Genomic DNA, 112969 nt, shown 5'->3' with positions numbered 1-112969 from the left:
TTTCATTACCAATGGCATAGTTGAGTTCTTCGATGAAGACCGCGTGGCGCAGCGCAAACGCTCGATATTGTTCGTCTGGGGTCTGGGCAATGATCAACGTAAAGTGGTCATTGAAAAACGTTGGGCTAAACGTGCTCTCTTGAAGCGTATCAGGTGACGTCATGGTGGGTTTTATTGTCGTTATCCCCATCGTTCATCCTCTCAGTAGCTGCGCTAGGGGCAGTGGCTTGCCTACATGAAAGCCTTGCCCGTATGTAATACCGTACCCTTGTAGGATAGGCAGTAGCGGCGCTTGGTCGACGAACTCTGCAATGGTTTGCTTGCCAAACCCTTTGGCGATGTCGGCTATGGCTTTCACGATGGTATGGCTATCGGGATTGATCAATAAGCTACGAATGAACGAGCCGTCTATTTTGATGTAATCCACCGGTAGCTGGCCCAAATAGTGAAAGCTGCTAAAGCCAATACCGAAATCGTCCAATGCCGTGCGGCAGCCTAAATCGCGCACCGTTTGTAACACGTTGCGTGCGGTCGAAAAGTCGGTGATCGCAGCGGTTTCGGTGACTTCGAGAATCAAATGATGAGGGTCAGCGCCACTACGCTGCAGCTCGTCGGTTAGATACTGCTTTAGCTCCAGGTCATGCAGCGACTGCCCTGACAGATTCACCGCCAAGGAAATACCGCGATCTTGCAGCGTACCAAGCGCTTGCACGCTATGCTGGATGACCCATCGGTCCAGCGGCACCACCAAGCCACTCTGTTCGGCAATGGCAATGAAGTGCTGTGGAGCGATCAGGTTGCCGTCGGGATGGCGAAGACGCAGCAGTACTTCATAATGTTTGATATCTTGATCGGCCAAACGCACGATGGGTTGTACCATCAGTTCGAAGCTGTCGTTTTCCAGCGCGTGATGCAACTGCTCTACCCAATACACGCGATCCTGTAACTCGTCTTTTGCGTTTTCGGCCTGGGATAGGAGATACCAACGCTGGTGAGTGCTCTCCTTGGCTTTGTACATCGCCATGTCGGCGCTCGCCAGCAGATCGGCGGGGTTGCGCCCGTGAAGTGGGAAGAGCGCAATGCCCATGCTGGCGGAGATATGGTGCTTTCTGCCCGCCGATTGGAAACCGATCCCGCTTAGCAGCTGATGAATATACCCCGCCATGCTAATGGCCTGCTCGCTGCTGACCCCTTCCAGCAGCAGCGCGAACTCATCCCCACCCAGGCGTGCAATGATGCTGCGCTGGCCAAGGTTCAAGAACAGCGTCTCGGCGACCTCGCGCAGAAGATGATCGCCAACGTGGTGGCCGCTGAGCTCGTTGATCTCTTTGAACTGATCCAAATCCAGCAGCAAGATGGCGCCTTCGCCGTTGTGCAACAGCGCATTTTGCAGGGCATCCTGAAAATAGCGGCGATTGAACAGCTCCGTGAGCGGGTCGCGTTCTGCTAACCAAATCAGCCGCTCTTCGGCTGCTTTGCGTTCGGTAATGTCCAACCCTACCGAAATGCACAGCGCCTCTTCCCGGGGGCTAGCGGGCAGGACGGAGTGGTACCACGCAACGATGCAGCAGCGTTTATCGGCGGTTTGTAGGGTTTTCTCTTCCTGGCGTGGCGTGGACGATGCGGAATCGAACGACGCATCTTTTGCCATGAAGCGTCCCGGCAGCGCCGTGTGGCGGGCTTGATCGAAAATATCGCTAAAGTAGCGGCCAATGAGTTCGCTATCTTTCAGCGCCAAGCGGGCGCGGGTGTAGTCGTTGACCCGCCGAATACGCCCTTCCTGGCTGTGTACCACGATAAATACCTGAGCGGTATCTAGCAGACTGTTGACGAAATCTCTCTCATGAGCCAGCTCGTCGATACGCTCGGCCAACTGGCGGCTGTTTTCGGTCACGCTGGCTTCCAAGTTCGCTAACTGGTTCGCCAGCGTGCGAGTCGCGCGCTCAACCACATCGATTTCGTTGGAGAGCCGTGGCGTGCGCGCAGGCAGTTTGCCGCGTACTTCCGTAAAGTCCCTTCTGGCCAGCGCCGGTAACAGCGCGGCTACTCGACGTAGGCGCGCCATGGGACCCAGTAGAATGGCGAGGAGTAACAGCTGAGCAGCCAGCCAGCCTGCTACGCCGAGCAGCAGCAGCGTATTGGTGGCTTTCTGAATCGCGACGACCTGCGCCGTCACATCGGAAATCAGCAGAAAATAGCCGGTGCTGCGCCAGTCGGCATCGTTCTCCATGTATACGGCGCTGAGTTCTAAGTCGCGCTGCGCGTAAGACAGGTTGAGCGGCCGTTTGGCCAGTTCCGCAATGGGCGCCGAGCGCGCCGCGCGTTCCAGCAGAGGCAGCGTCGTCTCGCGGCTGGTAAGGGCAACCAAGTGGCCATTCCACTCCGACAGTTGGCGGCTCGCCTCTAAGCGGTTCGTGCCGGTGTAGCCCGCCACTAGTAGGGCAACCTCACTACCAGAAACTTCCCTGGCTTCCCGGGTCACGTCAGCCAGCGAACGAGACAGCACCACCATGCCAATGCTGCTGCCTGCCAATAAAATAGGCACGGCGGCGAACTGCTGACAGGTCAGCCCGCAGCGCAGCGTGGTCATCGGGGCCTCGCTTGACAGCACCTCGTCGACCCAGCCCTCGACGGGTATATCTAACGGGGGGTGGTTGCCACCGGAGTGGCCGAGCAACCGTCCCAATGGGTCGAACACAAAGACCTCGTCCACACCCGCCTCCAATTGCAGCGGTGGCCACTGATCGCGTAGCGCGTCATCGATGGCGGTAACATCGCCGATGGACAGTGCCTCGCCGAGGGGGGCTGCCGAAGCAGTGAGCCCCGCCAACTGGCGTAAGTTATCAGCAGAGCGTTGAAGGGCAAGGCGTATCTCGCGCTGCTGGCGCTCGTGATGGGCCACGCGGCTATTGGCAAACTGTTGGGTCAGGTGGTGATGCCCAAGCCAAATGAGCAGTGCCACCAACGTCAGCAACAGAAGGCTGCTAAGCGCGGTGACCCGCCAAGCGAGGCTAAACCGATGACGTGCTGGTAAAGAAGAAAACCGACTCATCACAGCAGTTCCCGATCAGGTCCATGGGTTAGAAGCGCAGCGATAGTTGAAAAAGCAGCATATTCCAGCGTTGGCGTGTGGCGTTGGCGTCTGGATTGTCTTGATTGGGTAGCCAGCCAGTGCCATCCACCGCGTGGTACTCGCCTGCCAACATCAGCCTGGGCGTGGGCGTCCACTGCACGCCCAGTGTCAGGTCGTCGGCAAACTGTGAATGGGCCGGGCCAAGGCCTGCCTGCTGATAGCGCTGGCCCGAGCGGTCGTCAGTGTCGTTGATCAAGCGATCGAAACGGACCAGCCCGCTCCAGGTAGGCGTAAAGCGGTACTGATATTGCACGTACCAGCTCTCGCCGGTGATATCGAAGGTGCGCGGCAAGGAGTCGCCGTCGAGGGACTGTTGGCGACGCGCGTACTCGGCGGTCAGGCTCCAGTACTCATCGTTGTACTGAAGCGAAGCGATCCAGGGCTGGAACTCGAAATCGGCAGCCTGTCCGCCAAGCGATGTATCGAGGTTCACCGTGGCGGTACTTAGCGCCGCGACCCACTGACCGGTAGGGTCTTCGAAAAGCAGTTGGGCAATCGCGGAAGGCTCTGCCGCCGAGACATCCTGCGCCGCACCATTGAAGAGCTGGCGCGTGAGCGTCGAGCCGGTTTGCGGGCGGCCAAGCCCACTGCGAAAACGCAGCGTGCCTGCGTCAGTGTAGGCTTCCCAATAGACGCTCACGCCATCGGCGGCCAGGCCCAGGGCGCGGGTGCGATCGAAATAGATAGATTGCGGCAGTAAGATACTGGGCCGTGTGAACGCCACGTCGCGGGTTTGGTTGTAGAGTCCGAAAGGGTTCTTGAAACGTCCTAGCTGAATGCCCACCGTGCGTGAGGTATTGGAGCTCATTTGATAGTCGATGACGCCGTAATCCAGCGTGGGCTCGGCATCCTCGGTGTCGCCGCCAGCGCGGCGGCTCAACAGTTGGGCGGCCACCAGCACCTTACGGTGAGGACGAAACGACGCGTTCAACCCAAGCTCGGTGAACTCCAGGCTGCCTGCGTGATCGCTACTGGCACCAAAAAAATCGTTATCATCGGTGACCACCAGCGCTTGGCTAAGAAAGCCATGTACCTGCAGCGTATTGCTTGGGTGGTCGTCACCATGGGCGCCCAAGGGCAGCAGCGTCAGCAGCCCCGCAGCCAGCCATGACGTGAGTGGGGAACGTTCACTCCATTGAAATAACACGGACGCTCTCATCCAGGTACTCCCTTTCAAGGTAACCCAGCGCGCCGGGTGTGCTAGCGACTTGCTGACGCATGTCGGCTTGGTCGCGTGCTCGGTTAGGGGCTTGCCCCATGCCGGAAAATACCATTCTGTCCCATGCTAACTGTAGTTGATGGGGATAGACCCCCAACTGCTCTTTGCTAAATCGACCGTGAACCGGGTCCCGATTGGGTAGCACGTACACTTGCGCAGCCTGTCCGTTGGGCCAAGTGCGCTGGCGCATGGCGAACATGGCGCGCGCGGTATCCCGGCTAACGTTGGCAGTGCCCACCGACGGGTGGGCAATCAAAACGATCGTGTTCGGTAATTCGTTGGGCTGGGCTGACGCGGGGGTAAAAAGCAGGCCAATGGCTATGAGCGCTGTCAGTGAAGCGCTCAGCAGCGTACGTCGCGGCCTCTTAGACGGCATGACCTAAGGGGTGTCCGTGCTGGCCAAACGTCAGCGTGATGCCTCCTGTGGGGAGTGCCCACCCATTAGCTGTGAATGAATAAATGACGCGTCTCCCTTGCGACGTACGACCAAAAAAGAGCAGCCAGAGCCAAACGCTTATCGACTGTATTCAACGACGCAAGCGACACGCAATGGCAAAAACTGACCAGGGTGTCATGGTAATTTACATCACCTTTCGCATGCGTGCGTTGGCCTGTATCAACGGTGGTGTAGGTAGCCTGGCTTACTCGCTGACGAGCTCCAGCAGGCGATCAGGATAATCGGTAAACAGGCCATCGACGCCTAGCGCCATCAACCGCTTCATCTCGTCCTGCCCATTGATGGTATACACGTGAACCGACAGGCCATGTGCCTGCGCCTGACGAACAAAATCAGCATCGATGACCTCGTGGCCCCGGTAGGCGGCATTGGTGCCAATCCCCACGGCGTATTCGGCAATGCGCTCGAAATCCTCATCTCGGATGCTGTCGGCCCCCGGCGTGGTGTCGTTCCACTCGGTCAACGTGGCGCTATCCTGCTCGCTTGGGGAGTACCAGAGCAGTTGAATGAGCGGCACATGGGGGTTCGCCGTACGCACTTTGAGCAGGCTCTCTTGGTCGAACGACTGCACCAGCACACGGCCTTGCTCGATCATGTCGTAGGCTTCCAGGCGTTCGACCAAGGCTTCTTCCAAGCCAGGGTTGAGGTCGGGGGATTTGGTCTCGATGTAATAGCGGGTTGTATGACCGAAATGATCGAACAGCTCGTCCAGCGTCAGGATTTGCGCGCCGCGATACTCCTCTTCCGTACGCTCGGGGTGGGCCTCGTGGAACCATGTCCCCGTATCCAGCGTTTTTAACTCGGCCAAGGTGTAATCGTGAATATGGCCTTCGCCGTCGCTGGTACGCTCGAGGGTGTCATCGTGAAACAGCACCACCTCGCCATCGGCGCTGAGCTGCGCGTCCAACTCTAAATAGTCTACGCCCCAACGGTGGGCGAGTTCGTAGGCCGCTAACGTACTTTCCGGTGCGTGGCCGCTTGCGCCGCGGTGGGCAATCACCTGGAAACTAGTTAAATCCTCACGCTGCTGTTTCAACGGCGTATCGTTTGCCGCCGTAGCAGCGGTAGCAATGCCCGTGATCACCATCGGAGTCATCAACAGAGCAGTCATCAGGGAATAGCGCGACATGAACACTCCTTGAAAACGAGTCATAACGAAGGTCATGTAACGACCTTAACCTCGCCACATGACAAACGCACGCAGCGTCGTTGGGAATAGTGCACTGACCGTTGAATCAGTAACGGAAAACGTAAAAGCGACCAAGCATCGCCGAATGTTTTAGTCTGCTGGATAGCGTTATCAAAAAGAACCACTATAGAGGTGCGTTATGACCCAACCGCTCAGCGTCGGAGCGCGAGTTCTGCGTTTTGTCATCGCTTTGTTAGCAGGCGTTATCCTGGGGAGCGTGGTGCAGACTCAGATCAATCTGGCAGCACTACAAGCGTTAGGCGTGGCTATCCCGTTTAGCGTAAGAGCATCGACTACCGGGAAAGATCTCATCCACTTTGCCCCCCTTTATGCAGCCGTACTGCTGCCTGGGTTTGCCATGTCACAGGTTGCTGCTGCGCTGATAGTTCGCCGAAAGGTGAGGAAGTGTCGCGCGCTGATTCACGCCTTAGCGGCCGTGGTCGGGCTGTGGGTCACTTTTTGGCTGGCGAATGCCTTTGCGCCCATGCCCACGTTGATTGCGGCGACTCGCGGGCCGTTAGGGTTGGTAGCCATGCTGGCTACGGCAGGGCTTGCGGGGTGGCTGTTGGCAGTGCTCACACGTGACAGGAGTAACGCTCGAGGGGCGGCCAACATAGCCGTGATGGCAGGGGCGTTACTACTGCCCGTGGCACCTTCGGTAGACGCTCAGCCTGCTCAAAGCACCTACCAAATAGACATTTTAACGGAGGGCTTGGCGCATCCGTGGTCGCTGGCATGGTTACCTGATGGGCATATGCTGGTCATCGAGCGCCCTGGGCGTCTTCGGCTGTTAAGCGCGCAGGGCGAGACACTGGTGGAGTCGCTGGGGGGTATTCCCGACGTTTATGCCTCTGGGCAATCGGGCCTTTTTGATGTGCTGTTATCACCCCAATTCGAGCAAGACCAGCAGCTCTATCTTAGCTATGCCTGTGGCACCGCTAGCGCTAACCACACGTGCTTGGCGAAAGCGACGCTCGGGGAGAATCGCTTGGAGCAAGTGGAAGAGATATTTCGCGTACACCCAGCAAAAAGCGGCGATGCCCACTTTGGCGGCCGCCTCGCGTGGCTTGCGGATAGCACCTTGATCATGACCCTAGGCGATGGATTTGATAACCGCGAAGAAGCGCAGCGAACGACCAGCCATATTGGCGGGATTGTGCGCCTGAATCCTGATGGCAGCGCTCCAAGCGATAACCCCTTCATCGCAGATGCCAACGCACTGCCAGCGCTTTACAGCATTGGCCACCGCAACGTGCAGGGGCTGGTCTTCGATAACGCCAATCAACGTCTCATCGCCCACGAGCACGGCCCACGAGGCGGCGATGAGTTAAACGTGATCACCCCAGGAGGCAACTACGGCTGGCCTATTGCCACTGGTGGGCTAGATTACACCGGCGCTCGGGTATCCCCGTTTGAAGCGTACCCCGGCATGCTGCCACCTGCGCTTGAATGGACGCCCTCCATCGCGCCTTCCGGTCTAGCGCTATACCAAGGTGAACTGTTTCCCGAATGGCAGGGCGATCTACTCGTCGGTTCGTTGGTCAATCGTGAGGTCCGCAGGGTGCGGCTGCGTGAAGACGGCGGCGCAGAAGAGGTAGAGAGGCTGTTCGGTGAACTCGATGCCCGAATTCGCGATGTGCGGGTCGGCCCCGAAGGGGCGGTGTATCTGCTCACCGACAGCCCAGATGGGCAACTACTGCGGGTGGTGCCCCGTTAATCAACTAAACTGAATAAAGAAAGCGCTAACAGGTAGGTTGCTCAGGAGATGTCATGATTCATAAGGAACATCACCGCTCTCATCGGTCGGGCTGGTTAAGGGCCGCTGTACTAGGCGCCAACGATGGCATTGTGTCGACTAGCAGCTTGATTTTAGGGGTAGCCGCAGCGGCTACGGCACAAAGCGATATTTTGCTGGCGGGGGTGGCAGGGTTAGTCGCTGGGGCGATGTCGATGGCGGCGGGGGAGTACGTCTCAGTCAGTTCGCAATCGGACACTGAGCGGGCCGATTTGGCCATGGAGCGGAAGGCGTTAGCGCACCATTTCGATGACGAAAAAGAGGAGCTGGCCGCCATCTATGTCGAGCGTGGCCTGACGCCTGAGCTGGCCCACCAAGTCGCGGAGCAGCTGATGCAAAAAGATGCCTTGGGGGCACATGCGCGGGATGAAATCGGCATTACCGATGTGAGCCAAGCGCGGCCATTGCAGGCAGCGTTCTCATCGGCGGTGATGTTTACCCTCGGTGCGCTGCTACCGCTACTCGTCGCTTGGTGGGCACCCTTAGTGCTGCTGATACCTCTCGTTGCCATTGCGTCATTGGCGTCGCTGGCGCTGTTGGGTGCACTGGCCGCCAAAGTGGGCGGTGCGCCAGTGCGTACCGCCGCCTTACGGGTGCTGTTTTGGGGTGCGCTGGCCATGGCGTTGACATCGCTGATTGGCCGATTGTTTGGCGTTATGGCATAACCTGTATATGTCCATCGCTTGTAAGGAGAACGCGCATGCTGGCCTATACCATGGTGGGAACGAAAGACCTCGCGCGTGCTCTGCGGTTCTATACGCCGCTGTTCAATGCCATGGGGCTGGATATTTGTTGGCAAGATGATAGTTGCGTCTCATTTGGTGACCCGGACGATGTCAACGTGCCCCAATACTTCGTAGGCTACCCCTTCGATGGTCACGAGGCCACCGTCGGCAATGGCACCATGACCGCTTTCCAATTCGCCGATATCAAAGAGGTCGATACGCTGCATCACCTCGCCCTGGAAAGCGGCGGAAGCGACGAAGGCGCACCGGGCTTTCGACCGCAGTATGGCGACGGTTTCTACGCCGCCTATGTGCGCGACCCCGATGGCAACAAGCTGGCGTTCGTGGTGTATCCGCACCGAGTAGGGCTTTGATTACTGGCCCTGCTGAGCGAGTCGATCAATCAGCCACGCTGCCTCTTTAGGGTGACTCAAGCGGATGAACTGAATATGTCGATAATGAGGGTTCACCATGTCGGCAAAGTAGCGACGCCGATTCGAGCGCCAGTTCGTCAGCATCCAGACCAAGATGGAGTCACGGCTCATAAACGTCTTGCGAAAGCTTTCTCGATTGCCGGTGCCCGGCCAAAGCTCTTCATTGCTAACAATACGAGTAATGGCGCGACAAAGGCTTTGGCCAAACACGCGCCAAAAACCGTAATCTAGCCAAATCACCAGGTCGACATCGCGCCATTTAATGTCTCGGGTACGATTGAAGTTGCCGTCGAGTATCCAGCCGGTTGTCGATTCATGTAATGCGTTACTGAGTTTGTCGAAAAACTCAGCATCGGGCGTCGCTTGCCAATGATCTTTCCAGAAAAGCTGGTCCATCTGAATATGAGGGACGTCGAGTGTTTCAGCGAGCCTTTTTGCCAGCGTACTTTTACCGGATCCGCTAGTACCGACGACATTGATCTTCATCATGACAGCCTGCCAATAAACGGCGCGACAGCTTAAACAGAGCACAATAAGTGCGCAAGCTGGGCGTGCGCGTTTAGCTGTTCTGAATACTCAAGCGTCCTACACCAGGGGCGCAACTCTTTAACTCATTGCGTAACCAGTCAGCCAGCGCTTCGCTGCGGCGGGCGTTGGTGTGTTTGGGTAGCCATAGGCAAAGTCTGGCCGGGGTTTCGATGCTGCCCCAGGGGGCGACTAGCCGGCCGCTGTTTAGGTCGTCCTCCACCAGTAGCCTAGGGGCGATAGCTACCCCCAAGCCCGCTACGGCGGCTTCCATTAAGTAATAAAGGTGCGCGAAGCCTTGGCCCTTCTTCAGAGCCGTTTCCAAGGTGCTGCCATTCAACTTTTGAGCGGCTGCCCACTGGGGCCACGCTTGGGGGCGCGAGGCGGTATAAAGGAGCTTATTGGCAAATAGCGTTGCCGGATCAGCGTTTTGGCAAGCGCAAGCCAAGCGGGGGCTGGCGACGGCGCAAATTTCCTCAGGCATCAGCGTGATCAATTCACCCTCTTCAGGCCAGGGCGGTTCGAAAAAGGCCAGCGTGACACTGGTTTCCGGCTGCCCAGGCTGCTCGGCATCGCTCACCACCACCTGAAGTTTTAGCTCCGGCAGCGCTTGGTTCAAGCGGTCTAAACGAGGAATCAGCCAGCGGGCCAGCAGACTGCCGGGGCAGGCCAGGGTAAACGGCGCTTCTTCCACCTCATGCTTGAGCAACGTGCAACTATCCCTCAGTTTTGCAAAGGCTTCGCCCACGCCGCTTTGCAGCCGCTCGCCGTGGTGGGTAAGTACCAACCCGCGCCCGGACTTGGTGAACAGCGCCACGCCAAAATGCTCATCCAGGCTCTTTAGCTGGCGACTTACCGCGCCGTGGGTCACGCTCAGCTCATCGGCAGCAGCGGTCACGCTGCCTAGCCGGGCAGTAGCTTCAAAGGCGCGCAGGGCGCTCAAGGGCGGCAGGCTGTGTTGCATGGGGTCTCCTGAAACAGTTGCGTAAAACTCACAGGTGTTTGCCATCTTATCGATTTTTCTTCCCGCCTGCCTGCGCTAACGTCATTACAACCCTAAATCGCACCCAAAACGCAGAGGTCGTGATGAACCAACCTTTAACCTTGCCCGATGCCAACGGGTTGTTTGGCAGCTTTGGCGGCCGCTTTGTCGCGGAAACCCTGATGCCGCTGATTCTCGAGCTGCAGGACGAGTACGCCGCTGCAAAAAATGACCCCGAGTTTCAGCGCCAGCTCGCCTATTTCCAGGGCGAGTATGTAGGGCGCCCCAATCCGCTCTACTTTGCCGAGCGCCTCACCGAGCACTTCGGCGGTGCCAGCATTTACCTCAAGCGTGAAGAGCTGAACCACACCGGCGCACACAAGATCAACAACTGTATTGGCCAGGTACTGCTGGCCAAGCAGATGGGCAAGAAGCGCATCATCGCGGAAACCGGCGCAGGCATGCACGGCGTGGCCACCGCCACCGTGGCGGCCCGCTTTGGGTTGCCCTGCGTGATCTACATGGGCGCCACCGACATCGAGCGCCAGCAGCCCAACGTGTTCCGGATGAAGCTGCTGGGCGCGGAGATCGTGCCGGTCACTTCCGGTACCGGCACGCTCAAGGATGCCATGAACGAAGCGCTGCGCGACTGGGTCACCAACGTCAACGACACCTTCTACATCATCGGCACCGTGGCAGGGCCGCACCCGTACCCGGCCATGGTGCGCGATTTTCAGGCGGTGATTGGCCACGAAACCCGCGCCCAGATGCTCGAAAAGCAGGGCCGCCTGCCGGATTCGCTGATTGCCTGCGTGGGCGGCGGTTCCAATGCCATGGGCCTGTTCTACCCGTTCATCAACGATGACAGCGTGCACATGGTCGGCGTGGAAGCGGGCGGTAAAGGCGTCAAGAGCGGCCTGCACGCCGCCAGCCTGAACGGCGGAACGCCAGGTGTCCTACACGGCAACCGCACCTATCTGTTGCAAAATGAAGACGGCCAGATTATCGACGCTCACTCGATTTCCGCCGGGCTCGATTATCCCGGCATCGGCCCCGAACACGCCTGGCTGCACGAACAGGGGCGGGTCGAGTACGTCTCTGCCACCGATGACGAAGCGCTGGAAGCCTTCCAGATCTGCTGCCGCCAGGAGGGCATCATCCCCGCCCTGGAAACCGCCCACGCCCTGGCCGAAGTGGCTAAGCGCGCGCCGACACTGCCCCGCGAGCACCTGATGGTGGTCAACCTCAGCGGACGCGGCGACAAGGACATGAACAGCGTGGCCGAGCATTTAGGCGACCGCTTCGGCATGACACATTCATGAGCGCGACCCAGGAGAACACCATGAACCGTACCTCTCGACTCGACGACTGCTTTGCCGCGTTCAAAGAGCAAAACCGGCCCGCGCTGATCAGCTACCTCACCGCCGGCGACCCGGACGCCGAGACCTCCCGCCGCCTACTGCACGGGCTGCCGGAGGCCGGTGTGGACATCATCGAGCTGGGCATGCCGTTCAGCGACCCCATGGCCGATGGCCCCGCCATTCAAAAGGCTGCCCTGCGCGCCCTGAAAAATGGCCAAACCCAGGCCAAAACGCTGGACATGGTGCGCCAGTTCCGTGAACAAAACGGCACGACTCCCATCGTGCTGATGGGCTACTACAACCCGATTTACTGCTACGGCGTCGAGCGTTTTCTCAGTGACGCCGCACAGGCAGGGGTAGACGGGCTGATCGTGGTGGACCTGCCTCCCGAGCACGACGAAGAGCTGTGCCAGCCCGCCGCTCAGCACGGCATCGATTTCATCCGCCTTGCCACGCCCACCACCGATGCCAAGCGGCTACCCAAGGTGCTGGCCAACGCTTCCGGGTTCATCTACTACGTTTCCGTGGCGGGTGTGACGGGCGGCAGTGCCCCCACACCCGAGCGTCTGGAAAGCGCCGTGCACCAGCTGCGTGAACACACGCCGCTACCCATTGCCGTGGGCTTCGGCATTCGCACCGCCGAACAGGCCGTCACCATTGGCCGCTTCAGCGACGCCGTGGTCGTAGGCTCCGCGCTGGTAGATTGCATCGAACACGCCAGCAGCGGCGATGACGCCGTGGCGCGGGTGCATGGGCTTGTAAAAGAGCTGGCGGAGAGTGTGAGAGGCTGCCGAGAAGCCCAGCAGGAACATGCCAGTTTGCCAGCCTGAAGGAAGTGGGAAAGCGCTATCAAAAACACAGAGCGGGCCATGATGGCCCGCTCTGTGTTTTACTGAATCCACCACGCCCAACTTGCCGTCGTTTCTAGAAAACAGGCATCATCCACGTTTGACGGCGGGATAACGTCACGTGTACTCAAACAGAGGAAAACCATGGGCAAGCTCTTTTCGTTGCTGGTACTGCTGGGGTTGGGCTACGCAGGACTCTATTTCTACTACGGCGTGGTGATCGAGAAGGAAGTCGAGCAGCAGCTAGAAGCCCGTGGGCTGTCATCGGTGAGCGTGGATGACGTCGAGTACGATTGGCTGGCCCCGGTGAGCGACAGCGCCAACATTGCCGTGACGCTTAGCTACCGTGGCTCCCAGGCAGCAGTCAATGTGCAATTACAAGGCCACCCGCTGTTCTCTGATGACGTCACGTTACAGCTCGATAGCCTGCAAGCGCTGCGCTTGGGCCTTAGTTTCGGTCAATAAGATTTCTGAAAGGACACCCCCATGTTTACCGGCCTGAGTGCGTTTCCGCTGACCCCCATGAACGAGCAGGGCATCCACGAGCGGGAATTCATCCGGCTAGTGAGCCGTTTGGCGCAAGCGCAGGTGGATTCCATCGGCGTGCTGGGCTCTACCGGCAGCTACGCCTATTTGAGCGTGGAAGAGCGGGCCCGAGTGGCCAAGCTGAGCGTGGAAAACGCCGTTGGGATGCCGGTGGTGGTGGGCATTGGCGCGCTGCGCACTCGCGATGTGCTGGCCAATGCCGAACATGCCCAGCAGGCCGGGGCGAGCGGGCTACTGTTAGCGCCTGTTTCTTATCAAAAGCTGACCGATGACGACGTGTTCAACCTGTTCAGCACCATCAGCCGCGCTATCAGCGTACCGCTGTGCGTGTACGACAACCCTGGCACCACGCACTTTACGTTCAGCGACGAACTGCATGGGCGCATTGCCGAGCTGCCCCAGGTGCGCTCGATCAAAATTCCGCCGGTGCCCAACCATCTAGACGAGGCCAACGCCCGCGTGGCGCGGCTGCGGGCGCTGATTCCCGAGGACGTGACCATCGGCATCAGCGGCGACCCCGCCGCCGCCACGGGCCTGCTGGCAGGCTGCGAGGCGTGGTACTCGGTGATCGGCGGGCTCTACCCAGAACTCGCGCTGGCGCTCACCCGCGCCGCCCAAGCGGGCAACGCCGAAGAAACCCAAGCCCGTTCCGACGCCTTGGCCCCGCTATGGGCGCTGTATCACGACTATGGTGGCAGCCTGCGAGTGGTGGCGACCATGGCCGAACTCACTGGCCGCGTGAGTGCCCCCTGCCTGCCTCAGCCGCTGAACACCCTGCAAGGGGAGGCCCGCCAACAGGTGGCAGCGGTGATCGAAACTCTGGGCCTTTACTAAACCGCATCGAGCGAAGCGCACGTGGTTTACAGCCCTTGCGCCCCACGCCGCAGCCAGTCGTGGACGAATGCCAGCTTGCGCAGGGCCACATCGGAGAGCACGAAAGGATAGAGATCCGACAGGCCCATCGAGCGATTCACGTGGTTCACGCCCGCTACCAAAGAGGCCGCAATATGTATCAGCCGCTCGGCGTCCGGCTCGGCGTAGGCATCCCAGTTGTGGTCGTCCGGTAGCGCGGGCGAGGTCATGCCCGAGGATACGAAGCTGTCGGTGATATCCGTCAGGTGCAGCAGGTGCGAGGCGGTTTCTGCCCAATCCTCATGGGGGTGGGAAGAGGCATAGGTGGAAAGAAAGCGCGTTTGCCAATCCGCCGGCGGGCCGTTTTGGTAGTGGCGCTGCAGCGCCGCCGGGTAGTCTTCCCGCTCATCGCCAAACGTCTCGCGGAAGGCCGCCAGAAAATCCTCTCGCAGGCTAAGCCGCCACCACAGCATATGGGCGATTTCATGGCGCATATGGCCAATCATGGTGCGGTAGGGTTCATCCAGCGCCTCTTTACGGGTGGTGCGCAGCACGGCATCCGCTTCCGCCACGCTAATCGTCACCACGCCCCCCACGTGTCCCATGGGCACCGGCGTACCGCCTTCTGCCAACATATGAAACACCGGCGGCGCGCCCGGGTCTTCCGGGCGAAACCAGTGCCAGCGGCCCAGATTATCGATGACCCAGCGCTTGGCCGCCTCGGTGTGCGCCCAATGGGGTATCGCATCGGAAATGGAAGGGTCTGGCGCCAGGGCGGTCATCGCGCAGGCGCGACAGAACTCGCCCTGCTTCGGGGCAATCCAGTTACAGCCAATCACCTCGCGGTTGGCACAGAAGGGCGGCATGGGAATGAACGCCCGCGCCTGGGGGTCGTAGGCTACCGGCACACCATCCGCCGTGACCAAATTATCGAACCAGAGTGAACCGGCACCGACCGGATTAGAAAACACGCGCATAGGCCGGGTATCTCAAGAGAAACGAAGCTTCAGTCTAGGAGCCGAGGCCAAGGGACGCCAACGGCGATTGCGTAAGGATGAAAGGAGCGTGGTTTCGATGTGAAGAGCGCACCCAAAAAACGTTTCTTGAACGCCAGGCGTGCCAGTTCATATGCCAGTCATAGTGAATAAAAGTAGGTGTTTCTTAGACGTTATCTTCACCAATAGTTAGGCGTGAGTTTTACTTAATAGCGAGCTAATTAAAAGCATATTGAGTGAAAAAACTGTTTTCCCAATAAATATGTTCAACACCGTCAAAAGCGCGTCGATCAACCTACATGCTTTCATTTATATATTTTTATTAACACTTTGTTTTGTATGGATTTTATATTTGTTCACGATTGCAGCAGCGATTTTTGTAAGACATCCGCCATTTGTTTTGTAGGATATTTGCTATCTGTTGTGTAAGACATTGTCTGTGTCGTAAAGCCCTCGATGCCCCAGCCAACGGATAACGCGCATTGCCTCTTTGAACGTGCCTCATCTCGGCACTTTTCTTGACGCAATGACACTCCTTTTATCAAAGCGGTTCGCTGCGGACTAATGAGAATAATGGCCATGCTATATCTTAAAAAAAGCGTGAAAAGACGGCTGGCGGTGAGTTTGGGCGCCTGTGTTGTCATGCTGGTCGCTGTTGGAGTATTCGGTCTCTACCATTTAAGCAAAATGAACGATGCCATTACCCGAACGTTCGAAGGCAACGTGCTGACACTGGTCGACCTGGGGGAAGTGAACGAGGCACTGCTTAGCACGCGCGTAAAAATCACGGCGGAGCAGCGCGACCGCAACCCTGCCTCTGCCGTGACGACACGGCAAGAGATCGCCGAGAACGATGCCCTGATCGATGCCGCTTGGAACGACTATTTCCCCAAGCGGGTGTCTGACGAGGTCGAACGCGGTATCGCCGAAGAGTTCATCGCGTCGCTGGCGGTGCTGCGCGCGGGAATCGATGAGGTGAACACAGCGATGATCGACGATGATTTCGACGCGGCCCGCCGCATCGCCACCACGACGTTACGGGCAGCCTACCCTCAGGTGCTCGATTCGCTTCACGCGCTGATCGACCGTAACAGCGCCCAAGCAGCAGCGTCTCATCAGCAAACGTCCGCAGACTATGTATGGACGCGCAATATCATCATCGGCGTGATCGCAGGGGCGGTGATCGTGAGCATTCTGCTGGCGATGTGGCTGATTCGCGGCATCATGACCCCGCTAGGCAAAGCGCAAGCGCTCGCCAACGCCATGGCGCAAGGCCAGCTGGATAACGCCATCAACATTACCTGCAAGGATGAGTTTGGCGACATGCTCAAGGCATTGAAAGCCATGGAGGTCAAGGTTTCCCAAGTGGTGATGTCCGTTCGTCACAACGCCGAATCGGTGAACGGGGCGGCGGAAGAGATTGCCCATGGCACCGAAGACCTGAGCAGTCGGACGCAGCAACAGGCGGCCAGCATCGAGGAAACGGCCGCTTCGATGGATGAGATCACCTCCACGGTTCGGCAAAACGCAGACAACGCCTCCGAAGCCGAAAAGCTCGTTTACGCGGTGACGCAACAAGCCAATGCCGGTGGTGAAATCGCGGGGAAAGCGGTGAATGCGATGGAGGGCATCAATACCTCGAGCCGCAGAATCGCTGGTATCGTCGGCTTGATCGATGAGATCGCCTTCCAGACCAACTTGCTGGCGCTCAATGCCTCGGTGGAAGCCGCCCGAGCTGGCGAGCAAGGCCGCGGCTTTGCCGTGGTGGCCGGTGAGGTGCGTAACCTGGCCGGGCGCAGCGCCAATGCAGCCAAAGAGATCAAGCAACTGGTCGAGGAGAGCATCGAGCAAGTCGGCAATGGGTCTACCCTCGTCAACCAGGCAGGCAAAGCCCTCGAAGAGATCGTCAGCGGTGTCCAGCGCGTCTCGTTATTGATGGGCGAGATCGCCACGGCCAGCCACGAGCAGTCTCAAGGCATCGACCAGGTCAATACGGCCATTGCGCAGATGGACAGCGTGACCCAGCTCAACGCGAGCTTGGTGGAGGAGTCCAGCGCGGCGGGCCGCTCCCTGCAGATTCAAGCCGAGGCGCTGATGAAAGAAGTGGCGTTCTTCAAAGGGGCGACCACGGAGAAGCCCCAGGCAGCGTTACCGCCCAAGGTTCAGCGCCCCGCCGCCAAGCCCCAGGCGACGGCTCTCCGTCCGGCGCAGGCCGCCCGCCAAGAGGTCGAGGAGTGGGCCTCATTCTAAGCCCTTGAAAGATATGTGCCCCGGCCTGTGCTGGGGCATTTTTAACTGGGCGCCCTCAATTTTTAGGTTACTGTGTCAGTATCCTGGCTGGCTAGCCACTGCCTTTCCACCAGCGGTAGAGACACATGACCCAGCAAAAATTGATACTGCTGTTCGATGGCACCTGGAACGACCCAGAAGACCAAACGAACGTGTACCGACTGACGCGGCTTCTCCATGATGACGACAAGGGTGTCAAACAGCGGTTCTATTACGACCCTGGTGTGGGCACCTCTCGGTATCAACGTTTCATTGGTGGCGCCTTTGGCTACGGGTTGAGTGACAACCTGCGGAAAGGCTACGACTGGCTGGCAAGGCGTTACCGCGAAGGGGACGAGATTTGGATATTCGGGTTCAGCCGCGGCGCCTATACCGCTAGAAGCCTCGTGGGGATGATGCGCAAATGCGGACTAGTGCATGTGGTGACGCCCAGCCTGCTCGATAAAGCCGAGCAACTGTATCGAGACCGGGAACTGCATCCGGATAGCGATACGTGTAAAGCGTTCAAGGCAAACTTCAGCCGCCAGCCACGGGTTCATTTCATTGGGGTATGGGACACCGTAGGCGCGCTGGGTGTGCCCGGCACCAACCTGTTCAAGCGCTACTACGATTGGCACGATACCCAGCTTTCCAGCATCGTCGACTACGCCTATCAGGCCGTGGCGCTGGACGAACACCGAGCGGACTACAACGTCTCCCTCTGGACCAGCGCGGACGGCCAGCAAAAACCGGCTAATCGCGACGTACAGCAGCGCTGGTTCATTGGCGCTCATGCCAATGTGGGCGGCGGGTATGGCCCGCAAGATGCGTTGGCCGATATACCGCTGCTGTGGATGGTCGAGAAAGCAGCCCAGGCGGGCCTGAAACTGGATTATCCAGACGTTGCGGAAAACGCCTGGGCAACCGATCCCATCGATTCCTACGCCGCCTTCCTGGGGGGCTGGTACGCCAAATACAAACGCCTGCGACAGTCCAGCGACGCACGTTTCTACCGATGCTACGCGCAAGGAGTGCAAGGGCTGCCTGCGGTGAACGTCTCCGTCGATGAGTCCGTTTGGTCGCGCTGGGCCGACGCCGCGTGCCACTACCGGCCGCGCACCCTGACAGACGCCAACGTGACTCCGCCAGGCCCCTAGGTAGCGCCCGGGTGCGCCAGGGCGTGAACGCTCGTCGCCAAAAACGCCCTGGCTGGGTATTATCACCGCTCATTCATTACAGAAGCCGCTGCTTATGTCTTGCCCGCCATGCCCCCGCTGCCAATCGGAATTCGTCTACCAGGATCAGCGCCTGTTCATCTGCCCCGAATGCGCCCACGAATGGAACCCTGAAGAAGCCGCCGCCGAAGAGGCCGTGAACGTAGCCGATGCCCACGGCACGCCGCTGGCCGAAGGCGACAAGGTCACGCTGATCAAAGACCTCAAGGTGAAAGGCAGCTCCCAAGTGCTCAAGATCGGCACCAAAGCCGTCATCAAACGGCTAAAAGAGGGCAAAGACCACCAGCTAGACTGCAAAGTAGACGGCGCAGGCGACATGATGGTGACCGCGCAATTTGTGAAGAAGGCGTGAGCTGGGCGATCGTGCGCCTCGGTGTTTCCTAAATCCAACCTCACGAGCCTTGCAAGGAGGCAGCAACGCTTGCCAGGGCGACACCCTAAGGAACTGGCGTGATGACGCGACCCCTCACTACCGACGATTTGCCTGCGCTGATGACAGGCATCATGGCGACCCTGGCGGGGATAGGTATTGCTCGCTTCGCCTATACCCCGCTATTGCCCGCGGTGATTCAAGAGGGTTGGTTTACTGCAAGCCAGGGCGCTTACCTGGGGGCAGCCAACCTGTTGGGGTATTTTATCGGCGCGCTTGCCGCCCACTCGCTGAGTGAGCGTTTCGCGCCCCGCTGGGTGATGGCGGTGAGCTTTGCGAGTATCGGGCTCAGCTTCGTGCTCTGCGCTGGGGCAGGAGGCTTTCTCTGGTTCTTCTTCTGGCGATTGGTGTCGGGAGTGGCCGGGGGGATCTTGATGGTCGTAGGCCCCTCGCTGGCGCTAGCGGCCACGCCCCCGGAAAGGCGAACCCGTGTCGGCGCGTTGGTGTTTACCGGTATTGGCGCTGGCGCGCTGCTGTCCGCCTTCGTCGTGCCGTTACTGCTCGGGGTCAGCCTCTCGCTCACCTGGGGGGCGTTGGGGCTGCTCAGTTTAGCGGCGGGCCTGTTGTGCGACCGTGGCGTCGCGCGCTTGCCCGCACCTTGCATCACACGCCCGGTGGGTAATAGCGCCGTGCGTTATGCGGGCGTAAAGGTCATCGTGCTGCTGGTCATTGGCGCTTACGCCCTCGATGCGGTGGGGTTCGTGCCGCATACCGTGTTCTGGGTGGACTATCTTGCCAGGGAGCACGCCCTCGGCCAGCAAGCCGCCTCCCTGCAATGGGGCATTTTCGGGGTGGGGGCGCTATGCGGGCCGTTCATGGTGGGGGCGCTGGCGCAGCGCGTGGGTTGGCAGGGCGGCTTGATGATCGCTTTTGCCGCCAAGGCCGCCGCCGTTCTGCTCCCGGTGTTCTCGCTTGCCCTGATCAGCCAATCGATTTCCTCGTTCATGGTAGGAGCGATGATTCCCGGCATCGTGGCCCTTACCTCTGGCCGCCTAGCCGAGTTGGTAGGGCCTACTGCTCATAAGCAGCTCTGGGGGCGAGCCACGGCCGCGTTCGCCGCCGCCCAGGCAGGGGCAGGGTATGGCATGTCGGCGCTGTTTGGTATGTGGGGCAGTTACACGCCACTCTTCACCATCAGCGGCATGGCGCTTGCCCTTGGCTTGTTGCTGGTACTGCTTAGCCGGAGCGTACAGCAGCGCCGCACGCATCCTTCTGCCCAATAACCTAACAAGCACTATTCAGACAAAAGGAGGCATCCATGGAACTCTATCTGAACGCAACATCCCCCTATGCGCGGCTGGTACGCATCGTGCTGCTGGAAAAAGGCCTGATGGAGACCGTGACGCTCAAATGGTGCGATCCCTGGGCTGACGATGCCGATCTTCTCAAAGCCAACCCCGCCGGGCGCATCCCCGCGCTGGTGACGGAGGAGGGCACCACGCTGAGCGAATCCATGCTGATCGCCATGTACTTGGACAGTCTAAACAGCGAAACACCCACCCCGCCCATACTGCCCACCAACCCGTTGAGTGACGTGCTGCACCTGGCAGGCCTGGGCCAAAACCTCATGGATGCCGCATTCACCACCGTGATTGCCCGCAAGCACTATGGCAAAGACATTGAACAAAGCGAGCTGGGCCAACGCCGGGCAAGGGCCATACAGCGGCTGTTGAATCAATTGAATAGCGAGCTGGGCGGCAAACCCACGGCGACATCGATCCACCTAGGCGATATCGCTATCGCGGTCGCGCTGGAGTACCTAGCCTTCCGGCTGCCAGAGATACGCTGGAAAGAGGAGCATGCCCAGCTTGCCGCGTGGCACGCAGGTGTCACGGCACGAACCAGCTTCGTGCAAACCGCCTTCGCTTAGCCTGCGACCCTTCCCGCACCCCGCCAGCCAAGGGATAAAAGTGACCAACAGCCAAGCCATCACCATCGCGCTCGCCCAACTGCCCGTCACGAAAGCGGCGGTAAACGACAACCTACGAACGCACCTGGCCTACATAGAACGCGCCGCCGCGCTGGGGGCCAACGTAGTAGCCTTTCCCGAACTCTCGATCACCGGCTACGAGCTGGCGCTACTCAGCCAACTGGCCATGCCCCGCGACGATGCCACCTTTGCCGCCCTCTCCGCCGCGGCCGTCGCCACTAACACGGTGGTGATCGCGGGCTGCCCGCTGCACAACCCCAACGGCAAACCCCACATCGCAGCGGTGATCTGCTTCCCCAACGGCGAACACACCTTCTACCTAAAACAGCACCTGCACGAAGGGGAGGAGGTTTACTGTGCCCCCGGCCATGAAAGCGGCCTGATCAACGTCAACGGCACCCGCATCGCACTGGCCGTATGCGCCGACTTCACCCACCCAAGCCACGCCGCTACCGCCGCCGCCCAACAGGTGGACGTTTACCTCGCCAGCGCGCTGATCTCCCCAGGCGGCTATGCAAAAGATGCCGAGCTGCTCGCCACCATCGCAAAGCGCCACCAACTGCCGGTACTGCTCGCCAACCACATTTCCACCACGGGCGGCTGGCAAACCTGCGGCAACAGCGGTGGCTGGAACGCAGCAGGGGAGCTAACCATGAAAGCCAGCGGCACGCAGCCCAGCTTAGTGATGTGCCGCATTCACAACGGTGGCATAAGTGGTAGCGTGGAAGTGATGACTAACTTACATAGCTAAATATGAGTTACCTACTAAAAACTAACCATCTAAAGTGGGCTTAACCTAGATTAACTGCTAGTCTCGAAGTATTAGAGCAAATAACGCCGCAGGGACAACACGATGCAGAATGCCCGCATAACGCTTCACCCTAGCCAGCAGCGCATGCAAGTGCGGGTGGGTGGTGTTCTGCTAGCCGTCTCTAGCAATACGCTTGAACTCCGCGAAAACGGCTACCCGCCACGCCACTACTTCCCACGTAAAGACGTGCGAATGGACTTACTTACCACTTCGGAAACGAGTACCCATTGCCCGTTTAAAGGGCATACGGTGTATTTTTCGCTGGGTGAGCTGCGGGATATTGCTTGGAGTTATGAGGAGCCGATTGAGGAGATGGAAGCTATTGCGGGTAGGGTGGCGTTTTATGGGGAAGTAAACGGATGATGCTTTTCGACCCGCAGTGGACATGCTGGGTAATGCAGCAGGCACGCGAGTTTTGGATATATTGGCTAACGGCAATTGATATCTCAAAGAATCATAGACTTAAGATAATCTGGCTGGCTGCATTTGCCGGAAAAAAGTGCCAGCAAGTTCATTCGATCATAGAGCGCGCCGTCAAATACACTGTTATGTGTCAAAGGAGACAGTTAGCCAGTGGTTAAATTTTTGATTGGTGTAATTGCCGGGTTTGCTCTGACAATTTGGTATGTGGCATTTGACCTAAATTATCACTTTGACTCGAATATCGCAGTTAATATAGTCATTGCATCTGCTACCGCTTTAGCAACAGCAATTCACTTTGATACAGTGAAGAAGCAACGTAAAGATAGAGTTTGGGAAATAAATAAAGGTGTATTGCTTACTTTATTAGAATTGGTTTCTCAGGCTATCGAGGAAACTGAATTTTCCCTTGATCATGAATATGCGCACGAAGTGGGTCATCACCCAAACAACGAGATTTGGGGTAAGCTAAAATTGCAAGCCAATCTAGCTCTAAATGTTTACGGTTCATTGATGAGTAAGGAACTTTTTCAGCATATAGAAACTTCAAAGGCTATAGATGAGCAAATACATGATGAAGTATTCAATGAAGATTTAGATCATCTTGATGCACATGAACGTTCGTTAGAAAATCTCCAAGCACTGCAACTAAAACTTAGAGAGTTTATACTGCAAATGGCTGGTCTAAGCACATAATGATGCGCTAAAGATGGACTAATAAATGTTCGGCATTTTTAATTCGGTTTGATTAAGTGTTTGTGGCGCTCAATTTATGTTTGTGTTAAATTTGTTAGCCACTTAGCTTAGCGTTAGATTTCGGATGTAAGGATTGTCGATGACCCCACCTGAGCGACTAAGAAACCTGCTACTGAGAGTCCGCGAATCCATACCAAACGAGGAGTTCTGCGGTGTTGGCGTTGTTGTATCGGCGGATTTAGAGCGTTTGCCTATTGCTTCACTCTGTACTGATGCCAATTTTCCTGCCCAACAGGATCTTGCCGAGCAGATTGCCGAATGCAGCCTATACAGCCGGTCTTGCCATGACGGATTCCAAATCGTTTCTGAGCAGTGGCAGTTGGTGCAGCGAAATCAGTATTTCGCACCTTTTCCTGCGGCAGAATGTCGAGAGCTTATTGGTAGTGTAAACGTAGGTTCTCGGTATATGGCAGCTAGATTTGGGTCGCTAATCGAGGGAGTTGTGTGTACTGGACTTCTGAGCGAAAGAGACGGAATCGTGGTTTTTGAAGGTGGTCTGCCCGTTGATTAATCTACTACCGATAACAAAGTTGATCGCTTGGGTAGCCGGTCTGTACGCGGGTATGGTGGTTCTGATTTCCGCACTGGTCGGAGCCTCTGGGCTCGCATCACTGGAAACGGCTTTAAAAGGCGTGGCCATTCTGAATCTAGTGTTGCTTGGCTTAGCCATAGGCGGGTGGAGGTCAGTGTGGCAGTGGATTCCTAAGCTAAACGACTGGGTGTTCCCCGATCTCAACGGCAAGTGGACGGTTGAAATTAAGTGGAATTGGGGAAACAAATCTGGCAAGAAAACCGCGACTGCCTTCATCAAGCAGAATCTTTTGAAGGTAAGTATCGAACTGTCTTCGGACGAATCCGAGTCCGAGACATTGATGGTTGCTCCCCACAAAGACGCCCAATCTTCGCGTCCTGGCTTGTATTACATCTACAGGAACGTGAGTATCGCTGGTGCGGCAAAGAAGCAGGACCCTCACATAGGTGCGGCCATTCTCAAGATCAGCCAAGAATCAAATGACGTGCTTAGCGGCAATTATTTCACCGATAGGTCAACAAATGGGCAGTACACCATGCGCCGTGCCGGCGAAATCTAACAAGTGGCTGTTGGCGGACGCACCTGCGCTGGCGCGCCGGTGCGCCGCAAAGCCACGGCGTTATTAATACTTGTAAGCAGAATAAGTGATTACAAAAGGAGAATAGTTAATGCATGATTATGCGATATTTGGCCATGATCGCGCTGGTATAGGTCGTTGGCTCGGATTGATAGCCATACTTGTTGCTGGCGGTGTGGCTCAACTTGCCAGCCTGTTGTCTAGCATGACTGGATGGGAAGCTTTTACGAAAGGTTCAGTTACAGTCGGCGTAGTATATTTTGGACTGCACTGGCTCTTTAATAAATGGATTTGGAAAGTTCAGTTTTTCAATATTCCTGACTTGAATGGCGTGTGGAAAGTTGATGGCTGCACTCTGTATGAGGAAGGAAATGATAAATACGAGTGGCCAGCTGAGTTAGATATAGAACAAAACTGGAAGCAAATTTCTATAAATATAAAAACTAGTAAGAGCCAAAGTGAAAGTTACACTGCAACTCTTTTCAAAAGGAGCGGAGTTCGTGGTGGTTGGGTTTTAAGTTATAGCTATAAGAATGAGCCTAATCTAGATCAGTCGCACGAATTAAGCTCCCACAAAGGCTTTTGCGAAATTGAATTTGATAAGGCCCTAAAGTCTGCGGAAGGTACATATTTTAATAGTGGCGGAAGAAAAACCTACGGTTTGATGAGTCTTGAAAGAGGGCAATAATGATTAATTTCGATGCGAGACTTAAAAGGCTTAAAGATAGACGCCAAGGTACAAGAGAGTTAGTTCTTTTAGAGAAAGGTTTTCATTCTTGGGGTACAGGAGACTACCGGATTAGAGAGTTCTATGAGGAGCTTTCGGAGAGTCCTGGAGTTCGTTATGCCATTGGGTCAATGTCCGCTGTAAACCCTGAATCCACAAAAGTTTCCATCAATGAAGGAAATCGAGTTTCAGATACATTGATAAGCATGTTAAAAACAGAAGGAGTTGGCGCTACCAAAAGAATTCAGGGATCGGTAGCGCTAGACATTCATATTGAAGGTCATTCTGATGTAGATATGCTTATAATTTGTGAAGACACTATTCTGGTGCAAACGCCAAAAATTGATGGGTCTACTTGCTACGCTGCAGACAACCGTCCCATGGTTGATATAATTGCAGAACTGAGGAATAAATCAGAGCAGAAATTAACAACCAGATATTATGAGGCAGATGTTGATTGTACAAACAGCAAGTCAATTTCCCTTGTGGGTGGAAGTTTAAAGCGTAAAGTGGATGTGGTTCCAAGTTGTTGGTATCACACGCATGACTATCAAAGGAGCCGCCAAGAACGAGATATTGGCATAAAGATATATCACAAGAAAGAGCATCGTTTATTAGGAAACTTTCCATTCAAACACATTGCCAGGGTGAACGATAAAGATACTCAGTACTCGGGCAATCTAAAAAAAGTAATTAGGCTGCTGAAAAACTTGGTGGCTGACATGCCCGATTATAAAAAAGGGAAAGCAAAGAAGCTGACGAGCTATGATCTAGCGGGGATTGCTTATCATATGGACCAGAGACTGAATGTTCCCCGCTATATGTCACTGGCACTTGTAGAGCAAACAAGAGACTTTCTTAGTTTGCTAAATGTTTCTGAAACCTACCGGAATACTCTTACGGTTCCAGACGACACAAGAAAGATTTTTGATGATGAATCAAAAACAGAAGCTCTAGAAATTATAACTAAGGAGGTTGAGGATTTGGCTTATTCGATTTTCAGAGAGTTACGTCCTCTATCACAGGTCTACGATGGAAGTGTAATTAAATCTAAGGTCATATAATGTGACAGGCCACTCATAATAATTCAAAGCACTCGGACGTCGCTACGCTCCGCCGGTGTTTGAGGCGTTTTGTTTCCACGGAGATCTCATGACTCTTCAAAACGTAGCTGCAGTGGCAACGATATTGACCCTGCTAGTATCGCTACTATCTATTGCCTTCTCAGCTCGGCGTTACTTAAGCGTCAGAGAGCGAGAGCAGGAAAAAGAACGATTTCAAATTTACCATCAGTTGCTGAAAAAAATAAGCAAAGGTGTAGATCACGAGGGTCCGCTGAAGCTTGTAAGCCAAGTTGCTCTCGTGTCTGAGCTTGTAAAATATCCTGAATACTCTAGCTCGTCTCGGCAGGCACTTAATCTGCTGAGGCAGGAGTGGGCAAGCAAAGAGCTAGAGGATATTAAAAAGCCACTCATCCAAGCAATTGATGAAACTCTCTCTTTACTAGAGCAACGCAAATGAAACATAACAAGGTGTTGTTATCGCAGTGCAAAAAGGTCCGCGCTGCTGGGACGCCTCTGCTGGCGCTCCGGTATCCCAAAACACGGCGTTAATCAGAATTACCTTAAAGATTAATTTTTGGCCGAAACCTGATCCCACTATAATTAGTGATGTCGATTTCAATTAACCCCCCACCCCACTAACCCTAACCACCTCCCTCACCACCGCCTCATTCAACACCCCGCGTTTGGCTTCCACCACCGTGAGCCATTCGCGGGCGCGGGTGATGCCGGTATATACCAGCTCGCGGGTCAGAATGGGGTTAAGGGTGGGCGGTAGCAGTAGGGCGGTGTGCAAGAACTCCGAGCCTTGGGATTTGTGAACCGTCATCGCAAACACGGTTTCCACAGCGTGCAGGCGGGAAGGCAGCACCCAGTGGATGGGTTTGTCGGTGTCGCTGGCGGCACTTGATGAAGGAAAGGCGACTCTCAATAGCTTCTGCTGCGGATTGCGCGGGTCGGGCACGGCCAGGGTAATGCCGATATCGCCGTTCATCAGCTTTAGGCCGTAGTCGTTTTGGGTGACCAGTACCGGGCGGCCTTCGTACCAGCCTTTCTCTAGCGTGTAGTCGCTGCCGTACAGCAGCTTTTCGCGGCGCAATGTGCTGGCAATGCGCTGGTTTAAGCCTTCTACCCCCCAGGGGCCTTTGCGCAGCGCGCACAGCAGTTGGAAGTGGCTGTAGGCGCTGATTACCTCGCTGGCCCAGGCGTCAAAAGCGGTTTGGTTTTCCTCGAACGACTCCCCCCGTGGGCGCTGGGCGTGCAGCACGTTTAAATAGTGGCGGTAGCCAGTGGGCGGGGCGATGGGCTGGCCTTGGTGGTCGGTGCGGCCTTCGCCGTTGCCCGCAAAGCCGCTGGGGCTGCCGTGAATCACCAGCTTATCCAGCGCGGCGTCGTCACTCATCACTAGGTGGTGAATATCCGGGTAGCCGTGGCGCAGCACGGCGCTTACTGCCTGCTGTTTTTCCCGTTCGCTTTGCGTATGGCCCGGCTGGTTAATGGCTTTCGCCAGCTGGCCGATGCCGCTGTGTTCATTGAAGCGGTGGCTGACCCGCAGCATGGTAATGGCCTGGTCCAGCGGTTGGCCAGCGGGGTCGATGAACTCCGCTGGCAGCGGTCGCCCGGTGGCCTGGGCCAGCCATTCGGCGGTGGCCGGGGTGTAGTGGGCGGCTTCCGCGCGGTGGCATAGGTCGCCCAGTACCGAACCGGCCTCTACCGAGGCGAGCTGGTCTTTATCCCCCAGCAGAATGCACTGGGCGTGGGCGGGCAGGGCGCTGAGGGTGGCGGCCATCATTTCGATATCCACCATCGAGGCTTCGTCGATCACCAGCACATCCAGCGCCAGCGGGTTGGCGGCGCTGTGGCGGAAGTGGCGGGTGTCGGGGCGTGCGCCGAGTAGGCGGTGCAGGGTGGTCACGTCCGTGGGAATCGCGATCTCGCTGGCTGCCGCCGCAGGTGAGTGTTCACTGAGTAGCGTTGCCAATTCAGCGAGCGGTAACGCATCCACCTGCCCCGCAATAGATTCGTTCAAGCGGGCGGCGGCTTTGCCGGTGGGGGCGGCTAGGCGGATTCGCAGCGGCTGGCTAGGGTGCTGGGCCAGTTGCAGGGTTTGCAGCAGGGCGAGCAGGCGCACCACGGTGGTGGTTTTGCCGGTGCCGGGGCCGCCGGTAATGATGCCGAAGCGGCTGCGGACAGCCAGGGCGCAGGCGGTTTTTTGCCAGTCCAGCCCGTTGCGTTGCTTGAATAGGATGTTGAGCGCTTGGGGGAGTAACCCCGAGGCGCTGGCGTCACTCGTTGTTTCTAAGCGAGCGGCGATGTGTTGGTGCAGGCTTTGCTCGTACTGCCAGTAGCGGCGCAGGTAGAGCCGGGTGCTGGGCGTGCCGCTGGCTGAGTGAGTGGTTACTACTACCAGCGGTGTGTTGCCGGGGCCTTCGCTGGTGAGCAGCGGGTTGTGCAGGGCGGCTTGCCATTCGCTGAGCGTAAGTGTTGCCAGCACGTCGCTGGGCAGCGGCGGCGGGTCGGTGAGGTCGTCGCCTTCGGGCGGCAGCGAAAGGGCGAAATCTGGCGCGTTGAGCGTGGCGTTAATATCCAGGCATACGTGGCCGCGGCCTAGCTGGTGGCTGGCAAGTGCTGCCGCCAGTAGCAGCAGCGTGGGGGCATCCGGGGTTTCACTGGCGAGAAAGCGCACCAGGGCGCGGTCTAAATCCCGCAGCCAGCCGCGCGCTACCCAGCGTTCGCACAGGGCCAGCAGTTCCGGGGTGCTGCTGAGTGCCGGGTGGGCGCTGGCGGCTTCGCCGAACATATCGAAGGTGTGGCTATCGTGCTGGCGGCTCATGCCGTGGCCTCCTGCTGGGTGGCGTGTGGCTCGCCTGCAAACAGGCTATCCAGGGCTTCGATGAGTTCAACCGGGGCGGGTTCGCCCACCACGCCGCGCCCAGGGCTGCGGCTGCCGCGCAGAAATACCGTCATCGAACCGCCCAAATGCTGGTGCGGGTCGTAATCCGGCAGGCGCGCTTTTAAAAGCCGGTGCATGGCGAGTAAGTAGAGCGCGGCCTGCAGGTCGTAGCGTTTGGCCAGCAACGCGTGGCGCAGGGCCTCGAGTTCGTAGGCGCTGTCGTTGGGGCCTAGGTAGTTCGATTTCCAGTCCAGCACGTAAAAGCGCCCCTGGTGCTCGAAGGCCAAGTCAATGAAGCCTTTCAGCATGCCGTTCAGAGTGTCGGCATCCAGCGCTGGGCGCTCTACCCCTGGCAGTAAGTGTTTGCTCACCAGCGTATCAATGGCTTGGGTGTTCACCCGCTTGGCGGCAAACCAGAACTCTAGCTCTACTTGGTAGCTTTCTAAATCATTCAGCGCCACGCTTTGCGGGGTGGGCGCGGCCAGCGGTAGCGGCGTGGTGAGCAGGGTGCTTAGCCAGCCCGCCAGCGGTTCTTGCCATGCCTGCCAGCCGCGTAGCTGCACCCGCCTCCACAGCATGTCGTTGAGGGCGTCCATATTGTTGGCGGCGGTGTCGAAGCCTTGCTTGCCCGCCCACTCCAGCAGCCCGTGCAGAAAGGTGCCGGGGCCGGGGCCACGGGGGAATTTGTGCAGGTGATACGCTTCCGGTTGAGATAGATCCCGAGGTTCATCCAGCACTTCAAACGCGGTGGCTTCCTGGGCGGTGGTCGGTTCCAGCGGTGGCAACACCGGGGCGATAAGCGTGCCGGAAAGCCGCAGCGCGGAGTAACTGGCAATCCACCAGTGCTCTTTGGCGGGTCGCGTGGGCGTGCGGGCGTGGCCCAGCTCACTGCTTTGCGCCACTTGTGCCACGCGCTCTGTGGTGGGCGCGGGCGGTTGGTGAACCTGTATCTCGCTGCCTTCCACCAGCTCACCAAGCGCTTTATTGAGCGCCTCCGGTGAAAGGGCATTGCCGCCTTTTAGCAGGTAGCCCAGCGCGCTGTTCTCCAGGCCTTTCAGCGGGGCTAGCCCCAGCCAGGTGGCGTGGCGGGCGCGGGTAAGCGCGACGTAGAGTTTGCGCAGGTCTTCCCCCAGCCGTTCGCGGTCGGCGGTGGCGAGTATCGCGTCATCCGCTTCTAAGCTGAGCTGCAGGTTGCCTTCGCCATCGTGCCAGCGCAGCGGTACGTCTTCGGCTTTAACCGGGCGGTGGTTGGCGATGAAGGGCAGGAACACCAGCGGGTACTCCAGCCCTTTGGATTTGTGGATGGTGACCACCTTGACCAAATCCTCGTCGCTCTCCAGGCGCAGTTTGTGGCTGTCGCCGTGGCTTTCCGGGTCGGCGATGGCGTCAAACAGAAAGCGAATCAGCGCGTGTTCGCCGTCCAGTTCGGCGCTGGCCTGTTGCAGCAGTTCGCCCAGGTGCAGCAGGTCGGTGAGCAAGCGCTCACCCTCTTCAAACTCCGCCAGCAGGCGGGCGGGAATATCAAAATCCACCATCATGCGGCGCACCAGCGGCAGCACGCCCTGGCGCTGCCATAGGCGGTGGTAGTGGCTGAACTGCTCTACCCGCTCTTCCCAGGCCAGCTCGTTTTGTTGCAGGTGGTCCAGCTCCGCCAGGCTTAGCCCCAGCACCGGCGTGGCCAGCGCGGCGCGCAGGTGCGCTTCGGCTTGGCGGGAGCTGGCCAGCGGTTCGGCGCAGGCGCGCAGCCAGCGCTCTACCTGGGCGGCCATGGGCGAGCTAAATACCTTATCGTGGTCAGAGAGATACACGCTCTTCACTCCACGGCTGGCCAGCGCTTGGCGAATGGCGCGGGCTTCCTGCAGGCCGTTCACCAGTACCGCCATATCGGAAGGCTTGAGCGGGATGAGCGTATCGTCGGTTTGAAAGCCGCTCTTGCCTTGCTGGCCTGCGCTGAGCAGTTCCGCCATATACGAGGCGCAGCGTTCGGCCATCTCGGTTTGGTAGGCGGTTTTGGCGAGCGGCTCGTCGGCGGCCAGCGGCCAGAGCGTCATCGCGGGCAGCGGCTGGCCTTGGTGAATGAGCTGCTCACTGCGGCCTTTGGCCTCTACCGGCAGAAAGGGCAGCGGGTTGTTGCCGCCTTCTTCGCGGAACAGGAAGGCCCCTGCCGGGTGTTCATCGGCGTAGCGGAAGCAGTGGTTCACCGCCTCGACCATGGCGCGGCTAGAGCGGAAGTTGGTGCCCAGCGTCACGTGGCGGCCTGCGGTGTCTTCGCGGGCTTTGAGGTAGGTGAAGATATCCGCGCCGCGAAAGGCGTAAATGGCCTGCTTGGGGTCGCCGATCAGCAGCATGGCAGCGTCTCGGCGGGGGTTGGCGACCCCGTACACCGCGTTGAAGATGCGGTATTGGATGGGGTCGGTGTCTTGGAATTCGTCGATCAGCGCCACGGGGAACTGGCGCAGTATCTGCGCGGCCAGCGCCTCTTTGTTGGGGCCTTGCAGTGCGCGGTCCAGGTGGGTGAGCAAGTCGTTGGGGCCCATTTCGGCGCGGCGCTCTTGCTCCCGCTCCAGACGCACCTTGCACCACTGCACGGCGTGAATCAGCAGGTCGTTGCGTGGCTCGGGCAGGGTGTTCAGGGCGGCGGGAAGTTCGGCCAGTGCTTCCCAGGCGGCGGGGCAAGGGGGCGCGCCCTCTTTCCATATTTCTGCCATGCCCTCTGGGGTGAGGCGTTTCCAGGCGGCGGGGGTGAGTGCGGGGCGGGTGGCGTCGCTGTCGCACCACTCCCGCAGCGAGCTTAGCCAGTTGGCGCGGCTTTTGGCGTTGAAGCTCTGGCCTTTGAAGGCTTTGCGTTTGGCGGCGTCTTCCAGTGCGGGCACTAGGTCATTCAGCCACGCAGGCCAGGGGGCTTTTAGCTCGGCTAGGCGTGCGCTGCGCTCGGCTTGGGCGGCGCTTAGGGTTTGCTCTGGCGCGGGGCGCGGGCTGCCTAGGGCCTCGCTTTCGGCCAACAGTTTGCGCACCTGCCCGTGGAGCTGGTCCGGCGACTTCCAGTAGCTGGTAATGCTGCCCAGCGCCTCGGCGTCCAGCGGGTAGTAGAAGGTGCGCCAGTAGTCGCGCACTACCTCTTGCTCCAGCTCTTGCTGGTCGTTTTCCAAATTGAGCGAGAACAGGCTGCCGCTATCGAAGGCGTGCTCGCGCAGCATGCGGTAGCACCAGCTATGAATAGTGGAAACGGCGGCTTCGTCCATCCACTCAGCAGCCAGCTCTAAGCGGCGGGCACAGGCGGGCCACGTGGCCTCGGGGTATTGGCTGCGCAGCGCGAGCAGAAGTGAGTCTTCACCCTGATGCCGAAACACCGCCGCCGCTTCCACTAGCCGGTGGCGGATACGTTCGCGCAGCTCCTGGGTGGCGGCGTTGGTGAACGTGACCACCAGAATTTCCGGCGGGGTGAGCGGGCGTACAAAGGCGGTGTCGTCGTCACTGTGCTGCCCGCCCAGCACCAGGCGCACGTAGAGCAGCGCGATGGTGAAGGTTTTCCCCGTGCCCGCGCTGGCTTCGATCAAACGGCTGCCGTGAAGCGGCAGCGTCAGCGGGTTCAGCGGGGCGGGCTGGCTCATTCTCATTCTCCGAACATCACGGCAGGCGAAAAGCAAAGCGCCTTGGGTGGCTGACCCAAGGCACCGGCACTATATCGCGTTGCCAAGAGCTGGGCAAAAGAGCAAAGCAGCGTTAGAGACGGGGTTGAAAGACGGTGTCGAATTCGTCAGAGAAGTCTTGGGTGGCAGGAAAAATGCCCAATTGTTCAGCACTCCATGTCACTAGTCTTTTTGAGGTCACAAGGAGAACGTCGGCAAGTTCGTTCAGCAAGTTAAAGTGCTCTGCTATTTGTGCATAGTGCGTCGAGTAATCATGAGCGGCAATATTGCGAATAGCGCGGCAGCGCTGCCAGTCACTGGTAGCGTCCACGACGCCCTGCTTTTCGAACAGCGAAAGGACTTTGAGAAAGCTGTCAGTAGACTCACCTGCCAACAGGGCGCTGTGCCGCATAGCAGAAGCAATAGAGTCCTGTAGCTTGGCAAACCGCTCATTGATAGCGGCCAGTGTTTCAAAAAGGTCGACATCTTTTTTATGGTCGGCTAACCAATCACCGTCCAAAGGCCATGTGACTTTTTGCGTGATTGATGAAGAAACCAAGCGCAGCGCTGAATGGCTTCAAGCAGTTGCGCCAGATAGCGCTGCTGTTCGCTAAGTACATCCTGGCTCATGCGGCTACCTCAAGCGTCATTGGCCGTGACTGGGCGAGTGCAATGGCTTGAAACGGAGTAGGTTCAGCTGTTGTTACGTAGGTCACGATATCAAGCGGTAGCTGGAGGCGTTGTTCTAGCGCCATCTTGAACTCAGCACAGGCGAGTAGCGGGATGGCGTTGGGGGATATAAGCAGCAGATCGACATCGCCGCCGCGCTTACTATCATCTAGCCGCGAGCCGAAAACATGCACTGCCACCGAAGGCCCTACAAACTCACGGACGCCTGACAGAATAAGCTCGCGCTGTGATTGCGAAAGACGCATGGAGTCCGCTCCTAGTGATAAACCGGTGTTTAAATGGTAGCACTCTACTCACGATAGCAGATAGCCGTTCGCCCACCTGCTAGCCACAGTAAACAGGGGTTAGGCTGTGAGGTATCGTCGCCAACTGGTAATCTAATGGGCTAGCCGCTCTTGGCGATCTGTTGATGCTGGTGAAGGGATCTCATGCTGACCTCGCTTCTGGATAACGATTTTTACAAGATCACGATGCAGAATGCCGTGATCAAACGCTTCCCCTATGCCCATGCCCGTTACGCGTTCATCAATCGCGGTGAGCATGCGTTTCCCGAGGGCTTTGGTGAGGCGCTGCGCGGTGAAGTGGATCGCATGGCGACGCTGCGCTTGTCGGATGAAGAGAAGCGCTACCTGCAAACCACCTGCCCCTATTTAGATCCCACCTATCTCGATTTTCTCGCGGGCTTTCGTTACGACCCCAGTGAGGTCACGATCGAGCAGCAGGGCAGCGAGCTGTCGGTGGTGATCGAAGGCCCGTGGTACCGCACCATCTTATGGGAAGTGCCGCTGATGGCGGTGATTAGCGAGCTTTGGTACCAGCTGCGCGGCGTGGCGGTGACCAAAGAGGATGAAGCGCTCATCGAGCAGCGCACCCGCGAGAAGATCGAGCTGTATCGCCAGCACGGGCTGAAGATTGCCGAGTTCGGCACTCGGCGGCGCTTCTCGTTTGCGGTACACGACCGGGTCGTGCAGGCGCTGCGCTATTACGGCGGTGAGGCGTTTAGTGGCACCAGCAATGTACTGCTGGCGATGCGCCATGGGGTAAAACCCATCGGCACCCACGCTCACGAGTGGTTCATGTTCCACGGCGCTCGTTTTGGTTTCAAAATGGCCAATAGCTTGGCGCTGGAGCACTGGGTGGATGTCTACCGGGGCGATTTGGGCATCGCGCTGACCGATACCTTTACCACCCGTGCTTTTTTCGAGAGCTTCGATAAGAAGTTCGCCAAGCTGTTCGACGGCGTTCGCCACGATAGCGGCGACCCCATCGAGTTCGCCGATGCCACCATGGCCCACTATCAGCGCTTGGGCATCAACCCATTGAGCAAAACCATCATCTTCTCCGATGCCCTGACGCCTGAAAAAGTGGAGCGCATTCGTTCCTTCTGCCAGGGGCGAATTGGTATGGCCTTCGGCATCGGCACCAACTTCACCAACGATATTGGCGTGGCCCCTATGAACATGGTGATCAAGATGGTCGAGGCCCGCCCCGAAGGGCAGGGCTGGCTGCCGGTGGTGAAGCTCTCCGATGTGCCTACCAAGCACACCGGCGACCCGGAGATGATTGCGTTGGCGAAGAAAGTCCTCAGCATGGGCCGTTCCTAGCCGTGTGGCTTTACTCCTTTTTGCCCTTAACAGCGAAAAAGAGCGGTGCGTAAAGTGATTCGGTCAGTGTGGCAAAAGTATGTCCGTTGGCCTGCTCGAAAAACAGCCGCTCGAATCGGGGCCATTGGTGGCCTAGATAGGCGCTTTGCGCTACTTCCCCGGTCACTTTGTAGCCGCCTTCATAGGCGGCTTCGGCGGCGGCGTAGGCGTCGCTCTCTCGTCCTTTCTCTTGTGCCATGTCCGGCGTGCCTTGCTTGGCCAGCCAGGCAAAACCGGCCTGTGGGGATAGCGGCAGCGGGGTTTCTAGGCCCGATTGCCACGCGGCGAGCTGGGTTTCTAGGTGCTGGCGTGCGGTCTCGGCATCCATCGGCTCCAGCGTGACGTGTCCGGCTTTGGAAAGTAGCCGGGTGGTCATCGGGCCGTTGAGGTTGCCTGCCAAGTGGGCGACCCAGGGGCGCAGCAGGTGGCTCCAGCGGTATTGGCCGCGCCCGCTGCCCTGGCTAATCAGGCTGCTGCTGAGCAGCAGCAGGCGGCAGCGCTGGCCTTCCTCATCCTGGCGCAGCTCGCCCAAAGGCTCTTCCAGCGTTAGGCCGTGGGCCTCGAAGTGGATCAGGCTGTCGGGCAGGAGATGCGGCCATGCGTCTAGCGCCTCTTCGTAGGCGTTGAACAATTCCTCCATGGGGTCGGCAAGGGCATCGCGCATGCGTTCGCCGAACGCGCCCATGGCCAGTACGCCTTGGCCTTGAAAGCGCTCTAGCGCCTCGTGCAATGCCTCGATACGCGGCTGGCCGTGATCCACCGCCTGGCGCTGGGCGGCAATCAGTTGGTCTTGGAGCTGCCAATTTTGCAGGCCATCCAGGGCGAAGGGCTCGGCGTCCAGCTCGGCAATCGCCTCCTGCTCGAAATAGACGCCCAGGCGGGTATTAAAGAAGCTGCGCACCGGCTCGCGCAGAAAGCCGCCCAGTTGCCCAAGGGAAAGCGTGGTGGGGGCGTTTTCTGGCGGCGGCAGCGTGCGGCTCGCGGCGGTGGGCGTGCGCGGGGAGTGTACTTCCCGCCATTCGTGGGCATAGGTGAACAGTCGGCTTGTGGAGGGGGTGAAGTAGGCGCGACTGAACGGCTGCAGCGGGTGCTCGGTGGTGAGGCTTTCCAACAGCGGCGCGCCGTTTTCCGTTTGCCAGCCAGCTTCCAAATGGTCGCGCAGTTGGCCCACCAGCACCGAGGGTGCAAGCGGCGTGTTGTCGATCTGGCTGCGGCCAACCCAACTCACGTAGAGCTGGTCGCGGGCGGAGAGCAGCGCTTCGAGAAACAGGTAGCGGTCGTCTTCCCGGCGGGAGCGGTCGCCGGGGCGGTAGTCGCTGCCCATCAGGTCGAAATCCAGCGGCGGCTGGGAGCGGGGGTAATCGCCGTCGTTCATGCCCAGCAGGCACACGCGCTTGAAGGGAATGGCGCGCATGGGCATCAGCGTGGCGAAGTTGACCGCCCCGGCCAAAAAGCGCTTGGAAAGGCTGTGCTCATCGATCTGCGCTAGCCAGTGCTCCCGCACCATGGAGAGCGGCAGCGGGTCGTCGAGTTCGGCTTCCTGGCTGCTTTCCAGCAACTGCTGTAAGCCGTTTTCCAGCTTGGTGAGCATGATGCTCTCTTGGGCATCATCGGTCAGGAAGAAGGTTTCAAGCAGCGCCCGCAGCCGCGCGACCCAGGTGGCCGCATCGGTGGGCTGGCAGAAGGTTTCCCAGGTGGCGTCGAGCTTCTCCAGCAGCGTGGCCAGCGGCCCCGCCAAACTCGCTTCCAGCCCGCCAATATCATCGAAAGGCTCGATGCCTTGCCAGGCGTGGCCGTCGCCCACGGTATACCCCAGCAGCAGGCGGCGCAGGCCGAAGGCCCAGGTGTTCTGGCTCAGCCCGCCGGGCAGCTCCAGCCGTTGGCGCTGCTGGGCGTTCAGCCCCCAGCGGATGCCCGCGCCTTCCATCCAGCGCTCCAGTACCGGCATGTCGCGCTCTTCTAGCCCGAAGCGCTGGCGCAGGGCGGGCACTTCCAGCAGGTCGAGCACATCGCTGACCGTCAGGCGCAGCTCTGGCAGCCGCAGCAGTTTTTCCAGCGCGATCATTAGCGGCAGGCGGTGGCGGCTGGCTTGGTCGGAGAGCGTGTAGGGGATATGCCGCGGGTCGTCGGTGGGCAGCTGGCCAAATACTGCTTCAATGTGCGGCGCGTAGCGGTCGATATCCGGCACCATGACGATGATGTCGCGCGGGCGCAGGGCGGGGTCGGCGCTGAAGGCGGCCAGCAGCTGGTCGTGGAGAATCTCCACTTCCCGCTGGGGGCCGTGGGCGATATGGAACACGATGGAGTCGTCGTGCTCGGGCAGTGCGGGCCAGTGGCCTTGGGTTTCTGCCACCGGGCGTAGCTCGCGGATATCGTCTTGCAGTTGGCTGAGCAGGCAGTGGCGCTCCTCGCCGCTGAACGGCTCGAACATATCGATGCGCAGCGCCTGCTGCTCGAAAAGCGTTTGATAGTTGCCCGCGTCGTCGTGCTCATCGAGTAGGCGGAGGTAGTCGCGGCCCTGCTTGCCCCAGGCGGCCAGCAGCGGCTGGGCGTGCAGGTGCAGGGCATCATCGGCATCGCCGGTGCCCAGTACGTCCAGCGTGTCGGGCATGCCGGTTTTGCGCCGCTGACGATAGCGCTGGGCGCGCAGCAGGTCTTTGTGCTCGATGATGTCCGCCCAGTAGAACTGGCAGGGGTTGTGCACGCACAGCACGATCTGGCAGCAGCGGGAGAGCGCTGCCAGGGCTTCCAGGGTTTGTTGGGGCAGCGACGAGATACCGAAAATGATCAGCCGACGGGGCAGCCCCGGCGGGCAGGCTTGGCCCTCTAACTTTTCGGTGGCTTTCAAGAAGCGCTGATGAACCTGGGCGCGGCTACTGTTCAGCCCGGCCTCGCCTTGGGTGGCGGCCACATCGTCACGCAGGATACGCCACAGCGAAGGCTGCCAGCGCTGATGCTCTTCCAATGTGCGGTGCTCGCCTTTGGCAGTAATCAGCACATCGTGGCCGTTGGCCCAGGCGTCCAACCAATCGGCGCGGTACACCTGGTACTGGTCGAACAGGTCCGCCAGCCGCTCGGCCAACTGGTAATGCTTGCGCTGGTCGCGGTCGGTTTCTAGAAACTGCGCCAGCGGCTCGAACACTGGTTGCCCGGCCAACGTAGGCAGCAGGCGCAGCAGCCGCCAGACCAAGCGCGACTTGTCGAACGGCGAGGTTTCCGGCACGGCATCGGCGTGTTGGGAAACGTGGGTAAGCACCGTGCGGTAGGCCTGCCATAAAAACCGCGCGGGCAGCATGACGTCCAGCGCCGCCGCAATGCCCGCGCCGCCGTTCTTAGGGTCTTCCGCTAACGCCAGCTTTAGCCACTGCCCAATACCATTGCTCTGCACCAGAATGGTTTCGTTCTCTAGCGGCCCCAGCGGGTGCAGCCGCATCCACTCCACTGCCAGCCCGCGTAAATCCTCCAGGCGATTGGCGTGCACCACCATAAACCCGGGCGTCAGCGAGGTGGGGGAGAACAAGGCATTGGCATGCATACGGCGGCGTTCCTTCACGGCAATCGGCGTTACGGGGTGCGGTGACGCTATGGTGCCATAAGTTGGGAGTACTCGCGTCTATCTGGAGTAGGAACTTTTATGCACGCTGGGTTATCATAAATGATAGCTTTTGGTTGTTAGATTCAGAAGAAAAAGCGTTAACGTTAGCGCGGACAAGACAGCGCGAGGTGCAGTCATGATGAACTTAAAGGCACTAAAAGAGCAGGCGTTACAAAACTCTGAAGTGAAGACGGAGTATGAACGTTTGGCACCGGAGTTTGTGTTGGCCTCCACACTGATTTCTATGCGCCAGCGTGCCGGTTTGACCCAAGAAGAGCTTGCCAAACGCTTGGATACACAAAAAAGTAACATTAGCCGCTTGGAGCGGGGAAGCAGTAACCCCGGCTGGAAAACACTACAGCGCTATGCACACGCCTGCGGTTTTGAGCTGACGGTACATGTTGAACGACAAAAACAGCCAACCCATTAAGCAGTCAGCGCGTTGCAATATTGGAACTCTTCTTGCGTCATCGGCTTACCGCCGCCAAGCTGTGGCCTTTGCCATGCCATTGAGAGGAGTCCGTGATGACCGAGCCGACCAATCATAGTACCCGCTGCCACTCTGCCCCGGTGGTGGATGGCCCCGGTAAAGCGGCTAGCCGCGCCATGCTGCGCGCCGTGGGCTTCAACGATGACGATTTTCAAAAGCCCCAAGTAGGTATCGCGTCCACCTGGAGCATGGTGACGCCGTGCAATAGCCACATTGGTGAGTTGGCGGAGCTTGCCCGCGATGGCGCCGATGCCGCAGGCGGCAAAGGCGTGGTGTTCAATACCATCACCATTTCTGATGGCATTGCCAACGGCACCGAAGGCATGAAGTACTCGCTGGTCTCGCGGGAAGTGATTGCCGATTCCATCGAAACCGTGGCGGGCTGCGAAGGGTTCGATGGCCTGGTGGCGATTGGCGGCTGCGATAAGAACATGCCGGGCTGCGTGATGGGGCTGGCACGGCTCGACCGCCCCAGCGTGTTCGTTTATGGCGGCACCATCATGCCCGGCAAGGGCCACACCGATATCGTCTCGGTGTTCGAGGCGATGGGCGCCCATTCCCGTGGCGACATCGACCTGATCGAGCTGAAAAACATCGAAGAGACGGCGATTCCCGGCCCTGGCTCCTGTGGGGGCATGTACACCGCCAACACCATGGCCTCGGCCATCGAGGCGCTGGGCATGAGCCTGCCGGGCAGCTCGGCGCAGAACGCGATTTCCCAAGAGAAGCGCGACGACTGCAAAGCTGCAGGCGAAGCCGTATTGGCGCTGCTGGCTCAAGACATCAAGCCTTCCGATATCATGACCCGCGAAGCGTTCGAGAACGCCGTGACCGTGGTGATTGCCCTGGGTGGTTCTACTAACGCCGTGCTGCACCTGATAGGCATGGCACGCACCGTCGGCGTCGAGCTGACCCTGGCAGACTTCACCGAGATCGGTAAGCGCGTGCCGGTACTGGCCGACCTGCGCCCCAGCGGCCACTACATGATGAGCGAGCTGGTGGCGATCGGCGGTATCCAGCCGCTGATGAAAATCCTGTTGGACGCTGGGTTGCTCAACGGCAACTGCTTGACCGTGACCGGTAAAACGCTGGCGGAAAACCTCGCCAACGTCGAGCCCTACCCGATGGATCAGCAGATCATCGCGCCGCTGGGTAACCCGATCAAAGCCGAAAGCCACCTGCGTATTCTGTTCGGTAATCTAGCGCCGGAAGGGGCGGTGGCGAAAATCACCGGCAAAGAGGGCACGCGCTTTAGCGGCTCGGCGCGGGTGTTTGGCTCGGAAGAGGAAGCCCAGGCGCGTATCAACGATGGCACCGTGGTGGCGGGCGACGTGGTGGTGATCCGCTACGAAGGCCCGAAGGGCGGCCCCGGCATGCGCGAAATGCTCACGCCCACCTCGGCCATCATGGGGCGTGGCTTGGGTAACGACGTCGCGCTGATCACCGATGGCCGCTTCTCGGGCGGCAGCCACGGGTTCGTGGTGGGGCATGTCTCGCCGGAAGCGTTCGACGGCGGCCCGCTGGCGCTGGTCGAAGATGGCGACCCCATTACCATCGATGCCGAAGCCGATACCATCGACGTGCACATCAGCGATGACGAGATGATGCGCCGCCGCGCGGCCTGGCAGCAGCCTACGCCTCGCTATACCCGCGGCGTGCTGGCCAAGTACGCGCGGCTGGTCAGTTCGGCAAGCACGGGGGCCGTCACCGACCAAGAGTAACCTGTCCGGTTAGGCTGTCACTAAGTCGTCAAGCGCAAGGCGTACCCTCAACGCTTTGCGCTTTTTAATGAGTAAACGGTGGGCATGATGGCGGTAGAAAATAAGATTCGAGGACGCGCTAGCGAGGTTTTTTGGGCATTTTTAGCGCTGGGGCTGACGTCGTTTGGCGGGCCGGTGGCGCACCTGGGCTATTTTCGCACGGCCTTCGTCGAACGCCGCCAATGGCTCAGCGAGCAGGCGTACGCCGATTTGGTCGCGCTGTGCCAGTTTTTACCGGGTCCCGCCAGCAGCCAGGTGGGCTTTGCCTTAGGGTTGATGCGTGCTGGCCCCTGGGGAGCCGCGATGGCGTGGCTGGCGTTTACACTGCCCTCGGCCATCGTGTTGGTGCTGTTTGCATTGGGTGCCGCCGTGCTGAAGGGCCCGGTGGCCAGCGGCATCATTCAAGGCTTGAAAATCGTCGCGGTGGCCATCGTGGCTCACGCGGTGTGGGGCATGGCGCGCAACCTCTGCCCGGATAAAACTCGCACGGGCATTGCCTTGGCGGCGGTGTTTGCGGTGGTAGTGGTCACCGGGCCGCTGGGTCAGGTGGCGGCGATCGTGTTGGGCAGCGCGGCGGGCTTGCTGCTGTGCCGCGACAGCACGGCATCGGCGTCCAGCGAATCGCTGCACTTCCCGGTGTCGCGCCGAGCGGGCACGTTAGCGTTGGCGCTGTTCGCCATTCTGTTGGTGCTCTTACCGCTGTTAGCTGGAAGCGCCGGTTGGTTGAACGTGGTCGATGCCTTCTACCGCTCTGGGGCGCTGGTATTTGGCGGCGGCCACGTGGTGCTGCCGCTGCTGGAAGCGGAAGTGGTGCAATCGGGTTGGGTCACGGCGGATGCGTTTTTGGCGGGTTACGGCGCGGCACAAGCGGTGCCGGGGCCGCTGTTTACGTTTGCGGCGTATTTGGGAGCGCTGCTGCCGGGCATCCCTAGTTTGGTGGGTGCGCTGTTAGCTCTGCTGGCGATTTTTGTGCCGGGGTTTTTGCTGCTGGTCGGCGTGCTGCCCTTTTGGAATCAGTTCCGCCAGTGGAAAAGCGCTCAAGCGCTGATGCGCGGTGCCAACGCTGCGGTGGTGGGGATTTTAGGCGCGGCGCTCTATCAGCCGGTGTGGACCAGTGCCATCGTGGGGCCTTACGCGTTCGTGCTGGCATTGACGGGCTTTCTGCTGCTCTCCGTGTGGAAGCTGCCTGCTTGGCTCGTCGTCATTCTGGTGGCGCTGGGCGGCGTGATGATTCCGCCCCTGTAATCGGGGCGGGAAGATACTCAAAGAGGGTATCGAGCGGGAGGTGGCGTGGCTACTATGGCGCCTCCGGCTCTAACGTGCGACGCAGGACATTCAGTTCGTCGATGTCCAGATGCTCGAGCCTTCCGGCGAGCAGGTCGCTGATCTTTTGAACGGGTAAGCCAGCCCGGCGGGCGATTTCACGGCTCCCCAGATCTGATACGGCGATCAGGCGGGTAATGATGCGCATAAGGCGCGTACGTTTTTCAAGTTCCCTGACATCGAGGTCAGGGCTGCTTCGCGGAGGATCCATCGCTTCTGCGTGAGCAGTCGAGTATGCCGTACTCATGTGACTCCATCAGTCTGAAATGACAAACACACAATGCCGCCAACTCACGCGGTTTTCAATGCCTAATTCGAGGAAAATTTCACACGCCTCACCACGCCCGCAAACGCCCGTGGCTCTGGTAAACTATGCGCCTTCCTAATTCTGAGTGAGCCGCGCTTTGCACGGCTTATGGACTGCTTTCTAGCTTATGTTAGGCCGTTGGCCGAGGAGTTTTGCATGTCGAACAGCGCACCCAAAGTGGGCGTGATCATGGGGTCGAAGTCCGATTGGCCGGTCATGGAGCACGCGGTGGCGATGTTGGAGCGGCTGGGCGTTCCCTACGAGACTCGCGTGGTGTCGGCGCATCGCACGCCTGACTTGCTGTTCGATTATGCCAAAAGCGCTGCCGAGCGCGGCTTGCAAGTCATCGTGGCCGGTGCCGGTGGAGCGGCTCATTTGCCTGGCATGGTGGCATCACAAACGGCGCTGCCGGTACTCGGCGTGCCGGTGGAGTCCAAAGCGCTGAAAGGCCTGGACTCACTGCTCTCGATTGCGCAAATGCCGGGCGGTATTGCCGTGGGGACGCTGGCCATCGGCAAAGCGGGGGCCACCAATGCTGGCCTGCTGGCGGCTCAAATCGTTGGCCTGCACGACAGCGCCGTGCGCGACGCCGTAGATGCCTTCCGTGCCGAACAGACGCAGATGGTGCTTGACAACCCCGATCCGCGTCCCGAAGCGGACCAAGCCCAATAGGTAGCCCTCATGAGCGGACAGAGTGCAAACCGTATGATTGCAAAAAACATTGGTGTTCTTGGGGCGGGTCAGCTCGGCCGTATGCTGGCGCTGGCAGGCTATCCGCTGGGCAATACCTTCACGTTTTTGGATACCACCGGTAACCCCAGCGCGGGCATCGGTGAGGTGATCGTCGACCCTGATAACCAGCACTTGGCGGCGTTCCTCGAGAAGGTCGACGTGGTCACCTACGAGTTCGAGCACCTGCCCGTGGCGCTGGTCCAGCAGATCGAGCAGCACAAGCCGGTGTATCCCGGCAGTCGCGCCATTGCGGTGTGCCAGAACCGAGTAGAAGAGAAGGCGCTGTTCGACCGCTTAGGTATTCCCACGCCCGCCTACCGCGTGGTGGAAAGTGCTGAGCAGCTCGCCGCCGCCGCCGCCGAGCTGGGCTGCCCGGTGGTAGCCAAGTCGGTCACCGAAGGCTACGACGGCAAAGGGCAAGCGGTGCTGAAAGCGCCAGAGCAGGCCCAAGAGGCGTGGGAGGCCATTGGCCATTCACAGCTCATCGTCGAGGCGTTCGTCGATTTCGTTCGCGAAGTTTCGATGATTGCCGTGCGCGGCCGCGATGGGGAGGTGGTGTTCTACCCCATGGCCGAAAACCAACACGTGGGCGGCATTCTGCGCTACTCCGTGGCGCCGCTACCGGATTTGGACGCCAGCGTTCAGCAGACGGCCGACAGCTATATTCGTGCGCTGCTTGACGAGCTGGATTACGTTGGCGTGTTGGCGCTGGAGCTGTTCCAAACCCGCGACGGCAGCCTGTTGGCCAACGAAATGGCCCCGCGAGTGCATAATTCTGGCCACTGGACGATGGATGGCGCCGTCACCAGCCAGTTCGAGAACCATCTGCGGGCAGTGCAAGGTTTGCCATTAGGCGCAACGAACGCCACTGCGCCCACTTGCATGGTGAACGTCATCGGCTTGGAAGGCGACAATGCTGCGCTGCTGGCCATGGCCGACACGCATCTACACCGCTATGACAAGGAAGAGCGCCCTGGGCGTAAGCTGGCGCATGTCAACGTCGTGGCCGCCACCCACGCCGAGCTGTTAGAGAAAGTGCGTGCTTGCCAAGCATTGATTCCCGATGCGCCTCCCGTGGCGTGGAGTTTCGAATCCATGCTATAGGGATTCCTACAGGTCGACCCCTCGCCTTTTACTACTTCACCTCCATCGTTGGATGCCCCAGCGATGGAGGTGAATTTTTGTGACAAGGACTCCTCAAACGACGCCACCATGATACAAGGACCATGTCGTTTGGATGTCGCCACCGTTCACCCACGAATGCGTGAAAGGCATTACCTATGTGAAAGGTCGCTCTCCGTATCACTGAACGTATGGTGTCTTGCCCATGATAACGTCTTCAGGCTTGCCCAGTGATTTTCCTCAACCATGCTCGGTAGACACCATGCGTTTACGCAGCGAAAAAGTGCGCCTTCTTTACGCCAACATCTGGCAGCCTGTGTCAGCAGGCATTTTAGGTGCTCTCGTATTAGCGGCCGTCATGCGAAACGTAATGGATACGGCACATGTAGTGATGTGGTTTATCGTCCTTTTGGCCGTGTCTGCCTGGCGGTTGTGTGACGCCCGTCGTTTTTTGCAGTCGTCGCTGGAAGAGCAGGCAAAGGCCCAGTGGCTGTGGCGATTCGCTCTGGGAGCGCTGGTGGCGGGGTGCACATGGGGCGGCGGTGGCGTCTTGATGTTTCAGGGTGAGCAAACGGATTATGTGGCTTTTCTCGTGATTGTGCTGTCAGGCGTGGCAGCGGGTAGCGTTACGATGCTTTCGGCCGTGTGGTGGGTGGCCGTATGCTTCATCATCCCGATTAGCTTGCCCTTGCAAGTGCTGCTACTGCTCTCGCCAGCGCCGACCCAGCAGGCTATCGGTGGGTTGATTATTGTGTTTGTCGGTTTGTTGATTCTTACCAGCCGACGCCTGGGACAAGTCATTCACGATAATATTTCGCTACGCATGAGCATGGCCGATCGAGAAGCAAAATTGCTTGAGAGCGAAAATCGCTACCGCTCCATCTTTCAAAACTCACCGCTGGGCGTGCTTCACTTCGATGAAGACGGCAAGGTGACGGACTGTAATAGCAAGCTGCCGGTGATCCTGGGCGTTGATCGTCGTTGCATCGTGGGCCATGACTTGCTTGTGCCTTCCGCAGACCCCTGGGTGGCCGACAGCGTCAGGGATGCGATTGAAAAAGGGACGGGTTACTACGAAGGCACGTACCACCTCCCCAACACCCAAAAAAAGACGCCACTGCGTGCTTTTTTTAACGGTGTGCACGGCATGGACAATCGCATTATCGGTGGGGTGGCCATTATCGAGGACTTCACCGAGCGTAAACGCAGTGAAGAGATCATTTATCGCCAAGCCTATTACGATGCGCTCACGGATTTGCCCAATCGGCGCTTGTTCATCGAACGGCTGGAATCGCTCGATACCCACATGATCGACCAAAAGCGCAGCGGGTTGGTTCTGTTTCTAGACATGGACCGCTTCAAGTTGATCAACGACACCCTGGGGCATGCGGCTGGGGATGCGCTGTTGGTGCAGGTCGCGCGGCGCTTGGAGTCTTGCCTGCGCGACGGTGATATGGCCGCACGGCTAAGTGGCGATGAATTTGTTTTGCTGGCCCTGTTTGACGAAGAGAACGCGAGCCAAACGGACGCTCTTGCCGAGCAGTACATGGCCCGCGTTCAGCAGGCGCTGTCAGGGAAATACTGGTTGGAAAACCGCTTGGTCGATGTTACCCCGAGTATGGGGTACACCTGCTTTGATACGGCGGCCTATAACCATGTCGACGTGCTCAAACAGGCCGATATCGCCATGTATCAGGCCAAATCCGAAGGCCGCGCGCGGCTGCGTCGCTATCAGCCGTGGATGAGTGATGAGGTCAACAGGCGTGTTAGCGAACAATCTTCCCATGTGGCCCCGCGCCGCTAGATCTCTAGGCGTAAAGCGATCCAGGCAGTCATGATGGCCTGATCTCACCGCCATCTTTTCGTATGGCAAGCCGCTTAATAACGCGGCTTTTTTATTGTCGGCGGCTACTCCTTAATAGCGCGTAAACGTGCTAAAACAGGTGTATTAAAAACAACCTAACCAATAAGATTGGCGTCAAGCCGACTAAAAACAGGGAGTTTGTATGTCGCCCCCCACCCCCCTTGCCGCCACGGCAACGGCCTCTGGGCTGCGCAGTGGTTATCAGCGTGATCACCACATTACGTTGCAGCGTTTGCGCGGTGAAAAAGTGCGCTTGCTTTACGACAACTTATGGCAACCGGTGTTGAGCAGTGTACTGGCAGGTGGGCTGCTGGTGGCGGCCATGTGGCCCGTAGTGGACACCCCACTGCTGTTGGGGTGGTTTGTGTCACTGGCATTGATTTCTACCGTAAGGTTACTGCTGGCGCAGCGGTTCAAACGGTTGCCCGCTCTCCAGCAACAGCGTCGACGGTGGTTGCATTGGTTTGCCATGGGGGCCATTGCGTCAGGCTGTGTTTGGGGAGCTTCCGGCGTGCTGCTGTTCAGCCATGACCATCCTGGCCAAATCGCCGCGCTATCGATCGTGCTGGCTGGCATTGCGGCAGGCGGTGTGACGACGCTCTCGTCGGTATGGTGGATTGCCATTGGCTTCGTGCTTCCCATTCTATTGCCGCTTAAGCTGCAGTTTCTGCTGCAAGGCTCGCCACTATCGATTTTGATTGGCTTGATGTTAGTGCTGTTTTTAGGGTTGATCATGGCGACCAGCCGACGCTTTAGCCGGACCATCCATGACAATATCGCTCTGCGGGTGAGCATGGGGGCCCGCGAAGCACAGCTCAAGGAGAGCGAAAATCGCTATCGCTCCATTTTTCAGCACTCGCCGCTAGGCGTTCTGCACTTTGATGAGCAGGGCCAGATCACCGACTGCAATAGCAAGCTGCTGGACATACTGGGCGTGGAGCGCTCGAATCTGCTCGGCTATCGTATGCTGGATCGCTCTGCCGACCGTGACGTGGCGCAAGCGGTGAAGGATGCGCTGGAAAAAGGCACCGGCTATTACGAAGGCACGTATCGACTGCCCAAAGCCACTGAGGGAACGCCGCTGAGGGCGTTTTTCAATGGGGTTCACAGTGCCAGCGATCAAATGATAGGTGGTGTGGCGATCATCGAAGACTTCACCGAACGGAAGCGCAGCGAGGCGATCATCTATCGCCAAGCCTACTACGACGCGCTGACCGATTTGCCCAATCGACGGCTGTTCATCGAGCGTCTGGAGGCGCTATGCCGAGAGCCAGAGAGCGGCCAACGCGGAGGCTTGGTGATGTTCCTGGACATGGACCGCTTCAAGTTGATTAACGATACGCTTGGCCACGCAGCGGGCGATGATTTGCTCGTACAGGTCGCGCGCCGTTTGGAGTCCTGCCTACACGACCAGGATATGGCTGCCCGTCTGAGCGGCGATGAGTTTGTGCTGTTGGCACTGTTCGATGTGTCGGAGAGCGAGGCACTCGACCTTGCCGCTGCCCGCTATATGGCGACCGTACAGCAGGCGTTGGCCGGTCAGTACCGCCTAGAGAGCCGCTGGGTCGAGGTCACCCCGAGCATGGGCTATACCTGTTTCAATGCCGCTGACTGTGACCACGCAGATGTGCTCAAGCAGGCGGATACCGCGATGTATCAAGCCAAGACCGAGGGCCGAGCGCGGCTTCGCCGCTACCAGCCCTGGATGCGTGATGACGTGAACAAGCGCGTCGCCGAGCAGGCATCTACCCCGCCAATTGACCGCTAAGCAGAAGCCACAGGGCAATGAGGGCGAAGTGCCCTGGGTACCACGCCAGCCATAAACGTCGGGGCATGGCCAGCGCCACCGGCGGCACTCGCTGGGCTGCGCCTGCGGCGAGCATTAGGACCAGCACGCACGTGGCGACGGTGAACGATTTAGCCATGTCGGAGGCGTTCATCTGCCCGGCAATCCACAATACGGGAAATGCCGCGAGCCCCGCCCATAGGCGTGATTTCAGCGCATCCCCTGTGTCACTGAGCGCCTGCATCGCAAACATGAACAGCGGAATCAGCAGCAGGCCGTTGTGGCCATACTCCACCCAAAATCCCAATAGATACCACACCGTAACGCCGACGGCAGCGCCTAACATGAGCCAACCAAAGCCTAACGTTTGCCGTTGATAGTGCTGCCAGCCTTGCCGTACCAGCGCTCCTAGTGCCAACCCGCTGGCCAACGTAAAACAGACGTTCAAAATGAACGCATCGGACGCGCGGGGCATCATCATGTAGGGAATTTGCGCAACGAGCCCAATGATCAGAATGCGTCGCGAATAGCGAAGTGGGTTGCGGGTATTGAACAGGCCGTGCCACGCCACCATGGCGGCAAAGAGGGGGAACGCAATGCGCCCAATCGAGGAGCCCGCCCAGCTCAAATCCCAATCACCCGGAAGCACGTAGCGGGTGAGGTGATCCACGGTCATGGTGAACAGCGCTAGCCACTGTCCCCAAGCGGTCCAGTGGGAGGAGGGACGAAGCGCGCTTGTCGTCTCCTCATGGGGCGTTGCGGGACCCGCCATCGTTTCAGCCATGCTACCTCCTTGTATGTGGTGGGGTGTTAGTAAAGACCCGGTTTGGCTGAGCAAGTTCGCCGGAGGGCGTGACACTTAGCTGGCGCTAAAAATGGGTTTGCCCAGTGCCCAGACTTGGTCGATGGCCCAGTGATTTTCGCGTAGTACGATGAAATCTGCGTCCGAACCCGTCTGTAAGTGGCCTTTGCGGGGCAGTTTGAGCGTATCGGCGGCGGTGGTCGACGCGCAGCGTAGCGCGTGCTCCATGTTGATCTGATGCTCATTGACGCACTCGCCCAGCACCTCGAATAGACTGCTGAGTTTACCGGGTTTCAAGCCAATAAACCGGTGTTGATCATCGAATTCCGGCAACGAGGCGTTGGCATCGGAGGAGAGACTGAGTTGGCCGGGCTCGATTCGCGCTTTCAGCGCCCGAGCCACTGCCTCGGAGGCAGGCACTTCACCACCGGCCAGCAGCTCGGGTGTGGTGCTGGTGGTGAAGTCGATGCGCCCGCCTTCACGGGCAAAGCGCAGGCCATCTTCGAACAGCGCGGCAGTGCGGTTTATGTGAGTGGGGTAGAACTGCGTCAGCGGGATGGCGCTTTTTTTGGCCACTTGGCGCAGCGGCTCCAAGTGGGTGTCGGCGTCGCCGGTGTGAATGAAGACGATGCCTGATTTCCCTGCGAGCAGCCCGGCGGTGCGGGCGTCGGAAGCAAGCCGCGTTAACTCTTGGGTAGTGGGTTGGGAGCCGCGATGGTCACTAATCGCGACTTCACCCACGCCGATGAACTCAGGAATGTAGAGAATATCGCTGGCTACCGAACCGGTCAGCGTAACGGGGGGAAGTTGGTAAGAGCCAGTGTAGGCGTAGGTGCTCAGCCCGCCAGCGGCCAGCTCCCGCGCTTTGCCAATCAGGTTGGCTGGGGTGCGGGTAAGCGCATCGGTGCCTAGCGCGCCCACCAGCGTGGTCACCCCGGAGGCACAGGCGTCTTCCAGGCTGAGTTCGGCGGTGCGGTTGCCAAAGCCGCCTTCACCGCCACCGCCGATGTAGTGCACCAGCGGGTCGACTAACCCTGGGATTACGCGGCGCCCTTCCAGGTCCACCGTACGAATCAGCGTGCCTAATTGATACGTTTCATCGGCATTCAGCACGGCGGCAACGCGTTGGTCGGCGATCAGCAGGTGGCACAGCCCAAGCGGTTCGGGGGCAAAGAGTTGGGCATTCTTTACAAGTGTCAGCATGGAGTTCCCTGGAGAGTCATCAGAAACGATAAGCGCCGACCAGAGGCCGGCGCTCGTAGTGGTAGCGTCACGCTATTCGAACAGCGCGCTTATAAACGTACATCGTAGTTGAAGTAGCGGTTCATGATCTCATCATACGTGCCGTTCTCCTTGAGCGCGTGCAGAGCCTCGTTGAAGCGTTCGGCCAGGGCTTCATCGCGGGGGCGAAACGCCATCCCCACACCTTGGCCAAAAATCTCCTCGGGCTGCTTGATGAAGTCGCTGATGCGCTGGAAATCGCTCTCTGGCGTGTCGATATCGATGGTGGCTTCGGCGATGGGGTAGTCCATGAAGGTGAGGTCCAGGCGGCCCGCCATCAGGTCGGTGACCACATCGTCCGCACCGGTATAGCGACGGATCTCCAAGACATCGCCGTAAAGCTGAGTGACGTAGTTGTCCTGCAACGTCGCTCGCTGCACGCCAACGGTCAAGCCTTCCAGGCTGGCACGATCTTCGATATCGATCTCTTTATCACGGGTGGTGATCCAGGCGCTGGGCGTGGTGTAGTACGCCTCGGAGAACAGCACCCGCTGGGCGCGCTCGTCGGTGATCGCCATGGAGGACATGATGGCGTCGTAGTTACGCGCCAGCAGTCCCGGAATGATGCCGTCCCAGTCTTGCTCGACCCATGTACAGGTGACCTCCATGTAGGCGCAGGCAGCGTTGCCGAGCTCGATTTCGAAACTGGTGAGCGTGCCGTCGGCCTCGCGGTACATGAAGGGTTCGTAAGGGACATCGACGCCGAGTCGAATCTCGTCATAATCCCGGGCAAAGGCGCCAGTGGATGCCAATGAAAGTGAAACACCAGCCGCAAGAACAGCGGCCACGGACAGCGTTGCATAACGCATAGTCAGTCTCCTGAAGCGATTTTTAGTAGGTAGGTCGATGCTGCTGTATGCCAACCGCCTTAGGGCGGCTATTGCATGGGGTGCGCTAAGCGCAGGAGTGCCGTGCGCCTTACACGCAGGGCAATATGCACGCACAGGGGCGTGCCTTGGCACGGGCGTGCCAAAAGGGGAGGGCTATTCGTCGAACCATTCGCTCAGGTAGAAACGGGCGATGTTGCCACGGGTACCTGGGCGAAGCGCGTGCAGCGCGGGGGATAAGAGGAGGCGTGAGGGCATGTTGGCGTCTCGCTTGCGAACCTCCCCAAGTGGGGAGGCTCGCTCAAGCAGCTAGCGCTTACTCTTCGCCGAAATAACGGGCGTAGATCTCATCGTAGGTGCCGTCTTCTTTGAGCTCCGCCAGAGCTTCGTTGAACTGCTCGGCTAGCGCTTCGTCACGCTGACGGAAGGCGATACCGAAACCGTCGCCGAAGTACTCTTTCGGCTCGCTGATACGCTCACCCACTACGACATACTCGGCTTCATCGCTTTCGAGCAGCGTGGACTGGCCGATCGGGAAGTCGAGGAAGACGATATCCAGACGCTGTGCTTCCATGTCCAGCACCATGTCGTCGGCGGTGGAGTAGCGGCTGATGTCAGCGACGCTACTGAAGTTATCGGTGACGTAGTTATCCTGTAGGGTGCCGCGCTGAACGCCAATGGTTTTGCCTGCCAGGGTCTCTTCGTTGGCTTCGCTGATGTCCAGGCTGCTCGGAGCGAACCAGGCAGACGGCATGGTGATGTAGGGGTCTGAGAACAGTACCTGCTGACGGCGTTCGTCGTTGATGGTCATGGAGGACATGATGGCATCGTAGTTGCGTGACATCAGGCCTGGAATGATACCGTCCCACTCCTGCTCGACCCATTCACAGGTAACACCGATACGCTCGCATAGGGCGTTGCCCAGGTCGATGTCGAAGCCGGTCAGTTCACCTTCAGCGGTGCGGTATTCCATGGGCTCGTAGGGAACGTCGACGCCGATACGGACGCTGTCGTAATCGCGCGCGTGAGCAGAAGATGCTGCAGCGACGGCCAAGCCCAGCAGAGAAACAGTCAGTAGTTTTTTCATTTTTAGACTCCAAAAGAAGCAGGTTCACCCAAGGTGATCCCCCTTAACGTACCCCAGGTTGAGGTTGGCGAAAAGGGGGAGTCTGCATTTGAACCAACGTTTGTTTTACGCTGGCGCTGTTGTCTTTGTTTTGGTTAGGTGGTTTGTGGCTGCAGGTGGGCCAGCAGCTTTTTCTCTAAGAAGCGGAAAAAATACAAGATCGCGAAGGTCAAACAGAGATAGATGGCTGCGACGAATAGGAACGCATCGAAGGGCGCATAAAAGCGCGCATACACGAAGCGTGCCGCACCGGTCAGATCCATCAACGTCACCACACTGGCAATGGCGCTGGCATGCAGCATGAATATGACTTCGTTGCCGTAGGCTGGCAGCGCGCGTCGAAAGGCGCTGGGCAGAATGATCCGCCGCATCATCAAACGTTGCGACATGCCATAGGCCCGTGCGGCCTCTATTTCGCCTTTCGACGTTGCCTTGATGGCACCACGGAAAATTTCGGTGGTATAGGCGGCCGTGTTCAGCGTAAAGGCAATCAGCGCGGGGTAAAACGCTTCGCGCAGCACCGGCCACAGAAAGGTTTCTTGAATGCCGTCGATAAATACGACGCCGTAGTAAATGATGTAGAGCTGGATCAACAGCGGCGTTCCGCGAAACACGTAGGTATACAGATAGACTGGCAGGCTGATCCATTTGTGCCTGGAGCTACGCATGATGGCCAGCGGTACCGCTAGGATGAGCCCGGCCACCAGCGAGAGAAAGACCAATTGTGTGGTGGTCACCAATCCTTCCCAGTAGTAGCCGAGGGTCGTCGGTGTGAAAATCAGGTTGTCCGCTAGTAGGTCGTTGAACCATGCAGAGATATCTAACATGTCAATGCCCCCCAAAGCCGATGTCGTAACGTTTTTGTAGGCGCGCAAAGATCCACTCGGAGACGCTGGCAATGAGCAGGTAGGCCACCGCGACGGGGATCAAAAACACGAAGGGCTCGTGGGTCGCGCGGGAGGCTTCGGCGGCTACTCGGACCATGTCGGTCAGGCCGATTACCGAGACCAGCGCGGTGGTTTTGAGCAGTACCATCCAGTTATTGGAAAGGCCGGGCAGGGCGTGGCGCATCATTTGGGGGAAGCGAATGCGACGAAACACCAAACCACTGCTCATGCCGTAGGCTTTGCCTGCCTCTATCTGGCCGTTATCCACTGCCATGAACGCCCCACGAAAGGTTTCGCCCATGTAGGCACCGAAGATAAAGCCGATGGTCAGTACGCCTGCGGCAAAGGCATTGAAATTGATATAAATGTCGATGTCGTAGTTGTAATACAGCATGTCGCTGATGGCATTGACGCCGATCTGGCCGCCGAAGAACAGCAGCATCATCAGCACTAGGTCCGGCACACCGCGAATCACCGTGGTGTAAACGGTGGCGGTGCGACGTAACAGCCAGTTACGCGACATCTTGGCGCTGGCGGTGAGGAGGCCTAGAACGATCGCTAGCATCAGCGATAGCACGGCCAGTTGAACGGTGACGCCCGCCCCTTCGATCAGGCGGGGGCCGTAACCTTGCAAATCGAGCATGGTGTGCGTGCCTCGCGGATCAGTATTTGGGCGCTAGAAACTGCTTCAAGCGCGGTGACTGCGGATTACCCAGCACCTCGTTCGGCGCCCCGGCTTCTTCTACCAAGCCTTGGTGCAGGTAGATCACTTTGCTGGACACGTCGCGGGCAAAGCTCATCTCGTGGGTGACCACGACCATGGTGCGTCCTTCATTGGCTAAGTCACGCATGACTTTCAGCACGTCGCCGACCAACTCCGGGTCCAGTGCCGAGGTGGGCTCGTCGAACAGCATGACTTCCGGGTCCATGGCGAGCGCCCGTGCAATGGCACCGCGCTGCTGCTGGCCGCCGGACATTTGTGCCGGGTAGGCATTGGCGCGAGCGCTCAGCCCTACGCGATCCAGCAGCGCATGGGCATGCTCGATTGCCTCTTTTTTGGGCTTGCCGAGCACGTGGATCGGCGCTTCGATGATGTTTTCCAGCAGCGTCATGTGTGCCCATAGATTGAAGCTTTGGAAGACCATCGAGAGCTTGGCACGCATCTGCACCACCTGTTTCCAGTCGGCGGGCTCACGGCCGTGTTTGGTGGTTTTAAAACGAATTTGTTCGCCGTGGACGTAGAGCTCTCCATCGTCGGGCTGTTCAAGCAGGTTCATGCAGCGCAGGAAGGTGCTTTTGCCCGACCCTGAGGCGCCAATGAGGGTGATGACGTCACCTTTTTGGGCTTCCAGGGAGAGACCTTTGAGAACTTCCGTATCGCCAAAGCGCTTTTTAATATTGCGCACTTCAAGGGGAGTAGGCGTAGCGGCCATAACGTAGGCTCCAGTACAGGGTTGCCGCAGCAGCAACAAATGAATTTGTCGTGCGTGTGTGCGGCTGGCGCGAAAAAAGGGGCGATTCTATCAGGACTGCGCCAAATGCGCGTACTTTATCAGGACGACATTGGTCTTGGTACGTGGCGATGTGTCCTGACGGCCCCTTCACGTTGTTGTTATAAAAAAAGACGTCGTTATGAAAAGTACGTTTTCATCGTCAAGCAGTAGCGCAAGTGTCCGTCAGGTAATGGCATGACTGGGCACCACCAACAGTGCCGCACGAGCGCCTATGTCGACGTGGGCATTGGGGAACACCACATGTAATGGTGTCTTCTCCACGATGAAATCACCCGCTACCCCATCTTTGGCGAGGCAGGTGCCGGGCTCGAAACGGCTGAAATTGGGTACGTCATCGTCGAAGCAGAGCGTAAAGTCCTTCGCTTGGCGCATCAGCTCGTGCTGTACTTTAAAAAAGGCCATGTTATCTGCGGGCTTTGTCGGCGGCGGATAACCTGAGCTGAGTGAGCCCAAGAGCGTCAGCATTGGCGCCAGGGGAGCCATATCATTGTCACCAAACGGGGCAACCCGACCCAGTTCGAACGTAAACGCTTGGGCGTGATGATAGTGCTTACTGTAGTGGGAGAACGTCCAACTGTGCTGATGTTGGTGGAGCACGGCCTGCATATCGGCTCCGGCCAGCCACTGCCACTGCTGCGCATCGGTGGCGGCGAGGGCGTAGGGTTCGACGACGAAGCGGGTATACAAACTGTCCCGAATCGCCGTGTGCAGATCGTAGTGCAGTTTCGGCAGCGCATGGTGGCGGGCGAAGAACGTATCTACTGCTTCCATTAACGCTCGCGCTCGGTCGGGTTCGGCCCCCCGCTCGTCCAGATCGCGTTTGAACAGCCGGTTGAGGTTGGTGGCAATGAAGCGTTTGTGCGCTTTTAACGCGGGAATGTTACCCAAGATCACCAGCACCGGCGCGCCTAACTGCAGCGTGCTGGCTTCCAAAGCGCTCAGCCAATCACCGAGCAGTTCCACCGGGGCGGTTTCGTTACCGTGTATCGCCGCAGAAAATACACAGGCGCGTGCCTCTGGGCGCAGAATGTTAGGGGTGAGCTCTAGAATACCTGGCCCGTGAAGATGGTAAGTGCCGCTTGGGAAGCGGCCGATGCGCGGGGAGGGGCGTTCCTCGTCGAGCGTCCAGTCGAGCCATTGGCCTAGCATGAAAGTGTCCTTGAGCATGGGCATTTGCTTTTTTATCGTTCCTACCTTTACCCACGCCCGTAGCTGTCCACAAGGGGAGGCGTCGTTCGCGTGAAAATGGCGGGTGGGATGATGAAAGTTGCCGGTACAAAAAAGCGCTCATGGCCCTTTGCCACAAGCGCTTTGATCACCGATGCTCTTGCGTCTGTCGCACACTAAGGACGTTTAGCCTGCTCGCTGTCGCCGCATTTCTTCCTGATACTCTTTGGCCAGAGAGGATTTCTGGTTCTCTTGGAGGCCGCGGCCTGCCAGTTGAAAAACTTCCTGCTCCTCTTCGTCCAAGTGATGCGTCACCAAGTGTTGAAGCTGTTTAGCGTGAGTGAGCCAATGGCTGGCGCTATAGTCGGTGTCGTCCAGCAGTTCGATCAGCTCGTCGATCTCATGATGCTCCGCCACGCTGTGGCGCGCTTTCTCTTGGGTGAGATCGATGTCCATCATGGGGATGTAAAGCGCTCTCTCTTCCGCGTTGGCGTGGTATTTCAGTTCGGCGCGTACCTGTTGATAGAGGGTATCGCGCTCTTCACTATCGCCATGGGTCTCTACCAAGCGGGCCAGCAGGTCTCGCTGGATGTCGTGATCTTTGCGAAGTGCTTCGAAAATCGTCATGCCGGACTCCTTGGCGTTATACGTGAATGAAACATACCGTAAATACGATACAAGAAAAATTAGTGCCGAAGTGGCAAAAGCGCAAGGTCGGCGCATCGATGAAATCGATGCGGAGCATCGAAAACATTCGCTTTTCTCTACGTTTGACTAGGCTATGGTTTAGTGAGTTTTCATTGCCCTCGACGGGCAACCTGTCCAATGCTCGAATGCAAGTCCAAAGGAGTGCGTTATGACGAAGGTACTGGTGCTGTATTACTCAATGTATGGCCATATCGATACACTGGCTGCCGCGGTGGCCGAAGGCGCTAAGGGAGTGGACGGTGTCGAAGTGACGGTAAAACGTGTGCCTGAAACCATGCCGGAGGAGGCGTTCAAAAACGCTGGCGGCAAGCAGGACTTCACCACGCCGGAAGCCACACCTCAAGAGTTGGCGGATTACGATGCCATCATCTTCGGCACGCCGACGCGCTTTGGCAACATGGCGGGTCAGATGCGCACCTTCCTCGATCAAACCGGCGGCCTATGGGCCAACGGCTCGCTGCGCGGTAAAGTGGCGAGCGTCTTCACGTCGACCGGCACTGGCGGCGGCGATGAGATGACCATTACCTCTACCTGGACGACGTTGGCCCACCACGGCATGGTCATCGTGCCCATTGGCTACGGCATCGAAGAGCAGTTCGATATTTCGAAAGTCAGCGGCGGTACGCCCTATGGCGCTGCGACGCTGGCCGGTGGTGATGGTTCCCGCCAGCCGGATGACCGCGAGCTGAAAATTGCCCGCTTCCAGGGCAAACATGTCGCTGAGATTGCTGCCAAGCTGGCAAACTAATCGACGCTTGAAACGCACAACGCCTCGCTGCCAGCGAGGCGTTGTGCGTTAACGAACGCTTTTACAGAAGAATCAACCGCCAATCCGCTCGGTAATGGCGCTACCGAGGCTTTCGGTCGTGCCCTGGCCGCCCACGTCGCGGGTGAGCACTTGGCTATCGCCCTCACTCAGCACCGCTTCAATGGCCTCGACCATCGCGTCGCCCGCCTCCTTATAGCCCAGGTGCTCCAGCATCATCGCCCCAGACCAAATTTGGCCGATAGGGTTGGCAATGCCTTGACCGGCGATGTCCGGTGCGCTGCCGTGTACCGGTTCGAACAGGCTGGGGAACTTGCCTTCTGGGTTGATGTTGGCCGAGGGGGCGACGCCAATGGTGCCGGTGCAGGCAGGGCCTAAGTCGGAGAGAATATCGCCAAACAGGTTGCTGCCCACCACCACGTCGAACCAGTCCGGATGCAGCACGAAGTTGGCGGTCAAAATATCGATATGGAATTTATCCACTGCGATCTCTGGGTACTGCTTGGCCATCTCGGCTACGCGCTCGTCCCAGTAGGGCATGGTGATGGAGATGCCGTTGGACTTGGTGGCCGAGGTGAGCTTTTTACGTGGGCGGGTTTGTGCCAGGTCGAAGGCATACTTCAAAACGCGATCAACGCCGGTACGGCTCATCACCGTTTCCTGAATGACGATTTCACGCTCGGTGCCTTCATACATCTTGCCGCCGACGCTCGAGTACTCGCCCTCGGTGTTTTCGCGCACGACGTAAAAGTCGATGTCGCCGGGCTTGCGGCCCGCTAGCGGGCTTTTGATGCCGGGCATCAATCGGCAGGGTCGCAGGTTGATGTACTGGTCGAACTGGCGACGAAACTGCAGCAGCGAGCCCCATAGCGAAATATGGTCGGGCACTTTGTCTGGCCAGCCCACGGCTCCGTAAAACAGTGCATCGAACCCTTTGAGCTGGTCGAACCAGTCGTCGGGCAGCATCTTGCCGTGTTCCAAGTAGTAGTCACAGCTGCCGAACTCGAAGGTGGTGAACGCCAGGTCGATATTGAAGCGCTTGGCGGCGGCTTCCAGCACGCGAATACCTTCGGGCATCACTTCGGTACCGATACCGTCGCCAGCGATGACTGCAATACGATGGGCCATGGAAGATCCTTATGTGGTTGGATGTCGCGGAAAGGATGGAGTGTGATTGCTTAGTAGGAGTGTAGCGCCTGTTGGCGACGAGATAATCAGGCTATTATGCAAGCTATTGTTGCCTAAAAGTGAATAATCCCATGATGCTGGATGACCTCGCCTTTTTTCAGCAGCTAGCGCGAGCGGGAAGCTTGACCGCCACTGCTCGCGAGCTTGGGCTGTCCCTCTCAGCCGTGAGTAAACGTTTGAAGCAGCTAGAGGCTCGGCTGGGGGTGACGCTGGCGGCGCGCACGACGCGCCGGTTGACGCTTACTCTCGAAGGCGAGCGCTACCTGTCTCAAGGTGGTCTCATTCTGGAGGAGTTACAAACGCTCGAAAGCTCACTCAGCGAGACCGCGAACCAAGGCCTAAGCGGTCGGCTGAGGATCAACGCGACCTTCGGCTTTGGCAGGCGGCATATCGCGCCGCTGCTATCGCGGTTTTGCGCCGAGCACCCAGGCGTGGAGAGCTGGCTTGAGCTGACCAACTTCCCCCTCAATTTGAGCGATCACGGCTTTGACGTCGGCATCCGTATTGGCGAGCCACCGGATTCACGCCTCGTCGCCAAGCGTATCCTACCCAACCGCCGCGTCTTGTGCGCTGCGCCTAGCTATATGAAAAAAATGCCGCCGCTGAAGGCTCCGAGCGATCTTACCCAGCACCGTTGCCTGGTGATTCGTGAAAACGATAGCGACTTCCCGCTATGGCGCTTCGAGCACCGGCAATCCCACCAGCGCCAGGCCGTGAAGGTCAGGGGACCATTGGCGAGTAACGACGGCGAGGTCATTACCCGCTTAGCGCTGGATGGCCACGGTGTGATGCTGCGTTCCTGGTGGGATGTGAACGAGCATCTATCCAGTGGGACGTTGCAAACGCTGCTACCGGAGTGGCAGGGCATACGCGCTGACTTTTACGCCGTGTTCGAGCATCGCCGCCATGTGCCGGAAAGGATCAGCGCGTTGATCGACTTCTTACAGCGAGAAATGGCGGGCCGTGTGCCCGCCTTGCCCAATGGCTAACGTGGGTCCGTTAGCGGCCTGGGCAGGTTTGATCCTGCACCACGTCGATCAACTCGTCGGTGGGAAAGTCCAGCTCGGCGGCGCGCTGACGAAGGCGCTGCTCCACGTCGCCTGCTATCGTGGGGGTGCGTGCCAGAATCCACAGGTAGTCTCGGTTAGGGCCTGCCACCAACGCCCACTGGTAGTCATCGTCGAGTTCGAGAACGTTGTAGCCGCCGTAAAACGGGCCGAAAAAGCTGACTTTCAGCCGCCCCACGCTCTCGTCATCGATGAAGTAGGCGCGACCTTCGGCTTCGTCCCAGGCGCGTTCTTCCAGGTCGTAGCCTCGGTTGATCACCTTGACGCCCCCATCGTCGCGCCTACTGTAGGTAGCGGTGACGCAGTCTAGTCCCTCTTCGAAGGAGTGATCCAGGCGAGCGATTTCGTACCACTCGCCAAGATAGCGCTCGAGCTCGAAGTCAGTCACCGGTTCCGTGCCATCGGGAATGCCGGTGCAACCCATCAAGAATGTGCCGGTCACGGCCAGGGTTGCCAGCGTGGCCATGCTCCTTGGCCGCCATACGGATGTCATCATCTCGCTCCTTTTAATGTCAGACCATCACAGCGCTCAATTTATCAGGGTAGGTGGCACCACGCCACGCGGTCCTCTTGGTACTGTTCGGCAGGTAGTGGAAATAGGCTATGGTATGTCTGTTAACGTATCCTCTGACAATGCATATAACAAAGGAGTGTTTATGTGGCATCAACAAGAGATTCACTTGCCGGAAATGTCCCGCGGTTTTCATTTGATTACTGATGAGATCGCCAGAGCACTGCCCTGTTTGGCGGAGTGCCATCAGGGGCTTTTGCATCTACAGCTCATGCATACCTCCGCGTCGTTGACGCTCAACGAGAACACCGACCCGGACGTGCGCCATGATCTGGATGCTTTCATGCGACGTTTGGTGCCAGAAGGACTGAGCTACTTTCAGCATACGTTAGAGGGCCCCGACGACATGCCCGCCCATGTGGCGTCTAGTCTATTGGGCACTCAGCTCAGCCTTGCGGTACGCGATGGCCGCTTGGCCCTTGGCACGTGGCAAGGGGTGTGGTTAGGTGAGCATCGTGAGCAGGGTGGTTCGCGCCGCTTGCTGGCCACCTTGAACGGCTGTGCCGCGCTTTAGTCACAGCCACCGAATGACTCTTTGAGATAAGCGCCTCTACATGCCTCGACGCCTTTTTCGCCTCTCCCGCCAGCGCTGGTTGAGGCTGTTTTTCGTTTTGAACCTTGCGCTGGTGGCGGGGTTGATCATTCACCAAGTGTGGCTCTACGTGGCCGAACCCGAGTTCGAATCGCTGCATACCGTAGAAGTCGCCGAGGTACGCGACCGACTAGCAGGCCGAGATGCCTACCGCTTTGCGGTGGTGGGCAACATCAATAACTCGGTAAATGTCTTTCAAGACGAGATCGTTCCGCTGCTCAACCAGGGCGATATCGATTTCATGGTGTCGGCGGGCAATGCGGTGAGTGGCGGCCAGCAGGAGAGTTATCAGGCGATTTATCACAGCCTCGAACTGCTCGACATGCCTTATCTCTTGACCTACGGCGATAATGAAGACAGCGATTTCGGCAGCTATCTGTTTTACGACTACTTTGGCCCGCATTTCTATGCGTTCGTAGCGGGCAACAGCCACTTCATTTTTCTAGATGGCACTGGCAAGTCGTCGACTTCCTGGCAGTTGGATTGGCTGGAGCGCGAGCTAGCCGCCTCTGACGCGGCCCATCGGTTCGTGTTCGTGGGCCTGCCACTGCATAACGTCATCCAGGATGCCCCGCTGTTCGAAGAAGATAACTACCTCAACGATCCCCGGCTTGCTGAAGGCATCATGCGTTTGGCCGAGCGCTATGGGGTCGATACGGTGTTTTCCGCGAATCTCTCGCTATACGCCCAGCACACCGTCAACGGGGTGACGTACGTGACCACCGGCGGCGCGGGCGGCCTGCTGCTGGATGCCGATGAGAGTTTTCATCATTACGTCGTCGTCGAGGTGGCCGGTGACAGCGTGGGCATCTCGCCGGTGCGATTGAACGTCGACCGCCCCGGCTGGTGGCGCATGCTGAGCAGCGTGGGGTCGACGATTTACGCCTTCTTCTACGTCAGCTATCCGCGGTTCTTGCTGATCGTCGGGCTGCTGACACTGTTGGCCATGCGGCTTTACAGGCTGATTTTCGAGGAGCGCGACTACTATCCCGACTTCGATATCGACCCCACGCCCTATCTGGAAAAAAGTTTACGAGTGGCGATGGTGTCGAACAACTACTTCCCGTTCGTTTCCGGCGTGTCGGTATCGGTGGAGCGGCTACGCCAGGGTCTTGGCGATCTCTCACATCGGGTGCAGCTGCTGGTACCGCGCTACCGGGAGTCGTGGCAGGACGATGACACCATTCTGCGGGTACCCACGCTGATGGCGTTTGGCGAGAAGCGTGAATTTCGCTTGACCAACCCGTTCAGCGCGGGCTTTCGCCGCTGCCTGCGTGAGTTCAAGCCCGATGTGATCCATGTACATCACCCGTTCTGGCTGGGGTCGATGGGTCTGTGGATGGGGCGTCGTTTGAAAGTGCCGGTCATCTACACCTATCACACGCGCCTGGAGCACTACGCGCACTTCGTACCGCTGCCGGGGGCACTGTTTCGCAACCTGATCTCTCATTATTTGATCAAGCGCTTCTCTAATCGTTGCCAGGGGGTCATCGTGCCGACCTATTCGGCAGAGGAGTACCTGCGCATGATCGGGGTCAAGACGCCGACGCTGGTGCAGCCCACGGGGATCGACGCGGCACGCTTTGCCGATGCCGACGAGGAGGCCGTGGCGTCGCTTCGCCAGCAGTTGGCTATCGCGGTCGACGATACGGTGCTGGTAAGCGTTTCTCGCATCAGTAAAGAGAAGAACATCGGCTTCATGCTGGAAGCGTTGGCAGAGTTGAAGCGCCAGGGAAAGACCGGCCTACGCTTGCTGTTGGTCGGCGACGGCCCGGACCGACAAGCGATCCAAACACAGATCGACACGCTGGGTTTGGAAGCACAGGTCACCTTGGTGGGGGCCGTGCCGCCAGAAGAGATGGCGCTTTACTATCACGTAGGCGATGTGTTCGTGTTTGCCTCTACCTCGGAAACACAAGGTATGGTGATTCTAGAGGCCATGGCCGCTGGGCTTCCGGTGGTCGCCGTACGCTCGAGCGGTATCGATGACGTGGTGCGCGATGGCCACAACGGCTTCAAGACGCCGCAAAACCGCCAGAAGTGGGGGCAGCGAGTGGTGGAACTGGTCGAGGATGACGCGTTGCGCGAAACCCTCGGCGATCAAGCCAAAGCGTTCGCCGCTGACTACGATATCGGCAAGTTTGCCGCCGCGGTGGCGCACTTTTATGCCGAGGTGCTAGCGAAACATCACACGACGCATCAGACCCACGAGCGTCAGCCCAAGTGATGCAAGCGAGTGGCTAGCCGTCGTTTCGAGGACGGCTCGTCCGAGCGGTGGCCACGCGCTTGAGTAGCCAGAGTAGGCCCACCCCGACGACCACGCCTGCCACGGCCAGCACCAACTCTTGTTGTGAGGCAGCGGTGAACAGCGCCCCTAGCTGGCTGCCGAGCAGGATGACGGCGGCCAGTCCCGGCACGATGCCCAGCGTCGAGCCGATCATGTAGTCGCGGAAATTGAGATGAAACGCCCCGGCCAACATATTGGTGAGCGTGAAGGGAGCCAGCGGCAGCAGGTTGATCACCGTCATCGTACGAATGCCGCGTTGGGAGAGATAGCCGGAAAGGCCGCGTAGGTGGCGGCCACCGTAGCGCATGAGGGCATCTCGCCCCAGCCAGTGGCCCACCCAGTAAGACACCACCGACGAACTCAGCGTGCCCAACGTAGCGTAAGCCAATCCCCATACCGGGCCAAACAGCATGCCGGTCAACACGACCAGCAGGCTTAGCGGAAACATCACTAACAGCGAACCGGTATAGACGGCCATGACGGCGGCAAACATCCAGGGGGCACGCTGCCACTGGCTAATGGTGGTAGTGAGTGCTTCGAGCTGCGCCTGAGTCAGCAGCCCTTGCTGCTGCAGGTAGCGCCACATCACGCCCAGTATCACCAGCGTGATCAGTAAGCCTAGCCCTTTTAGCAACGTTCGTGACATTCCATCCCCACCGCCTATCTGGCAAAAGAGCGTTAGCATACGCCACTGCGGCGGTGGGGTGAACGAGCGCGTTACTGTAGGCGCGCTTCAATGACGGGCCAAGCGGCATCACCCTCGGCGGTCGTGACATCGGCCAGCATGGCCTCTATGCGTTCGGGGTTGTCGTTGATCCACTGCTGAGCCACCTCGGCGAGGTCACGCTCTTCTTGACCGAAGGCTTGGATCATCCAGCTCTGTTCCTCGGCGGTAAAGCTGAACTGCTCGAAAAAGGTGACCAGCGCCGGGTGGGCATCAGCGTAGTCGCTGCGCAGCAGGGTACGTACGTCGCTTTCGCCGTTGTTCTCACCAAACAGGTTTTCCGGGTCTTCCAGGTAGCGCATGGGGAGTTCGAGATTCATCCAGTGGGGCGTCCAACCGACCCAAACGATGGCTTCTTCTCTGGAAATGGCATCTTGTGCTGCAGAGAGCATGCCCACTTCGCTGGTATCCACCAAGCGCCAGTCGCCGAGGCCCCAGATATCGTTATCGATGGCGTTATGTAGAATTTCACTGGCGGCCGATCCTGCGCCAAAACCATGAATTTGGCCATTGAACTCGTCACGGTGCGCGTCTAGATCGGCAAAGCTGCGAATACCGCGCTCATGTAAATACGCTGGAACGGCCAGGGTCATCTGCGCGCCATCGACGTTGTTGGCGATGTCCCTGATGACGCCGGAGGTTTTGCGAGGCTCGAACATCTCTTTTTGCGCAGGAAGCCAAGCGCCTAGAAAGGCGTCGACGTCGCCACTTTCCAGGCCTTGATAGATCACTTGCAGGCCAATTTCATGGGTTTGAGTGTCGTAGCCCAGCGGGTTAAGGAGCTGCTCGGCGATTTCGGTTTTCACGGTAATGCCAGGCCAAGCGGGAACGCCGAAATCTAGCGTGGCGTCATCGGCGACGGCGGCTTGGGTAGTAACGCCTGCTAGGCCCAGGGTAATGGTCGCAACGAAAGGACGAAGTGAACGTGTCATGGAGGAGGGTCTCCTTGCTAGGGTTATTGTGATGGTGCGGTCGTACGGGCAAGAACACGCAGGCGCGAGGCCAGCATGTCCCGGTCTAGGTAGGTGCCTTGAAGGTGGCGAGCACCGCTATTAGGATCGAACTCCCGGCGGCCGTGGAGTACGCGACGGTTATCGAACGCCACCATCTGGCCCGGTGTTAGTGTGAACTCCAACTGATGCGCCTCGCTGTGGAAGAGTTGCCACAGTACTTTGTAGGCCCGGTACCAAGCCGTCATTTTTTCGGCCGGCAAATGGAGCGTATCGCGTATCCAATTATTGAGGCGTATCTCCATCAGCTCGCCTTGGCTATCCAAGGTGATCACCGGAGCTTTGAAGGCGATATCGTGATGGTTGTCTTGAAACCGGAAGTCGATGGGGGTCTCACTCAGAATGGCGAGTGCCTCAGGGTCCTGTTCGCGTAGCGCATCGATGACCCGGGCGCCGTCGGCAAACAGTGACTCACCGCCGCTGGCGTCGTTTTGCAAGCAGTAGAGCAGTTGAATGTCCGGCGGCTGCTGCCAGTTGGGTAGGTCGATATGCAGCGGCAAGCCTACGGCGGTGTAGGCTGCGTTGTTAGGGTTGGGCTTGGAGCGCACGTTGAATCGCCCGCCGAAATTGGTAATGCGTTGCGGGCCAATTCGCTCGGCAAGGCGGCTAACTTCCTCTTCCACCAGCGGTGCGTGTGATCAACGCCAAACCGTCGCGTAGCAGGGCGGTCAGCCAGGCTTTCTCCCCTGCCGGGGTCATGAAATCGGCATGGCGAACGCGCTCTGGGAAAAAGTCATCGCGCCACGGCGTCGGATTCGGCAGGGATGAGACGCGAGTCGCCTCGGGGCGGCGCTGGTAAAGCCAGCCGCTATGAAAGACGCTGTCATGCCCGTCGTGCCACTGAAGATAGAGATGACCATCGGCCAAGGTAACGCTGGGCGCTTGTTCGATATCGTCTAGCGGTAGGTAGAGGCGCTCGCGGGTTTGCGGGTGGCGACACGCCTGGCAAGCGCAGTGATCACGAAACCACAACAGAGGTAGCGTCGTTTGCGTACCGTCTTGCCACGTTAGCGAAAGGCCGCTGTCGGTGAGCGTGGCGTCCTTGAGTGCCGGGCCGTGGTCATACGGCATGAGTTCGCTCATTTGAGGGGCTGAACGCTTTTCCGTTGTGGCTAGTGCGCTGGACATAGAAACCTCACTGAGAATGGGTGACGTAACACACGATCTGCTTATTAGGATGCGGAGTCCCTTGCGCAGTGACAAACGATGAATTTGGCCCCAAAGACCCTGTTTAACTTATAGGTTGCTTTCCCATGAGCTCACTCCCTCCGCTGTTATGGCTACAAGCGTTTGAGTCCGCCGCCCGAACCCTAAGCTTTACGGCGGCGGGTAATGAGCTGGGCGTGACCCAGGCGGCCATCAGCCAGCGCATTCGGCTGCTGGAGGATCGCCTGGGGCAAAAGCTGTTCGTTCGCCACGCGCGCAGCCTTTCGTTGACCCCGGCAGGTCAAGCGTGGCTGCCCAGCATTCACGATGCGTTTTCACGCATCAGTGAAGGGACGTCGGAAGTGTTTGGTATTACCAGCGAACGACCGGTGACGCTGCGCGCTACGCCGGTGATCCAACAATCTTGGCTCGCGCCAAGGCTCGTGGCCCTGCATCGACAGAAACCAACGATTTTGCTGCGCTTGGTCAGCGCGATTTGGCCCGACGACTTTGGGCCTGAAGGGGCCGACATCGAGATTCGCTATGGTCGGGGTGAGTGGAGTGGGCTCGAGATGTTGCCGCTGGGCGACGAGCACTTGCTGCCCGTGTGCGCCCCTGCGCTGGCGCGCTCGCTCAACGTGCCTGCAGATTTGGCCGGGCATACGTTGTTACACGCGGTGGGCTTTGGCGTTGGGTGGCCTGGTTGGCTGCAAGCGGCGGGAATAGCCCATCTAGAGTCCGAATGTCGCTCCCTCACCTGCGATAATCAGGTGATGACGCTAGCGCTCGCTAGCCAGGGCGGTGGGGTGGCGCTCACGCATCACCGACTGTTGGAGCAGCGTGAGGATTTGGTGGCCCCCTTCGATATGAGTGTACCCAGCGATGAGCGTTTCTGGTTGGTGCGGCCCAGCAAGCGCCAAGTCAGCGACGAAGCCGCAGACGTGTGGGCGTGGCTGGCAGCGTCTCGCGAGTTGCCTTGAGTCATCCAGCAGTGATTACGACTGCTGGACAAGAAATTTGCCCTTTTTCTTGCCATTTTGGTGCAGCCATGAAGAATGATGCGCCTTCATTGTTTCAAAAAGGCGTGTTTCGTATGGATGTTACTCTTCCTCCTCTGTTGACCGCGATGGTGGATCGCGGCAACGGGCTGTTATGGGGCAGTGTACTGATTTACCTGCTCATCGGCGCTGGCCTCTATTTTACGGTCATGACCCGCGCCATTCAGATTCGCTATTTCGGTCATATGTTCAAGCTGCTGCGCGGCTCGCGGCAAGCCAACGGCGGGATCTCGTCGTTTCAGGCGCTCTCGACCAGTCTGGCTGCCCGCGTCGGTACGGGCAATTTGGCGGGTGTGGCGGTCGCCATCTATTTTGGTGGCCCAGGGGCTATTTTTTGGATGTGGATGACGGCCATGGTCGGCATGGCGACCAGCTTCGTGGAGTCCACGCTGGCCCAGGCGTACAAGACCGACCATGGCGACAATACTTTCCGCGGTGGCCCGGCGCGCTATATCGAGCGCGGTTTGGGCCTGCGCTGGTTAGCGGTGCTGTTTTCGATCTGCCTGATCATTGCGTTTGGGTTGGCGTTCAACAGCGTGCAGGCCAACTCCATCGCGCAGGCCATGGAGCAGGCGTTTGCCATTCCCACCTGGGCCATGGGGCTCGTCTTGATGGCCATCGTTGCGCCGATCATCTTCGGTGGTCTGAAATCGATTGCCAAAGTCGCCGAGCTGGTGGTGCCGCTGATGGCGCTGCTGTACCTGATCTTGGCGCTGGTCGTGGTGGCGCTTAATATAAGCGACCTGCCCGCGGCCATCATGACGATCGTGCAGAGCGCGTTTGGTATCGAGCAGGCAGCAGGTGGAGCGGTTGGCTATGCGATTTCTCAGGCGATCATGAACGGGATTCAGCGCGGACTGTTCTCCAATGAAGCGGGCATGGGCTCGGCGCCTAACGCGGCAGCGACCGCCAGCACCCGTCCGGATCACCCGGCGGCTCAGGGCTTCATTCAAATGCTGGGCGTTTTTCTGGACACCCTGGTGATCTGTACCGCGACGGCGGCCATCATCATCATGGCAGGCCCTGAGCTTCTGGCGGGTGAAGAGAATAACGGCATACAGCTCACGCAAATGGCGCTGTCTAGCCATGTGGGTGACTGGGGCGGTATGTTCATTGCCATCGCCATTTTACTATTTGCCTTCACCTCGGTAATTGCCAACTACTCCTACGGCGAATCCAATATCGAGTACTTGGCAGGCCGTCGTGCGCCCCTGGCGGTGATGGTGTATCGCGTCGCCGTGCTGGGCATGATCATGGTCGGTTCGGTGGCAAGCCTGGGGGCCATCTGGAATTTTGCCGATCTCTCCATGGGCATGATGGCGATTATCAACCTCGTGGCGATCCTGCTGCTATCGCCCATCGCTTTTGCGCTGTTCAAAGATTACGACATCCAGCTCAAAGCGGGTAAAGAGCCGGTCTTCGACCCCAACCAGTTTCCGAAACTGGCGAACAAAGTAGATCCGAACGCCTGGCCGACTAAGAAATAGCCACGCATTAGCCTGCTAGGCGTCATCCGCCCCACGCGATGCTGCGATAAAAGCAGCCACGCGTGGGGCTTTTTCATGGGTGGATAGTTCGATTTTGTCGAATGTAACTCGGAAAACGTTGCGCTTTTGCTTACCGAAAAGCGACGTAGAATAGCGCTTAACCTTCCCACTGATTTTTAAGGAGTTTTCATGACCACCCATGCCCTATTAGTGACGTCTTCGATTTTGGGTGATAACGGCCAGTCCAATGCGTTAGCGAGCCATTTTCGACAGCAGGCCGCGGCACGCGAGGGCGTCAAGGTGACCCATCGCGATGTCGTTGCCAACGCGCTGCCGCACCTGGCCATCGAAGAGTTGGGCGCGTGGCAAACGCCTGCTGACGAGCGCACCGCCGAGCAGCAGGCGCTGGCCGCCCACTCGGATGAGCTGCTGGCAGAGCTGCGCGCTAATGATGTGCTGGTGTTGGCGGTACCGATGTATAACCTGGGCATTCCTTCCCAGTTGAAAGCCTGGTTCGACCGCGTGCTGCGCGCCGGTGAAACGTTCCGCTACACCGAAAACGGCCCTCAGGGGCTGATCGAAGGCAAACGGGCCATCATTCTGGCCGCGCGTGGGGGCCAGTACGCAGGCACCGAGTTCGATAGCCAAACGCCGCACCTGACAACCATGCTAGGCCTGATGGGCATCAGCGATGTGGAGGTGGTGTTTGCAGAAGGCCTGAACATGGGCGATGCTCACCGCGATACCGCGCTGAAAGAAGCCTTCCAAGCCATCGATCAGCTCGTCGAAGCACTCTAAAATCGACACCTGCTAACGAGGTCGCCATGCCACGCCCCGAACTGCTCGAACAGATCTACACCATCGTCGATCAGATTCCGGCAGGGCGAGTCACGACCTATGGGCGCATCGCTAAGATGACCGAAGGGGCCACGCCGCGCATGGTGGGGTCGGCCATGCGCCACTTGCCTGAGGGGCATCAGCTACCCTGGCATCGTGTCATTGCCGCGTCACTCAAACTGGCTGACCACGGCGGCGCGGCACGCCAGCACGAAAAGCTGCGTGCCGAGGGCGTCGCGTTCGATGCCAAAGGCCGCGTACCGCGCCACCTCGTTTGGCCGGATGAGTAGCTTTGTGGTGAATGGTGATTTGTAAGTGGTGAATGGAGTGGAGTGAATAGCTAGTTGTGAATGGCTAGTTGTGAATGGCTAGTTGTGAATGGCTAGTTGTGAATGGCAAAACGCCGCCCGGTGGGCGGCGTTTTTTTTGCGCGGTGATGTTGGTCGACTGGCTTTTAGTCTTCCTGCTTACTGCCGGACTTCCACGACCAGTCGCGCCAGCGTAGGTCGAAGAGATCCTTGCGGCGGTCTTTGAGGTTGGTGACCGAGCCTTCGGCGCGCACCACGGTGAGGCGGGTGAGGTCCAAGTCGGAGAAGAAGATCATCTCCGTGTTGGGCGTGGTTTCGGCCAGCACCGCATCGTGGGGGAACGCGAAGTCGGAGGGCGTGAACACCGCCGACTGCGCGTATTGGATATCCAGGTTCTCGATGGACGGCAGGTTGCCGACGCTGCCGCAAATCACCACGTAGCACTCGTTTTCGATGGCGCGGGCCTGGGCGCAGTGGCGTACCCGCAGGTAGCCGTTTTTGGTATCGACCCAGAACGGCACGAAGAGAATGTCCATGTCCTGGTCGGCCAGCAGGCGGCCCAGCTCCGGGAATTCCACGTCGTAGCAGATGAGAATGCCCACTCGGCCCGCGTCGGTGTCGAAGACCTGCAGATTGTCGCCCCCTTCGATCACCCAGTCGCGGCGCTCCTGCGGGGTGATATGTAGCTTGAGCTGCTTCTCGACCTCGCCATCGCGGTGGAACAGGTACGCTACGTTATAAAGACGGTCGTCTTCGCCCACCTCGATCATCGAGCCACCGATGATATTGATGTTGTAAGAGACCGCCATGCGGGAAAGCTCGCTCTTGAAGCGGTCGGTAAAGCCCGCCAAAAAGCGAATGGCCGCCGTTTGGTCTTTTTGGGCAGCCCGGTCCTGAAGCCCCATGAGTGGCGTGGTGAACAGCTCCGGGAAAACGGCAAAGTCGCTCTGATAATCCGACAACGCATCGACGAAATACTCGATTTGCTGCAGCGCAGCCTCCACGGAGGCGAACTCACGCATTTGCCACTGCACCGCGCCCACGCGTACCTGAGTGGGGCGAGTGTCCAGCACGTTTTCAGCGGGCTCGAACAGAATGTTGTTCCACTCCAACAGCGTGGCGTAGCCTCGGGACTGCTCATCTTCCGGCAGGTACTTGCGTAACAGACGTTTGACCTGGAAGTCGTTGGCAAGCTGGAACGACAGAATCGGATCGTAAATCTCTTTGCGGGAGACTTTGTCGATGTACTGGGCAGGCGTTAGCTCGACGGCGTGCTGGTGATACTCGGGAATACGTCCGCCCGCCAAAATAGCCCGCAGGTTGAGCGAACGGCACAGCTCTTTACGCGCTTCGTACAGGCGGCGGCCCAGGCGGTAGCCGCGATAGTCTGGGTGGATCAGTACATCCAGTCCGTACATGGCATCGCCTTCCGGATCGTTCAGGATGATTTCACGATGGCCGATCAAATCGTCGTATTTGTGCGGGTTGGAGAACTCGTCGTAATCCACCTGCACGGTGAGCGCCACGCCGACCAGCACGCCATCGTCCTCGATAGCAATCTGACCATCAGGAAATTCTTGGATCAGCTTATCGATGGTGTGCTTGGGCCAAGCGCCACCAATGTCGTGATACACCGCGTCCATCAGCGACTTCAACTGATCGTAGTCGTCGCTGGCGAGGTTACGCAGATTGAGGTGCAGGTCTTCTAGGGACATAGTTCAGGGGTACCCAGTCGTCGAATGGAGATAGCCTAGTGTATCACTGCTGGGCGCTGCGCGTTTTATGCGGCGCGGCGGCGCGTACCAGCGGGCGCGTCAGCGTTTGGGCCATGATCACCCCGGCGAGAATCAGCAGGCCGCCAATGAAGTGGAAGCCCGATACCTGCTCACCTAATAGCGCCATGGCAATCAGCGCACTAAATAATGGCATGAGGTTGATGAAAATACTCGATTGATTGGCACCGATCTGGCGTACGGCGCGCATCCATAAAAACGTGGTGATGACCGAGGCGGGAATGCCCGCGTACAGGATCAGCCAAACGTTCTGCCCATCCACCGGTGTCATGGGGCCCATGAGATAGGGCGGCAGCAAGAACAACACGGCAAAACAGACCTGGACATAGAGCATGACCCAAGGAGGCAGATTCATCGCCCAGCGTTTGAGCATCACGCCATAAAGCGCATAGCAAGTGGCGGCGACCACCATTAACGCGTCGCCCTGCGCCACCTCTAACTGCAGCAGAGAAAGTGGGTTGCCGCGGCCCAGCAGCACGGTGACGCCGATAAAGGCGAGCACGCCGCCTACGACACCGCCCAGCGTTGGGGGTTCCTTGAGAATCAAGGCGCTGAGTAGCACCGTCAGGAGCGGAACCATGGCGGCTAAAATGCCCATGTTGGTCGCGGTGGTGGTCTCTGCAGCCACGTAGGCCAGCCCTTGCCACAGCCCCATGCCCAGCAGCCCCAGCAGCGCCAGTTTCGGCCAGTTACGCACTATTTCCTCACGGTGGCGCAGAGCGGCAGGCAGCACGAAGGGCGTCATGACCAGCAGCGCGAGCAGCCAGCGCAAAAAGGCGATGCTGCTGGGGGCAATCGCCCCAACGGTCAGCTGGTTGATGGTCATGTTGCCCGACCAGATCAACACCGTGGCCAGCGGGGGTAAAAAGTACATCAACGGCATAGCGGCTTCCCTTAACTCGGTCCCTTATCGTTAGCCGGTTAATGTGACGCGCTTTGCTACGATGAGCAAGGGGCAGCGGCGTTTCGTGGTAGACCAAAGAGCAGGTTAACGAGCCGCCTAAAAGGCTGTACGTCGAACGCGCCATGTCATACGCTTGTTTGAATATGAGAGGCTAGCCACATCGATAACATTAAAGGAGCGCCGTGATGCACCCAGCGCCAGCTTATCCGCACCTGTTTCGACCGCTGACCGTCGGTCATTTGACGCTGCCCAATCGCGTTTTGATGGGGTCCATGCACACCAATTTGGAAGAGGCGCCGAACGGTTTCGAGCGTTTGGCTGCGTTCTATGCAGAGCGGGCGCGGGCGGGGGTCAGCCTTATCGTGACGGGAGGCATCGCGCCGAACGCCGAAGGCGCCGTCTTTCAGGGAGCCAATGCGCTGACGGACGCCTCGCAGGTAGCGGCGCACCGCCAGGTGGTCGAGGCGGTTCACGCCGAAGGCGGCCATTTATGTATGCAGATTCTGCATGCGGGGCGCTACGCCTACTCTCCAGAGTTGGTCGCTCCTTCAGCGCTGCAGGCACCGATCAACCCCTTTACGCCCCGGGCGCTCTCCAGCGACGACGTCGAGCAGCAAATCGACGACTACGTTCGCTGCGCCATCCTGGCGAAACAGGCGGGCTACGATGGCGTCGAGGTGATGGGATCGGAAGGCTACTTGATCAACCAGTTCATCTGCCGGCGTACCAACCAGCGTGATGACGACTGGGGGGGAGATTTCGAGCGGCGCATGCGTTTCCCCGTCGAGATCGTCAAGCGTATTCGCCAAGCCGTGGGCGAGCGCTTCCTGCTGATCTTCCGGCTCTCGATGATCGATTTGGTAGAGGAGGGCAGCTCCTGGGAAGAAGTCGTGCAGCTGGGCCAAGCCATCGAAGCCGCTGGCGCCAACGTCATCAATACCGGCATTGGCTGGCACGAGGCGCGGGTGCCGACCATCGTGACCAGCGTGCCCCGGGCCGCGTTTACCGAGGTGTCTCGGCGCATGCGTGCGGCCCTGTCGATTCCGTTGATCACCACCAACCGTATCAACATGCCCGAGGTGGCCGAGCGGGTGCTGGCAGAAGGCCATGCGGACATGGTGTCGATGGCGCGCCCGTTTTTGGCAGACCCTGAGTGGGTACGCAAAGCGCAGGCGGGCTTGGCGGATGAGATCAATACCTGCATTGCCTGTAACCAAGCCTGTCTGGACCACACCTTTATGGGTAAGTTGACCTCCTGCTTGGTCAATCCCCGCGCTTGCCACGAAACCGAGATTACCCTGACACCGACGCAAACGCCTAAGCGGGTCGCGGTCGTTGGCGGCGGCCCGGCGGGGTTGGCGACGGCCGTGGCGGCGGCTAGCCGTGGCCACGCCGTGGTGCTGTTCGAGCGGCGCAGCGAGCTGGGCGGACAGTTCAATTACGCTCGTAAAATTCCTGGAAAGGAAGAGTTCAACGAAACGCTGCGTTACTTCCGTGTGATGCTGGAGAAACACGCGGTGGATGTGCGTCTGAATACCGAGGCCACCGTAGACGCATTGGCGGATTTCGATGAGATCGTGGTGGCCACTGGAGTGATGCCCCGTGAACTGGCGCTGTTGGGCGCCGACCATCCCTGTGTGTTGAGCTATGCCGAGGCGATCGAGCAGCCCGAGCGGGTGGGGCAACGCGTGGCGGTCATTGGGGCAGGCGGAATTGGCTTCGATGTGTCTGAGCTGCTGTCTCACGAAGGCCACCCTGCTACGGATATCGACGCGTGGTGCGATGAATGGGGCGTGGATTTGGCAGTGGGCGAGCGAGGCGGCTTGAAAGCGCCACAGCCGCCGCGCTCACCGCGCAGTATCGTCATGCTGCAGCGTAAAAGCTCCAAGCCAGGCAAAAACTTAGGCAAAACCACGGGCTGGGTACATCGTGCTTCTCTAAAGCAGCGGGGTGTGCAGACGCTCACCGGCTGCGAATACGTGCGTATCGATGATGCCGGGTTGCATATTCGTCGCGACGGACAGGAGCAAGTGATCGAGGTGGACACCGTCGTAGTGTGTGCAGGGCAGGAGTCCGTGCGCGATTTGATAGCGCCGCTCACCCAGTTAGGTGGCCGCGTGCATGTCATTGGTGGCGCAGCAGAAGCGGCCGAGTTGGATGCCAAACGTGCCATCGATCAAGGCACGCGGTTGGCGGCAGCGCTGTAACGCGCATCGAGAGCGTGACGTTAACGGCACAATGGCGATAGACTGATGAATCACCCTAACTACTAAGCCACGTTAGGGATTTAAGGCGCGGGTGGCACCCAGCCTGCGCCGCACGACCGTCAGACATAAGGATTATCGTCATGCCCTCGGAGTGTACCCCACGATTTCTCGCCAGTGACAACACCTCCGGTATCTGCCCGGAGGCGATGCAGTACTTACTCGAAGCCAATCAGGCGGATGACCTCGCTTACGGCAACGACCGCTGGACCGCCCGTGCCGCCGACCGTTTTCGGGAAATGTTCGACTACGACTGCGACGTGTTTTTCGTGTTCAATGGCACTGCAGCCAATTCACTGGCGCTCTCCGCGATGGGGCGCAGCTACCACAGCGTGATTTGTCATGAGCTGGCACATATCGAGACCGACGAGTGTGGCGGCCCTGAGTTCTTTTCCAACGGTGCGAAGTTGCTCACCTCGCCGGGGGCAAATGGCAAGTTGACGCCCAAGGGGATCGAAGCGCTGGTCACCAAGCGTAGCGACATTCACTATCCGAAACCGAAAGTCGTTTCGCTCACCCAGGCCACCGAAGTGGGTACCGTCTATTCTCGCGAAGAGCTGCTGGCCATTCGCGCCATGGCAGATAAGCATGACCTTCGGCTGCACATGGACGGTGCACGCTTTGCCAACGCTTGCGCAAGCCTCAATGCATCGCCAGCAGAGCTGACGTGGCAAGTGGGCGTCGATGCACTGTGCTTCTCGGGCACCAAGAACGGCTTGGCGTTTGGTGAGGCGATCCTATTCTTCAATCGCGAATTGGCGGAAGACTTCTCCTACCGATGCAAGCAGGCGGGGCAGCTAGCATCGAAAATGCGCTATGTCTCTGCGCCGTGGTTGGGCTTGCTGGAGAGCGGGGCCTGGCTGACCAACGCCGAACATGCCAACGCCATGGCGCGTTATCTATCGGAAGGGCTACAGGCGCTGCCGGGTGTCTCGCTGATGTTCCCCACCCAGGCGAACAGCGTGTTCGTTGAATTGCCGCCTCACGCCATCGAAGCGTTGAAAGCCAAAGGATGGACCTTTTATACCTTCATCGGTGCTGGCGGAGCGCGGTTCGTCTGCGCTTGGAACACCACCGTTGAATTGCTCGATCAGCTATTGGCCGATGTGAAAGAGGTACTAGGATAGCCTGGCCAAGCGGCTAGAGCACTGCTTACACGCCACCTAAAAGGTGGCGTGTTGCGTTGTAGCGCCGAGTTGGATTCAACGCAACTAAACCTCTCCTCATACGCTCATAAGGGTATCTCAGCGGTCACATGAGCTGCGTTGAAGATAGTGTCATCACTTTTTGCTAATGCTGACTACGCTGATAGAGCGACACCTCGAATAGCACGCCGTCTGGGGTATTGGCTTGGCGGTTGCGCTGGGGGATGGGCCACAGGAGAGTTCCATGAGCATCTTTGATCACGTTCAAGACCGTTTTGCCCGCGTTCAGCAAGAGGACATGAGCCTCGAGGAGTACCTGGCGCTTTGTCGCCGCGACCCCAAGGTGTATGCCAGCGCCGCAGAGCGCATGCTGGAAGCGATAGGCGAACCTGAAGTGATCGACACGGCGAAAGACCCGCGTCTATCACGCATTTTTTCGAACAAGGTGATTCGCCGCTATCCCGCTTTTGCCGAGTTTCACGGTATGGAAGAGGCCATCGAGCAGATCGTGGCTTACTTCCGTCACGCGGCCCAGGGGCTCGAAGAGCGCAAACAGATTCTTTATTTGTTGGGCCCGGTCGGCGGCGGTAAATCCTCGCTGGCCGAGCGCCTGAAGCTATTGATGGAGCGCATTCCCTTCTATGCCATCAAAGGATCGCCGGTCTATGAATCGCCGCTTGGACTGTTCTCACCGGAAGAGGATGGTGAGCTGCTAGAGCAGGAGTACGGCATACCTGGGCGCTACCTGCGTAGCGTCATGTCGCCATGGGCCGCTAAGCGCTTGAAAGAGGCCGGCGGCGATATTTCTCAGTTCCGAGTCGTGCGCCTTTATCCGTCGCGTCTCAACCAAATCGCCATCTCCAAAACCGAGCCGGGGGATGAGAACAATCAAGATATCTCGTCGCTGGTCGGTAAAGTGGACATCCGCCAGTTAGAGCTTTACTCCCAAGACGATCCGGATGCCTACAGCTTCTCCGGCGGGCTGTGCCGTGCCAACCAGGGGCTGATGGAGTTCGTGGAGATGTTCAAGGCTCCCATAAAGGTGCTGCACCCGCTGCTGACCGCTACCCAAGAGGGCAACTACAACCCTACCGAGGGCATGGGCGCGATTCCTTTCGATGGCGTGATTCTGGCCCACTCCAACGAGTCCGAATGGCAGGCGTTTCGTAACAACCGCAATAACGAGGCGTTTCTGGATCGTGTCTATATCGTCAAAGTACCCTACTGCCTGCGGGTGTCGGAAGAGATCAAGATCTATCAAAAGCTGTTGGAAGACTCCTCCCTCAGCGCCGCGCCTTGCGCGCCGGATACGCTGCGCATGCTGGCGCAGTTCTCAGTGCTGTCGCGGCTCAAGGTGCCGGAGAACTCCAGCATCTACTCCAAGATGCGGGTGTATGACGGGGAGAACCTGAAGGACACCGATCCGCGCGCCAAATCGATTCAGGAGTACCGCGATGCGGCAGGCGTAGACGAGGGCATGCAGGGGCTCTCGACCCGCTTTGCCTTCAAGATTCTGTCGAAAGTGTTCAACTTCGACAGTATGGAGGTCGCGGCTAACCCGGTCCATCTGCTTTACGTGCTGGAGCAGGCGCTGGAGCGCGAACAGCTGCCCTCCGAAGTGTTCGAGCGTTACCTGGGCTTCATCAAGGAGTTTTTGGCCCCGCGTTACGTGGACTTCATCGGCAAAGAGATTCAAACCGCTTATCTCGAGTCCTATAGCGAGTACGGTCAGAACATCTTCGATCGCTATGTCACCTACGCCGATTTCTGGATTCAAGACCAGGAGTATCGTGATCCCGAGACAGGCGAGCTGCTCAACCGCCAATCGCTGAACGAAGAGCTCGAGAAGATCGAGAAGCCAGCAGGCATCTCCAACCCGAAAGACTTCCGCCATGAAGTGGTGAACTTCGTACTGCGGGCGCGGGCGCAAAACAACGGTATGAATCCCAGCTGGCAGTCTTACGAGAAGCTGAAAGGCGTCATCGAACACAAGATGTTTGCCAACACCGAAGAGCTTTTGCCGGTGATTTCCTTCAACGCCAAAGCGTCGAAATCGGATCAGAAAAAGCACGAGGATTTCGTGGCGCGCATGGTGGACCGTGGCTATACCGAGAAACAGGTGCGGCTGCTTTCAGAGTGGTATCTGCGCGTGCGTAAGTCTCAGTAGCGGGCTGCTTGGCCCGCATACAAGAGCGCCACGATTCGGCGCTCAAGATCGAGGTGTTGAGGAGGTCGAATGACCTACTTTATTGATCGCAGACCCAACGCTAAGCATAAGAGCGCGGTCAATCGGCAGCGCTTTTTGGAGCGTTACCGCAAGCACATCAAGCGCTCGGTGGAGGAGGCGGTCAACCGCCGCTCCATCACCGACATGGAGCGCGGCGAGAAAATATCGATTCCCACCAAGGACATTTCCGAACCCGTGTTTCAGCACGGCCCGGGTGGGGCACGCAACATCGTCTCGCCGGGTAATAAGGAGTTTTTGGAAGGTGACAAAATCCGTCGACCTAGCGGCCAAGGGGGTGGTGGCGGTGCCGGGGAAGGCGGCGCTTCCAACCAAGGAGAGGGGAACGACGAGTTTGCGTTCACCCTTAGCCGCGAAGAGTTTCTGGAGTTCGTCTTCGATGGCTTGGAGCTTCCCCATTTACAACGCAAGCCGCTCAAGTCGTTGGAAGAGATCAAAATGGTGCGCGCAGGACTGGCGCGGGATGGGGTGCCGTCACGCATCAGTATTACCCGATCGATGCGCGAGGCTTATGCACGGCGCATCGCCATGCGTGCACCCATCAAGCGTGCTTTGAAGGAGGCGCAAGAGGCGCTGGCGGCCGAGGAGCGTAAAGATCCGGTACTGCGTAATCCTGCTCGCGTCGGGGAGCTCAAGGCCGAGATCGAACGGCTGGAAAAACGTATCGACGCCATTCCCTTCATCGATACCTACGATTTGCGCTATCACCAGCTCGCCGCCCAGCCGCAACCATCGAGCCAAGCGGTGATGTTTTGTGTCATGGACGTGTCGGGCTCCATGACGCAGAACCATAAAGACATCGCCAAACGGTTTTTCTTACTGCTCTATCTTTTTTTAGAAAAGCATTACGAGAAGGTCGAGCTAGTGTTCGTGCGCCACCATACAGCTGCTAGAGAGGTGAATGAAGAGGAGTTCTTTTACTCACGAGAAACCGGCGGCACCATCGTCTCCAGCGCGCTGAACCTGGTCAACAAGATCATCGAAAAACGCTACCCCTCTGGCCAGTGGAATCTCTACGTGGCCCAGGCCTCCGATGGTGACAACTGGGACGATGATTCCAATATCTGCCGTGATCTGTTGGTGAAGCAGTTGATGCCTCAACTGCAGTACTACGCCTACGTGGAGATTACCCCGCACGATCATCAATCGCTGTGGCACGAGTACGAAGCCGTAGCGGCGCAGTTTCCCGAGCGTTTCGCCATGCGCCAGATCGTCGATGCGGGCGATATCTACCCCGTTTTTCGTGAGCTATTCAAGCGCCGCATGAGCCAAGAGCGGTAGTGCGAGTCGAGGAGTGCGCCATGAGTGTAAACCGCAAGCCCATCGCCACTGGGTCGGACTGGAATTTCAGCGTGCTGGAGCGCTTCGATGAGGAGCTTGCTAGGCTCGCCGATGAGTATCGGCTAGATACCTACCCCAATCAGATCGAAGTCATCACCACCGAGCAGATGATGGATGCTTATGCCAGCGTCGGTATGCCAGTGGGGTATCACCACTGGTCATTCGGTAAGCAGTTTCTCGCTGTCGAGCAGGCCTACAAACGTGGACAAATGGGATTGGCTTACGAGCTGGTCATCAACTCCAACCCCTGCATTGCCTACTTGATGGAGGAGAATACCTTGATGATGCAGGTGTTGGTCATTGCTCATGCCTGCTACGGTCATAACTCCTTCTTCAAGGGCAACTACCTATTCCGCACGTGGACCGATGCGGAATCCATCGTCGATTACCTCGTGTTCGCCAGAAAATACATCGCGCAGTGCGAAGAGCGCCACGGCGTGCACGCCGTCGAGCAGCTCTTGGATGCCTGCCATGCGCTACAAAACTACGGAGTAGACCGCTACAAGCGGCCATCACCCATCTCGGCGGAGGAGGAGGCCAAACGCCAAGACGAGCGCGAAGCGTACCTGCAAACCCAGGTCAACATGTTGTGGCGAACGATCCCCGAGCCGCCAGCTGGCGTCGCGCCGCTCCCGGGAAGCTTGCACAGCGACGATGACCCCTTAGGGCTGCATACGGGGGGTCGCTACCCCTCCGAGCCCCAGGAGAACCTGCTCTACTTCATCGAAAAGAATGCCCCGCTGCTGGCCCCTTGGCAGCGTGAAATCGTGCGTATCGTGCGTAAGTTGGCCCAGTACTTTTACCCACAGCGGCAAACCCAGGTCATGAACGAGGGGTGGGCGTGCTTCTGGCACTACACGCTAATGAATCGACTTTACGATGAGGGTAAGGTCGATGAAGGGCTGATGCTGGAGTTCTTGCAGTCCCACGCGGCGGTCATCAATCAGCCGGGGTTCGATAGCCCCTATTACAGCGGGCTGAACCCTTACGCACTGGGCTTTGCCATCTTCATGGACATCAAACGGATATGCGATGCGCCGACCGCAGAAGATCGGGAGTGGTTCCCCGACATGGCGGGTAGCGCCTGGCGGGAGACCTTAGAGTTTGCGATGCGAAATTTCAAGGATGAGTCGTTCATCCAGCAGTTTCTATCGCCCAAGGTCATTCGCGATCTAAAACTCTTTTTGATCGTCGATGACGATCATGCGGAGACCCTGGAAGTCGCTGCCATTCACGACGACCGTGGCTATAAGCGCGTTCGCGAAGCGCTCGCGAGCCAGTATGCGCTGTCCGTTCGCGAACCCAATATTCAGGTGGTGGAAGCCGCCATTCGCGGAGATCGTTCGCTAACGCTGCACCACATTCAGGATAATCGCCGTCCTCTGGGCAGAAGTGTCTACCCTGTGATTCGTCATTTACAGGAACTCTGGGGCTTTCCTGTCCACTTGATATCAATGGAAGAGGTAAAAGTCACGCGTCGTTACCGTTGGCCCGTCGAAGAGGAGAGCAAAGAAGCGGGTTGATGATGGTATTCAGCCAAGTAATGGGTTTTTCGCCCAAAAAAACCATTACCCCGCGCAGTGCGCGGGGTAATGTCGTTGGCATTGCCAAAAAGCAGCTTACGCTTTTGCGGTCCAGGATTGGCACCAGCCTTCTGGGGCAACGCTATTTTCGGGGAAGAGCTGGCAACCCTCGGTGTCTGCATTGAAGAACATGCAGTTAGAGCAGAGTTCGCCCTCTTCATAAGCGGGATGGTCACTCGCATCGCTAGCTTCTTCAACGTAGTTGAGCGCCTGAGCAGTAGGAGAGGACGGATCCAAGCGCGGGAGTTCCTGGGCAAAAGCACTCTTAGACAGGATTCCAGCACCAAACGGCAGGGCGGCGAGGCCAAGCACGCTGTTACGCATGAACTTACGACGGCTCTGATTAGCCATGGTGTCTCCTTATCGTCACGGTCTGACGTTTTACTACGGTGATCGGGTGGTGGTCCACCTCTTAAAACTCCGACAATTCTTATAAATCGGAGGTCTAAGGTACATGCTAGCGCATGCTAAAAATTAGTGCGAATAACCTTATAAATAGCGCGACAATTAGCCACGCCGGGCACCAGCGCTTGGCCGAGCCTTACAGGCTGCTATACTCGCCCCGTAGCGTGATAACCACACTTCATGAGCAGCGAGGGCGCCATGCAAAACGCAGTGATCTTGATCAATACCGAAAAAGGCCAGGTAAAAGCCGTTGCCGAGCGCCTAGCCGATGTAGAAGGGATCAGTGAAGTCTACTCAACTTGTGGTCGTTACGACTTGGTGGCCATTGCTCGAACCCGCGACTTCGAGAGCCTCGCCGAGCTGGTGACCGAGCGGCTCAATGTGGTAGAAGGGATCAGCGATACCGAAACGTTGAACGCCATGCAAGTACACTCTCGTCACGACCTGGAAACCATGTTTTCGCTTGGCTGGTAGTACAGGTCAGTGAAACAGTAGCTCATAAATACATAAAAGAAGTGGCTCAAAAGAAAGTGCAGGGGAGTGACGTCGTTGGGGAATTCATTTGTGCGCTGGCGCCGGCAAGGGCGGCGTCTGGGCATTGCTGTGCTGTTTGTCATGGTGGGCACCGGTCTATGGGAGTTCCAAGGACGGCAACACCAAGAGGCATACACCTGGAAAGGCGTGCCTACTTGGGAAACGTTTAGGCCTACCACCATACATCGGGTGTTGCGTAACGACGGATTTTTGGCGGGGTGGTCGGATGTGCGTGTCGGTGCGCTATGGGTGAGCTATCAAGTCGCTGCCGTGCCGGACGACACGCGCATCGGGGGCCGACCCAATTTTCAAGCAGACTGGAGAACGCTTTGGCCCGTGGGCACCGACAGCTACTCAGGCAGTGGCTATGATCGCGGACACCTAGCTCCCAACTACGCCATTGCTGCGGTGCATGGCCGCCGTGCGCAAATCGATACTTTCTTGATGAGCAACATGGCGCCTCAACGACCTAACTTGAACCGTCAGCTGTGGCAGCGTTTGGAAGAGTCGGTGATGGACCACTTTGCGCCTCGTTTCGAGCGCTTGCAGGTGATCACTGGGCCCATTTACCCGGAGCGCTTCATGGATAACGTGTTCAATCGCGTGGGCTTCGTGGAAGTGCCGATAGCGTTTTATAAAATCATCGTCGCCCCCCACGAGGAAGCGCCTTTGGCGCTAGCGTTCATCATGCCCCAAGAGGTAAGAGGTAACGAGCCGCTGGATGATTATCTCGTCACCATCGATGAGGTCGAGGCGCGAACGGGGCTCAATTTCTTTCCAGACTTAACGCCTGCGATGGAGGCGGTGCTTGAGGGCGAGTTACGCACCCAAGGCTGGGCACTGGAAGAGGTGGCGCGTCGGCCGGGTCGCTACCAGTAAGTCGGCGGGCGAGAGTCGTTTGATTTTCGCTCGTCGTCGTGTATCACCGTAGTAGGGTTTAGGCGCGACAAATCAACATTTGCAGAGAGGAATGGGTCCAATAAAAAGAAGAAGTGCATCAACGTTTCGCACTGACGAAAAAGAAGCGTAAGAACAAAGAGAATAAAAGAAGGAAAGATATGAAAGAGTGATGCGGATGGGAACCCATCATGGTGCCCAGGAGAGGACTTGAACCTCCACGTCCGTACGGACACTAGCACCTGAAGCTAGCGCGTCTACCAATTCCGCCACCTGGGCGCATCATCTTTTCGTTTGTGGTCACAGCGCAACGTTCGTATTCGCATGGTGCCCAGGAGAGGACTTGAACCTCCACGACCATACGGTCACTAGCACCTGAAGCTAGCGCGTCTACCAATTCCGCCACCTGGGCGAACACGAACTCACTGCCGTAGCCTTTGCTACTGACTTGCCGCTGCACCATCGTGACGTCATGAAAAGGGGGTAACATGATGTCAAGTGGTGCCCAGAAGAGGACTTGAACCTCCACGACCATACGGTCACTAGCACCTGAAGCTAGCGCGTCTACCAATTCCGCCATCTGGGCAAGTGGCGCGTATGATACCCGGGTCGCCGCTAAATGCAAGCCCTTAGGCGGATTTTTTAACGCTGAAATACCATTAATGGGACGTTAGGTGGTTGGGTGATTGAACGGGCAGCGCTATACTGCGCCCATGACCAAACAAAACATGCCATGTGTCAGCTCATTAGTCGCTGATGCCGACGCCAGTTGCGTCGATAGTGATTCCCGCCCGCAGTGCCATGGCGCTGCGCCAACTGTCCGCCTCCCGCAAACGCCATCAAGGATGTTGATCGCATGAAGTACTGGACGTTAAGTGATGATCCGCACGCCGAGCGCGAGGCGCAAAAGTACGACAACCCTGCGCCCAGCCGCGAATATCTGTTAGCTGCCTTAGAGAGCTACGGCAAGCCCATCACCCATGAAAACATGAGCCGCATGTTGGGCATCGAGGATGAAGATCATCTCGAAGCCGTGCGTCGACGCATGGCCGCTATGGAGCGCGACGGGCAAGTGCTGCGTGATCGACGAGGTGCTTACGCGCTGATCGATAAGCTCGATCTGATTAAAGGTAAGGTGCTTGGGCATCGCGATGGTTTTGGCTTCGTGCTCAGAGATGATGGCAAAAAGCCGGATCTCGTCCTGCCGCCTCGTCAAATGCGGCGTGTGTTTCACGGGGATCACGTGCTGGTACGCATTAGTGGTCGTGACCGTCGCGGTCGTGATGAAGCGACCATTGCCGATGTGATTGCCCGTAATACTCAAACCATTGTCGGTGTATATCGTAGTAACACGCCGGAGTTTGGGGTGTTGATTCCTGAAAACCCGCGTATTACGCAAGAAGTGATCATCCCACATACCGCCTGTGGGGGTGCCAAAGACGGCCAGGTCATTTCGGCCAAGATCGTGCAGCAGCCCGCCACGCGGGTGCAGCCGGTGGGTGAAGTCATCGAAGTGCTAGGTGAGCGTATGGATCCTGGCATGGAGATCGACATTGCCATTCGCAGTTACGATATCCCTGCCGAGTTTCCGCCAGAGGTACTGGATCAAACCAGCGAAATCTCTGCCGAGGTCTTGGAGGAGGATAAAAAGCATCGCGTCGATCTGCGTGATATTCCGCTTGTCACCATCGATGACGAATCTGCCAAAGACTTCGACGATGCGGTCTGCGCTTGGAAGACCAAATCCGGTAGTTGGAAGCTGTTGGTAGCGATTGCCGATGTGTCGCACTATGTTCGACCCGGCACTGCGCTGGATGATGAAGCGCGTACGCGTGGGAACTCGGTTTACTTCCCCGGTCAAGTCGTCCCGATGTTGCCGGAGCTGCTCTCCAATGGCCTCTGTTCGCTGAATCCGCATGTCGACCGCCTGGTGATGGTGTGCGAGATGAATATCTCCAAAACCGGCGCCATTAGTCGCTACTCGTTCTATGAAGCCGTGATGAACTCCCATGCACGCCTGACCTATAACAAGGTGGCGGCCATGCTGGACGGCGAGAGCGAAGAGGGTGAGGCGCTGCGTCGTGAGCATGCGGAATTGGTCAAGCCGCTCAAGAACCTGCACGAACTCTACGGCCTGCTGCGTACCGCCCGTGAAGAGCGGGGCGCGATCGACTTCGATACCACCGAAACGGCGATCATCTTCAACGATGAGCGCAAGATCGAAAAAATCGTGCCGCGAACGCGTAACGACGCTCACAAGCTTATCGAGGAGTGCATGCTGGCCGCCAACGTGGCCACGGCGCGCTTCCTGGACAAGCACGACCTTCCAGCGCTCTACCGTATTCACGAGCGGCCCACGCCCGAGCGTTTAGACAAGCTGCGCCTGTTCTTGAGTGAGCTGGGGCTTTCCGTGGGTGGGGGCGACGAACCCACGCCGCAAGATTATCAAGCGCTACGCGAAGCCATCGCTGACCGACCGGATGCCGATATCATTCAGACGGTCATGCTGCGCTCGATGAACCAGGCCGTTTATTCGCCTCAGAACGAAGGACACTTCGGTTTGGCGTACCAGGCGTATGCGCACTTTACGTCACCGATTCGCCGCTATCCCGATCTCTTGGTTCACCGCGCTATTCGCTCGGTCATTCGCGGGCCGCGCCAGACCAATACGGTCGTGCGGGTAGAAGGGGCACCGGTAGAGCCGCCGAGCAAGTGGTGCCCCTATACCTTCGAGCAAATGCTGGAACTGGGCGAGCACTGCTCGATGACCGAGCGGCGCGCGGATGAAGCGACTCGCGATGTCGAGAGCTGGCTCAAGTGTGAGTTCATGTCCGATAAGCTTGGGGAGACGTTCGAAGGCACGATTGCCTCGGTGACTCAGTTCGGCCTGTTCGTGCGCCTCGATGACTTCTATGTCGAAGGGTTGGTACATGTAACGTCACTGCCCTCGGACTACTACCACTACGAAGCCGAGAAACATCGCCTGAAAGGGGAGCGCACGGGGACTACCTACCGCTTGGGCGACGGTCTGACCGTTCAAGTGGCGCGTGTCGATATGGACGATCGGAAAATCGACTTTGGTTTGGCCGACGACAAGCCGCGCCCGCGTCGTCAGCCCCGTAAGCGTCGTGGCGAAGAGGGTGGACCCAAAGCGGCCGCCGCCACCGATAAACCGCCAGCGCGTCGCGGCCCGCGCCGCACGCGCAGCGGCTCGCGCAAACCATCAGCGAAAAAGGGGTGAGCATGAAATCGTCGTCGTCTCGACGTCACCCTCAAAAGGCCATCCGCACGCCGGATGGCTTGGATCACGTCTACGGCGTTCACGCCCTCGAGAGTCTGCTCGAGCGGGGAGAGGCACCCCGCGAGCTGTGGGTTCAGCAAGGGGCGGGTAACCGCTTGAAAGAGCTGGTGGCAAGCGCCCAGGCCAGTGGTGCACGCATCAAAGAGCAGCCCCGGGATGTGCTCGATCAGCTCACCCAGGGCGCGGCGCACCAAGGCGTGGTGGCGTTTTGCGCGCCTTTGACGCCCGAAGGGGAAGAGTCGCTGTGGTTGAAATTGCGCGCCTGGCAGGCATCTACACCGCCCCTGCTACTGGTGCTCGATGGCGTCACCGATGTGCATAATTTCGGTGCCTGCCTACGCAGTGCCGATGCCGCCGGGGCCCACGGCGTGATCGTGGCGAAAGATAAAGCCGCACCGCTCAACGCCACGGTCAGAAAGGTGGCCTGTGGGGCGGCGGAAGTCGTGCCGGTCTATCAGGTCACGAATCTATCGCGCACGTTGGCCAAGCTCAAAGATGCGGGTGTCTGGATTACCGGTACTGCCGGTGAAGCAGAGACCAGCGTGTTCGAGATCGACATGACGGGTCCTACTGCACTGGTGATGGGCGCCGAAGGCAAGGGCATGCGCCGGTTGACCCGGGAAGCCTGCGATAATCTCGCCAAGCTGCCCATGGCCGGGCAAGTGTCGAGCTTGAACGTCTCGGTGGCCACCGGTATCTGCCTGTTCGAAGCCGTTCGCCAGCGGCAGCTTGCAAGTTAGCGGCCAGCCCACTAGAATGCTTGCGCCCGTTTATTCATAAGCGGGCGTTCGTATGGATAACTCATCCGTACGATTAACAGTTCTGCTTGATGCGCTATCTCGGCTGTTCGCGGCCTAGAAAGGGCATTTCAGTTAACTCCTTGCTTCCCTGTCGCCGTTGAGGCATCTGCCCCAGCGCGCATCGGAAGCTGCCAAACCGCAAGGAGATTCCATGCGTCATTACGAAATCGTGTTTATGGTCCACCCGGATCAGAGCGAGCAAGTGCCGGCTATGGTCGAGCGCTACACCAGCATCGTTACCGAAAACGCTGGTACTGTGCATCGCCTGGAAGATTGGGGCCGTCGTCACCTGGCTTACCCGATCAACAAGATCCACAAAGCCCACTACGTGCTGATGAACGTCGAGTGCACCGGTGAGACTCTCGAAGAGATCGAGAACATCTTCCGTTTCAACGACGCCATCATCCGCAGCCTGGTCGTTCGCTGCAAAGAAGCGATCACCGAAGCGTCTCCGATGATGAAGCCGGCAGAAGAGAAGCGTCCGCGTCGCGAAGAAAAACCGCGCGCTGAAGCTGAAGAAACTGCCTGATTTTATCCACCGCACGTTTTAAGGAGCTAGTCCATGGCACGTTTTTTCCGTCGCCGTAAGTTTTGCCGCTTCACCGCTGAAGGCGTCAAGCAGATCGACTACAAAGATCTCGACACGCTGAAGGCTTACATCACCGAAACCGGCAAGATCGTTCCGAGCCGCATCACCGGCACCAAAGCACGCTATCAGCGTCAGCTGGCGACCGCTATCAAGCGTTCACGCTACCTGGCACTGCTGCCCTACTCCGATAGCCACCAGTAAGCGTTTGACGTGATGCTGGCACTCGCAAGATGGCTGATGCGTGGCACGCCCTATGCCGCAGGCGGGGCAGCGCTAGCAGCGTTAGTGCCCTGGCTGTTTTGGTTGGGTGCGGCCATCGCAGCGTTAGTGACCTTGCGCAAGGGCTTTGCTCCCGCGCTACCGGTGATTATCGCTGCGGCATTACCAGCTGGTTTCTGGTGGGCGCAGGGCGATGTGATTCCGCTGGCGAGCGTACTACTCGTCTCGCTAATGGCGGTCATATTGCGCGAAAGGATGCGCTGGAGCGAAGCTTTGATCGTTGGCACCTTAGCGGCCGCGGTCATGGTTCAGCTTGGCATCTTCAGCCCGCCGGGTGGCACCGAACTCATGCTGGAGCAACTGCGCGAGAGCTCGCAAGAGATCGACCGCATGCTCACGGAGTTTGCCAACCAAGGCATCGATACGACGACTCTGGCCGCCATGGTCATTGGCGGCGTCACGGGGTTGGTTGTGCTGTTAGCGGCCATCGCATGTCTGGCGCTAGCACGCAGCTGGCAGGCTGGGCTTTATAACCCAGGTGGCTTTCGTGATGAGTTTCATGCCTTGCGTTTGACACCCAAGGAGCTCGCTATCTTAGTGGGGCTTGGGGTGGCAGGCATGGTGCTGGGAGCGCAGGCGCTGGCCATGCTGAGTTGGATTCCGCTGCTGATCGCCGGTATTGCGTTAGTGCACGGGTTTATTGGAATAAAGGGGATGAACGGGCTGTGGCTGGTAGCATTCTATGTGCTGCTGATCACGACCTGGCCCACGATTCTCATTGTGCTGCTGTTGGGGCTGATCGATACATTCGCGAACGTTCGCGCACGCCTTGCCCGCAGCAATTGACAAGAGGTTTACGAGATGGAAGTCATTCTGCTCGACAACATTGGTAAGCTGGGCGGCCTGGGTGACAAAGTCACTGTCAAGCCCGGTTATGGTCGTAACTACTTGGTACCCTACGGTTTAGCCGTACCGGCCACCAAAGAGAACGTAGAAGCGTTCGAAGCGCAGCGTGCCGAGCTCGAAGCACAAGCCGCTGAGCGTAAAGCCGAAGCCCAAGCACGCGCTGAGCAGCTCAACGACATCGAACTGTCGTTGGTGTCCAAAGCCGGTGACGAAGGCAAGCTGTTCGGCTCTATCGGTCCGCGTGACCTGGCCGACGCCATCTCCTCTGCTGGCATCGAAGTTGCCAAGAGCGAAGTGCGTATGCCGCAGGGCCCGATTCGCCAAACGGGCGAATACGACATCGACCTCCACCTGCATGCAGAAGTGGACGCCGTTGTACGCGTGGTCGTTGTCGCCGAGTAATCTCGCTCGCCAACGCTAACGCCTCAAAGGGCGCGGGATCTCCCGCGCCCTTTGTCTTTTATGAACCGCTGACGAGTGTGATTCGGCCAGTGGTGTGAAGGAAGCTGCCCGGCTAAGATAAGCGCCGTTGGCAACGCGTTACATTTAAGGAGCTCGCTATGCAGGACCAGCCCTCTGCTGATCAGGAAACGGCGGCGCTAAAGCTGCCGCCGCACTCGCTAGAGGCGGAGCAGTCGGTGTTAGGCGGGCTCATGCTAGACAATCAAGCCTGGGATAACGTGTCCGAGCGCTTGGTCGCCGACGATTTCTATCGCTATGAGCACCGTTTGGTGTTCAACGTGATGATTCACTTGGCGGAATCAGGGCAGCCGCTCGATGTGGTCACGCTGTCCGAAGCGCTGGAAGCGCGGGACCAGTTGGATACCGTCGGCGGGCTAGGGTTTCTGGCGGAGCTTGCCCGCAATACGCCCTCGGCCAGCAACATACGCGCCTACGCGGATATCGTTCGCGAACGCGCCACGCTGCGCAAGCTGATTCGTGCCGCCAACCAAATCGCCGAAGGGGCGTTCTCACCGCAGGGACGACCCGCCGATGAGCTGTTGAACGAAGCCGAGCGGCTGGTGTTTCAAATTGCCGAAGAGCGCCCCAAAACCGGTGGACCTATCGGTATGAGCGATCTGCTCACCAAAGCGGTCGACCGCATTGATGAGCTATTCAACCTCAAAGGCGAGATGACTGGTCTCTCCACCGGTTTCCGCGATCTGGACGAGATGACCTCGGGTCTGCAGCCCTCCGACTTGGTGATCATCGCTGGGCGTCCATCGATGGGTAAGACGACATTCGCCATGAACTTGGTCGAGCATGCGGTCATCTCTAGCGACAAGCCGGTCATGGTGTTCTCCATGGAGATGCCCGCAGAGTCGCTGATGCTACGGATGCTCTCTTCACTGGGGCGCATCGACCAGACGCGCGTTCGCTCGGGCCAGCTGGAAGATGAGGATTGGCCAAGGCTCACATCGGCTGTCAACCTTCTCAAAGACAAACAGCTGTTCATCGATGATACCGCCGCGCTCTCGCCCAATGAGATGCGCTCGCGACTGCGCCGTATCGTGCGTGAGCACGGCAACATGGCGCTGATCATGATTGACTATCTTCAGTTGATGCAGATCCCTGGCTTTTCCGAAAACCGCACGGGGGAAATCTCTGAGATCTCACGCTCTCTGAAAGGTTTGGCAAAGGAGTTCAACTGCCCGGTCGTGGCGCTTTCGCAGCTTAACCGCTCGCTCGAACAGCGCCCCAACAAGCGCCCCGTGATGTCGGATTTGAGGGAGTCGGGCGCGATCGAGCAGGATGCGGACGTCATTGCCTTCGTTTACCGGGATGAGGTGTATAACCCCGACAACCCAGATAACCAGGGCATTGCGGAGCTCATCATCGGTAAGCAGCGTAACGGGCCGATTGGCACCGTTCACATGGCTTTCATTGGTAAATACACGCGCTTCGAGGATTTGGCGCCCGATAGCTATGGCGAGGCGTTTGGCGATTAACTTGAGCGTCATGGGGGAGAACGTATAATGCGCACCCTCATGAGCAGTTCGCCTCGAGCAGATAGAGAGACAGGAGTAACAAATGGCAGGTGGTTTTAGGCGCGGTAACCGCAAACGTCTTCCGAAACTGGAAGGCCGTGGTGAACTCCAGTCGCTAGAGCGCGAAGGCCCTTTCAAAGAGTGGCTGGGCATGCCCGATCTCTATCGCTACTTTTTGGTGGTGGAGGGGGAGAAGTACAGCTACCAAACCGAAGATGCTGAACTCCCCGTCGTGGTAGGCGACAAAGTGGTGTTTCGCTATAAAGAGACCAAAGGTGGGAACTGGATCGATCGTAACTCGCTGGGCAAAGCAATCGACCCCTCCGAGTATCAATAAGTCGACCGTTAGTTGACGATTGAGACAGGAACTCTTCCCTGTTATTGCCGTCTTAGGCAGTTAGTGCCAAGGTAATATGATTGTCATGGAGCCGCTTCATGCTGTGTTCCATGACGATGACCAATAACAGGAGGGAACCATGGAACTGAAAGCGCTGAAACAGTTCGTCGTGAATCACGACAATTTTGAAATCCGTGTGATTACCCATTCGGGTAGTCGTTTTTACCAAGTCGAGCTTGAAGATGTAGAAGGTGAGCGCCACATGTTGATGCAGCGCGGTAAACCGATGCTGTTTCGCTCACTGGATGACGTTTATCTAGAGCTCAAGCGTGCGGGTATCCATCGCGCCTACTTAGTGCAGCACGTGCCTCAAGATGAGGTGATTGGCCGCGACGCTCATTATAGTGCGCCGCTGACCTCGCGTATGCCGCTCGTCTTTTGATCCAGCCGCTGTATTAGCTGACGGTTTTACCCTGTCGTTTTTCCCACCATCGCCCCAGCCGAATACGGCGACGGGCAAAGAAACGGTAGCCTGCATCCATCATGCTGCGCAGGCCCGGTAAGCAAGATAGCTTTACCAGCCGCCGGTAGCCCAACACCGCATAGAGGGCCCGGCTGGCGTCCATCCCGATGAACCACCTCCCTTCTTGATCTTGCAAATGCAGTTGGCCCATCATGGCGTCGAAACTGCGACCGACCTCGTCTGGCTTGAACTCGCTGCTCTGAATATCGACCAGCCGAACGCGAGACCGATGGCGGTGTTTGGCGAGCCAAGCGACTTCCACTCGGCAAAAGGGGCAGTCCCCGTCATGGTAGAGCGTGACCGGAGCCTGGGCATCCAGCGCTGCGAAACGGCTCATGAGCGGTTCTCCGAGTTAGATGTAGAGGAAGCGTGTTGGGCAGCAGAGGCATAGCCCTTCGTATGCGCCGGTTGGCCGTAGCCTTTACTGGTTGGCAGTTTGGCAAGGAATTGCTCGGCCTGCTGGCGAATGGCCTCGCGCTTCTCCTCTTTCATGCGTCCTAACGAGCCATAAATGAGCTTCATTCGTGGATTACGGTTGAGCCGTTCCGCATTGGTTTCCAAAAAGTGCCAGTAAAGACTGTTGAAAGGGCAGGCTTTGGGGCCGGTCATCTGTTTGGGCGAGTAGCGACAGTGCTGACAGTGATCAGACATCTTATCGATGTATTTACCCGAAGCGCAGTAAGGCTTGGAGCCCATCAAACCGCCATCGGCGTGCAGTACCATCCCGAGGGTATTAGGCAGTTCGACCCACTCGCAGGCATCGGCGTAGACGGCGAGGTACCAGTCGCACAGCGCTTCGGGCTTGACGCCGCACAGCAGGGCAAAGTTGCCGGTGACCATGAGTCGCTGGATGTGGTGCGCATAGCTGTTGTCGATGGTCATTTGAATGGCGCGCTGCAGGCAGCGCATGTCGGTGTTGGCGTCCCAATAAAACGCGGGCAGCTCGCGGGTGAAGCCTAGCTGGTTCTCCTGTTTGTACCCGGGCATGTGCGTCCAGTAGAGCCCGCGCACGTATTCGCGCCAGCCGAGTATTTGGCGGATGAAACCCTCTACCGCATTGATAGGCGCTTTGCCCGCATGGTAGTGCGCCTCGGCGGCGTCACACACTTCCATCGGCGAGAGCAGGCCAATGTTCATCGCCGCAGACAGGCGTGAGTGATACAAAAAGGGTTCTCGGTCACTAATGGCATCTTGGTAGCGGCCAAAGTCTGCTAGCCCGTGTTCGATGAAGTGGTTCAAATCGACCAGTGCCTGCCGCCGGGTGACCGGCAAGTTGAAGGTCTCCATCGTTCCCATGTGATCAGCGAAATGGTCAGCGGCGTCCTTAAGAGCTGCTTTTGTCACGTCATCCTGGCCGTGGTTGGGCAGCGCAGGAAAGCTCAGCGAGGTATCGATGGGCTCGCGGTTGTCGTGGTCGTAATTCCACTGGCCGCCGCTGGGCGTGTCGCCCTCCATGAGCAGGCCGGTACGCTTGCGCTGCTCGCGGTAGAAATACTCCAGGCGCAGCTGTTTGCGGCCCTCTGCCCAGCGTGAAAAGTCGTCCGGTGTGGTGAAGAAGCGGTCATCTTCCCACAGCTGCCAGGGGAGGGCGTTGTGTTGGCGCTGCTGCATGTCGTTCCACAGCCGCCACTCGCCGGGGCGGGTAACGCGAATTTCATCACAGCCGTACTGCTTGGCGAGCCGCTCGGCTTCTTCTATCAGCGACTGGGTGTTATCGCCATCATTGATGCGGCTGTAATGCACCGTATAGCCTTTGTCTCTCAAGGCGTCGGCAAAGTGGCGCATGGCGGCCATGAAAAGACCGATCTTATGCAGATGGTGCGGCACGTAGCGTGCTTCTTCGGCCACTTCGCACAGCGCCACCACCGCATTGGAAGGCGCTTCGCGAAGGGTTGGCAGCGTCAGCGTGAGCTGATCACCCAGTACCAGGAGTAACGGCTTGGACATGAGTTGGCCTGCAGTTATACAAATAATGTTGATAGTATAACTTTATGCCGCGACTTTGCTGAAAAGTGTTAAGATTTTGCCCATTACGTACACCCGAGGAGTTAGCGAGATGGCCGATAGCATCGTGAAGGATCAACCCGGTGAGGGGCGCTTGGCCCACGCGCCCAGCAGCCACCCTGCCGTTCCCCGCGCCAAGGTGGGCGTCGTTCTAGCGAATCTGGGAACGCCCGATGCCACCGATTACTGGTCCATGCGTCGCTATCTCAGCGAGTTCTTGTCCGATAAACGAGTCGTAGATTATGCCGGATGGAAATGGCAGCCTCTTTTGCAGCTCATCATCCTAACCAAGCGTCCGTTCTCCTCGGGCAATGCGTACAAGAGCATCTGGAATAACGAGAAGAACGAAAGCCCGTTGCTGACCATCACCCGTGCACAAACGGAAAAAATGACCGAGCGCCTGAAAGCGCTTTACGGCGACGATGTCGAGGTCGATTTCTGTATGCGCTACGGCAATCCTTCAACGGACAGCGTGCTCAAACGCATGAAAGAGAAGGGTTGTGAGCGCATCGTCTTCTTCCCGCTCTATCCGCAGTACGGCTCGCCCACTACCGCTACTGCCAATGATCAAGCGTTTCGTACGCTGATGAAAATGAAGTGGCAGCCCTATATCCGTACCGTACCGGCCTATTTCGAGCATCCGACGTATATCCAGGCGTTGGCTAACTCGGTACAAGAGGCGTACGACGGCTTCGATAGTCGTCCCACCAAACTCGTGGCGAGCTATCACGGCGTGCCGGAGCGTTATCTGATGGAGGGTGACCCCTACCACTGCCAGTGTCAGAAAACGACACGCCTACTGCGTGAAAAGCTGGGGTTGAGCAAAGAGGAGGTCGATACTGCGTTTCAGTCGCAGTTCGGTCCTGAAAAGTGGGTCGGTCCGCAAACGGTCGACCATGTTGCCGAACTGGCGAAACAAGGGCACAAGCACATTGCGATTCTTTCGCCAGCCTTTTCCTCTGATTGTGTCGAGACCCTCGAAGAGATCAAAGAGGAGATCCACGATAGTTTCATGGAAGCGGGTGGTGAAACCTTTAGCTACATCCCTTGCTTGAACGATCGCGATGACCATATCGATGCACTATTGGCGGTAGTGAATAACGAATTATCGGGTTGGTTACCAACAACGTAACGTCATATGGCGGTGCATAAAACCGCCTAGCGTATTGCGCTAGGCGGTTTTTTATTGAGAACGACTTTCCTAGAAAAGTGGGAAGGGTTGGTATAAGGTTTGTGGATATAAAATCACACTTATTCAACGCTCGAACGGCTGCTGACGTGTCGACAAGCGGCCGTTTTGAGGTGAATGCACGCAATTAGGGAGAAGGCGCCGGATGCAATTTGCCGTATTAATGGGCTTCGTGTTGGCAGCGCTGTCACCGCTGCTCAACCGCTGGTTTGGGGAGCGAGCAAGCCTGCTGCTTGCGCTATTTCCGGCACTTTTGGCCGCTTGGTTGTTAAGCCAAGCGCCGTTGGTTCTCCATGAGGGCCCTCAGCTATTGGCGTGGTCGTGGGTGCCGTCATTGGGTATCAGCTTAAGCTTTTTGCTCGATGGCCTGTCGCTGCTGTTTGGCTTGCTGATTACGGGGATCGGCACCTGCGTCTTGGTCTATGCAGGTGGCTATTTGAAAGGTCATCAGGATATGGCCCGTTTCCATTTGGCTCTGGTCGCGTTCATGGCCTCCATGCTGGGGCTCGTGCTCGCCGATGGCCTGCTTACGCTATTCATTTTTTGGGAACTGACCAGCATCACCTCCTACCTCCTGATTGGCTTCAATCACCAGGATATCGAGGCGCGTAAATCGGCACGTCAAGGTTTGTTCGTGACGGTGGCCGGTGGGTTGGCACTGATGGCAGGGCTAGTGCTGCTGGGTGTAGCAAGCGGTAGCTGGTCTCTCCATGACATTCTGCGCGCCGATGAGGACCTTCGCCAACACGCGCTCTATACCCCCATGTTGATCTGTTTGTTGCTGGGTGCGTTTACCAAATCGGCGCAGTTCCCTTTCCATTTCTGGTTGCCCAACGCCATGGCAGCGCCAACGCCCGTGTCCGCCTATCTGCACTCCGCCACCATGGTGAAGGCGGGCATTTACTTATTGGCACGGCTGCAGCCCGAGCTGGGTGGCACTGCCCTATGGATGACGATACTCTCCGTGGTCGGAGCGACCACCATGCTGACCGGCGCTTTTCTGGCGATTCATCACACCAACATCAAGAAGTTGCTGGCGTACTCGACGGTCATGGCGCTGGGTACGCTGACCATGCTGTTAGGCATTGGCTCCGAGTATGCCATGACAGCGTTCGTGACGTTCTTGCTGGCCCACTCACTGTACAAAGGCGCCCTGTTCATGGTGGCGGGGATTCTCGATCACGAAACCGGTACCAAGGATGTCACGGCCATGGGGGGACTGCGCAGCGTGATGCCCGTGACGGCGACCATTGCACTGATAGCAGCGCTTTCCTTGGCGGGTGTGCCACCGTTACTCGGCTTTATCGGTAAAGAGCTAATGCTCGAAGCAGCGCTAGGCGCCGAGCGTGTCCGGTCAATATTGGTGGTGTTCGCCTTTATGGCGGCCGTGTTGACCATTGCGGTGGCGTCCATCATCGCGCTGCGACCTTTTTATGGCGCACGCCATGAAACTCCTAAAACGCCCCATGAAGCACCGCTAAGCATGCTGATCGGCCCAGGCCTATTGGCCCTTGGATCGCTCGCGCTTGGCTTAGCGCCCGCCATGTTGGGAGCCGATGCGTTATTGACGTCGGCGGCCACGGCAGTGGCGGGGGAGGCGCTGCCGATCTCGCTGTCGCTGTGGTATGGCGTCAACATGGCGTTGATCATGTCCGTGGTGAGCCTACTGCTCGGTTTCTTTCTCTTCAAGCGTTGGGACAGTGTACGTGGCCAGTTGGCCAGACTGACCCCCGTGATGCGCTATGGGCCCGAAGCAGGCTACGAGGGCCTGATGAATGGCATCGTGCGCTTTTCCGAGTGGCAAACTCGACTCCTGCAAAACGGCTATATGCGTAACTATATATTGGTGATGCTGGTCGTGCTGATTGCGCTAATCGGCAACTCCATTTTGTTGCGCCATTCCCCCCAGCTAGCGCTCGAGCTAGACGTGCGCTTTCACGAAGTGATCGTGGTGGGCACCATGGCGATGGGGGCTCTGTTCGCCACGATTTCGCGCTCTCGGTTGGGAGCCGTTGTCTCGGTCGGCATCATGGGCTTCTCCATTGCGCTGATCTTCATTCTGTTCAGCGCGCCGGACTTAGGCATTACCCAACTGCTCGTTGAAACCATGACGGTGATTCTGCTAGTCCTGGTGCTCTTCCGGCTGCCTCGCTTCTCCAACCTCTCCACGAATCTGGAGCGCATTCGCGATGGGTCGGTTGCAGCGACCATGGGCGTGCTGATGCTCTTATTGATCATGACGGCGTGGAGTATCGATCAGTTCGAAAGCATCTCGACCTACATGGTCGAGAACAGTGCGCCGCTTGCCCATGGTCGAAATATCGTCAATGTCATCCTGGTCGATTACCGTGCCCTCGACACCTTGGGTGAGATGTTCGTGCTAGCGTTGGCCGCCATTGGCGTGATTGCCATGCTCAAGCTTCGCCACGGCGAAACGGAGGGTAGGACAAATAGTGGCGAAAAAGCCAGCGTGAAGGAGCCCTACGATGGTTAAATCAGGCACGATCATTTTAAACACCGCAGCGCGCTTTCTCATGCCGCTGCAGCTCATGTTCTCGGTCTTCCTGCTGCTGCGGGGGCATGATGAGCCCGGGGGAGGATTCATTGCTGGGCTCGTGGCAGCGGGCGCGTTCACTTTGTATTTATTTGCCTTTGGCGTAAGCGCCACGAAAGAGGTACTGCGCATGGTCGACCCGCGAGACTTGATCGGCGCAGGACTCTTTTTTGGGATGATCTCGGTAGTGCCCGCTTGGTTCATGGGGCAGCCTTTTCTGACTGCTCAGTGGTGGACGATTCCGGTGATCGACTTCAAAGCCTCGACGCCGCTGATTTTCGATATTGGCGTCTATCTGGCGGTACTGGGCTCCGTCATGGGTATGGTCATGGCATTAATGGAGGTGGATAAGGATGAGCCATAAGTCCCTTAGACTCATCGAATCGGGAGGTCGCCGATGGAACCGTTAATGGCCCTCGTCATAGGCCTGCTCTACGCGACCGCCATATTCATGATGTTGCGTCGCTCTATCGTCAAGCTGGTGATTGGTCTGCTGCTGCTGTCCAACGCCGCTAACCTGTTAATTTTTACCACGGCCGGTATGACGCGGGGTGCGCCCCCCCTGATCCCCGAAGGCATGATGCAGCCATTGGGTGGCGTTGCCGACCCCTTGCCGCAAGCAGTGGTATTGACGGCTATCGTGATTGCCTTTGGTGTATTGGCGTTTGCGGTGGTGCTGATTCGCCGCGCTTATGAAATCGTCAAGGCGGATGACTTGGACAAGATGAAGGATACCGACACGTGAGGCCTGAAGTCGCACTTCCCGTTTTACTGCCGCTACTTTCTGGGGCCATTTCGCTGATGTTTTGGCGTTCGCGCCCGATGCAGCGTTTTATTGCCGTGGCGGGCAACGTCGCGCTATTCGTCGTCAGCCTGTGGCTGTTCGTTGCGGTCTTGGAAGATGGCTACATCACCATTCAAATGGGCAGCTGGCCAGCACCGTTTGGGATCACGCTCGTCGCTGACATGCTCAGCGCTGTGATGATACTGCTCACCGGCATCATCGGCTTGGCCATGGGGATTTACTCCCTGGCGACGACTGGCCGCGGCCACGAAAAATTTGGCTACTACCCGCTGATGCATTTGCTACTGGCGGGGGTGGCGGGCGCCTTTTTAACGGGCGATATCTTCAACCTCTATGTCTGGTTCGAAGTGATGCTGGTGGCCTCGTTTGCGCTCCTCACGCTCGGTGGCGAGCGCGCCCAGATGGAGGGCGCCATCAAGTACGTCACGCTCAACCTGCTGGCTTCGGTGATTTTTCTCAGCGCGGTGGGGTTGCTCTACGGCACGGTGGGAACGCTCAATATGGCCGATATTGCGCTGCGCATGGATGAGGCCGAGCACAGCGGTATGGTCGAAGTGCTGGCGGTGATGTTCATGGTGGCCTTTGGTATCAAAGCCGCCGCGTTTCCGCTATTTTTTTGGCTGCCTGCGTCCTATCATACGCCGCCGGTGGCGGTATCGGCGTTGTTTGCGGGACTGCTCACCAAGGTGGGCGTTTACTCGCTGTTTCGGGTATTTACGCTGATCTTTGATCAAACCATGGGCTACCTCCAAGACATCATGCTGTGGGGAGCAGTATTGACCATGGTGACCGGCGTGTTAGGCGCCGCCGCTCAGTATGAATTTCGTCGTATCCTCTCGTTTCATATCGTCAGTCAGATTGGTTACATGATATTGGGACTGGCGCTCTATACGCCGCTGGCCATTGCCGGCGGTGTGTTCGCGATCATGCACAATATCATCGTCAAGACGAACCTGTTCTTGATCAGCGGCATTACGCATCGCCTCCAAGGGACGTACCAGCTCAAAAAAATGGGTGGGCTCTATCGTGAGCGGCCTTGGCTGGCCGTCGCGTTTTTTATCAGCGCGTTTTCTCTGGCGGGTATCCCACCGCTCTCGGGGTTTTTTGCGAAGTTCGTGCTGGTGCGCGCGGGCTTTGAGGCAGAGGCTTACGTGGCGACCGGCATCGCTCTGGCCGTGGGTTTGATGACGCTCTACTCCATGGTGAAGATCTGGAACGAAGTGTTCTGGAAGGCGCTACCTGAAGAAAACCAGGTGCCCGAAACACCGACACCGACTGGCGATGACGGCCGGTTGCTGAAGCCCAGCCTGTGGATGATGTATCTGCCTGTCGTGGTGCTGGCCATGATGTCCCTGCTCATTGGCGTGTTTGCCGAACCCATCATGCTGGTGATGAACCAAATAGGCGATCAATTGATGACGCCTTCAGGCTATATCGAAGCGGTACTCGGTGCCTCCGCAAGCGCGGAAGCAGCGCTACTGGATCCCCTTGAGATACAGGCCGAACGTGTCGATGACCGCTTGGAGGAAACACCATGACAGGCGCCATTTGGAACCTCTTGCTTGGTTTGGCCTGGGTGCTGCTGAGCGGCGACTTCTCCGGGTTGAATTTGTTGGTAGGGATGATTTTTGGCTATATCGCGTTGCTGCTGATCGAGCCTCAAGTCGATGGGTTGAAAGGCTATCCTGCTCGTGTGCCGCGCTTCATCGGCTTTCTCGGCTTTTTCATCAAAGAGTTGGTTCAGGCCAACTTACGCGTGGCATTCGATATCCTGACGCCGCCTTGGCACATGCAGCCGGGGGTCATTGCCTTACCGCTGTCGGCACGCACCGAAATGGAGATCACCCTGGTGGCGAATTTGATTTCGCTCACACCGGGTACCCTGAGCCTAGACGTGTCCGATGACCGTAAAGTGTTGTATATCCATGCGATGTTCCTGGACGACGAAGAGGAGCTTCGGCGCAATTTGAAAGAGATGGAACACAGGGCACTGGAGTTATTTCGTTAATGGAAACCGTGATTTTAATTAGTCAGGTGATCATGGGCTTGGCGCTCGTGCTGACCTTCGTTCGCGTGGTGCGTGGACCTAGTCTGCCAGATCGCGTAGTGGCCCTAGAACTGTTCTCGACGACGGTCGTGGGGTTGGTCGGTGTGTATGCCATTCAATCGGGCGTCTCCAGCTTTTTGGATGCGGCCATCGTCATTGCGTTGATGGGGTTTTTGGCCGCGATTGGCTTTGCACGCTTCTTGGAACGGGGAGGGCCTCGGGATGATTGATGCCATCAAAGGCGCCATGCTGCTGGTTGGCGCGAGTTTTATGCTGCTAGCCGCCGTAGGGCTCCTTCGCTTGCCCGATCTACTGACACGCATGCATGCCACCACCAAAGCCGCCGCGCTGGGTGTGATTCTGATCATGTTGGCCTCGGCCATGCATTTTGCCGAGGTAGGGGTCGTCGCTCGTTCGTTAGCCATTATCGTGTTCATTTTGATCACCGCACCTATTGCCGCCCACGTGATTGGCCGAGCCGGTTACTTTGTAGGTTCTCGGCTTTGGAGCGGCACGGTCAAAGATGAGCTGCGCCCTAACTACGACCCGCTCACCCATGAGCTGAAAAGCGGTATGGAGACGCAAGAAAACGCGAAGCGCCACCCTCGCAATACCGATCCCGACTAACGTTAAGAGTCACCGTAATTAAGAGAAGCCACCCAGGTTGGGTGGCTTTTTTTATGCGCGACTTAAAAGAGGGTAGGTGCGTGTTATGGCAAAGTCGAGGTATCAATTTATATACAATAATTGTACTGTATAAGTTATTATGTCCATGTATTACGGCGTAGCGTGGCATAGCCAGCACGCAGCGAGATGGATAGATGAAACGGAAACACGATTTACCGCAAAAAGACTGCGTTCAATGCCAGCGCCCATTTACTTGGCGGAAAAAATGGGCGCGCTGCTGGGACGAGGTGCGCTTCTGCAGCGAACGTTGCCGTCGCGAGGCCAAGCAGCACAGCACGCCGAGGAGGCAAGAGCATGAACAGCACGACTGACATTGTCTGGCTGCAGGATAATCTGCGTGTCGCCGACAACCCCTTATTACATTTCGAACACTGCCCACATCAGCTACTCTGCCTTTACGTGCTCGACCAGCGTTGGCTCCAGGCGGCCGTGCCGGGTGAAAAGACGCCTAGGCTAGGACCAGCGCGTTTGCGCTTTTTATGGCAAAGCTTGATGGAGCTTCGCGGAGAATTGTTGCGCCGAGGTAGCGACCTGTTGGTGCGCATTGGCGACCCGGCAGCGGTCGTCGTCGAACTGGCTACCTCGCTTGATGCGCGTGAAGTCCGAGTGGCTGAACACTCAGGATGCGAAGAGTCGAAGAACATCACTCGCGCGGCTGCCGGTTTGCCCGATAGTTGCCGACTTTACCGTGCAGATAGCGGTTATTTGATCGACGCTGCTGCGCTGCCGTTCGAATTGGACGCGTTGCCATCCAGTTTTTCCGCGTTTCGTCGCAGTGTAGAAAAACAGTGTGAAATACCGCCTCCCTTACCCGCGCCGGTCACCCTGCCAGGCTGGCCTGACGGTGCGCCACGCGGTTTCCCACCGTTGAGGTCGGTGTGTGAAACCAGCGCCGCTTGGCAACCCGATAATCGTCAGGGGTTCGTATTCGTGGGCGGCGAGTCGGCAGCGAACGATCGTTTACAGCACTACTTATGGCGTCAAAACGGCGCGGAGTCTTATAAGAAAACGCGCAATGGCCTGCTAGGCGCCAACTTCTCCACGCGCTTTTCTCCGTGGCTTTCCCGTGGCTGCCTATCAGCCCGCCAAGTGAATCACGAAGTAAAAGCGTGGGAGGCCGAGTTCGGTAGCTGTGAATCAAGCTACTGGATCGTCTTCGAACTTTTATGGCGCGACTATTTTCATCGCGCTGCGCAGCTTGAAGGTGCGTCACTGTTCGGCCGTGATTCGCTGCCCGCTGCGAATGCGGCTTTCGATACGTGGCGTAACGCCGATACCGGTGTCCCCTTCATTGACGCTGCCATGCTCGAACTCAGGCGTACTGGCTGGATCTCTAATCGGGCTCGACAAAACGTCGCGAGCTTTTTAGTCAAAGATCTTCAGGTCGACTGGCGGTTAGGGGCTTGGTGGTTCGAACACTGCCTGATCGATTATGACGTGGCCAGTAACTGGGGCAACTGGCGCTACATTGCCGGAGTGGGACGCGATCCGCGGCAGGATCGCTACTTCAATGTATTGAAGCAGGCAGGCCACTACGACCCGAAAGGGCTTTACGTGGCCTACTGGTTACCTGCTCTCGAATCGTTGCCTTATGGATTGGAGCGCCACCAGCCCTGGCGTGTGGCACCTTCTCAATTCAAGCAGCCTTGCGTGTTGCCGGACGAGTGGCAGCGCTGGTTGATTGCTGCTACCGAATTCGAAGAAACGGATGAGTAACGATGGCGCGAATGGAGTCTGAAAAACGCTTGGCATGGAGCTTAGGCTTGGCCGGTCTGCTGCCGTTCATCGGTGGCGGCCTCGCCGCTTGGTGGGCACCGCCTGTCTGGCAGGTCAGTGCCATCTATGGCTTTACTTACTACAGCGCCGTGATTTTGTCGTTTTTAGGGGGCATTCATTGGGGCAGTGCGCTTCAAGTGCCCCGTGACAACAACGTACGGCGGCTAGTACTGGCCATGGTGCCTAGCCTGATAGCGTGGCCCGCTTTGCTATTCAACACGGTGACCGGGCTTTGGGTGTTGTTGGCAGGGTTTCTGTTGATGGGAGGCTACGATATTAGCCGGGAAGGGCGCGAAGGCTTTCCCAAGTGGTATCTGATCCTGCGCTGTGTGCTAACGGTGAGTGTGGTGATGCTCCATTTTGTGGTTTTGGGGCGCTTGTCTCTCTGAGGCTGGTAACTCGTTTATTTCTGAGCCATCATCAGCCTCACGCTAAGGATTGCCAAGAGATGAATACTATGACGTCACGCCCCAGGTCATTGAAACGTAATGGTTCGATACGTACCCGCCGCCACCTGCTGTGGCCACTGTTGGCCGCTGTTACTTTATACGTCCCTGCTGTGACGGCAAGCCCCCAGCTCATGACGGAAGTCGACGCCCGCGCCGCAGAGCAGGTGCGCTATGGCAACTTCAATGAGTGGCTCGGCGAGTTCCGCCGCTATGCCGCCAGCCAAGGTATCAGTGAGGCCACGCTTGCGTCGGCGTTCGATGGGATTCGTTACCGGGAGCGGGTCATCGAGCTAGATCGTTACCAGCCAGAATTCGTCCGTGCCATTTGGCAATATTTAGATAGTGCTGTGTCGCCAACGCGTATCGACAATGGACGAGAGACGCTGGCGCAGCACCGCGAGACAGCGCATATGATGCAGCAGCGCTACGGTGTCCCCGCCGAGATCATCGTAGCGATTTGGGGCGTGGAGAGTAATTACGGCAGCAATTTTGGCGATTTCTCGACACTCGAATCCCTCGCGACGCTGGCCTACGATGGCCGCCGACGAGAGTTCGCCCGGGGTGAGCTGCTGGCGGCCCTGCGCATCATCGACCAAGGGGACATTGCCGCCGAACAGATGAAAGGCTCCTGGGCGGGGGCGATGGGGCATACCCAATTTATCCCCAGCAGTTTCGAAGCCTACGCGGTGGATGGCGATGACGACGGGCGGCGCGATATTTGGGGCAGTATTCCCGATGTCATGGCGTCGACGGCGAACTATCTTGCGCGCGCTGGTTGGCAGGCAGGCCAACCCTGGGGTGCTGAGGTCAGGTTACCCGACGACTTTGACTACTCGCAAACCGACCGTAAGAGCAGCGCCGAATGGGCTGCACAAGGTGTGCGTGCCGTTCGGGGTGAGCTTCCCTCTTTCGATAGCGCTGCGGTCATCGTCCCGGCTGGGGCGAGTGGCCCTGCGTTCATCGTTGGTCCCAATTTCCGCGCGATTCTGCGCTATAACAATGCAACGAGCTATGCACTAGCCGTGGCGACGCTGGCCGATGCCATTGCCGGACGCGATGGCATCGCGCAGTCATGGCCCCGGGATGAGGCACCTTTGACGCGTGACGATGTCAGAACGCTCCAGCAGCGCTTGAACGATGCCGGTTACTCGGTAGGTGTCGCGGATGGCATCATGGGGCCGAATACCCAGGCGGGTTTGAGGGCTTTCCAGCGCGACCAGGGGATCGTTCCCGATGGCTTCGCCACTCAATCGCTGCTGGAGCGGTTACGTTAATGTTCAATCGTCGATGTTTCACCAAGGATGAGTCGAGATGGTAAAAACTGGCTTAGGAGTATGGGGTGCCAGCGTGCTGGCCAGCACGCTACTGTTGGGAGCGACTGCACAGGCAGAGGACGCTCAAACGCAAGACAACGTCTTCGGCTGGGTCGAAAATGCCTATATCGAGCCCTGGGGCATCGCGGTCAAAGCCAAGCTGGACAGCGGGGCGTTGACCTCTTCTCTGGATGCCCGAGACATTGAAATGTTCGAGAAAGAGGGTGAGGAGTGGGTGCGCTTTCGTTTGAAGCTGGAAGATCAAGAGAGCGGTGACACCTTTAGCGACCAAATCGAGCGTCCTCTCTATCGCGAGCAAACCGTGCGCGGCGCCGGGGGGCGTGACGAGCGCCCGGTGGTGCTGATGGACGTGTGCATGGGGGATACCATCTACGAGGAGCAGTTTAGCCTGCGTGACCGAGAAGAGATGATCTATCCGCTACTATTGGGGCGTCGTACCATCAGCCACCTGGGCTTGCTGGACGTACGCAATACGTTTCTACAGGAACCCGAGTGTGGAGAAAACGCTGCGTACGTTCCCCACGACCCAGAAGACGACCAGTCTTGATCCTTTATTAGTCAGGTAGCACTCAAAACAGCCGTGACAGCAGCGCGGTGACGGCTGTTTCGACGCGTAGGATGCGCGGTCCCAAGTGCATGCCCTCGCAGCCTGCCTGAATCAGTTGCTCCACCTCCCAAGGAATGAAACCACCTTCAGGACCGACCAGTAGCAGAGTGGGTTCATCCACGTCGCGTGGGCAGGCGTTTTCCATTCCCGGGTGAGCGACTAGCCCGCGACGTTCGCTCAGTAGTTGCGGGAGCTGGCCTTCTAGAAACGCTTTGAAGCCCTTGCACAGCGTCACATTGGGCAGCAGGGTATCTCGTGCTTGCTCGAGGCCCAGCACTAAATGTTGATGAATCTTGTCAGCCCTTAGCTCCGGTGATTGCCAATAGCTCTTTTCTACCCGTTTAGTATGCAGCAAGGTGATCTCTTTGACGCCCAGCGCCGTCACGTGCTCTAGCGTTCGCGCTAACATACGGGGGCGCGGCAAGGCCAGCACGAGGTGAACGGGCAGGGCGGGGGGCGCCGATTCACAAAGATCCTCCAGCGCAAAGAGCGCTTCGTGTTGACTGAGTGTTATCAGCGAGGCTTTACCCATGGCGCCGCCCTGAATGCCCACCGTCAAGCGGTCGCCCTGTTGGGCACGGTGTACGTCGTGTAAATGGGTCAAGCGCCGCGCATCGGTAATGCGCGCGTGGTGAGCGTCGACCTCGCTTGGGTCTAGCAGTATCAAATTCATAGTCGTCGTCTATTGGTCCAAGGAAAGGCGTGCTTAACACCACGAATCCGCTAAGCTGGCTTGCATGGGCGCGTGTTGCAGGCACAATAGCAGCAACGGCGACAAAAGCCTTTATCGCGTTTAAGGAGATGCGCTGTGCGCGTAATTCGTAAATATGCCAACCGCAGGTTGTACGACACCCAGCAGAGCCGTTATGTCACGCTCGAGGACCTGCGCCGTTTGATCATTGAAGAAGAGCCGTTTCGCGTCGAAGATGCGAAAAGCGGTGAAGATCTAACGCGCACCATCCTGCTATCGATCATTATCGAACAAGAACAGGCGGATAGTGAAGCCGAAGTGTTTTCCAATGACCTGCTGGCGCAGCTGATTCGTGTGTACGATATGTCCTCTCCACTGCCGCTGGCACGCTACTTGGAGCAGGGCACGCAGCTAATGCTAGAGCAGCAAAAGCGGATGCAGACCCAGTGGCAGCAGGCCATGCGCCACTCGCCGATCGAGTTCATGCGTGAATTGGCCGAAGAGAACATGCGGTTTTGGCAAAACGCGCTCAACCAGCCTACCCAGACGGACGATGACGAGACATCGGACAAGCGTTCCTAAGGCCACGGGGTGGTACGTTGTGGCATAATGCCGCCCATCGACGCTCTCCCGTTTAAGAAGGATACCCATGAAAGTTTTGATGATCGGTGGCGGTGGCCGCGAACATGCCCTGGCGTGGAAACTCGCCCAGTCCAGTGATGTCGAGCAAGTCTTCGTCGCGCCTGGCAACGCAGGGACCGCAACGGAGCCCAAGCTGACCAATGTGGCCATTGGTGTCACCGACCTAGAGGCACTGGTCGCGTTTGCTCAGCAAGAGCAGATTGCCCTGACCGTCGTTGGCCCAGAAGCGCCGCTCGTCGAAGGTGTCGTCGACCGCTTCCAAGCCGCCGGTTTGACGATTTTTGGCCCCAGCCAGCGCGCCGCCCAGCTCGAAGGCTCCAAGTCGTTCACCAAGGACTTTCTGGCCCGTCATGACATTCCCACCGCGGCCTACCAGACGTTTACGGCCGTAGAGCCTGCGCTAGCGTATTTGGCTGAGATGGGCGCGCCGATCGTGATCAAAGCCGACGGCTTAGCGGCGGGTAAAGGGGTCATCGTGGCCATGAGCGAAGCGGAAGCCGAGGCGGCGATTCGCGATATGCTCGAAGCCAATGCCTTTGGTGATGCGGGCGCGCGTGTCGTCATCGAAGAGTTTCTCGACGGCGAAGAAGCGAGCTTCATCGTCATGGTAGATGGCGAAAACGTCGTTCCGATGGCGACCAGTCAGGATCACAAGCGCGCCTACGATGGCGACACGGGCCCCAACACGGGCGGCATGGGCGCCTACTCCCCTGCGCCGGTCGTCACGCCCGACGTCGATGCGCGGATCATGGAGCAGGTCATTCTCCCCACCGTGCGCGGTATGGCCGCGGAGGGGAACGCGTATACCGGCTTCCTGTATGCGGGGCTGATGATCGATGCGCAAGGCAATCCCAAAGTCATCGAGTACAACTGCCGATTTGGTGACCCGGAAACCCAGCCGATCATGATGCGCCTTACCTCCGATTTGGCGGCGCTCTGTTTGGCTGGCGCAAAAGGCGAGCTGGCCGGAAAGCAGTGTACGTGGGATTCCCGTGCCGCCGTGGGCGTGGTGCTGGCCGCGGGTGGGTATCCCGGTAGCTATCGTAAAGGCGACGTGATTCACGGCTTGGACGATGCCGAGCGGGCGCAGTGCAAGGTCTTCCACGCGGGGACGGCGCAAAATGCAGAAGGTGAGATCACTACGGCCGGTGGGCGCGTGCTGTGTGTCACGGCCTTGGGCGACAGCGTCTCGGCGGCTCAGCAGCAGGCGTATCGAGGGGTTAGCGCGATTCACTGGGAAGGCGTCGAGTTCCGCCGTGATATCGCCTTCCGCGCCATTGCGCGGGAGCAGTAAAAAGCGACTTTTCCCGGTCATATCGTCACCCGACAAGGAGTAAAGCAATGGAGCGTGTCTCGCTGGACTTCCCTTTGGCAGCGGTCATTCATCGCCATTCGCTGACGGTGCGGGTGACGGATATGAATTATGGCCGCCACTTGGGGCACGATGCCCTGGTGTCGCTGCTTCATGAAGCGCGGGCGAAGGCCTTTATGGCCTTGGATCTGCCGGAGTGGGATATGCACGGCTACCCCAGCGTGGTCGTGGATCTCGCCGTGCAGTATCAACAGGAGGCGCGCTTTCCTGACGCGCTGGTCATCGAAACGGCGGTGCCCGAGCCCGAGGGCAAAGCGTTGACGATCTATCAGCGGGTCATCAAGGCAGATACAGGCGATGTCGTAGCGACCGCGCGAGTCAACAAGCTGCTACTGGACCTGGCGGTGGGGCGGCCGGTGGCGATTCCCGATGCGCTAAAGCAAACGCTGGCGGATGCCCGGGGGGGATAAATGTCGCGAGAATATCCCATCATCGCGGTGACGGGCTCGTCAGGGGCGGGGACCACGACCGTCCGCCGCAGTTTCGAGCGCATGTTCCTCCGTGAAGACGTGCATGCGGCCATGGTGGATGGCGACGCTTTCCACCGCTATACCCGCGATGATCTCAAACGTATTTTCCGCGAAGAGCCGGAGCGTAAGGACGAGCTGTCTCATTTTGCCGTCGAGGCCAACCTGCTCGACCGCTTGGAAGGCCTGTTCATCGAGTACGGAGAGCACGGTACCGGCACGTTTCGGCACTACATTCACGCGGAAGACAAGCAGAAAATCGAGGCGGGTTATCGCGTAGGCACTTTCACCGAGTGGCAGTCACTGCCCTGCGGTACCGATCTGCTCTTTTATGAAGGGTTGCATGGCGGCTTGGTGACGCAAGAGTACGATATTGCCCGTCACGTCGATTTGCTGGTCGGCGTGGCACCGACGATGAACCTGGAGTGGATTCAAAAGATCGACCGTGACACCAAACTGCGCGGCTACTCTCAGGAAGCGGTCATTGATACCATTTTGGGGCGTATGGATGATTACGTGCGCTATATTCAGCCGCAGTTTTCGCGTACCCACATCAATTTCCAGCGGGTGCCCACGGTCGATACCTCCAACCCCTTCGAAGTGCAGGATATTCCCACCGATGCCGAGTCGTTCGTGGTGATTCGTTTTCGTGACCCGTCGACGGTGGATTTTCCATGGCTGCTGGCGATGATCCAAGATTCTTTTATGACCCGTCCGCATACCCTGGTGGTGCCCGGTGCTCGTATGTCCTTGGCGATGGAGCTGATACTCGCACCGCTGGTTCGCCACCTGCTATCGCAGCGCCGTTTTCGCTAAGGCGGCGCTGCTCGACCGACCATAAACGCGCCAAACGTAAGGAGGCTGCGATGGAGTGCCTATTCTGTAAAATCATTAACCGCGAGATTCCGGCAGACATCGTGTTCGAGGATGAGCACGTACTGGCGTTCAACGATATTAACCCCCAGGCGCCAACGCATCAGCTCATCATTCCTAAAAAGCACATCCCAACGCTAAACGATATCGAAGCAGACGACGTGGCGCTCGTAGGTCGCTTACAGCACACCGCGGCACAGCTCGCCAAACAGCAAGGCTTCGCGGAAGACGGCTATCGAGTGGTGATGAACTGCAATGAGATGGGTGGGCAGACCGTCTACCATATTCATATGCATCTACTGGGCGGTCGTGAGTTTACTTGGCCTGCGGGGTGAGACGTTCGTCAGACACGTTTCCATCGTCATAAAAAAGCCCTGCATGAGCAGGGCTTTTTGCGTCGAGGAGCACGACGTTAGGCGTCGATACGCTTGTACTTCATGCGCTTCGGCGTGTCGTTACCGACGCGTTTTTTGTGGTCCTCTTCGTACTCGGTGTAGTTACCGTCGAAGAACACCACTTCGGAATCACCTTCGAACGCCAAAATGTGCGTGGCGATTCGATCCAGGAACCAACGGTCGTGAGAGATCACCATCGCGCAGCCGGGGAAGGCGAGCAACGCCTCTTCCAGAGCGCGCAGCGTTTCGATGTCCAGGTCATTCGAGGGCTCATCCAGCAACAGTACGTTAGCCCCCTGTTTCAGGGTCTGCGCTAGCTGCAGGCGACCCCGCTCACCGCCGGACAGCTCATCCAAACGTTTTTGTTGGTCGTTGCCCTTGAAGTTGAAACGGCCCACGTAGGCGCGTGAGGAGACTTCATAGCCGTTGATATTGAGAATGTCCTGCCCGTCTGACACGGCTTCCCAAACGGTCTGTTTATCGTCTAGCGCATCGCGCAACTGCTCGACGTAAGCGATGTCGACGGTTTCACCGATCACCACCTCACCGGCATCCGGCTGTTCTTTACCGGTGACCAGCTTGAACAGTGTCGATTTACCCGCGCCGTTACCACCCACGATCCCGACGATGGCGCCAGGGGGGATGGTGAAGGAGAGGTCTTGGTAGAGCAGCTTGTCATCGAAACGCTTGGTGACGTTGTGGAACTCGATCACCTTGTCACCCAGGCGCGGGCCAGGCGGAATGTAGATCTCGTTGGTCTCGTTACGCTTCTGGAAGTCGCCAGACTGCATTTCTTCGAAGCGGTTAAGGCGCGCTTTGCTCTTCGCCTGGCGGCCTTTGGCATTGCTGCGCACCCATTCGAGCTCTTGCTTGATGGCTTTCTGACGAGACGCTTCTTGCTTCGCCTCTTGGGTCAGGCGCTGCTCTTTCTGCTCCAGCCACTGGGAGTAGTTGCCTTCGAACGGAATGCCCTGCCCACGGTCAAGCTCGAGAATCCAGCCCGCAACGTTGTCCAAGAAGTAGCGGTCGTGGGTGATTGCCACGACGGTGCCATTGTAGTCGTGCAAAAAGCGCTCCAGCCAAGCCACGGACTCTGCATCCAGGTGGTTGGTGGGCTCGTCGAGTAACAGCATGTCAGGGCTGGAGAGCAGCAGACGACAGAGCGCCACACGGCGACGCTCACCGCCAGAGAGGTTGCCGACTTTGGCCTCCCACGGCGGCAGGCGTAGGGCTTCGGCGGCCACTTCTAGTTTGCGCTCGATATTATGCGCGTCTGCCGCTTCGATGATGTTCTCCAGACGTGCTTGCTCGCTGGCAAGGGCATCGAAGTCCGCGTCAGGTTCGGCGTAAGCGGCGTATACCGCATCGAGCTTTTCCTGTGCTTCTTTGATGGCACCCAGCGCTTCTTCGACGGTATCACGGACGTTTTTCTCGTCATCTAGCTGCGGCTCCTGGGGCAAATAGCCCACATTGATACCGGGCATCGGACGAGCTTCACCTTCAAACTCTTTATCGACACCGGCCATAATGCGCAGCAGCGTGGATTTACCGGCACCGTTCAAACCCAGCACGCCAATTTTGGCGCCGGGGAAGAACGAGAGCGAAATATCCTTGAGAATTTGCTTTTTGGGCGGCACGACTTTGCCGACCCGGTTCATGGTGAATACGTATTGCGCCATGGAAATCCGTTAGGTTGTAGTAAAAGCGAGACCAGCAAGAGGCTGGCTTGGTGCACAGATGATAGTGCCCCGCGCGGCTAAAGGCCAGTAAACCCGCGTTGCAAGAGGCGCCCAAAAAGAAGGGCACGTCTAGGTGCCCTCCGGGTCATCATTACTCTTCTTCGTCCCAGTCGTCTTCGATCGCCCGCTGCAGGCGACGCTCTTCCAGCCACGCTTCTACTTGGCGACGTGCACGCAGGGTATCCGCTTTACTGGGTTTGCTTTTACCATAGTGGTCGTCGTTGACGGCATCCACAGTGTCGAAATCGTCTGCGTCAAGACCGTCGTTGGTATAGGTGTCACGATTTAAGGGGTCACGGCTCATGGTATGCCCTCCAACCCAAGCCGGCGCACCGGCATCACAACGGCTTCTTACGCTATAGGAAAATGCGTAAAAAGCGCCTAACGCTCATTAAGCGCCTAGGCGCTATATAGCGCCACTGGGTTGGAAGTTCAAGCGTTTTTGACGCATGTGTCATGATTGTGGCGTGGGAGCGGTCTCTAATCGTCTGAGTATTACTTATTCTTGTCGGTGCGATGACGGTGAGACGTTACTCTGCGTGCTCCTGCTGCTTTTTCAATTCTGCCAGGGCTAGCTGCGCTTCGACACGCTCCGTTACGTCCTTTTGCACCCCGATGTAGTACATCAGCTTATCGGCTTCATCGTATACCGGGGTGATGGAGAGTTCGTTCCAAAACATCGTGCCATCTTTACGGTAGTTACGTAGCACTTCGCGGGAGGGGCGACCGTCCTGCAGTGCCTCACGTATCGACATGAGCGCATCCTGATCGCGATCTTCGTTTTGTAGAAAGCGGCAGTCGCGATAGAGGATTTCGTCTGCACTGTAGCCCGTCAAACGCTCGAAGCCTTTGTTCACGTAAATCAGAATGTTTTCGTCACCTTCCTGCTCTGCAACGACAATGCCATCTTCAGAAGCGTCAACAATGCGTTCGAGTAACTCCGGGCTTATCAAGGGAGATCGTTTCATCAATGGGTTCCTGTTGCTTCTCGTCTTTCTCCGCCATGGCGCTGTGCGTCAGCGCGGGGCGCTCTTTAGTGCAGGACGATGCCGTCTTTAACACCATCAAACAAAAATAGGATAGCAAAAAAACAGCTAGCCACCGTGATTTGCTGACCATCATGGCGAGCGTCGATCGGCTTTGCAATCGGCAATATCACTCCGCTTCGGGGAGTCGGTGCGCGCTAAGCATGGCGCCGAGGGCTATCAACGCCAAAATCACCAGCAGCATAGCGCTGCCTAACCACTGTGCCAATGCGCCAATCATGCCACCAACGATGAGCATTAGCACACCAGTAAAGGTATTGGAAAGCGCAACGTATAGCGCTCTATTGTCTTGGTTAGCGATGTCGACCAAATACGTTTTGCGCCCCAAGCGCACGCCGTGGTGAACCACCACCAATAGAGCGTAGACACCCGCATAAGGCAGCACGCTCTGCGTCCAACTGCCTGGCAACCAGGCGATCAGAGCTGCCAGCAGGCAACACATAGCCGTGCCGATGGCCGCGTCGCGCATGACCCGACGGCTGGAGCGGTCCGCTCTTTTTCCCCAGATGGGGCTTGCCACCATCGCGGCCAATCCCGACACCACTACCAAAATGCCCAGCCCGCCCAGCTCGGTGCCACTTTGCTGCTGCCCCAGCAGTGCCAGGTAGGGCAGGGCGAGCGCGCTAGAGAGCAGCAGCGCACGCGCCACGTTGAAGTGAAGAAACGTAGTGTCTTCGCGCATTAGAGACATGCCGAGTTTGATGCTATCCCAGGCGTTTTCACCGCCTTCCACGGCGCCTGGCACCTCTTTGATGCGCGCAGCGCACAGCGAGTTGATCAGCCACCCCGCTGCGGCCACGCTTAGCAGAATGGCTAAGGCAATATTCCCGGGACGGTCGCCAAAGAGGACTAAGACACCCCCGGCTATGAGCGTGGCGGCACCGGCGATGCTGCCACTCCAACCCATCAGCGTACCGCGGCGGCGTTTGGCAATGGTTTTGCCGAGCACGTCTTTCGTAGCAATTGACGAGAGTCCGCGCGCTAATGACAGCATGACGAGTACGGCCAGCACCAGCCCGCCGCCAAGTGCTCCGTGGCCGATCAAGGCAAGCAGTGCTAACAGGGCGGCGGCCACGGCCTGAAGAGTGGCCCCCGCGACCCACACCCATTTACGCTGGGGCTTCAAACGAATGAAGCCGGCGACGAACAGTTGGGGGAGCAGGGCGCCTGCCTCGCGGATGGGAACGAGTAACCCCACCATCCAGACCGGTGCGCCGATGATGCCCAGCAGCCAGGGCAGGACCAGACGAGCGCTCGAGAGTTCGTCGGCGAGTTTATTGCCCAGCGATGCCAACAGGTGAAGAAAAAAGTTGCGCGGCTGTTCCTGACAAGCGCCGTCAGGAATGTCGTCGCACATCCGGCTGTCGTCATCGCCAGTAAGCCACTCATAAAGCTGCGTTTGTGAAACATCCGGTTGGGCCATCATCGGTTCCTTGGCGGTTTACTCATACAAGATGACAGAATACCCTCAGGATGCCACATAATGCTGGCAAAAGGGGTTAGTCAGCGCCGCTGCGCAGTAA

Annotated in this window: 110 protein-coding genes and 3 tRNA genes (1 of these 113 cut by a window edge); 70 read left to right on the top strand and 43 right to left on the bottom strand. The window is 58.2% G+C overall.

What is annotated here, in order from left to right; translation table 11 throughout:
* The 5 genes from FRH_RS00565 to FRH_RS00545 all read right to left on the bottom strand — a co-directional run.
* Positions 1-163, bottom strand: the beginning of a protein-coding gene (locus FRH_RS00565) for a PEP-CTERM/exosortase system-associated acyltransferase (RefSeq protein WP_281997540.1). Its footprint begins 656 nt before the window's first position; only the first 163 of its 819 coding nucleotides appear in the window; the start codon lies at positions 161-163; its stop codon lies off the left edge, out of view.
* Positions 164-193: 30 nt separating this feature from the next.
* A complete protein-coding gene (locus FRH_RS00560; RefSeq protein ID WP_153842693.1) occupies positions 194-3052 on the bottom strand; it encodes an EAL domain-containing protein in 2859 nt (952 codons plus the stop codon).
* 28 nt (positions 3053-3080) lie between these two features.
* Positions 3081-4280, bottom strand: a complete 1200-nt coding sequence (locus FRH_RS00555) for a porin (RefSeq protein WP_281997539.1) — start codon at positions 4278-4280, stop codon at positions 3081-3083.
* Positions 4261-4728, bottom strand: coding sequence for a hypothetical protein (locus FRH_RS00550; protein WP_218013974.1), 468 nt, complete (start codon positions 4726-4728; stop codon positions 4261-4263). Before FRH_RS00550 ends, FRH_RS00555 begins: the two co-directional genes overlap by 20 nt.
* A gap of 265 nt (positions 4729-4993) precedes the next feature.
* Positions 4994-5938, bottom strand: a complete 945-nt coding sequence (locus FRH_RS00545; RefSeq protein ID WP_281997538.1) for a glycerophosphodiester phosphodiesterase — start codon at positions 5936-5938, stop codon at positions 4994-4996.
* Between the two features lie 199 nt (positions 5939-6137).
* Between FRH_RS00545 and FRH_RS00540 the strand changes: the two genes are divergently transcribed.
* The 3 genes from FRH_RS00540 to FRH_RS00530 are packed head-to-tail and all read left to right on the top strand — an operon-like array spanning position 6138 to position 8892.
* The gene (locus FRH_RS00540) at positions 6138-7715 is read left to right on the top strand and encodes a PQQ-dependent sugar dehydrogenase (RefSeq protein WP_153842696.1); all 1578 of its coding nucleotides are present in this window, start codon (positions 6138-6140) and stop codon (positions 7713-7715) included.
* A gap of 53 nt (positions 7716-7768) precedes the next feature.
* Positions 7769-8458, top strand: a complete 690-nt coding sequence (locus tag FRH_RS00535; RefSeq protein ID WP_044628427.1) for a VIT family protein — start codon at positions 7769-7771, stop codon at positions 8456-8458.
* Positions 8459-8493: 35 nt separating this feature from the next.
* The gene (locus FRH_RS00530; protein ID WP_139526703.1) at positions 8494-8892 is read left to right on the top strand and encodes a VOC family protein; all 399 of its coding nucleotides are present in this window, start codon (positions 8494-8496) and stop codon (positions 8890-8892) included.
* Here the strand turns inward: FRH_RS00530 and FRH_RS00525 are convergent, their stop codons facing one another.
* On the bottom strand, positions 8893-9441 hold the full coding sequence (locus tag FRH_RS00525; protein ID WP_281997537.1) for a shikimate kinase: 549 nt from the start codon (positions 9439-9441) through the stop codon (positions 8893-8895).
* A 70-nt stretch (positions 9442-9511) separates the two neighbouring features.
* A complete protein-coding gene (locus FRH_RS00520; RefSeq protein WP_281997536.1) occupies positions 9512-10441 on the bottom strand; it encodes a LysR family transcriptional regulator in 930 nt (309 codons plus the stop codon).
* A gap of 122 nt (positions 10442-10563) precedes the next feature.
* Between FRH_RS00520 and trpB the strand changes: the two genes are divergently transcribed.
* From trpB to FRH_RS00500, 4 genes are all read left to right on the top strand, one after another.
* The gene (gene trpB / locus FRH_RS00515) at positions 10564-11781 is read left to right on the top strand and encodes a tryptophan synthase subunit beta (RefSeq protein ID WP_281997535.1); all 1218 of its coding nucleotides are present in this window, start codon (positions 10564-10566) and stop codon (positions 11779-11781) included.
* Positions 11782-11801: 20 nt separating this feature from the next.
* On the top strand, positions 11802-12650 hold the full coding sequence (gene trpA, locus FRH_RS00510) for a tryptophan synthase subunit alpha (RefSeq protein ID WP_281997534.1): 849 nt from the start codon (positions 11802-11804) through the stop codon (positions 12648-12650).
* A 162-nt stretch (positions 12651-12812) separates the two neighbouring features.
* The gene (locus FRH_RS00505; RefSeq protein ID WP_281997533.1) at positions 12813-13133 is read left to right on the top strand and encodes a hypothetical protein; all 321 of its coding nucleotides are present in this window, start codon (positions 12813-12815) and stop codon (positions 13131-13133) included.
* A gap of 21 nt (positions 13134-13154) precedes the next feature.
* Positions 13155-14048, top strand: coding sequence for a dihydrodipicolinate synthase family protein (locus FRH_RS00500; protein WP_281997532.1), 894 nt, complete (start codon positions 13155-13157; stop codon positions 14046-14048).
* A 26-nt stretch (positions 14049-14074) separates the two neighbouring features.
* On the opposite strand, the gene FRH_RS00495 is transcribed toward FRH_RS00500, so the two are convergent.
* Complete coding sequence (locus FRH_RS00495; protein ID WP_281997531.1) at positions 14075-15043, bottom strand: putative zinc-binding metallopeptidase; 969 nt, start codon at positions 15041-15043, stop codon at positions 14075-14077.
* Between the two features lie 591 nt (positions 15044-15634).
* Here FRH_RS00495 and FRH_RS00490 point away from each other — a divergent pair.
* The 13 genes from FRH_RS00490 (at position 15635) to FRH_RS00430 (ending at position 26268) form a co-directional block, all read left to right on the top strand.
* A complete protein-coding gene (locus tag FRH_RS00490) occupies positions 15635-17311 on the top strand; it encodes a methyl-accepting chemotaxis protein (protein ID WP_281997530.1) in 1677 nt (558 codons plus the stop codon).
* A 125-nt stretch (positions 17312-17436) separates the two neighbouring features.
* Entirely contained in the window at positions 17437-18486 is a 1050-nt protein-coding gene (locus tag FRH_RS00485; RefSeq protein ID WP_219861366.1) for a DUF2235 domain-containing protein, read from the top strand.
* Positions 18487-18580: 94 nt separating this feature from the next.
* On the top strand, positions 18581-18916 hold the full coding sequence (locus FRH_RS00480) for a zinc ribbon domain-containing protein YjdM (RefSeq protein ID WP_253507406.1): 336 nt from the start codon (positions 18581-18583) through the stop codon (positions 18914-18916).
* A 101-nt stretch (positions 18917-19017) separates the two neighbouring features.
* Entirely contained in the window at positions 19018-20217 is a 1200-nt protein-coding gene (locus FRH_RS00475; RefSeq protein ID WP_281997529.1) for a YbfB/YjiJ family MFS transporter, read from the top strand.
* Between the two features lie 35 nt (positions 20218-20252).
* A complete protein-coding gene (locus FRH_RS00470) occupies positions 20253-20864 on the top strand; it encodes a glutathione S-transferase N-terminal domain-containing protein (protein ID WP_281997528.1) in 612 nt (203 codons plus the stop codon).
* 40 nt (positions 20865-20904) lie between these two features.
* A complete protein-coding gene (locus tag FRH_RS00465) occupies positions 20905-21675 on the top strand; it encodes a carbon-nitrogen hydrolase family protein (RefSeq protein WP_281997527.1) in 771 nt (256 codons plus the stop codon).
* Between the two features lie 102 nt (positions 21676-21777).
* A complete protein-coding gene (locus tag FRH_RS00460; RefSeq protein WP_281997526.1) occupies positions 21778-22098 on the top strand; it encodes a DUF427 domain-containing protein in 321 nt (106 codons plus the stop codon).
* 210 nt (positions 22099-22308) lie between these two features.
* Positions 22309-22851, top strand: coding sequence for a hypothetical protein (locus FRH_RS00455; protein ID WP_281997525.1), 543 nt, complete (start codon positions 22309-22311; stop codon positions 22849-22851).
* A gap of 139 nt (positions 22852-22990) precedes the next feature.
* Entirely contained in the window at positions 22991-23422 is a 432-nt protein-coding gene (locus FRH_RS00450; protein ID WP_281997524.1) for a hypothetical protein, read from the top strand.
* Positions 23415-24002, top strand: coding sequence for a hypothetical protein (locus FRH_RS00445; protein ID WP_281997523.1), 588 nt, complete (start codon positions 23415-23417; stop codon positions 24000-24002). Before FRH_RS00450 ends, FRH_RS00445 begins: the two co-directional genes overlap by 8 nt.
* Before the next feature lie 109 nt (positions 24003-24111).
* Positions 24112-24708 (top strand): hypothetical protein, encoded by a 597-nt coding sequence (locus FRH_RS00440; RefSeq protein ID WP_281997522.1) that lies wholly within the window; start codon positions 24112-24114, stop codon positions 24706-24708.
* Entirely contained in the window at positions 24708-25811 is a 1104-nt protein-coding gene (locus FRH_RS00435) for a hypothetical protein (RefSeq protein WP_281997521.1), read from the top strand. Before FRH_RS00440 ends, FRH_RS00435 begins: the two co-directional genes overlap by 1 nt.
* Before the next feature lie 88 nt (positions 25812-25899).
* Positions 25900-26268, top strand: coding sequence for a hypothetical protein (locus FRH_RS00430; protein WP_281997520.1), 369 nt, complete (start codon positions 25900-25902; stop codon positions 26266-26268).
* Between the two features lie 162 nt (positions 26269-26430).
* Here the strand turns inward: FRH_RS00430 and recD are convergent, their stop codons facing one another.
* From recD to FRH_RS00405, 5 genes are all read right to left on the bottom strand, one after another.
* Complete coding sequence (gene recD / locus FRH_RS00425; protein ID WP_281997519.1) at positions 26431-28641, bottom strand: exodeoxyribonuclease V subunit alpha; 2211 nt, start codon at positions 28639-28641, stop codon at positions 26431-26433.
* Positions 28638-32312 carry an exodeoxyribonuclease V subunit beta gene (gene recB, locus FRH_RS00420; protein ID WP_281997518.1) on the bottom strand — a complete coding sequence of 1225 codons (3675 nt, stop codon included), beginning with the start codon at positions 32310-32312 and terminating at the stop codon, positions 28638-28640. The genes recD and recB overlap by 4 nt, the downstream gene beginning before the upstream one ends.
* A gap of 112 nt (positions 32313-32424) precedes the next feature.
* Positions 32425-32850 (bottom strand): hypothetical protein, encoded by a 426-nt coding sequence (locus FRH_RS00415; RefSeq protein WP_281997517.1) that lies wholly within the window; start codon positions 32848-32850, stop codon positions 32425-32427.
* Positions 32832-32960 (bottom strand): hypothetical protein, encoded by a 129-nt coding sequence (locus tag FRH_RS00410; RefSeq protein ID WP_281997516.1) that lies wholly within the window; start codon positions 32958-32960, stop codon positions 32832-32834. Before FRH_RS00410 ends, FRH_RS00415 begins: the two co-directional genes overlap by 19 nt.
* Positions 32957-33265 carry a nucleotidyltransferase domain-containing protein gene (locus FRH_RS00405; protein WP_054641497.1) on the bottom strand — a complete coding sequence of 103 codons (309 nt, stop codon included), beginning with the start codon at positions 33263-33265 and terminating at the stop codon, positions 32957-32959. Before FRH_RS00405 ends, FRH_RS00410 begins: the two co-directional genes overlap by 4 nt.
* A gap of 183 nt (positions 33266-33448) precedes the next feature.
* Between FRH_RS00405 and pncB the strand changes: the two genes are divergently transcribed.
* Entirely contained in the window at positions 33449-34624 is a 1176-nt protein-coding gene (pncB, locus tag FRH_RS00400; protein ID WP_139526737.1) for a nicotinate phosphoribosyltransferase, read from the top strand.
* A 10-nt stretch (positions 34625-34634) separates the two neighbouring features.
* On the opposite strand, the gene recC is transcribed toward pncB, so the two are convergent.
* Positions 34635-38198 (bottom strand): exodeoxyribonuclease V subunit gamma, encoded by a 3564-nt coding sequence (gene recC / locus FRH_RS00395; RefSeq protein ID WP_281997515.1) that lies wholly within the window; start codon positions 38196-38198, stop codon positions 34635-34637.
* 196 nt (positions 38199-38394) lie between these two features.
* Here recC and FRH_RS00390 point away from each other — a divergent pair, with 196 nt between their 5' ends.
* From FRH_RS00390 to chrA, 3 genes are all read left to right on the top strand, one after another.
* A complete protein-coding gene (locus FRH_RS00390; RefSeq protein ID WP_281997514.1) occupies positions 38395-38688 on the top strand; it encodes a helix-turn-helix transcriptional regulator in 294 nt (97 codons plus the stop codon).
* A 95-nt stretch (positions 38689-38783) separates the two neighbouring features.
* A complete protein-coding gene (gene ilvD, locus FRH_RS00385) occupies positions 38784-40469 on the top strand; it encodes a dihydroxy-acid dehydratase (RefSeq protein WP_281997513.1) in 1686 nt (561 codons plus the stop codon).
* Positions 40470-40556: 87 nt separating this feature from the next.
* Entirely contained in the window at positions 40557-41753 is a 1197-nt protein-coding gene (gene chrA / locus FRH_RS00380; RefSeq protein ID WP_281998184.1) for a chromate efflux transporter, read from the top strand.
* A gap of 52 nt (positions 41754-41805) precedes the next feature.
* On the opposite strand, the gene FRH_RS00375 is transcribed toward chrA, so the two are convergent.
* Entirely contained in the window at positions 41806-42078 is a 273-nt protein-coding gene (locus tag FRH_RS00375; RefSeq protein ID WP_139526744.1) for an XRE family transcriptional regulator, read from the bottom strand.
* A gap of 216 nt (positions 42079-42294) precedes the next feature.
* Between FRH_RS00375 and purE the strand changes: the two genes are divergently transcribed.
* The 4 genes from purE (at position 42295) to FRH_RS00355 (ending at position 47624) form a co-directional block, all read left to right on the top strand.
* The gene (gene purE, locus FRH_RS00370; protein WP_139526746.1) at positions 42295-42810 is read left to right on the top strand and encodes a 5-(carboxyamino)imidazole ribonucleotide mutase; all 516 of its coding nucleotides are present in this window, start codon (positions 42295-42297) and stop codon (positions 42808-42810) included.
* 33 nt (positions 42811-42843) lie between these two features.
* Positions 42844-43974 carry a 5-(carboxyamino)imidazole ribonucleotide synthase gene (locus tag FRH_RS00365; protein ID WP_153843779.1) on the top strand — a complete coding sequence of 377 codons (1131 nt, stop codon included), beginning with the start codon at positions 42844-42846 and terminating at the stop codon, positions 43972-43974.
* 223 nt (positions 43975-44197) lie between these two features.
* Positions 44198-45796: a diguanylate cyclase gene (locus FRH_RS00360; RefSeq protein WP_219861350.1), complete on the top strand. Its 1599-nt coding sequence runs from the start codon at positions 44198-44200 to the stop codon at positions 45794-45796.
* 202 nt (positions 45797-45998) lie between these two features.
* Positions 45999-47624, top strand: a complete 1626-nt coding sequence (locus tag FRH_RS00355) for a diguanylate cyclase (RefSeq protein ID WP_281997512.1) — start codon at positions 45999-46001, stop codon at positions 47622-47624.
* Here FRH_RS00355 and FRH_RS00350 read toward each other — a convergent pair.
* The 9 genes from FRH_RS00350 to FRH_RS00310 form a co-directional block, all read right to left on the bottom strand.
* Positions 47602-48426: a TraX family protein gene (locus FRH_RS00350; protein WP_281997511.1), complete on the bottom strand. Its 825-nt coding sequence runs from the start codon at positions 48424-48426 to the stop codon at positions 47602-47604. The two genes, FRH_RS00355 and FRH_RS00350, sit on opposite strands and share 23 nt — an antisense overlap.
* A gap of 75 nt (positions 48427-48501) precedes the next feature.
* On the bottom strand, positions 48502-49647 hold the full coding sequence (iadA, locus tag FRH_RS00345; RefSeq protein WP_281997510.1) for a beta-aspartyl-peptidase: 1146 nt from the start codon (positions 49645-49647) through the stop codon (positions 48502-48504).
* A gap of 89 nt (positions 49648-49736) precedes the next feature.
* Positions 49737-50534 (bottom strand): transporter substrate-binding domain-containing protein, encoded by a 798-nt coding sequence (locus FRH_RS00340; RefSeq protein ID WP_281997509.1) that lies wholly within the window; start codon positions 50532-50534, stop codon positions 49737-49739.
* A gap of 334 nt (positions 50535-50868) precedes the next feature.
* Positions 50869-51639 carry a transporter substrate-binding domain-containing protein gene (locus FRH_RS00335; RefSeq protein WP_281997508.1) on the bottom strand — a complete coding sequence of 257 codons (771 nt, stop codon included), beginning with the start codon at positions 51637-51639 and terminating at the stop codon, positions 50869-50871.
* Positions 51640-51773: 134 nt separating this feature from the next.
* Entirely contained in the window at positions 51774-52505 is a 732-nt protein-coding gene (locus FRH_RS00330) for an ABC transporter permease (protein ID WP_139526762.1), read from the bottom strand.
* 1 nt (position 52506) lies between these two features.
* Positions 52507-53208 (bottom strand): ABC transporter permease, encoded by a 702-nt coding sequence (locus FRH_RS00325; RefSeq protein WP_281997507.1) that lies wholly within the window; start codon positions 53206-53208, stop codon positions 52507-52509.
* Positions 53209-53227: 19 nt separating this feature from the next.
* A complete protein-coding gene (locus tag FRH_RS00320) occupies positions 53228-53998 on the bottom strand; it encodes an ATP-binding cassette domain-containing protein (RefSeq protein WP_139526764.1) in 771 nt (256 codons plus the stop codon).
* Positions 53999-54241: 243 nt separating this feature from the next.
* On the bottom strand, positions 54242-55228 hold the full coding sequence (locus tag FRH_RS00315; RefSeq protein ID WP_139526766.1) for a succinylglutamate desuccinylase: 987 nt from the start codon (positions 55226-55228) through the stop codon (positions 54242-54244).
* 204 nt (positions 55229-55432) lie between these two features.
* Positions 55433-55873: a hemerythrin domain-containing protein gene (locus FRH_RS00310; RefSeq protein ID WP_281997506.1), complete on the bottom strand. Its 441-nt coding sequence runs from the start codon at positions 55871-55873 to the stop codon at positions 55433-55435.
* A gap of 229 nt (positions 55874-56102) precedes the next feature.
* Between FRH_RS00310 and wrbA the strand changes: the two genes are divergently transcribed.
* Positions 56103-56702 carry an NAD(P)H:quinone oxidoreductase gene (wrbA, locus tag FRH_RS00305; protein WP_281997504.1) on the top strand — a complete coding sequence of 200 codons (600 nt, stop codon included), beginning with the start codon at positions 56103-56105 and terminating at the stop codon, positions 56700-56702.
* 72 nt (positions 56703-56774) lie between these two features.
* Here the strand turns inward: wrbA and FRH_RS00300 are convergent, their stop codons facing one another.
* Positions 56775-57848, bottom strand: coding sequence for a tartrate dehydrogenase (locus FRH_RS00300; RefSeq protein WP_281997503.1), 1074 nt, complete (start codon positions 57846-57848; stop codon positions 56775-56777).
* A 131-nt stretch (positions 57849-57979) separates the two neighbouring features.
* Here FRH_RS00300 and FRH_RS00295 point away from each other — a divergent pair, with 131 nt between their 5' ends.
* Positions 57980-58897 (top strand): LysR family transcriptional regulator, encoded by a 918-nt coding sequence (locus tag FRH_RS00295; protein ID WP_281997502.1) that lies wholly within the window; start codon positions 57980-57982, stop codon positions 58895-58897.
* A 10-nt stretch (positions 58898-58907) separates the two neighbouring features.
* Here FRH_RS00295 and FRH_RS00290 read toward each other — a convergent pair whose 3' ends face one another.
* Positions 58908-59441, bottom strand: coding sequence for a lipocalin family protein (locus FRH_RS00290; protein WP_062372732.1), 534 nt, complete (start codon positions 59439-59441; stop codon positions 58908-58910).
* A 190-nt stretch (positions 59442-59631) separates the two neighbouring features.
* On the opposite strand from FRH_RS00290, the gene FRH_RS00285 reads away from it, so the two are divergent.
* Together FRH_RS00285 and FRH_RS00280 are read left to right on the top strand one after the other, a co-directional pair.
* Complete coding sequence (locus FRH_RS00285) at positions 59632-60060, top strand: secondary thiamine-phosphate synthase enzyme YjbQ (protein ID WP_062372734.1); 429 nt, start codon at positions 59632-59634, stop codon at positions 60058-60060.
* Between the two features lie 40 nt (positions 60061-60100).
* Entirely contained in the window at positions 60101-62365 is a 2265-nt protein-coding gene (locus FRH_RS00280; RefSeq protein WP_219861344.1) for a glycosyltransferase, read from the top strand.
* Between the two features lie 13 nt (positions 62366-62378).
* On the opposite strand, the gene FRH_RS00275 is transcribed toward FRH_RS00280, so the two are convergent.
* The 4 genes from FRH_RS00275 to FRH_RS00260 form a co-directional block, all read right to left on the bottom strand.
* On the bottom strand, positions 62379-63071 hold the full coding sequence (locus FRH_RS00275) for a VTT domain-containing protein (RefSeq protein ID WP_153843769.1): 693 nt from the start codon (positions 63069-63071) through the stop codon (positions 62379-62381).
* A gap of 71 nt (positions 63072-63142) precedes the next feature.
* Entirely contained in the window at positions 63143-64081 is a 939-nt protein-coding gene (locus FRH_RS00270; protein ID WP_062372743.1) for an ABC transporter substrate-binding protein, read from the bottom strand.
* Positions 64082-64104: 23 nt separating this feature from the next.
* Positions 64105-64782: a clavaminate synthase family protein gene (locus FRH_RS00265; RefSeq protein ID WP_281997500.1), complete on the bottom strand. Its 678-nt coding sequence runs from the start codon at positions 64780-64782 to the stop codon at positions 64105-64107.
* Complete coding sequence (locus FRH_RS00260; RefSeq protein WP_281997499.1) at positions 64766-65287, bottom strand: gamma-butyrobetaine hydroxylase-like domain-containing protein; 522 nt, start codon at positions 65285-65287, stop codon at positions 64766-64768. The genes FRH_RS00265 and FRH_RS00260 overlap by 17 nt, the downstream gene beginning before the upstream one ends.
* A 125-nt stretch (positions 65288-65412) precedes the next feature.
* Here FRH_RS00260 and FRH_RS00255 point away from each other — a divergent pair, with 125 nt between their 5' ends.
* From FRH_RS00255 to FRH_RS00240, 4 genes are all read left to right on the top strand, one after another.
* Positions 65413-66285, top strand: coding sequence for a LysR substrate-binding domain-containing protein (locus tag FRH_RS00255; protein WP_139526779.1), 873 nt, complete (start codon positions 65413-65415; stop codon positions 66283-66285).
* Between the two features lie 113 nt (positions 66286-66398).
* Positions 66399-67850 (top strand): sodium:alanine symporter family protein, encoded by a 1452-nt coding sequence (locus FRH_RS00250; RefSeq protein ID WP_139526780.1) that lies wholly within the window; start codon positions 66399-66401, stop codon positions 67848-67850.
* A 189-nt stretch (positions 67851-68039) separates the two neighbouring features.
* Positions 68040-68648, top strand: coding sequence for an NAD(P)H-dependent oxidoreductase (locus FRH_RS00245; RefSeq protein ID WP_153843768.1), 609 nt, complete (start codon positions 68040-68042; stop codon positions 68646-68648).
* 26 nt (positions 68649-68674) lie between these two features.
* On the top strand, positions 68675-68977 hold the full coding sequence (locus tag FRH_RS00240; protein WP_139526785.1) for an MGMT family protein: 303 nt from the start codon (positions 68675-68677) through the stop codon (positions 68975-68977).
* A gap of 164 nt (positions 68978-69141) precedes the next feature.
* Here FRH_RS00240 and FRH_RS00235 read toward each other — a convergent pair whose 3' ends face one another.
* Together FRH_RS00235 and FRH_RS00230 are read right to left on the bottom strand one after the other, a co-directional pair.
* Complete coding sequence (locus tag FRH_RS00235) at positions 69142-70710, bottom strand: bifunctional GNAT family N-acetyltransferase/carbon-nitrogen hydrolase family protein (RefSeq protein WP_139526787.1); 1569 nt, start codon at positions 70708-70710, stop codon at positions 69142-69144.
* Positions 70711-70753: 43 nt separating this feature from the next.
* Positions 70754-71671, bottom strand: coding sequence for a DMT family transporter (locus FRH_RS00230; RefSeq protein WP_281997498.1), 918 nt, complete (start codon positions 71669-71671; stop codon positions 70754-70756).
* A 206-nt stretch (positions 71672-71877) separates the two neighbouring features.
* Here FRH_RS00230 and FRH_RS00225 point away from each other — a divergent pair, with 206 nt between their 5' ends.
* The 5 genes from FRH_RS00225 to FRH_RS00205 all read left to right on the top strand — a co-directional run bounded on the left by FRH_RS00225 (position 71878) and on the right by FRH_RS00205 (position 80210).
* On the top strand, positions 71878-73899 hold the full coding sequence (locus tag FRH_RS00225) for an NADPH-dependent 2,4-dienoyl-CoA reductase (RefSeq protein WP_219861342.1): 2022 nt from the start codon (positions 71878-71880) through the stop codon (positions 73897-73899).
* A 140-nt stretch (positions 73900-74039) separates the two neighbouring features.
* Positions 74040-75083 (top strand): low specificity L-threonine aldolase, encoded by a 1044-nt coding sequence (locus tag FRH_RS00220; protein WP_139526792.1) that lies wholly within the window; start codon positions 74040-74042, stop codon positions 75081-75083.
* 262 nt (positions 75084-75345) lie between these two features.
* Positions 75346-77268 carry a PrkA family serine protein kinase gene (locus FRH_RS00215; RefSeq protein ID WP_153843766.1) on the top strand — a complete coding sequence of 641 codons (1923 nt, stop codon included), beginning with the start codon at positions 75346-75348 and terminating at the stop codon, positions 77266-77268.
* A 69-nt stretch (positions 77269-77337) separates the two neighbouring features.
* Positions 77338-78627, top strand: a complete 1290-nt coding sequence (locus tag FRH_RS00210) for a YeaH/YhbH family protein (RefSeq protein WP_153843765.1) — start codon at positions 77338-77340, stop codon at positions 78625-78627.
* Between the two features lie 20 nt (positions 78628-78647).
* Positions 78648-80210 carry a SpoVR family protein gene (locus FRH_RS00205; protein WP_219861338.1) on the top strand — a complete coding sequence of 521 codons (1563 nt, stop codon included), beginning with the start codon at positions 78648-78650 and terminating at the stop codon, positions 80208-80210.
* A 96-nt stretch (positions 80211-80306) separates the two neighbouring features.
* Here FRH_RS00205 and FRH_RS00200 read toward each other — a convergent pair whose 3' ends face one another.
* Complete coding sequence (locus FRH_RS00200) at positions 80307-80621, bottom strand: high-potential iron-sulfur protein (RefSeq protein ID WP_139526799.1); 315 nt, start codon at positions 80619-80621, stop codon at positions 80307-80309.
* 252 nt (positions 80622-80873) lie between these two features.
* Here FRH_RS00200 and FRH_RS00195 point away from each other — a divergent pair, with 252 nt between their 5' ends.
* Entirely contained in the window at positions 80874-81149 is a 276-nt protein-coding gene (locus tag FRH_RS00195; RefSeq protein ID WP_219861336.1) for an Lrp/AsnC ligand binding domain-containing protein, read from the top strand.
* Positions 81150-81239: 90 nt separating this feature from the next.
* Positions 81240-82088 carry a DNA/RNA non-specific endonuclease gene (locus FRH_RS00190; protein ID WP_139526804.1) on the top strand — a complete coding sequence of 283 codons (849 nt, stop codon included), beginning with the start codon at positions 81240-81242 and terminating at the stop codon, positions 82086-82088.
* Between the two features lie 210 nt (positions 82089-82298).
* On the opposite strand, the gene FRH_RS00185 is transcribed toward FRH_RS00190, so the two are convergent.
* The 3 genes from FRH_RS00185 to FRH_RS00175 form a co-directional block, all read right to left on the bottom strand.
* Positions 82299-82385: transfer RNA gene (locus FRH_RS00185), tRNA-Leu, on the bottom strand.
* A 46-nt stretch (positions 82386-82431) separates the two neighbouring features.
* Positions 82432-82518 (bottom strand) — tRNA-Leu (locus FRH_RS00180).
* Positions 82519-82605: 87 nt separating this feature from the next.
* Positions 82606-82692 (bottom strand) — tRNA-Leu (locus FRH_RS00175).
* A 270-nt stretch (positions 82693-82962) separates the two neighbouring features.
* On the opposite strand from FRH_RS00175, the gene rnr reads away from it, so the two are divergent.
* From rnr to FRH_RS00130, 9 genes are all read left to right on the top strand, one after another.
* Positions 82963-85347, top strand: a complete 2385-nt coding sequence (rnr, locus tag FRH_RS00170; protein WP_219861334.1) for a ribonuclease R — start codon at positions 82963-82965, stop codon at positions 85345-85347.
* Positions 85348-85349: 2 nt separating this feature from the next.
* Positions 85350-86147 (top strand): 23S rRNA (guanosine(2251)-2'-O)-methyltransferase RlmB, encoded by a 798-nt coding sequence (rlmB, locus tag FRH_RS00165; RefSeq protein WP_153843763.1) that lies wholly within the window; start codon positions 85350-85352, stop codon positions 86145-86147.
* 211 nt (positions 86148-86358) lie between these two features.
* A complete protein-coding gene (gene rpsF / locus FRH_RS00160; protein ID WP_044628490.1) occupies positions 86359-86736 on the top strand; it encodes a 30S ribosomal protein S6 in 378 nt (125 codons plus the stop codon).
* A gap of 33 nt (positions 86737-86769) precedes the next feature.
* The gene (rpsR, locus tag FRH_RS00155; RefSeq protein ID WP_009097135.1) at positions 86770-86997 is read left to right on the top strand and encodes a 30S ribosomal protein S18; all 228 of its coding nucleotides are present in this window, start codon (positions 86770-86772) and stop codon (positions 86995-86997) included.
* Between the two features lie 12 nt (positions 86998-87009).
* Entirely contained in the window at positions 87010-87861 is an 852-nt protein-coding gene (locus FRH_RS00150; RefSeq protein ID WP_139526938.1) for a hypothetical protein, read from the top strand.
* A gap of 15 nt (positions 87862-87876) precedes the next feature.
* Positions 87877-88323, top strand: coding sequence for a 50S ribosomal protein L9 (rplI, locus tag FRH_RS00145; RefSeq protein ID WP_044628492.1), 447 nt, complete (start codon positions 87877-87879; stop codon positions 88321-88323).
* Positions 88324-88481: 158 nt separating this feature from the next.
* Positions 88482-89870, top strand: a complete 1389-nt coding sequence (gene dnaB / locus FRH_RS00140) for a replicative DNA helicase (RefSeq protein ID WP_139526810.1) — start codon at positions 88482-88484, stop codon at positions 89868-89870.
* A gap of 82 nt (positions 89871-89952) precedes the next feature.
* A complete protein-coding gene (locus tag FRH_RS00135; RefSeq protein ID WP_139526812.1) occupies positions 89953-90246 on the top strand; it encodes a hypothetical protein in 294 nt (97 codons plus the stop codon).
* A gap of 139 nt (positions 90247-90385) precedes the next feature.
* The gene (locus FRH_RS00130; RefSeq protein WP_153843762.1) at positions 90386-90688 is read left to right on the top strand and encodes a DUF6482 family protein; all 303 of its coding nucleotides are present in this window, start codon (positions 90386-90388) and stop codon (positions 90686-90688) included.
* 13 nt (positions 90689-90701) lie between these two features.
* Here the strand turns inward: FRH_RS00130 and FRH_RS00125 are convergent, their stop codons facing one another.
* Both FRH_RS00125 and FRH_RS00120 read right to left on the bottom strand, forming a co-directional pair.
* The gene (locus FRH_RS00125) at positions 90702-91106 is read right to left on the bottom strand and encodes a DUF393 domain-containing protein (protein WP_139526816.1); all 405 of its coding nucleotides are present in this window, start codon (positions 91104-91106) and stop codon (positions 90702-90704) included.
* Entirely contained in the window at positions 91103-92716 is a 1614-nt protein-coding gene (locus FRH_RS00120) for a cryptochrome/photolyase family protein (protein WP_219861332.1), read from the bottom strand. Before FRH_RS00120 ends, FRH_RS00125 begins: the two co-directional genes overlap by 4 nt.
* 109 nt (positions 92717-92825) lie before the next feature.
* Here FRH_RS00120 and hemH point away from each other — a divergent pair, with 109 nt between their 5' ends.
* The 13 genes from hemH to FRH_RS00055 all read left to right on the top strand — a co-directional run bounded on the left by hemH (position 92826) and on the right by FRH_RS00055 (position 104161).
* A complete protein-coding gene (hemH, locus tag FRH_RS00115) occupies positions 92826-93905 on the top strand; it encodes a ferrochelatase (RefSeq protein WP_139526820.1) in 1080 nt (359 codons plus the stop codon).
* A 202-nt stretch (positions 93906-94107) separates the two neighbouring features.
* Positions 94108-96456 carry a putative monovalent cation/H+ antiporter subunit A gene (locus tag FRH_RS00110; protein ID WP_219861330.1) on the top strand — a complete coding sequence of 783 codons (2349 nt, stop codon included), beginning with the start codon at positions 94108-94110 and terminating at the stop codon, positions 96454-96456.
* Positions 96449-96880, top strand: coding sequence for a Na+/H+ antiporter subunit B (locus FRH_RS00105; RefSeq protein ID WP_044628498.1), 432 nt, complete (start codon positions 96449-96451; stop codon positions 96878-96880). Before FRH_RS00110 ends, FRH_RS00105 begins: the two co-directional genes overlap by 8 nt.
* A gap of 33 nt (positions 96881-96913) precedes the next feature.
* Complete coding sequence (locus tag FRH_RS00100) at positions 96914-97261, top strand: Na+/H+ antiporter subunit C (RefSeq protein ID WP_139526823.1); 348 nt, start codon at positions 96914-96916, stop codon at positions 97259-97261.
* Positions 97258-98859 carry a Na+/H+ antiporter subunit D gene (locus FRH_RS00095; protein WP_139526825.1) on the top strand — a complete coding sequence of 534 codons (1602 nt, stop codon included), beginning with the start codon at positions 97258-97260 and terminating at the stop codon, positions 98857-98859. Before FRH_RS00100 ends, FRH_RS00095 begins: the two co-directional genes overlap by 4 nt.
* The gene (locus tag FRH_RS00090) at positions 98856-99329 is read left to right on the top strand and encodes a Na+/H+ antiporter subunit E (RefSeq protein ID WP_044628501.1); all 474 of its coding nucleotides are present in this window, start codon (positions 98856-98858) and stop codon (positions 99327-99329) included. The genes FRH_RS00095 and FRH_RS00090 overlap by 4 nt, the downstream gene beginning before the upstream one ends.
* On the top strand, positions 99329-99598 hold the full coding sequence (locus FRH_RS00085; protein WP_044628502.1) for a cation:proton antiporter: 270 nt from the start codon (positions 99329-99331) through the stop codon (positions 99596-99598). The genes FRH_RS00090 and FRH_RS00085 overlap by 1 nt, the downstream gene beginning before the upstream one ends.
* Positions 99591-99995: a monovalent cation/H(+) antiporter subunit G gene (gene mnhG / locus FRH_RS00080; protein WP_139526827.1), complete on the top strand. Its 405-nt coding sequence runs from the start codon at positions 99591-99593 to the stop codon at positions 99993-99995. Before FRH_RS00085 ends, mnhG begins: the two co-directional genes overlap by 8 nt.
* Positions 99996-100189: 194 nt before the next feature.
* A complete protein-coding gene (locus tag FRH_RS00075; protein ID WP_139526829.1) occupies positions 100190-100366 on the top strand; it encodes a DUF2256 domain-containing protein in 177 nt (58 codons plus the stop codon).
* Positions 100350-101771 carry a DASH family cryptochrome gene (locus tag FRH_RS00070; RefSeq protein ID WP_153843758.1) on the top strand — a complete coding sequence of 474 codons (1422 nt, stop codon included), beginning with the start codon at positions 100350-100352 and terminating at the stop codon, positions 101769-101771. The genes FRH_RS00075 and FRH_RS00070 overlap by 17 nt, the downstream gene beginning before the upstream one ends.
* Positions 101772-101773: 2 nt before the next feature.
* Complete coding sequence (locus FRH_RS00065) at positions 101774-102220, top strand: DUF3429 domain-containing protein (protein ID WP_153843757.1); 447 nt, start codon at positions 101774-101776, stop codon at positions 102218-102220.
* A gap of 59 nt (positions 102221-102279) precedes the next feature.
* Positions 102280-103554, top strand: a complete 1275-nt coding sequence (locus FRH_RS00060; protein ID WP_231125650.1) for a lytic murein transglycosylase — start codon at positions 102280-102282, stop codon at positions 103552-103554.
* A gap of 37 nt (positions 103555-103591) precedes the next feature.
* Positions 103592-104161 (top strand): ATP-dependent zinc protease, encoded by a 570-nt coding sequence (locus FRH_RS00055; protein ID WP_139526835.1) that lies wholly within the window; start codon positions 103592-103594, stop codon positions 104159-104161.
* 22 nt (positions 104162-104183) lie between these two features.
* Here FRH_RS00055 and FRH_RS00050 read toward each other — a convergent pair whose 3' ends face one another.
* Positions 104184-104894: a 16S rRNA (uracil(1498)-N(3))-methyltransferase gene (locus tag FRH_RS00050; RefSeq protein WP_239286459.1), complete on the bottom strand. Its 711-nt coding sequence runs from the start codon at positions 104892-104894 to the stop codon at positions 104184-104186.
* A 135-nt stretch (positions 104895-105029) separates the two neighbouring features.
* On the opposite strand from FRH_RS00050, the gene phaR reads away from it, so the two are divergent.
* From phaR to FRH_RS00025, 5 genes are all read left to right on the top strand, one after another.
* A complete protein-coding gene (gene phaR, locus FRH_RS00045; protein ID WP_139526839.1) occupies positions 105030-105494 on the top strand; it encodes a polyhydroxyalkanoate synthesis repressor PhaR in 465 nt (154 codons plus the stop codon).
* A 67-nt stretch (positions 105495-105561) separates the two neighbouring features.
* Positions 105562-106848: a phosphoribosylamine--glycine ligase gene (gene purD, locus FRH_RS00040; protein ID WP_139526841.1), complete on the top strand. Its 1287-nt coding sequence runs from the start codon at positions 105562-105564 to the stop codon at positions 106846-106848.
* Positions 106849-106895: 47 nt separating this feature from the next.
* A complete protein-coding gene (locus FRH_RS00035) occupies positions 106896-107336 on the top strand; it encodes a thioesterase family protein (RefSeq protein WP_139526843.1) in 441 nt (146 codons plus the stop codon).
* The gene (locus tag FRH_RS00030) at positions 107337-108209 is read left to right on the top strand and encodes a phosphoribulokinase (RefSeq protein WP_139526845.1); all 873 of its coding nucleotides are present in this window, start codon (positions 107337-107339) and stop codon (positions 108207-108209) included. It begins immediately after the preceding gene.
* Positions 108210-108259: 50 nt separating this feature from the next.
* The gene (locus tag FRH_RS00025) at positions 108260-108601 is read left to right on the top strand and encodes a histidine triad nucleotide-binding protein (protein ID WP_139526848.1); all 342 of its coding nucleotides are present in this window, start codon (positions 108260-108262) and stop codon (positions 108599-108601) included.
* A gap of 77 nt (positions 108602-108678) precedes the next feature.
* Here FRH_RS00025 and ettA read toward each other — a convergent pair whose 3' ends face one another.
* The 4 genes from ettA to FRH_RS00005 all read right to left on the bottom strand — a co-directional run bounded on the left by ettA (position 108679) and on the right by FRH_RS00005 (position 112869).
* Entirely contained in the window at positions 108679-110340 is a 1662-nt protein-coding gene (gene ettA / locus FRH_RS00020) for an energy-dependent translational throttle protein EttA (RefSeq protein ID WP_139526850.1), read from the bottom strand.
* Between the two features lie 151 nt (positions 110341-110491).
* Entirely contained in the window at positions 110492-110704 is a 213-nt protein-coding gene (locus FRH_RS00015; protein ID WP_139526852.1) for a hypothetical protein, read from the bottom strand.
* 226 nt (positions 110705-110930) lie between these two features.
* A complete protein-coding gene (locus tag FRH_RS00010) occupies positions 110931-111368 on the bottom strand; it encodes a PAS domain S-box protein (protein WP_139526853.1) in 438 nt (145 codons plus the stop codon).
* A gap of 187 nt (positions 111369-111555) precedes the next feature.
* Complete coding sequence (locus FRH_RS00005) at positions 111556-112869, bottom strand: MFS transporter (RefSeq protein ID WP_239286461.1); 1314 nt, start codon at positions 112867-112869, stop codon at positions 111556-111558.
* Between the last annotated feature and the right edge of the window lie 100 nt (positions 112870-112969).

The sequence above is a fragment of the Halomonas sp. A020 genome (genome assembly GCF_027943625.1).
Lineage (GTDB): Bacteria > Pseudomonadota > Gammaproteobacteria > Pseudomonadales > Halomonadaceae > Vreelandella > Vreelandella piezotolerans.
This window is presented reverse-complemented; position numbering and strand designations above follow the sequence as displayed.

What these genes read in the sequence shown, in the direction of transcription:
- FRH_RS00450 (WP_281997524.1), top strand. Translation starts at nt 22,991, where the DNA reads ATGACCCCACCTGAGCGACTAAGAAACCTGCTACTGAGAGTCCGCGAA.
- FRH_RS00335 (WP_281997508.1), bottom strand. Translation starts at nt 51,639, where the DNA reads ATGAAAAAACTACTGACTGTTTCTCTGCTGGGCTTGGCCGTCGCTGCA.
- FRH_RS00270 (WP_062372743.1), bottom strand. Translation starts at nt 64,081, where the DNA reads ATGACACGTTCACTTCGTCCTTTCGTTGCGACCATTACCCTGGGCCTA.
- FRH_RS00230 (WP_281997498.1), bottom strand. Translation starts at nt 71,671, where the DNA reads ATGCCGTTGATGTACTTTTTACCCCCGCTGGCCACGGTGTTGATCTGG.
- FRH_RS00110 (WP_219861330.1), top strand. Translation starts at nt 94,108, where the DNA reads ATGCAATTTGCCGTATTAATGGGCTTCGTGTTGGCAGCGCTGTCACCG.
- rlmB (WP_153843763.1), top strand. Translation starts at nt 85,350, where the DNA reads ATGAAATCGTCGTCGTCTCGACGTCACCCTCAAAAGGCCATCCGCACG.
- FRH_RS00275 (WP_153843769.1), bottom strand. Translation starts at nt 63,071, where the DNA reads ATGTCACGAACGTTGCTAAAAGGGCTAGGCTTACTGATCACGCTGGTG.
- chrA (WP_281998184.1), top strand. Translation starts at nt 40,557, where the DNA reads ATGGCGGTAGAAAATAAGATTCGAGGACGCGCTAGCGAGGTTTTTTGG.
- FRH_RS00010 (WP_139526853.1), bottom strand. Translation starts at nt 111,368, where the DNA reads ATGAAACGATCTCCCTTGATAAGCCCGGAGTTACTCGAACGCATTGTT.
- FRH_RS00225 (WP_219861342.1), top strand. Translation starts at nt 71,878, where the DNA reads ATGCACCCAGCGCCAGCTTATCCGCACCTGTTTCGACCGCTGACCGTC.
- recB (WP_281997518.1), bottom strand. Translation starts at nt 32,312, where the DNA reads ATGAGCCAGCCCGCCCCGCTGAACCCGCTGACGCTGCCGCTTCACGGC.
- FRH_RS00560 (WP_153842693.1), bottom strand. Translation starts at nt 3,052, where the DNA reads ATGAGTCGGTTTTCTTCTTTACCAGCACGTCATCGGTTTAGCCTCGCT.
- FRH_RS00035 (WP_139526843.1), top strand. Translation starts at nt 106,896, where the DNA reads ATGGAGCGTGTCTCGCTGGACTTCCCTTTGGCAGCGGTCATTCATCGC.
- FRH_RS00280 (WP_219861344.1), top strand. Translation starts at nt 60,101, where the DNA reads ATGCCTCGACGCCTTTTTCGCCTCTCCCGCCAGCGCTGGTTGAGGCTG.
- FRH_RS00250 (WP_139526780.1), top strand. Translation starts at nt 66,399, where the DNA reads ATGGATGTTACTCTTCCTCCTCTGTTGACCGCGATGGTGGATCGCGGC.
- trpA (WP_281997534.1), top strand. Translation starts at nt 11,802, where the DNA reads ATGAACCGTACCTCTCGACTCGACGACTGCTTTGCCGCGTTCAAAGAG.
- FRH_RS00505 (WP_281997533.1), top strand. Translation starts at nt 12,813, where the DNA reads ATGGGCAAGCTCTTTTCGTTGCTGGTACTGCTGGGGTTGGGCTACGCA.
- FRH_RS00105 (WP_044628498.1), top strand. Translation starts at nt 96,449, where the DNA reads ATGGTTAAATCAGGCACGATCATTTTAAACACCGCAGCGCGCTTTCTC.
- FRH_RS00150 (WP_139526938.1), top strand. Translation starts at nt 87,010, where the DNA reads ATGCTGGCACTCGCAAGATGGCTGATGCGTGGCACGCCCTATGCCGCA.
- ilvD (WP_281997513.1), top strand. Translation starts at nt 38,784, where the DNA reads ATGACCGAGCCGACCAATCATAGTACCCGCTGCCACTCTGCCCCGGTG.
- FRH_RS00330 (WP_139526762.1), bottom strand. Translation starts at nt 52,505, where the DNA reads ATGTTAGATATCTCTGCATGGTTCAACGACCTACTAGCGGACAACCTG.
- FRH_RS00490 (WP_281997530.1), top strand. Translation starts at nt 15,635, where the DNA reads ATGGCCATGCTATATCTTAAAAAAAGCGTGAAAAGACGGCTGGCGGTG.
- recC (WP_281997515.1), bottom strand. Translation starts at nt 38,198, where the DNA reads ATGCATGCCAATGCCTTGTTCTCCCCCACCTCGCTGACGCCCGGGTTT.
- purE (WP_139526746.1), top strand. Translation starts at nt 42,295, where the DNA reads ATGTCGAACAGCGCACCCAAAGTGGGCGTGATCATGGGGTCGAAGTCC.
- rpsF (WP_044628490.1), top strand. Translation starts at nt 86,359, where the DNA reads ATGCGTCATTACGAAATCGTGTTTATGGTCCACCCGGATCAGAGCGAG.
- FRH_RS00195 (WP_219861336.1), top strand. Translation starts at nt 80,874, where the DNA reads ATGCAAAACGCAGTGATCTTGATCAATACCGAAAAAGGCCAGGTAAAA.
- pncB (WP_139526737.1), top strand. Translation starts at nt 33,449, where the DNA reads ATGCTGACCTCGCTTCTGGATAACGATTTTTACAAGATCACGATGCAG.
- iadA (WP_281997510.1), bottom strand. Translation starts at nt 49,647, where the DNA reads ATGCTGACACTTGTAAAGAATGCCCAACTCTTTGCCCCCGAACCGCTT.
- FRH_RS00500 (WP_281997532.1), top strand. Translation starts at nt 13,155, where the DNA reads ATGTTTACCGGCCTGAGTGCGTTTCCGCTGACCCCCATGAACGAGCAG.
- FRH_RS00300 (WP_281997503.1), bottom strand. Translation starts at nt 57,848, where the DNA reads ATGGCCCATCGTATTGCAGTCATCGCTGGCGACGGTATCGGTACCGAA.
- FRH_RS00005 (WP_239286461.1), bottom strand. Translation starts at nt 112,869, where the DNA reads ATGGCCCAACCGGATGTTTCACAAACGCAGCTTTATGAGTGGCTTACT.
- FRH_RS00205 (WP_219861338.1), top strand. Translation starts at nt 78,648, where the DNA reads ATGAGTGTAAACCGCAAGCCCATCGCCACTGGGTCGGACTGGAATTTC.
- FRH_RS00520 (WP_281997536.1), bottom strand. Translation starts at nt 10,441, where the DNA reads ATGCAACACAGCCTGCCGCCCTTGAGCGCCCTGCGCGCCTTTGAAGCT.
- FRH_RS00240 (WP_139526785.1), top strand. Translation starts at nt 68,675, where the DNA reads ATGCCACGCCCCGAACTGCTCGAACAGATCTACACCATCGTCGATCAG.
- FRH_RS00290 (WP_062372732.1), bottom strand. Translation starts at nt 59,441, where the DNA reads ATGGCCACGCTGGCAACCCTGGCCGTGACCGGCACATTCTTGATGGGT.
- FRH_RS00120 (WP_219861332.1), bottom strand. Translation starts at nt 92,716, where the DNA reads ATGTCCAAGCCGTTACTCCTGGTACTGGGTGATCAGCTCACGCTGACG.
- FRH_RS00440 (WP_281997522.1), top strand. Translation starts at nt 24,112, where the DNA reads ATGCATGATTATGCGATATTTGGCCATGATCGCGCTGGTATAGGTCGT.
- FRH_RS00540 (WP_153842696.1), top strand. Translation starts at nt 6,138, where the DNA reads ATGACCCAACCGCTCAGCGTCGGAGCGCGAGTTCTGCGTTTTGTCATC.
- FRH_RS00410 (WP_281997516.1), bottom strand. Translation starts at nt 32,960, where the DNA reads ATGAGCCAGGATGTACTTAGCGAACAGCAGCGCTATCTGGCGCAACTG.
- FRH_RS00550 (WP_218013974.1), bottom strand. Translation starts at nt 4,728, where the DNA reads ATGCCGTCTAAGAGGCCGCGACGTACGCTGCTGAGCGCTTCACTGACA.
- trpB (WP_281997535.1), top strand. Translation starts at nt 10,564, where the DNA reads ATGAACCAACCTTTAACCTTGCCCGATGCCAACGGGTTGTTTGGCAGC.
- FRH_RS00085 (WP_044628502.1), top strand. Translation starts at nt 99,329, where the DNA reads ATGGAAACCGTGATTTTAATTAGTCAGGTGATCATGGGCTTGGCGCTC.
- rplI (WP_044628492.1), top strand. Translation starts at nt 87,877, where the DNA reads ATGGAAGTCATTCTGCTCGACAACATTGGTAAGCTGGGCGGCCTGGGT.
- ettA (WP_139526850.1), bottom strand. Translation starts at nt 110,340, where the DNA reads ATGGCGCAATACGTATTCACCATGAACCGGGTCGGCAAAGTCGTGCCG.
- FRH_RS00200 (WP_139526799.1), bottom strand. Translation starts at nt 80,621, where the DNA reads ATGGCTAATCAGAGCCGTCGTAAGTTCATGCGTAACAGCGTGCTTGGC.
- FRH_RS00130 (WP_153843762.1), top strand. Translation starts at nt 90,386, where the DNA reads ATGGAACTGAAAGCGCTGAAACAGTTCGTCGTGAATCACGACAATTTT.
- FRH_RS00435 (WP_281997521.1), top strand. Translation starts at nt 24,708, where the DNA reads ATGATTAATTTCGATGCGAGACTTAAAAGGCTTAAAGATAGACGCCAA.
- FRH_RS00480 (WP_253507406.1), top strand. Translation starts at nt 18,581, where the DNA reads ATGTCTTGCCCGCCATGCCCCCGCTGCCAATCGGAATTCGTCTACCAG.
- FRH_RS00025 (WP_139526848.1), top strand. Translation starts at nt 108,260, where the DNA reads ATGGAGTGCCTATTCTGTAAAATCATTAACCGCGAGATTCCGGCAGAC.
- FRH_RS00315 (WP_139526766.1), bottom strand. Translation starts at nt 55,228, where the DNA reads ATGCTAGGCCAATGGCTCGACTGGACGCTCGACGAGGAACGCCCCTCC.
- FRH_RS00365 (WP_153843779.1), top strand. Translation starts at nt 42,844, where the DNA reads ATGATTGCAAAAAACATTGGTGTTCTTGGGGCGGGTCAGCTCGGCCGT.
- FRH_RS00355 (WP_281997512.1), top strand. Translation starts at nt 45,999, where the DNA reads ATGTCGCCCCCCACCCCCCTTGCCGCCACGGCAACGGCCTCTGGGCTG.
- FRH_RS00530 (WP_139526703.1), top strand. Translation starts at nt 8,494, where the DNA reads ATGCTGGCCTATACCATGGTGGGAACGAAAGACCTCGCGCGTGCTCTG.
- FRH_RS00260 (WP_281997499.1), bottom strand. Translation starts at nt 65,287, where the DNA reads ATGTCCAGCGCACTAGCCACAACGGAAAAGCGTTCAGCCCCTCAAATG.
- mnhG (WP_139526827.1), top strand. Translation starts at nt 99,591, where the DNA reads ATGATTGATGCCATCAAAGGCGCCATGCTGCTGGTTGGCGCGAGTTTT.
- FRH_RS00350 (WP_281997511.1), bottom strand. Translation starts at nt 48,426, where the DNA reads ATGGCTGAAACGATGGCGGGTCCCGCAACGCCCCATGAGGAGACGACA.
- FRH_RS00135 (WP_139526812.1), top strand. Translation starts at nt 89,953, where the DNA reads ATGGCAGGTGGTTTTAGGCGCGGTAACCGCAAACGTCTTCCGAAACTG.
- FRH_RS00075 (WP_139526829.1), top strand. Translation starts at nt 100,190, where the DNA reads ATGAAACGGAAACACGATTTACCGCAAAAAGACTGCGTTCAATGCCAG.
- FRH_RS00215 (WP_153843766.1), top strand. Translation starts at nt 75,346, where the DNA reads ATGAGCATCTTTGATCACGTTCAAGACCGTTTTGCCCGCGTTCAGCAA.
- FRH_RS00470 (WP_281997528.1), top strand. Translation starts at nt 20,253, where the DNA reads ATGGAACTCTATCTGAACGCAACATCCCCCTATGCGCGGCTGGTACGC.
- FRH_RS00100 (WP_139526823.1), top strand. Translation starts at nt 96,914, where the DNA reads ATGGAACCGTTAATGGCCCTCGTCATAGGCCTGCTCTACGCGACCGCC.
- FRH_RS00340 (WP_281997509.1), bottom strand. Translation starts at nt 50,534, where the DNA reads ATGCGTTATGCAACGCTGTCCGTGGCCGCTGTTCTTGCGGCTGGTGTT.
- FRH_RS00125 (WP_139526816.1), bottom strand. Translation starts at nt 91,106, where the DNA reads ATGAGCCGTTTCGCAGCGCTGGATGCCCAGGCTCCGGTCACGCTCTAC.
- dnaB (WP_139526810.1), top strand. Translation starts at nt 88,482, where the DNA reads ATGCAGGACCAGCCCTCTGCTGATCAGGAAACGGCGGCGCTAAAGCTG.
- FRH_RS00050 (WP_239286459.1), bottom strand. Translation starts at nt 104,894, where the DNA reads ATGAATTTGATACTGCTAGACCCAAGCGAGGTCGACGCTCACCACGCG.
- FRH_RS00015 (WP_139526852.1), bottom strand. Translation starts at nt 110,704, where the DNA reads ATGAGCCGTGACCCCTTAAATCGTGACACCTATACCAACGACGGTCTT.
- FRH_RS00325 (WP_281997507.1), bottom strand. Translation starts at nt 53,208, where the DNA reads ATGCTCGATTTGCAAGGTTACGGCCCCCGCCTGATCGAAGGGGCGGGC.
- FRH_RS00460 (WP_281997526.1), top strand. Translation starts at nt 21,778, where the DNA reads ATGCAGAATGCCCGCATAACGCTTCACCCTAGCCAGCAGCGCATGCAA.
- FRH_RS00060 (WP_231125650.1), top strand. Translation starts at nt 102,280, where the DNA reads ATGAATACTATGACGTCACGCCCCAGGTCATTGAAACGTAATGGTTCG.
- purD (WP_139526841.1), top strand. Translation starts at nt 105,562, where the DNA reads ATGAAAGTTTTGATGATCGGTGGCGGTGGCCGCGAACATGCCCTGGCG.
- rnr (WP_219861334.1), top strand. Translation starts at nt 82,963, where the DNA reads ATGAAGTACTGGACGTTAAGTGATGATCCGCACGCCGAGCGCGAGGCG.
- FRH_RS00235 (WP_139526787.1), bottom strand. Translation starts at nt 70,710, where the DNA reads ATGTCCCTAGAAGACCTGCACCTCAATCTGCGTAACCTCGCCAGCGAC.
- FRH_RS00360 (WP_219861350.1), top strand. Translation starts at nt 44,198, where the DNA reads ATGATAACGTCTTCAGGCTTGCCCAGTGATTTTCCTCAACCATGCTCG.
- FRH_RS00390 (WP_281997514.1), top strand. Translation starts at nt 38,395, where the DNA reads ATGATGAACTTAAAGGCACTAAAAGAGCAGGCGTTACAAAACTCTGAA.
- FRH_RS00070 (WP_153843758.1), top strand. Translation starts at nt 100,350, where the DNA reads ATGAACAGCACGACTGACATTGTCTGGCTGCAGGATAATCTGCGTGTC.
- wrbA (WP_281997504.1), top strand. Translation starts at nt 56,103, where the DNA reads ATGACGAAGGTACTGGTGCTGTATTACTCAATGTATGGCCATATCGAT.
- FRH_RS00310 (WP_281997506.1), bottom strand. Translation starts at nt 55,873, where the DNA reads ATGACGATTTTCGAAGCACTTCGCAAAGATCACGACATCCAGCGAGAC.
- FRH_RS00285 (WP_062372734.1), top strand. Translation starts at nt 59,632, where the DNA reads ATGTGGCATCAACAAGAGATTCACTTGCCGGAAATGTCCCGCGGTTTT.
- FRH_RS00295 (WP_281997502.1), top strand. Translation starts at nt 57,980, where the DNA reads ATGATGCTGGATGACCTCGCCTTTTTTCAGCAGCTAGCGCGAGCGGGA.
- FRH_RS00210 (WP_153843765.1), top strand. Translation starts at nt 77,338, where the DNA reads ATGACCTACTTTATTGATCGCAGACCCAACGCTAAGCATAAGAGCGCG.
- FRH_RS00485 (WP_219861366.1), top strand. Translation starts at nt 17,437, where the DNA reads ATGACCCAGCAAAAATTGATACTGCTGTTCGATGGCACCTGGAACGAC.
- FRH_RS00475 (WP_281997529.1), top strand. Translation starts at nt 19,018, where the DNA reads ATGACGCGACCCCTCACTACCGACGATTTGCCTGCGCTGATGACAGGC.
- FRH_RS00255 (WP_139526779.1), top strand. Translation starts at nt 65,413, where the DNA reads ATGAGCTCACTCCCTCCGCTGTTATGGCTACAAGCGTTTGAGTCCGCC.
- FRH_RS00495 (WP_281997531.1), bottom strand. Translation starts at nt 15,043, where the DNA reads ATGCGCGTGTTTTCTAATCCGGTCGGTGCCGGTTCACTCTGGTTCGAT.
- FRH_RS00245 (WP_153843768.1), top strand. Translation starts at nt 68,040, where the DNA reads ATGACCACCCATGCCCTATTAGTGACGTCTTCGATTTTGGGTGATAAC.
- FRH_RS00535 (WP_044628427.1), top strand. Translation starts at nt 7,769, where the DNA reads ATGATTCATAAGGAACATCACCGCTCTCATCGGTCGGGCTGGTTAAGG.
- FRH_RS00525 (WP_281997537.1), bottom strand. Translation starts at nt 9,441, where the DNA reads ATGATGAAGATCAATGTCGTCGGTACTAGCGGATCCGGTAAAAGTACG.
- FRH_RS00090 (WP_044628501.1), top strand. Translation starts at nt 98,856, where the DNA reads ATGACAGGCGCCATTTGGAACCTCTTGCTTGGTTTGGCCTGGGTGCTG.
- FRH_RS00405 (WP_054641497.1), bottom strand. Translation starts at nt 33,265, where the DNA reads ATGCGTCTTTCGCAATCACAGCGCGAGCTTATTCTGTCAGGCGTCCGT.
- FRH_RS00220 (WP_139526792.1), top strand. Translation starts at nt 74,040, where the DNA reads ATGCCCTCGGAGTGTACCCCACGATTTCTCGCCAGTGACAACACCTCC.
- FRH_RS00375 (WP_139526744.1), bottom strand. Translation starts at nt 42,078, where the DNA reads ATGAGTACGGCATACTCGACTGCTCACGCAGAAGCGATGGATCCTCCG.
- FRH_RS00430 (WP_281997520.1), top strand. Translation starts at nt 25,900, where the DNA reads ATGACTCTTCAAAACGTAGCTGCAGTGGCAACGATATTGACCCTGCTA.
- hemH (WP_139526820.1), top strand. Translation starts at nt 92,826, where the DNA reads ATGGCCGATAGCATCGTGAAGGATCAACCCGGTGAGGGGCGCTTGGCC.
- rpsR (WP_009097135.1), top strand. Translation starts at nt 86,770, where the DNA reads ATGGCACGTTTTTTCCGTCGCCGTAAGTTTTGCCGCTTCACCGCTGAA.
- FRH_RS00065 (WP_153843757.1), top strand. Translation starts at nt 101,774, where the DNA reads ATGGCGCGAATGGAGTCTGAAAAACGCTTGGCATGGAGCTTAGGCTTG.
- FRH_RS00545 (WP_281997538.1), bottom strand. Translation starts at nt 5,938, where the DNA reads ATGTCGCGCTATTCCCTGATGACTGCTCTGTTGATGACTCCGATGGTG.
- FRH_RS00030 (WP_139526845.1), top strand. Translation starts at nt 107,337, where the DNA reads ATGTCGCGAGAATATCCCATCATCGCGGTGACGGGCTCGTCAGGGGCG.
- FRH_RS00320 (WP_139526764.1), bottom strand. Translation starts at nt 53,998, where the DNA reads ATGGCCGCTACGCCTACTCCCCTTGAAGTGCGCAATATTAAAAAGCGC.
- FRH_RS00055 (WP_139526835.1), top strand. Translation starts at nt 103,592, where the DNA reads ATGGTAAAAACTGGCTTAGGAGTATGGGGTGCCAGCGTGCTGGCCAGC.
- recD (WP_281997519.1), bottom strand. Translation starts at nt 28,641, where the DNA reads ATGAGCCGCCAGCACGATAGCCACACCTTCGATATGTTCGGCGAAGCC.